This window comes from Paenibacillus paridis (assembly GCF_006345825.1).
GTDB lineage: Bacteria > Bacillota > Bacilli > Paenibacillales > Paenibacillaceae > Pristimantibacillus > Pristimantibacillus paridis.
The window spans coordinates 1-104,792 of sequence record NZ_VCIX01000065.1 but is presented as its reverse complement, the minus strand read 5'-3'; the positions used below and the strand labels follow the sequence as shown (position 1 = coordinate 104,792).

Here is a 104,792-nt window from a genome sequence, read left to right as displayed (position 1 = left end):
AGTGGCAGGTGTTACCCCATCCGTCGGATCAGATGCCAACGAATCTCCAATTGCATTAGTCGCAACTACCGTAAAGGTGTAGGATGTTCCATTTGCAATTCCCGTTACCGTGATTGGGCTGGACGTTCCTACCGTCGTCTTAACCGCTACGCCGCCATTCCACGCCGTAACTGTATAGCCGCTAATGGTTCTTCCATTGGCAGATGGCTCTGTAAAACGAATCTCTGCTTGACCGTCTCCAATCGTCGCAATTGCACTTGTTGGCTTGTTTGGCACACTGGCCGGCGTTGCCTCTTCAGACGGACTGGATGACGGTGAGTTACCAGTCGCGTTGGTTGCAACTACCGTAAAGGTATAAGCCGTACCATTTTCCAATCCCGCTACCATGATTGGACTGGACGATCCTGTCGCGGTCTTGACCGCTTCGCCGCCATTCCACGCCGTGACGGTATAGGCTGTATTTATACTGCCGTCTCGAGCATCTGGTTTCTCAAAGCTGATTTCTGCCTCTCCGTCACCCGGCAATGCACTAACATGAATAGGGGCAAGCGGATGAAGAGGAACAACCTCTACGAGATGGCTCGCAATGGCTGATGATTGCTTGGCTGTCGCATTTTGCACTACAGCAGCAGTCAATGTTGCTGTGCCCAGCTTATGCGCCTTCAATGCTCCAGTCACTGGATCAATAGAAATAATGCTCTCGTCTGAGCTGCTGAATACAACATTGTCGTTGCCTGCGCTTAATTCTACAGCTAACGTCGCTTCCTCCCCAAAGCTATACGTCTCCTTTACATTTGTGAAGTTTACGGTCCTCTTCAGCCATTCTGCGGTCAGCGAAGCGGATAAACTGCCCGCATTACCTGCTTCGAGTTTCGAAGCCTCGGAGGTAAGAGCAATGAACTTGGCTCTGTATAGCTCACCAGACGCTGCCGTAATTGTGAGCTGGGACGGATTTTCGGAATTGTTCGTAATAGCCGTCGGATTGGAGCCCGCTCCCTTAAACCATTCAACCGTATAATCCGTACCGTACACTAGCGGATATCCGCCTTTGTTCACTACCGAACCCAAATTGTTAACTGAAAGGGTAACCGGCGTGCCATAATAAAAGTGAGCGTCTCCTTGCACATCTGCCTGAACCGAAATCGTCGGGGCAGTGTTCAATTCACGGGATACCGTTGCAGTACTGTTCGGATAAGTTCCCGTAGAGGTTGTTGTTGTTACATTTCCATAGTACGTTTTTCCTGTCGTTTTCAACGTAATATCGACTGGCAACGTACCGGCAGGCAGAAACAGGTGTATCGTTCCGCTGCTCAATATGGACGTATTCAATGTTTGGTCTCCGTAATGGACAGCTACAGCGGTACCATTGGCAGGAGGGGTGGAGGTGTCGACCTTGATCGCCGTTGCATACACCGTTTGACCGTCCTTGTTCAACGCCTGCCGGCCATTAAGAAGAGAAATGTTGTTCGTAAACAGGTTTCCGCCGTTGACTATTACGGTCGTCTTCTGCACATTATCAGCCCTGTTGGCGGTAGAAGCATAACCTGTTCCTATAACATCATAGGCATAGCTTGACGTATTAGAAGGCACCTTTGCCGTTATCGTACCGCCATTAATCGTGACGCGTGTCGTCTTGCCGGGGTAGGAAGAGGATACATCGCCTCCACCTATAGCTGCCGCTGTACCGTTGTAAGACTCCGCCGTTATAACGCCGCCATTAATGACAATATTACCGCCTGCACCTCCTTTTCCTCCACCGATTGCAGCGGCTGCGCTGATTGCTCTAAAGTTTGCTGTTACCGTACCGCTATTAATTGTAATGCTGCCTGCAGTCTCCGAAATGTTGCCGCCTATCGCAGCCGCGCCGCTATAGCTGCTGGCTGTCAACGAATGGCTGTCCTTGCCGTCAATTGAATCAATAATGAGCTCGGTTCCCTCTGGCACGCTGATAGGCGCCTTTTGGGTAGCGCCGTTATAAGACGAAATGACATTCGTACCACTTAGCGTCAAATAGACCTTTGTACCGCTCCCTTCAATCGAAATCGTCGGAATAGACACATAAGCAGAAGTTGTTTTAGTAATGGAGGCATTCTCCAGCGTCACATGCTGCTCTACACCGCCTCTAATTGCCACTACGTTGGCAGTTGAGGAACCCGTAATAATATAGCCGTTTGCATTGTAAACAGCATTTGCACCGCTTGGCGTTTTCCCCGTAACGGTACCATCGCCGATTGTAATACCGCCCTTGGAAATATCAAGCGTCGTCTTCAACTCATCTGCGGATGCAGTCGGGATCACCGCTGTGAACAAATTAGTAACAATGGCAGCCACAAGCCCCAACCGCAACCAATTTCCCTTTCTCATTGCGCAAGCTCCTCTCTGGTTTGTTGAATTGTGTCCCGCTTTATTCGATCGGGCTAGCGTTAATGGCAATACGGATATTGCTCGTAATCGTATCAAGGCTCAATAGTCCCGTTTCGCTGTCATAGGTATAATTAGCGTATTTCACTTGAATATCGCCATCTTGAATTTTATAGCCTTCTTTTGCATGCACATAAAATTGCGCACTGCCTCCGGCCACGACATCTACCGCGCCTGTCTCCCACACGATGGAGTCGGAATTGACTGGCGTTACTGTCCACTGAGCCGTTTGAACCCACACAAGATAACGATAGTCTGACGCCAATGTATACACGTCGCCATTGTAGGACGCTTTATAGCGAATGCTGTATAGGCTTGGCTCTAAATTCTCAATCACATTTCCCGTTACCGAATAAATTTGCTGATCGTTCCCGATTGTCGGAATCCATTTAATATATTCTTGTGATTCATTCACGCCAAAAATTTTCCCGTTATTCGTTCCCGTCTTTGCTGCGATCGTCGTAAAGCCAGACGGCTTTACCGGCTTCACAACGGTAAAGTTCTTGTAGTAGCTCGCGCCCTGATAAGAAACGCCGTTTGCCTTTCCGCCGTCGTAAGCAATGCGAATTGAATGCTCGCCAGGCAAGAGGGCACTAAAGGTGAAGCTGATAACGCCTGCTTTTTCTCCTGTACCCGTTACTCTCGTATAAAAGTTTTTTGAGCCGTCCTGATAGAACCGCACTGTAGCACCCTCAATCGGCGTGCTCTGTCCGTCATCGGAGATTAGTTTCAACGTATACGTAATTGCACCCGCTGTTGGGTCAGGCTGATTCGTGAACTCCGCCTCGGAAGTAACGCTTAGCTTGGCAGGCACGCTCGGAACCGCTATCCCGCCTTCCTTAGGACCAAGAGATGTCTTACCCGCAGAGAATGACGAGGAACCGGTTACCTTACCCCCGGAAACCGCTACGAATTTAGCTTTGTATGAATCACCCTGTAGAGGAGTAACGGTCAATTTGGCTTCGTCATCTGAATCTCCAGAGATTGGTGTTGAGCCCTTATACCACTGGACAACAAAATCAGTGCCCGCTTGCAATGCATATCCGCCGGAATTGATAACCTCATTGTAGTTGGAAATGGAAAGCACGCTCGTTTTGCCTTCGTTTAATTCCTTATCCTCAAGGTCACCGTTTTCAACGGAGAGAACAGGCACATTCTTAATCGTGCGTGAAGCAATGCTAGCAATAAATGGACTGCTGACAATACCTTCTCCAGCATTTACGGTCCCGTAGTAAGTCTCCCCAGTATCCCCGCGCGTAATGGCTACATCATGGGAGCCTGATGGCAAGAACAAGTAGACATACCCACCGTTTACTGTATTCGTTTTAACGCTGCTGCCTTCGTACTGTAAATCGACCGCTGTTCCGTTTGCCGGCGCGTCCTCTAGCTTAACACCCGCTGCATACAACTGCTGACCCGCGTCATTGACCGGCTGCCGTTTGTACAGAAGGGCAGTAATATTGCTGCTATCATTACGACTAACAATACTGCCTCCATCAATGACAACTGATGTTGATGCCTGCACCGCCGATGTATAGCCGGAGCCTACTTTTCCATAGCCAATGGAGTCGTACACCGCAGCATTTGGAATTTTTGTCGAGACAGTACCGCCATTAATCGTTACTTCAGTTGTTTTGCCGTTATAGCCAGTTGTGGAATAACCGCCCCCTATAGCAGCGGCATAACCGCCGTACGATTCGGCAGTAACAGCGCCGCCATTGATGACGATTGTTCCTCCCGCTCCACCCTGGCCGCCTCCAATTGCTGCACCGTAGTTGCCGCTGCGGACAAATTTTGCAATAATCGTACCTTCATCAATAGAAATCGCGCCGGATGCAGCAGCTTCATTGCCTCCGATCGCCGCCGCATAGCCTCCATACCCGTTAGCCGTTAAGGAATGGCTGTTGCTTCCGTCTACCGTACCAATTGTTAAATTTGTCCCTTCAGCTACGCCAAGTGCAGCCTTTTTTGGATTGCCAGACGTGAGCACGCTTGTTCCGCTGAGCGTCAAACTCACCGTTGTCCCTGCATTTTCAATCGATATCGGGGACACGCCATTATAGCCAGTGCTGACTTTAATGTTTTTAAGCTCAATCTCATTTGTACCACCGCTGATTGTAACCGTATTAGCTGTTTCAGAGCTGGAGCTGCTTGTAATGATATAACCGCTCTCGTTGTATCCTGCCGCCACTCCCCCAGCCGTTTTGCCTGTGACGGTTCCATTGCCAATCTTGATGCTTCCCTTGGAAAGATCGAGCGTTGTCTTTGATGCTTGTGCTGACGTGTAGGGCGCTGGAGCAGTTAGGGAAAGAAGCAGCGCGATGATACCGGCGAGCACCGCCAGCTTAAAGCTTCCGATCTTGAAAGCTGGTCGCAATTTTGTTTGTTGATACATAATCATCCTCCTATTAAATATCCATATATCCCTATGCATATAGTCGGATTTATAAAAAAACAATTTGTTACCCGACGCCACTCCATGCTTATTCGCTTATCCCCGCAGCCCATTGATCGATACGGCAGCGACTTCCATGGAAAAGGATACAATATGCTCCTAACATTATCAGCCTTAATAGAGTACGTCCAATAAGCATTTAAAGCCGATCAATAGAAGCGTTCTATCAACTTTAACTCTTTATTAATCTCTAGAACTGCCTCAAAAATGGAAGGATCCCCGCCCTTTACCATAATAAGATTGGTTACTAGCGATAACTCGGATAATGAAGGAATCGTGACCGGTATGAGCAGGCCGTCCTTTATCTCCCGTCTAATGCACAGCATTGGCAAAAAACTAACGCCCTGACGCTCCAGTACAAGCTTTTTTGCTGTTTCCATATTATCAATATGATAATCAATTTTTGGCGGCTCGGTTAACGTTTCGAATAAACGATGGATTTTGGTCCAATTGAGTGAACCGCATTCATAAAAGACGAGTGGCTCCGATTCCAGCGCTTTAATAGATAAAGGTGGCTCATTCAAAAAAGAGTGCCCCTGATAAACACATAATTTAATAGGATCCTCAATAAACCTTACCGACTCCAAAGCGGGATGGGATACGCTCCGCACAAAGCCAAGATCAATCTCCTTGTTCAATACCCTCTCTATAATAGAATCACTGTTGTCCGTAATAATGCGAATTTGAAAATTTGGAAAGCGTTCCTTAAGCTTTGGCATGACAAGCGGTACTACATAATGGGAAATGGTCTCGGTGCAGCCAAGCCGCAGCGTCTTCACCTCCGCTGCCTTGCCAGACATTAGCTGCTCCGCTTTTTTGAAGGACTTGAGCGTCTGCTGGGCATGGGGCAGAAATATTTCCCCTTTCTGAGTCAATGAGAAACGTTTCCCTTCCCTAACAAGCAGCTCGACGCCAAGCTCCTTCTCCAGCGTCCGAATTCTTGATGATATAGACGGTTGCGTCAAAAACAGCGCATCCGCTGCCTTGCGAAAGCTATTGAAATGCACCACATATACAAAGGCTTCAATGTTTTCAAGGTTCATCTATCCCGTCACCTCCTCAAATGGTATGGTCAAGTCTACCAACAAAAATTGAATGAGACTTAATACCTGCCTTCCGTTAGCTTATCTGAATATATCATACTATTATACTATGTTTTGTCAGAATTAATACTAGAAAATTCCTATTCCAATGTTGTCTCAATATCCTTCAATTGTCATATTTAAAAACTAAAAAAAAAGCGGAAATAGAGCATTCCCAATACGGGTATGCCCTATTTCGCAGATGTATTTCTGCTTATTCTACTTCTTTCTTACTTTCCCCCAGGATGACTCCAAACAGCTACTTTTCAACCTTCGTAGAGCCTTATGCCTGAAACCGTCATAACCGCTGGCAGCGCTGTTTCATCTACTTCCACATTATCATACCAGCCGCCCACGGCGAGGTTAAGCACCAAATAAAAAGGCTCATCAAACGGCATAATGCCCGGCTCCATAGGACGCTCGGCAAAGCAATGCCCGTCTACTAGCCACCTTATAGAGCTAGCATTCCATTCCAGCGAATAATCACGAAACTCGTTAATGGTTCCGTGTTCAAGCTGATAGGAAAACTCATCGATCACCTTATGGTCCCAATCCTTCCCGTAGTGCAGCGTCCCGGATACTTGCCTTGGCAAACGGCCTTTCGCTTCCATAATGTCAATCTCGCCAGAGGCAGGCCAAGGCCCGTAGGCCTGATGCTGCGGGAGCAGCCAAATGGCCGGCCATAGCCCTTGTCCTACCGGCAGCTTAGCGCGAACGACAAGCTTTCCGTAGCAAAAGGAGAGATGATCTTTCGTATCTATACGTGCTGAGGTGTACGCAAACGTCCGACCGTCTTGTTCAATGGATTCACATCGTGCGCATAGGTTTAGCCCAAATTCATTGATATATAGATTGTTAGCATGTCCGGTATAAAACTGCTGTTCTCCGTTGCCCCAGCCCGGGTCTATGGGGTTGCCCTCGTTATCAAGCAAATCATTGCCAAGGCGAATATTCCATGCGCTCAAACCGGTATGGCCATTTAAAAAATCCTGCTCCCATAATAGCTTGCTCATCCCTTGCACACTCCCTTCATCTATTCACAGCATACTTAATTTTGACGGCCAGTCAAACAAATCCAAAAAAATGGGATAGGGTCAAAAATCATGGCCTTTTTTTCCTAGGCCTATTTTCATACGATGAAGAGGAAGGGGGCGCAGAACATGTTTCCATACAGGACAGGACAAATAAAGACGTTTTTTAGACAGTGGCAATTGCAAAGCATGGTAATACCAGGCATTATATGGATGTTCATCTTTTGTTATATTCCGATGTTTTGGCTAATTATTGCATTTATGGACTTCAGTATTGCCAAGCCCGTGCTGCAATCGCCCTTTGTGGGGCTGAAACACTTTCAGGATTTCATTACGGATGACCGTTTTTGGCGCTCGATCCGCAATACTCTAGGGATGAGCAGCATCAAGCTGCTTTTAGGCTTTCCCATTCCCATTTTTTTCGCCCTGATGCTGAATGAAATACGGACGATCCGTTTTAAGCGAACGGTACAGACCATCTCGTACCTGCCGCACTTTATTGCCTGGACCATCTTTGGCGGCATTATGCTCAATTGGCTGGGCGAGGGCGGTGTAATCAACCAGCTGATGATGGCGCTCGGACTGCAGGATCGCGAAATTCTGTTTAATAGTGACGCTAAATATTTTTGGTGGATTACCTATTTCTCCGATACGTTGAAGGAAACCGGCTGGAGTGCCATCATCTACATCGCTGCAATCGCTGGTATTGATCCGGGTCTATACGAGGCAGCCGAGCTCGATGGCGCTAACCGCTGGCAGCGGATGTGGCATATTACCATTCAGAGCATACGTCCCACCATCGCCATTTTGTTCATCCTTGCCGTCAGCGGAATACTTGGCAGCAACTTTGAACAAATCTTTATGCTGAAGAACAACATGAACATGAAGATGGCGGAAAGCCTCGATTTGTATATCTATAACATGGGCTTGGTCTCGGGGCGCCATTCCTTCTCAACGGCCGTTTTGTTCGTTCGCTCCATCGTGGCGCTGGGACTCTTATTTTTGGCCAATTACACATCCAAGAAATTAACTGGCGACAGCATCTTTTAAGAAAGGGAGGACCGATCTATGGAAAGACGCAGAAAATTTCGGCGAATTGGCGTATTTGAGGTATTCAATGCGCTGCTTATGCTGGCGGTTTGCTTTCTGACGCTATACCCCATGTGGTTTGTATTTATAAATTCGCTTAATGCGCCGCAGCAGGCCATGCTGGGCACGGTAAATTGGTTTCCAAAGGAATTTTCACTAGCCAGCTACAGTGTGGTATTCAATGATAAAAGCCTGATGCACGGCTTCTACATTACTACGCTGCGCACGGTGATCGGAACGGTGGCACATGTGTTATTTACCGCCATTGTAGCTTACGGGATGAGCAAATCCAATTTAATCGGCCGCAAGATTTATCTCAAAATCGCCTTGATTACGATGCTGTTCTCAGGCGGCTTGATCCCTTCCTTTATCCTGATGACAAAGCTTGGCCTTTACGATAACTTTTGGGTATTCATCATTCCGGCCATGTACACTTTTTTCAATATGGTCATTTTCATGAGCTTCTTCCGCACCATTCCCGACAGCTTAGAGGAATCCGCGAAAGTGGACGGAGCCTCGGATTATGGCGTTCTATTTAGAATCGTATTGCCCAACAGCATGGCCGTACTGGCTACTATATCGCTTTTTTCCGCGGTCTATCACTGGAATGATTATTACCAGGGCGTGATCTATATTCGCTCACAGGACCAGCTGCCCATGCAAACCATGCTGTACAAGATCATTGCGGAAAACTCGATGTCCTTCATGCAGCAGCAAGCCATGGCCCAATTTGGTGCAAGACTGCCCGGCAATTCCATTAAATTTGCATCAATGATGGTAGCCACGCTGCCTATTCTCGTGTTCTATCCCTTTATTCAGCGCTATCTGGTCAAAGGAGTAATGATTGGCGCGATTAAAGGGTAAGTGCTGTGCGTTTCTCTAAGCCAACGCTTAGCGAGGCGCATGGGACCTATAAAAAAACAGTAAAGAAAGGGTGTTCATGTTATGAAGCACAACCTCATTAAGCTAAGCATGGTAATCGTTCTAGCCGTGATCCTGACGCTAGGCCTAGCCGCGTGTACCAAAACGGAGAATAACGAAAATAAGCCGTCCTCGCCGCCTGCGGAAAGTACGCAGCAGCCGCAAACCGAAACAACGCCGAATTCCGAACAGCCTGCTTGGCAGCTGGATACTAGCCCGGTCGAGCTATCTTGGTTCGTAGGCGCATCCTGGTATGGCCACAGCTGGGGAGAAAGCCTGACTTCCAAATATGTAACTGAAAAAACTGGCGTCAACGTCAAACTGGAAGTGCCTTCCGGCGAAGCCAACGAGCATATTACTCTAATGATGACCTCCGGTAAACTGCCCGACTTAATTTCTATGGGGTCTTGGGAAAACGCTGTCAAAAAACTATGGGAAGGCGACCATGTGTATGCCTTAAACGAATTGGCAGAGCAGTATGATCCCTACTTCTTCAAGGTGGCGGGCGACGGCACATTGAAGTGGTATCGTCAAGAAAATGGCAATACGTATGGCGTTCCGAATGATTCCTACAGCCCTAATCTGATGCATGAAACCGGCATGACAGCCGCCAACCAAACCTTTTTGGTAAGAAAAGATCTGTACGAGGAGATGGGCAAGCCAGATTTAAGCACGCCGGAGGGTTTTCTGAGTGCCCTGCAGCTGCTGAAGGATAAGTATCCCGAGTATAAAGGCCAACCGATTAGCCCCTTCTTTGCACAGGGGAATGTTCCTTATGGGATGAGTGAATACCTGCAAAATCTGCTCGCCGTTCCTCATGAAAAGGATGGCAAAGTGTACGACAGAATTACCGATCCGGATTACCTCGCTTGGCTGAAAACCTTCCGCACGGCTTACGAGCGCGGGCTGATTAATGTAGATTTCCTGGTGGACTCCGATACGCAAGTAGAGGAAAAAACGAACAATGCCCGCTATTTCATGATGATTCGCGAGTGGACGGGAATGACGGCTGTCAATCCAATGCTGGCCGCGAGCGGGAACCCGGATTCATACTATATTGCAGTTGATGGGCCACAGAACAGCAAAGGTGATTCCGCTAAGCTGTTCCCTGGCAACATGGATGGCTGGATGGTCACGATGATCAGCAAATCGACGAAAAACCCTGAACGAGCGATCCGCTTTCTGACCTATCTGGCCAGCGAAGAAGGGCAAAGGGATTTATTCCTTGGCAAGGAAGGCGAGACGTGGGAAACGGTGAGCGGCAAGCCTCAGCTGAAGGCTGATATGGCAAAATTGCTTGAAACCGATATCGAAAAGCTGGAAAAAGAATATGGCATTATGGATACCTACTGGATGATGCGAAACCCTGTTATTATCAACCAGTGGAGACCAGAGAAAGCTCCTGTCATTAAGCAAATGGAGGATTTCGCCAATGGCCAGGCCGATATTGATAGCGGCATTTACAAAGGCCTAGATCCACTTGGCGACTCAGAAGTAGCGGTATCCTGGGCACGAATTTCCCAAAACTGGGAGGAAGTGCTGCCTGAGCTAATTACCGCTAAGGATGAGTCCGCCTTCGATAAAATCTTCGATAATTTTCTTGCCCGCCGCGTAAATTACGGTTTTGACAAGGTAATGGAATATCGCCAAGCCGAATTGGATGTACGAAAAGCTAAAATGGCGGAGTAATTATACCTATACTGTATTTGCTGCCGGCTGCCGTAATGGTGGCCGGTATTTCCGGCTTTGCATGCAACTTTGCCATTCACGCCTAGTTACCTACCAGCCGGTTTGTAATATATGGTATATTACGGAGGTAGGGAGGGCATTGATTTGAAGTATTTGCTGACGAAAATGAGAAAGCTTTACCGTAATGCCCGCATATCCCAAAAGCTGTTTCTGGCCTTTAGCCTAGTCATTGCGATCCCAGCCATTTTGGTATCCTTTCTATTTATCCGTACGCAGGAGACCCAGCTATACAAGGATGCTATGGCTACCGGCAGCAGCCATGTCGCACGGCTGAACGAACAGCTGCGCAGCAGAATGGAGATGTTTGAAAACGCTTCCTCCACTGCACTTACCCAAAAAGCATTTGTCGATTTTATCCACTCCAATATGCGCGGGGATGGCCTCCGTCTCGTGAAATTTAAACAAAATCAATTTGAGCAGATGCATAATATCATTGAAAGCCATGAGATAATCAGTGAGCTCAGCTTTTATGTCGATAACCCGAACCTGTTTGAAATTTGGCCCGAGATTTACCATTACGACAAGTTTTGGCCGCAGGATTACTGGGAGACTCTTCGGGACGAAGGCGGTGCGGCATACCGCTTGTTTGCTTTTAAGGATGGTGAGCATACGCTCGCCTATTATCGGCTGGTACGCCTGCAAGGCCAGCAGAACAAGTTTCCTACCGTCATGGAAATTCGCGCCGAGCACAGCGTGTTTTTCAGCGACCTGCTGGAGGAGAGCGGAGGGGATTTCTTTTCGGTTATTATGGACGGAACGAACCCTGCAAAGCATGTATACAATCCGCAGCATGTCTTTTCTCAGAACGCGGGGGAGGGACTGAACGATATTCTGGGCAGCATTCACCAGCAGCTGGATAAGCTGCAGCAGAATAGCCCTATTAAGGTCCATGTTGGCGATCAAACTTACTACGCGCTATACCGTTACATCGCCCCGCTTAACGCTTATGTGGTGGATATTGCCTCCCATCAGGCGCTGATGAAGGGCCCGCGCAGCTGGTATGCGTCTGTAGTCGTCATTGCTTTTTGTGTGCTGCTGCTAATTATGCTGCTCGTATCGCATACGACCCGGCGTATTTTTCGCCGATTGGATAGCGTGCTATCTTCCATGCGTCAGGTGCGGAAAGGCCAATTGGATGCAAAGATTGACATTGGCCTTGATGAACACGACGCTGGCGACGAAATAGATGAGGTAGCCGTGAGCTACAACAAAATGCTGGATGAAATCAAACGTCTAATGACGCAGGTGGTGGATAAGCAGCTCATTGCCAAAAACGCCCAGCTGCATTCGCTCCATTCGCAGATTAATTCTCACTTCTTGTATAACGCGCTGGAATCCATCCGCATGCTGGCAGAGGTTCAGCGCCAGCCCGCAATCGCCGATGCGCTCGTATCGTTAGGCTCGCAGCTGCGCTACAGCATGCAATGGCGCAGCGATACCGTTGCCCTCAGCGAGGAACTTGCCAATATCGAAAGCTATATTAAATTCATCAACTTCATGGAAGGCGGCAGCATTGTATTGACGGCGGATCTCCCGCAGGAGGTCCTTCGCTATGCCATTCCCAAAATGTGCATGCAGCCCATCGTTGAAAACGCGGTTCATCATGCTGCGCCTTTGGGCGGCAGCGTACACATTCAAATGACCGTACGAGTGGAAAATGACAGCCTGCTGCTCATTGAAATACGAGATGACGGTGCAGGCGTTGACCCGGAAATGCTGGCTAGCTTGCAGTCTGTGCTGAGCGGCGATTCAGATACGCCAATCGTGACCAGCAAAAACGGGCTGGGCCTCGAAAACGTGCACAAGCGCTTACAGCTTCATTATGGCAAAGGCTGCGGTCTTTCGATTGACAGCGTGCAGGGCGCCTATACCTGTGTAACCTTACGCTTGCCTTGGGAAAATGTGAATCTGGGAGGATGGTAGGGCATGATCAATATTTTGATTGTCGATGATCAAAAGCACATACGCGATGGCCTGCAGGCCATGCTGCGCCAATTTCCACTGCAGCTTGATACCATTTACTGTGCGGCGAACGGCATTGAGGCATTGCACCTATTACGTCAGCAAAACATTCAACTGGTCATTACCGATATTATGATGCCGGATATGGACGGGCTGGCGCTTATGGCCCAAACCAAAGAAGAGCAGATTAAAGTGGATTATCTGATAATCAGCGGTTATAGTGACTTTGCCTATGCCCAAAAAGCCATTGGATTGGGTGCAAAAGGCTACCTGCTCAAGCCGGTAAAACGGGAGGACCTGCAAACCGCGGTTGAGCATGTTGGACAGGAGATCAAGGCGCGTCAGGCGCTCTCCCGCAATATGGAGCATATGTCCCGCCGCGCCGAGGAGACCGACCGCAAGGAGCTTTGCATGTTTATGCAAGGCGCGGTAAACGATGAGGCATGGATTCACCAAATTCAGCAGCAAAACCCAAAACTTTGGCACAATTATCGGCTGGTCCTGCTTCGGGAAGAACTATGGATAAACCAGCCTGGGGCAGACAGTGCCCATAGCATCGAATCCATTGCTTACCGTGTATATGGCAGTCAGGGATATCTATGCCTACAGCACCGGCCATACCTAATTCTTGCAGTTGATGCGGCCATAGATACGAATGCGCTGCCTGCTGCACTCAAGGCAAGCCAGATCGATGCCACAGCAGCTATGACCGGTCCACAGTATGGTCTAAAGGGGCTGCCCAGCAGCTACACACAAACATTGGAGCTATATCGCCATAGCTACCTTTTTCCGGATAAGCGCTGTATCCTGCCCATGCAAATTGAGCGTCTGGAACAGCAATGGGAAATTCCTTATGAGGAGCTCTATGCATTATTTCAATTGATCGGCACCAAAAACAGCGGCAAAATCGCCCAAGGCATATCTGCGCTATTCCACAAAAACACATTGCAGCGCTATCACATAAGGTACACGCAGCAGCTATGCGGAGCGACGGTGCAAATGCTGGAGGAATATGAGCGGGTCATCCGCCCTTACATGGGCGAAGAGGCGCTTGATATCGAATGCTTGCGAAATCTATTCGACTATCCGGGCATTCGTGATTATATTCAGGCGCTCCAGCAACAGCTGCTGAGGCTGAACCAGTTTTACTATGACTATAAATGCAGCTACCGCAAAACGCAGGACTTAAACGAAGCCATCCGTTTTATACACGAATGTTACCATAAGCCGCTGGACCTTGCGATGGTATCCAACCATGTATCGCTGAATTATGCCTATTTTTCAAACCTGTTCAAAAAGAATATCGGCAAAGGCTTCGCAGAATATTTACGTGATGTGCGTCTGGATAAAGCTCGCCGGTTGCTGGCCGAAACCGATCATAAAATCGTCGAGGTAGCCACTATGGTGGGGTATGAAAGCTACAAGAGCTTTACACGGGCATTTCGGGATGTCATGGATATGCAGCCCACGGAGTACCGCCAGCTCATGCGGCGAAAGCTTGAAAGGGAAGGGAAATTCCAGAACACCGCGCTGTAAATTCGGAAATTAGTCGGCTTGAACAAGCCATTATATTCAAAAGCCAAAAAATTGGGTCAGAACAAAAACAAATGGACCTTTTCAGCTGTTTATTCTATTCGATAGAATAAAGGTACACTCCAATGTAAGCGGTTTCCTTCAAACTCACACCGAACCAAACACCCACAATTAGAAGGCCCGCTGGTCCGAGCCAACCCGCTTCGGGCTTCACAAGAGACCTATCCGTTTTGGACTACTCTTTGACGTATAGGCTTGGGGGAAACCATTTTATTGAAGGAGGACAATAATGAAAAGTGTTCACAATTCGGAGCAACGGTTTAAGCAAAAGGTCCTGAGCTTGTTCTTGGCGGTAGCGATGATGGCGAGCGTCGGTCTATTGCCATTTTCAAAAACTCAAACCGTCGAGGCAGCAGGCACCACCGTTACCTCTATGGCTTACTTCTCCGCAGCAGACGGACCAGTCATCTCAAAATCAGGGGTCGGGCAAGCGAGTTATGGTTTTGTCATGCCTGTATTCAACGGAGGCGCAGCTACCTGGAACGATGTATCCGATGACGTAGGCGTAAATGTGAAAGTGGGGGGCAACTGGGTCAATATTGACAGTGCCAGCGGCTTTGTCTATAACCAAAACTGGGGGCACTGGAGCGATAGCGGCACTTACGGCTATTGGTTTACTCTCTCCGCAACAACGGAAATTCAACTATTCTCCAAGGCTAATAGCGCTACGCTCAACTACACGCTTGTATTTCAAAACATAAACAAAACAACGATCACTGCTATGGCACCCACGCAAGGGCCGCAGCTTACCGCAGGCTTCACAGGCGGCGTAGGTTTTACCTATCCTACCTTTAACAATAATCCGGCTATTATTTATGAAGCCGTAGCGGATGATTTGAAGGTGTCTGTAAAACCCGTAAACAGCAGCACTTGGATTGATATTAACAATAATGCAGCTAGCGGCTGGATTTATGATAGCAACTTCGGCCAATTCACCGAAGGAGGCGGCGGCTTCTGGTTTACCGTAACGGAGTCGATCAACGTTAAGCTTGAATCGAAGACCTCGTCAGCTAACGTCGTTTATACCATAACCTTTAATCAACCCGTAAGAAACTCATTCGTCCTTACTCCTTATGACGGAACAACCTTTACAGCAGACGCGAAAGGCGTCATTGGCATACCGTTGCCTAAAATTGATGGAGGAGCACCCATAGGCACCGAGCTTGGAAAGTTCGTCTACCAAATTAACATCAACGGGCAATGGGTAGACATGGCGAATTCCAGCCAGAGCGGATTTTCATACTCGGGCAATGGTTACAATACCATGTCCGATGCCAATCAGTGGGGATATTGGGCCGACTATATCTATGGCCTTTGGTTCCAGCCCGTTCAGGTGAATATGCAAATTCGGATCGGCTACCCATTGAATGGGCAGGCAGGCGGAAGTGTGGGCAGCAATTTCGTGAACTATACCTTTATCGGCAACCCGGATGCTCCCCGTCCGGATGTATCCGATCATGACGATGTGGCAATTGGTACGCCAAGCGATCCAGCCATTGCCGGCATGAATCTGATCTGGCAAGATGAATTTAACGGTACAGCGCTCGATACGAACAAATGGAACTATGAAACCGGCTATTATATTGGTAACGATCCCAACAGCTGGGGCTGGGGCAATGCGGAGCTGGAGCACTATACCACTAGTACACAAAATGTATTTGTACAAGACGGAAAGTTGAATATTCGGGCGTTGAACGATCCGAAATCGTTCCCACAGGATCCAAGCCGGTATGCTCAATACTCCTCAGGAAAAATAAATACCAAAGACCATTTGTCCTTCCAGTACGGAAGAGTGGATATTCGCGCCAAGCTGCCAACAGGTAATGGCGTCTGGCCAGCGCTCTGGATGCTTCCAGAAGATTCGGCTTATGGCGCATGGGCAGCATCCGGTGAAATTGATATTATGGAAGCCAAAGGACGCTTGCCAGGCACAACTAGCGGCGCCGTGCACTTTGGCGGACAATGGCCAGTGAATCGATATATTGCCGGAGAATATCATTTCTCGGAAGGGCAAACCTTTGCCAATGATTATCATGTGTATACGATGATTTGGGAAGAGGATAACATCAAATGGTACGTGGATGGCGAGTTCTTCTTTAAAGTTTCCAGAGACCAATGGTATTCCGTAGCCGCACCAAACAATCCGAATGCTCCTTTCGATCAGCCTTTCTACCTCATTATGAATCTGGCGATCGGCGGGCACTTTGATGGAGGCCTAGCTCCGAGTCCTGCTGATATCCCTGCAACCATGCTGGTAGATTATGTACGGGTGTACAAAGAAAACGGCGGCCAGAATCCTACGAACGTTCCTGTTACCGGCGTGACCTTAAATCAAAGCGCTGCACAACTGCAAGTAGGGCAGAATGTGCAGTTAAACGCCAATGTTGCCCCTTCAAATGCTACGAATAAACAAGTCACTTGGAGCGTCTCGAACGCCAGCATCGCTTCCGTGAATCAGAACGGTGTCGTGACAGGGCTTGCTCCCGGCACGGCAACGGTTACGGCAACAACGGCTGACGGCAACAAAACAGCCAGTTCTACCGTCACGGTTGTACCCGCGCCATCAACGGTTATCGTCATTGGCGATGCCGTGCGGGGCCTGAAAAAAGCGGGCAATAACTTGACATTTTACGTAAATGGCGCAACCTTTGCCGATTTACACTACAAAATAAATAACGGCGCACAGCAAAACGTAGCGATGACTTCGGCAGGGAACGGTAACTATACCTACGCTGTAAACAACCTGCAATCTGGGGATACCGTAGAATACTTCTTCACCTACAATCCGGGACAAGGAGCGCTCGATACCCCTTGGCTCACTTATATTCACGGGGTTACGCAAGGGACACCAGAGTAAATCAGGTAGCGCTAGACCTGCAATGTAGGAACACACGATACTTGAGCATAGAATCTAACAGGCGAGGGGAATATTCCCTCGCCTTTCCTATTGTTGTTCCTTCGATTACTTTTTTGTCCATTAATATTAAAAATATGGGAAAAGTATTCGATATAATAAATAGATGTGTGAAGCTAAAATAAACAAACGGGTAGAGGTGGACTCATTTTGAAAATTTATGGTTCGACCACGCATGACTTAAATCTATACATAAGTCCCAAGCAGCATAACGATAAGCCTGCTTTAGTCACGGGTACCGTGCCTGAACTGTCGCATGATGCCGATACTTTAAAGATCAGTCCCGCTGCCAGGCAATTGGCGGCTTCCGACATTGTAAATCATTCGGCTGCCTATTTTGGAACCGTCCAAATTAACGATTCGCTAAACCGTCTTCTCGCAGATCAGCCCTCTGAGGTGAAGGAGGCTGTGTACGGCATCATTCAGTCCAACTTTATTAACGACGTATCCGGTGAAGAAGAACGGGCAGCATTATTAGAATTGGGGCTTACTCAAGCTCAGTACCTTGCAGACAACTACATGAAAGAGAATGATGCGGAACAATTTCTGGATACGATTCGACAGATTGGAGCCATCTCCAAAACAAGAACCGTAGACCCGGATACAAAAGCAGTTCATTACGAAACGCCGCCGCAAAAGCCTATTGGCGCTCCTGAAGACTATATAAGCTTAAGCGATATGATGCGTAAATTTGAGCCCGAAACGCTGGACAAGCTTCAAGGAGCTATTTTGAACGGGAAAGACTGGAATAGCATCTTGCAAACCTTTGCTAAAAAAGTTTCAACAAATAAGGATTGGGTGAAGGAATACAGAGAAGAAGAAGCCAATAAGAGCTGGAACATCGTCGTTGATAACAGATTCGATCATGCCTCTACCGCCAGCTTGACTGATTTTGTCAAAGACATCATGAATACCATTGCCGAAGGTGAATATAAAAATACTGATTTTTTAAAAGACAATATAGAGGCTTTTAAGCGCACACTGGAGAGCTCCAATAGGGCAAAATAGCCTAAAAAGGGGGGGATTATTATTTTGAGCAAGAAGCAATTCGTTGCAAGATGGGAAGACGAGCAAATCGCTAATGCGAATCAGGCTTTAGCCGCTGTTGCGGGCAAACAAAACTTGCATAAGAAAGATCGATCCTTCCCAACCTCCCCATTCGGCCAGACTGCTGACGGTCTAGAGGATTTTCGGGGCATCGTGCTGACAGCGTCGATCCAGTATATGACTATACAAGGTATCGATCTTTCTTATGCACAATTTGTGGATGTTTCAAGCCTGAACACTTCCGCGTTTACCAATTGCTATTTTAACGGAGTTAAGCTGGATAGCCGATATGTGAACCGTGAATTCAGTCGCTGTTCGTTTCGAGGCGCAAAGCTAAATAGTGCCCGAATTGGCGAGCGATTCGAGGATTGCGACTTTACAGGAAGCAATTTAAGCAAAGCTATAGCAAACGATGCATTATTCATTCGATGCTGTTTTTCCGAATCCAACTTTCGCGGCGCTATGTTTATGTATTGCCGGTTTGAGGATTGCAGCTTTGAAGGAGCTGCTTTTCATAACGGCTCGCTCGCTGGAAGCCGCTTTACAGGAGAAACCGACTTGCTTCCCGCTTGGGGAAATACGATACTGGACAACGTTAGGGTCAATGGAGATCGGCTGGCTTAACCCTCAGACTCTAAGATGAAGTAAACTTTAGCCTGATAAACTTGGGGGCTTTAAGGAAAAATGATTTCTCCGTCATTGCTGCTGACATTAAAAAAGCCTACCTGGTGTTTTAAAGCTAATTTCCGCATGGTCGTATAGGCTTCCTCCGCAACCGAATAAGCAAAAGCCGCATAAATGACGGCGGAGCCGAGCGAGTAGTCAGTCAACCGATTATCTGTCCCGGCCTCCTCCATCGCTTCAAATATCTCATCTTCTACATTCATATTGGGAAAATGCTCCGACAGCTCCCCGAAGAAGCGCTGCAGCGCCTCCGAGCAGAAGGAACAATCATTATAATTATGGTCTTCCGACCACTGCACTTGCTGCTCATACCATCCCATAAACGCAGTCCTATCCTTTGGCGCCTTAGACGGCTCAAAAGCCATTAAATCATAGCTCATTGAATTCCTCTCCTTTATACCCTATAAACCGGCGTCCTCAGCCACTCTTATACACCGATACTCTTCAGAAACTGAAGCAACGAGCCTTTTCTATACGGCGCCTGTGTTTTTAGAATAAAATTCATATTCCCTAAATTGATCCCTTAAACTTTCTTCATGTGGAATCCACTCTGAATCACTCCATAAAGGTAGCTTCAGGAGTTCCTCCAGCTGATCTACAGCTTGAAATGGGGTCGTCATGCTTATGAGCCTGCTGAAATATTCTTCGTCAATTTGCAACATGTTTCGCAAGTAATCATCCTGAAGACGCTCTTCTAGGAGCCCATATTCATCCCTCGTCCACTCTTCACAAAAGATTTTTTCGGCTTTAATTTCGCCATCCTCAAAAACCGACAACTCGAATATTTCCTCATTAATATATCCCGCGGTCATTACCGGCTCCTGAATAATCCCAGATAACCTTTTGCCAACCTTTTTCACGGTCCCCCATACAAAATATTCATGGAGAACACTGATCCAATTCTCATTGCTTTTGCTTACGTACATAACGATTGGAATCGGCTGAGCCTCGTGATTCGATACGCCTAATACTTCGGAGTGCCCTTCGCTTAGCTCTCTTAAGGCTTCCATGGTCTTCTCCAAATTTTCCGACTTAATATGCAGATTTGCGAATGATCTTCCCACAAGTTGCCCTCCTCAAGTTACTTTAAAGTCCACTCCGTATTTGTCGAAGATGGCCCTGTACTTATTTTCAAAGATGGCCCATCGGTTTTCTGCTCCGTGCTTTTCCTGCAAGGCGTTTAAATATTGTTTCGCTTGTGCTATATCATTCGATTGCAGCAGCAAATGAAAGCTCTCTTCGCCCAGATGCAAATATGGACCGGAAATATAATAATCCACAATGGATCTGGCACTAGTCATCTCATCATAGAAATGAATAACATCTTCCAATCCGCTTATCAGCGTTCTGCCCAGTTCTTCCCCATTTGTATCGGAAGTAATTGCAAATCGATTCGGAGCGCCTAGGGCTATTTCTTCGATTCTTGCTCTGAAGTGACATTCCACTTCCTTTGGCGCCGTCAAAGTTTCTTTTGATTGAATCTGTGCCAGCTCTTCCGCATATATGCCGCAGTTCACATAAAACATCACATTGTCCGCCGAATTGCCGGAGGATTTTTGAAAATTGATAATATAGATGAGGCCTTCCGTTTTTTTACTGAAATTCAAACTTTTCTTTGCAAAGCCATGCTCGGCTAGAAACGGCTTTACATCCTGCTTAATCAGATCGTTAAAGAGCTGCTGCAACACAATCCCTCCTAGGTAAAATGGCTTTTGCAGCCTCAATCTGGGTTAATCTTTCATCTATTATTTATTTTATAGCAATCGTTTTTCCCGAGTCTACCTACTTTTTACCTGAATATTGGAAATTCTGTCTATCCCCATAGTAAACAGAGCCATCCCGCAGAAGGATGACCCTAATTTTTTCTTTTGTTTGCCTATATGCTTATTTTAATATTCTTTTTTAATTACAAAAAATGAACCTCGAATGGTTCCTGCCAGTTTAGACTTCTGCCTAGCGAACTTAAACTTCTCTTCCAGCTCCTTTGGTATCTCCATCCCCTCAGAAAGCTTAAAACCAACGGCCCGCTTCTTAGGGTCATCAACCGTATACATGACGTTGATCGCAAGACCATCCTCATAAAAGACATAGGTGAATTTTATATTTTCCACTTGAAACTGTGACGTTTCTAAAGGCTTGGCTGCAAACTCAATATCACGTTCTTCTTTTAAAATCCGGTTCACATAAACTAGAGCTTCCTTGCTTTCGCTAGCTTGTACAACCGTAAATTCATGCTTGTATTTGTTCATAAAGTAACGGGCTTCATTAGCACGTAAACCGGCTAGCGCTTCTACTACAGGTGAAGACTCTAAACCAACCGTAGATACATTTTTAAAATCAACAATGTAGGACATTTCCATCGCTCCTTTCCTCCATTATATCCAAAAATACATGCCGTTATATATAATAATGTTCACCGTATCCTCTATTGAGCAAAAGTCAAAGCGGTGGCGTTATTCCTATCTGCGCCCACCCCTCCTTGGAAGGGCCGTATACGGCAGGTATGGATAACCCGGCTTGGCGCATCAGTACCGTAACCTGACCCCGATGGTGAACGATGTGCTTGATCAACCCCATAAAGATCGTCGCGTTGGACTCCGTTCTTCCGAACGCATTTTGGGTATGTTTTAGCATATCATCCGTCCATCGCTCTTGAAGAGCATTCGTTGCCTGAGAGCTTACCGTTTTAAAAACCTCTGTAATTTCCTTTGCGGATGGCACTACGTTCGAATTTGGCACTTTGGCTATCGGGACTCCGAATTCCGTTAAATAATCCGGGATGTTCGTGACGAAATGCCATGCGATTCTTCCCAATGTGCGTCCTTCGGGATAAACCTGCTGCAAAAGCGCTTCATCGGTCAAGCTTTCTAATATTTTTTCGGTCAATACGGCTTCGCGCTTCCATTCAATGATCAAATCTTCAACTGTACAATACATGTTTTCATCTCCCTCAAATCCATTTTAATCGCTAATAGTGACAGTCTTTGTCATGGTTATATTTTTAGCCGACCCAAGAAAAGACTTCGACTATCCATCTGTTGTCGTCGCCTGCTTATCCAATGCCTGTCCCTTTAGCAATAGAATTTTTGTAGGCTGCAATTTTGTCTCCAAGTATCTTCTCTGTGGCTGTTAAGTTGTTAATTTGATTCTGAACAGAGTTTCTATGCTCTTCGAGAAGGTTCAAGCGGGCTTGAGCCGTATGGTCGCCTTGTAAATATAACTGCGCGTATTCTCTAATTTGTACAATTGGCATTTGGGTTTGTTTCAGCCTCATTACAAATCGCAGCCAAGCGAGGTTAGAGTCGTCATATATTCTTTCTCCATTTGCATTACGTATCGGAGCAATAATCTTTTCCTTTTCATAATATCGCAGTGTATGTGCAGTTATCCCTAATAGTTTGGCTACATCGCTGATTGTATACATACACGCCCCCCCGAATTTATATTAGTTTTAAGCATCTCCCCTAAATATAAAAAACATTTGACTTAGAGTAAACTCTAACCTATATAATTAAGCCGTTGTTGGCACATCATATATTCTTATAGAAAACGGGAGGACGTCACATGAAATATACTGTAGTTACAGGTGCAAGCTCGGGTATAGGTTATGAAACTGCTCTAGCTTTTGCAGCTCGCGGCAAAAACTTAATTGTTGCAGCCCGTAGAGAAGAACAGCTGGAAGAATTAAAGTCTGAAATTTCTCGTATCTACCCTGATGTGGATGTCATCGTTCGTGCGACAGACTTATCCGTTTCCGAGAATGCTTATAAGCTTTATGAAAGTCTACAGGGTTTCCAGATTGAAACTTGGATTAACAATGCGGGGTTTGGCAATTTTGCTTCAGTCGCCCAGCAAGATTTAGATAAAATATCTGCAATGCTGCATCTGAACATAGAATCGTTGACAATACTCTCCTCTCTTTTCGTTCGCGACTACTCCGATATTGAAGGAACACAATTAATTAACGTTTCATCCGGTGGCGGCTATACGATTGTGGGAAATGCCATTACGTACTGCGCAACTAAATTCTATGTCAGTGCCTTTACTGAAGGGCTCTCTCATGAGTTGAAAAGTAAAGCTGCACTTATGCAAGCTAAAGTGTTAGCGCCTGCCGCAACAGAAACAGAATTCGCGAAGCGCTCATTTGATGTCTCCGAATTCGAATATCACGGGACTGTGCCGAAGTTCCATACGGCGAAGGAAATGGCTAGATTCATGCTTGACCTTTATGACAACGATCGCGTTGTTGGAATTGTTAATGGTTTAACATACGAGTTTGAGCTAAGAGATACCATTTATAATTATGTAGCAAGCACGCGATAAGCTCATCTCGAAAAAACAAGTTACGAAACATGGCCACCCTTCAACGGATGGCCATGCTTGGGCAATCATATGGTCTTGTACGGCGTTCACCAATCAACCTAGTCATGTCCAGAGGGAAATTTTCAGTACCCATTAATTTCTTTAGTTCATTTAGTAATCGCGTGCTGCATCGAACCAGCGTTGAGCCATCTCCTCTGTTATAGGCTCTCCAATCAGGTGGTCAGACTGGCTAAGTTGCCATACCGCTTCACCTAGATCTTCCCGTTCTGTCGTTTCAATGCCTTTGAGAGTGTTAAAGCGAACAGTGAAGGCGGTAATGGCTGCCTCTGCATCAGCAAAGCTGCGGGCCTCCGCCAAGGTTGCCTTTGCAGCATCGTAAGCTTCATTAGCCTGCTTGGCCATACGTTTAGGCCAAGACGAGAACGGTCGGCCGTACTCAGTCGTCCACCACTCAGGCTTTCGCATCTGGCTCACTGAGGCATGCTCGGTCCACGGGCGGATTTTAGCACGTGTTTTCATTTGCTGTTTTAGCCGCTTGCCAGCGCTCTCTTCCACATTATAAGCAATAAAACGGTCAAGCAACGGCCATTCGTCTAATGACGGCAAGTCCTTCAGGTCAGGCATGAAGCGCAGCTCCAAATTCGTTAACTGGGCATGACGAGCCAATAAGTCCATATCACAAAAGTTCCCCCACAAACTCAGTGAGTTAAGATTTGGAAACCGATGTAGACACTCCAACGAGATGGGCTGTACCAGCGGTGCGTTTTGGAGAGTCAGGCTCGTTACCTGCTGCAACTCACCCAGGTCGGGCACCAAGAACGGAGTATCATTCTTGCGTCGGCTAGTACGCGGCGCTAGCGTCAGAGAAAACGGTACGTTTCCATCGGCCGAAAAACGTGATAGATCGCCAGAAATACTCAGGCGGAAGCTCTGCTTTGGAAGCTTCAGCCTCAGAGATTCCTTTGACTGGTCCAAATTGATATGCAAGCCATGCAAATTGGACTGACTTGCGTCCACAAGCGTATCCGCAGAGAGAATTGGAGTCCACGTCATCTCTTCAATGGGACGTTTCTGCGCCCAGTCAAAGAAGCCGGCGTCACTGCCTGTATAATGTAGAAATCGCGGCCAAGGAGAGCCCGCCGGCGTTGCAAAGACATCAAATGCGGTCCAATCGATGTTCGTCTCAGGCGCGACGTGAAGGTCTGCCTTCTTCCCCAATGGCGAAGGTCCAATGGATAGACTGCCCACACCGGGCTGAATAACAAGCGTGTGGCTACGAGGACCTGTCAGGTCGATAGGGTAACGACCAGCTTCTCGAACAGAACCCTCAGAAAGACGAGCTTCGTTATCATTTGACATTTCTATCATCCTTTCTTCTAAAACGTATCCCGTCATTTTGACCGACAGAGCTCTCATCTCCGGGCATTCATATTGCAATCCTGCCATCTAACTATTTACGCCTGCCTCTATCTTCTGAGCCATAAACAGTTTGAATCTTGAAAAATACCGCTCTGATGCCTCCCATCGCCTAAGGTCCAAAAAGGACATGTCCTGCATGCCATATTGATTGGGCGGCTGATAATATCGGGAAACATAAGATTCATTATCCAATGTATAAAAATAATACGCCTCATCCGGGGTCTTAATTTCAATCCGGGCAGGTAGATAGTCACCATCCTCATCCACATGCGCTTCACGGAAGCTGTAATATTTTGAACCATCCCACCACCCGTCATTTCCCTCCTCTTCCAAATATAATTCCCGAATGACAGGGTGTTGCAAAATGTCTTGCACATATGGTACCTCAATGTTTCGTAAATAAAGCTCAGCCATATTAACGCAGGTCAGCAGCATCGTCCAGCAGTCGCTAAGCTCCGCTAGCTGTTCCTGAGACTCTTCTGTAAAGCCCTCCCACTCAGCTCCTTCGTCTATGCTTCTCCTCAACAAACCGAGCGAATGATCTTGCTCCAGCCAAATATAATAATGATGTCGGTTATCTTGCATATAAACACTGAGATCCCGTTGATCTCCGTCGGTATCCATATGCTCCAGTTGAACTTTAATAAATGTGCCTTGCTCCTGAAATTCAAAAAAGAATTTGTCCTTGGGCATTAGAATACACTGAGTCAATTTCAAAATATTTTCCTCATTGATCGTGTTATGGGTAAAATATAAATGAACAGGTTTCTTGCTCGTGGGAAATTCATTCATTACTTTTAAAGCGGAGCGCCCTTCTACAATAACATTCACTAACGTGCAAAAAGAAAAGCCCGTGTCCTCCTCATCCATATCCAGAAATACCTCATCGATTAACACCTCATGAATGTCCACCGGAAGCTCCTGAAATACGCCGTCACCCTCCCACACATTGACTAAACATGCGATCGATTTCTGCCCGTCCACTTTGAAGCTGTACTCGTCATCCTGAACTAAAACCGCAGCGCTAAGATCGCCTTTAACAATCGTTTCCCCATGGTTGTAGCTGCCGCACAATATTTCCTCAATCATTAGATTACCCGAAACATAAATTTCCTGGCCGCCGACAGCTATATTTTTGGCACTCAAATGACCGATGACCATCAGCCCTATGGCACCATCTGTTTCTTTATTATAGAGCTGGTCAACCGTACAATTTCCATCTATAAAAATGATAATGACCTCTTTTTGTTGCGGAAAAGGCTGCTCCCAATCCAGATTAAGAGAAGGCAGCGTCAAATCTCCCTTATAATAAGCGGCAAGTTGCCCGTCATTGAAATCCTGGTAAAACCTTGCCCACCAAGATCCCTCCGGAAATTTTTCTGCAAGTTGACTTACAGGAACGAATTGGAAAAGATCTCTCATGCGTTACTTCCCTTCATTTTAAAATTTCCATTATTTTTCCTTTAGTCCGATTCGTGGTACGATTCATCCAGCCGTGCAATAACTTCTGAGCGGGCTTGATCTGTAAAGCGAATCACCCCATTTTCCTGAACAATTAACCCTTCCCGTATCCGCCCATCCAACCAGTCACTAATCCAGCCGGGAGCATACCCGCCTTGACCAAACTCGCCGCCAAAAGCGATCATATTCTCATATACATCCAAATATTGCTGACGGCTCGTATTCGGATAAGAGTTCGTGTACAGCCAGAACTGCACATCGTACATCAAAGCAGAAAGCTCATCCGCATGAAAAGAAAAGTGTCCCTTCTCTTCAACAATTCGAGTACAGACTGTACGGATCTTTTGCTCAAGCTGGTCCACCTCAGGCACTTGGCTGCACAGCTGTTCTAACAAGGGCGAAAATTTGCCAACGGCTACTTTACGCAAATCCTCCTCTTTATCTTCCTGAGAGGTATCGTATTCCTCTTCACTGACCAGGCCGCGTATAAACGTCTCAAAGTCCTCGGCTAGAAACGTAATCTCGTAATTATCCTCCTGATCCACATGAATCACTTCGGGTTCGCCGTCCCTCCCGCAGTTCCGGTAATCCAGCATTACAACATCATGGCCTGCCGAAGGGCAGTCACAAATCACCACGCCGATGTCAGGATAACCCCATTCCTCAATCATGAACGAGCTGCCAAGATCGCCGCCGATGGAGTAGCTTTTGTCGCGGCCGATGCCCATGATGCCCGTAATCGCAATGTGATCCTCGGCCCATGAGGTCGCCTCCTCCGTCGGAAAACAAGTAGGATAAGGAACTCCCCCATTGTGCTGCTTCATCAGACTGATATACGAGGCGGGAAGCTTGTAACCAAGCTCTTCTTCTAAAGAAACAATCAGCTCATCCGTAGGCGGGGCAGAAACATATTCTCTTAGCGCATAATCGCTATCGTCCCAAAAATCGGACAGGTCCATTCCTTCAAAAGGAGCTACAGCCGTTCCCGAATTATTATGCTGCTCCCTCATAGCCCGTCTGGCCGCAGCGTGCTGCACTTTGCGTAGCTTGCGCTGGCTGTAGTTCAGTAACCTAGCCGTATTCTCATCGTCAGGATCGAGGTTATGGGCGATACTTAGCACTCTCACTGCTTCCTCATATTGATTTAAATAGTAGTAGGAATAGCCCACACGAAAATGCCATAGATGGTCATTCCGCCCCTGTTCCTCAATTACTGCAAACTGTTCAAGCGCTTCTTCATACCGCCCCAAATTGTTATATGCTCTTCCTAGGCTGCTGACCACCTCGTAGTCTCTGTCCTCTGGAGCAATCTCCGTCAGGGTGTCTGCAATCTTCTGGTGCTCATCATCTTCATGCCACTGCGCCAGCTGCGCGATTAGTTCTTTGTCCATGGTCTACCTCCCCAAGCATATAATTAAGCTGCTAGAATATAACGCATTATGGTTTTCCCTATTCTACCAGATGGGGTGTAGGTATTGGAAATTGGTATAAAGAATCATATTTTCATCCAAGTGTCATAAAGTGCTGTTAATTTGGTCACAAAAAAAAAGGCTGCTTTGAATTTTGACTTCAAAGCAGCCTTTCTCCAGATTCCTCTAATTGCTCTTTTGTTCCTGCATTTTCAAAAGTACTGTTACGGCCTCTGCTCTTGTCATTTTATCTCCAGGAGCAAATTGGTTTGCGCTTTTGCCTTCGATAATGCCCAGTTTTTTCAGTGCCGCCACTGTGCCTTTCGCCCAGTCTGGAATATCTTTATCGTCTGCGAAACCAGATGATGCAGCCGCTCCGTCAGCCAGGTTCAAGGCTTTTGCGATCATTACCGTCATTTCTGCACGAGTGATTTCCGCATTCGGGCGGAAGGAGCCGTCTTCATAGCCATTAATAATACCCGCGCTCACTGCCTGTGCGACAGATTTCTGTGCCCAGGAGCCGATTTTGGCACTGTCGCTGAACGTCAGCTCTGCTCCATTCAGTTGCAATTTGAGCGCGTTCATTAGCATAACCGCAAATTCTGCGCGGGTAACGGTACGGCCCGGCTTAAACGTGCCGTCTGGATAGCCGCTGACGATGCCGGCGCTTACCGCTTGCTTGATGCTAGCTTGCGCCCAGTGTGCGGCGATATCGCTGAAGCTCACTGTTGCCGGAGGGGCAGCATCCGCTACCGCAAATACAGCATATTTTGCGACGTGATTAACATCTACGGTAATGTTGCTGCCGCTAACGGTGCCGCCAATTTTTACCCATTCCTTCTTTAATTCATCATAATAAAAGACGACCGGCTTCTCATTGCTTTTCAAGCTATTTGGAACAAATTTAAGAGAGAGCGTAACAGGTTTGTCAAAGTTCTCCGTAAAGTTTTTCACAATTTCGAATACCGGGCTGAGCAAAACGTCCTTGCTCGTAATTAGCGCCTGTATGTTAGTGACTTTGTTAATCCTTAATTCCAGCTCTTTGCGGGTTGCATTAGCGGGAATAACAATTTTAATCTCATCTCCAAGGCTAACCTCTCCCACTTTACCAGCGGGAAGTGTTAAATTGCCATCTGTGGAGGTGACCTTAGAGTCCGTCACTGTGGGGCCTGGATTGTATGAGCCGCCGCCATCGCCGCTTGTTGCGACTATCATGCTTTCGCTAACATTCGAAATATTCCCCAGCATATCGACAGCTTTTGCGGTATAGGTATATGTCTTCGAAGCAGAAAGCCCCGTATCGACATACGTACTTTCCGCCGTTTCCACAATGAGCGTCCCATCACGATAAATCATATATTTGGCCACGCCGGAATCATCGTTTGCGGCAAGATGAAGTGTGATCGAGTTTGCTGTTTTTGCGCTCGATGTGATGGTTACCTGATTCGGTGCGGTCGTATCCGCAAGAACCCCGTATGTGGAGAAATGGCTGACCGTCGTCTCGATGCCATCGTCAGTTACTCGAGAAGCGTTGTATTCCCACTTGCCAGTAGACACGTTGTAATAATAAATTGCGAGTTTACTCCGATCAGAGCTCTCGTCATAGCCGAGTGTAATCTGTACGGGTTGTGTAATGGTTATACCTTCAAATTGAAAGTCGATAACCTGTCCGGCTCTAGCGAGTTTAACCTCTCCGGACGGCGCGGCGTTTGATTCTTGTACCGTCAATGTCGCCCCTTCGGGAATCATTAATTCGTCAGGCAGCCTAATTACGAGCCCGCCTGGGTACATAAGCGTACGTACCGAAGAGTCTAACTTCATCGGCACTCCCATAATACCTTCTCGGATAATCGTAATCACGTATGTCGTGTTTGAGCCGTCTTGAGCCGTCACTGTAATCTTAATAGGGTTAGGTCCGACGGCCAAGCTCGAAGCATTGTAGGAATATACGTCACCCGTTTCCGAATTGTAGGTCGCCCCCGTAACCGTTAGCGATTGCGTAGGGTCCCCTTTGCTCAGGAAAAGATAAAGGCTTGAAACTGAATTCTCCACAACTACGGCATAAGTCGTCTGTAATGGTAAAAAATTGAGCGTCCCCTGATCCGATGACAAGGCGGACAGTAATGCGTTCGATGACCGCCATTGCGCATACAAGGTGACGTTCTTCGTCCCTAGAAGGAGATCTCCCCCGCCAGCGTAGCTAATGCCGCTACCGTCCGGCGCTGTATTCCAGCCTNGCTAATGCCGCTACCGTCCGGCGCTGTATTCCAGCCTGCAAACTTGTAGCCTGTTTTCACCAGATTTCCATGGTTGTCGTATACCGCAACCGTAGTGCCTTGCTCATACGAGCCGCTGTCGGTTGGTACGTTTCCTCCAGTACTGCCATTGCCGTTATACGTCACCGTATACGTTGGGTTCAATGTCCACTTCGCATACAATGTCACATTGGACGCGCCCATATTGAATGCAGCGCCTGCAGCATAATTCGTTCCTGTTCCATCCGCTTTCGTGTTCCAGCCTGTAAACGTGCTGCCTGTCTTCACTAGATTTCCGCTGTTGTTGTATACCGGCACCGTAACGCCTTGCTCATACGAGCCGCTGTCGGTTGGTACGCTTCCTCCTGTACTGCCATTGCCGTTATACGTCACTGTGTATGTCGGGTTCAATGTCCACTTCGCATACAATGTCACATTGGACGCGCCCATATTGAATGCAGCGCCTGCAGCATAATTCGTTCCTGTTCCATCCGCTTTCGTGTTCCAACCTGCAAACGTACTGCCTGTCTTCACTAGATTTCCGCTGTTGTTGTACACCGACACCGTAACGTCTTGCTCATACGAGCTGCTGTCTGTTGGCACGTTTCCTCCTGTATTGCCGTTGCCGTTATACGTCACTGTGTATGTCGGGTTCAATGTCCACTTCGCATACAATGTCACATTGGACGCGCCCATGTTAAATGCAGTGCCTACAGCATAGTTCGCTCCAGTTCCATCCGCTTGAGTATTCCAGCCTGCAAACGTATAGCCCGTCTTCACCAAATTTCCGATATTATCGTATACCGATACCGCAACACCTTGCTCATACGAGCCGTTGTCGGTTGGTACGTTTCCGCCTGTACTGCTATTTTCGTCATACGTCACTGTATACGTTGGGTTCAATGTCCACTGTGCATACAGTGTCACATTGGATGCGCCCATGTTGAATGCAGCGCCTGCAGCATAATCTGTTCCGGTTCCATCCGCTTTCGTGTTCCAGCCTGTAAACGTGTTGCCTGTCTTCACTAGATTTCCGCTGTTGTTGTATACCGTCACCGTAACGCCTTGCTCATATGAGCCGCTGTCGGTAGGTACACTTCCTCCTGTACTGCCGTTGCCGTTATACGTCACTGTGTATGTCGGGTTCAATGTCCACTTTGCATACAGTGTCACATTCGACGAGCCCATGATGAATGCAGAGCCTGCAGCATAGTCTGTTCCAGTTCCATCCGCTTGCGTATTCCAGCCTGCAAACGTGTAGCCCGTCTTCACCAAATTTCCGATATTATCGTATACCAATACCGCAACATCTTGCTCATACGAGCCGCTGTCGGTTGGCACGTTTCCACTTGTACTGCCATTTTCGTTATACGTCACTGTGTATGTCGGGTTCAATGTCCACTTTGCATACAGTGTCACATTCGACGAGCCCATGATGAATGCAGAGCCTACAGCGTAATCCGTTCCGGTTCCATCTGCTTTCGTGTTCCAGCCCGCAAACGTATAGTGCGCTCTGACTAAAGTTACTGCATTACTGTCAACCTTGACAGTTACTCCTGGCGAGTACGACGTGCTGTCAATCGGCGCATTTCCGCCTGTGTTTCCGTTTCCGTCATATGTCACATACTTTTGTATCGCTTGCAAGTAAGGATATCCGTTATTGCGCGATGAATTTATCCCCCATATGCTTGTAAAGTTCCAGCTTTGATTCACATAAGTGCTTTGCATTTTCATCTCTGTGGTCGTTTGTCCAACACCTTTGCCTGTATCCGATTGTCCTGTTGTACTTGAGTCGTAGAAGCTATAACTAATCGTCCCATTATTATTACCAATTAAACCGCCTACTTTGGTGCCGCTTCCTGTTACACTTCCTATTGCATAGCTATAGCTGTTTGTTCCGCTATTGTTGCCAATCAAGCCGCCTATATTGTTGCCGGTTCCGGTTCCTGTCACATTCCCTGCTGCATAGCTGTTGCTAATTGTTCCAAGATTACTGCCAATCAAACCGCCTATATTGGAGCCGTTGCCTGTTACATTTGCAGTTGCGAAGCTGTTATTAACCTTTCCGCCATAGGAATTATAACCAATTAAACCACCTACATTGGAGGCTACTCCCGATACGCTTCCTGTTACGTAACTGTTGCTTATCTCTCCACCAAGGTTACGGCCTGCCAAGCCACCTACATCTTGTCTGCCTGTAACATTTACATTTTCCAATATCATATTGGAAACACTCGCATCATTGCCTATATAACCAAACAACCCTATATAAGCATTGTCTGGTTTATTTATCGTTAAGCCTGTGATCTTATGTCCATTGCCGTCCATATGGCCCTCGAACCAGTTGTTAGAATCCCCAATTGGCAACCATCTTTGGCCGTAGCTGCTCAAATCAATATCCGCCATCAGCTTGAAATAAAGACCCGAGTTCAAATAATTTCTGACCGTATCAAGCTCCTCACCGGTTGCAATCTGATAAGGATTGTTTTCAGTACCTGTTCCAACCTCTAAAACCTTCGTCCATTGTGCGTACAGCGTCACATCGGAAGCAATTACGCCCTCAGCGTCTGTTTCATAGCCCGTTCCTTGTCCATCCGCTTGCGTGTTCCAGCCTGCGAACGTGTAGCCCACCTTCACTAGATGTCCGTCGTTGCCGTAAATCGACACCTTAGTGCCATTGTATGAGCTGCTGTTAGCGGGCACGTCCCCACCTGTGCTGCCGTTGCCGTTATACACCACCGTGTACTTAGGATGTACGGTATACGTAGCGGACCCTTCGCTTGCGGCATGAGAGTCGTCCCCCGAGAAGGCAGCGATAATGGAATGCGAACCGATCGCCAAATCCGATGTCTTAAAGCTGGCGCTGGACGAGGCGCTTAGGAGCTCTCCCCATCCCACCGTAATCGTCATGTCATCTTGGCCCCAGAAGGTGAAGGTCTTAGCTGCAGCATCCATCGTAATTTTCGATAAATAACGTGCGCCCCCCTTTTCCAATTGCTGAACAATATTGCCGGAAGCGTCGTAAGTAACAATGTTCATCCCAATACGATTATCCGAATAACTGTAAGCCCAGAAAGTGTAAGCCCCCCATTGAATAATGGGACAAGTAGGCGAACAGCTCGCTGACCCGTTAGGAGGAGGTGTAACTCTTGTACTCGTTGTTGTAATTAATGGTTCAGCCTTAGTTAATCCCGTTGTTACAAGGTCTTGAATCCCATCCTTGAACGTGACTGTGCCGCTTGGGGTCGTTCCTCCGATTGCCGGATCGACGGCGGTGACGGTGAAGGTTACTTCCTCCCCATAAGTGGAAGAATTGAGGCTTGCTGTAATCTTCAATGTGGCCGTACCCTGAGCCATAGCGATTCCTGAATAAATAATTATGAATACTGCCAAAGCGAAGACAACCATCATCATCTTTTTCTTTTTTGCCATGCCAAAAATATATTGCACTCTTATTTCCCCTTTGCTTAATAAAAGTAGAAAACTAAAATTTCTAATGTTTCACAATATAAATAGATATAAAACTAAATAGCATCCGCTTCTCAAGGCAGTGCAAGACCTTTAAACTATGCTTTATCTTCCCTAATTAAAAATTACCATTTAAATCCTTATTATTTCATTCGACAAGTTACCGCATATTCCTCTAAAATTTGAGATTATAACTCGTCCAAAATCTATCATAAGCGTTACTGCTAAAGATGACGGGCACTTACATATAAATTAATCGCTAAAAAAGAAAAGCCTGCCAATAGGCAAGCTTCTTTTCATATGTCGTTATCTTCTTTAGATACAAAATTATTAGTGACCATCGTTTTCTTAACCAAATGTAAATGAAATCGTATTCTTTTCCCACGATAAGATTAATGTTTACAGTAGTTATAGAGACACAATTGAGCAGCACACCCAAAATACCTTGGAAACTGGTTTAAAAACTTACAGTAAACTGGAACTTTTAGTGGAAATTACACCAGTCAACATAACACCAGCAAAACAAATTAGAAATTGTTACATATGTCCATAAACTATCGCTATCTTATATACTTAAATTAAACTCACCAACAATAAAAACCTTACCGTTACTTATGGTTCGGTTTGCCGAATCACTCAACTAGCTATAATTTATACATATATACCCTCAAGCAAACACTAATGTGCATTTACCAATATTCACTTAAGGGGATAATACCCTCGTAACCAATAAAGAATAAACACTGTTTATGAAATAAATACGACCTAAATTCTAGTTAGTCTCTGTCAAACTACTAAAATTTTCAAAATTAATTTTTAAACCTGGAGTTCCCCATAAAAGTTTTAGTATTGAAGCAGTCTTTTCTTTAAAATCCTTCACTGAATTATTAATTACCTCTTTGGTTTTTACACCATTTTTAACAGCAGGTAATAATGAGCTTACAAAAGGAAGCGCTGTTTCCAATGGATGTTCCCATATTGTTACGGCTTCTTCAAAGGTTATTGTTTGCTTAAACTTTAAATCGAAGAGATCTCTCAATGGTTTATTTAGTATATTATCCATACTGCTTGCTATAGCAGCAAGTAAAACCCAAGTCGAGCCTCTAACAGATAAATATTCGTAAATATCTTGCTCTGTAGTACTAAGATTAGATTTATTTAGTTTAAGTACTTCCTTCTTTTTCTCAATTGCTTGATATAGTGAATAAACAAATACCATATGCCTTGCTGTTGTTTTCTCTGAAAATATACTGGAATATAAAGTGTTATTCTCCCATATTTCTTTTTTTCTATTATATGCTGTGTTAGGGTCTTGATGAAAAGCAGATAGACATTGGGCCACTAGATCATGAGGAATTAAATTTGAGTATCTTTTAATTTTATCCTCACTTCCACCTCTTCTTCCACCGAGATATACAACACTTCGTATCTCATTAAACTGTCTCCTAAGACCATCTTGAATTTCATCAGTACTCCTAAAATCAGATGAAGCCACCACATTTTGTTTATTATTAAACTCGATTATATCTCTGAGAATTTTAGGATCATCGCATTTTATAAACCTTACAGAAACTAGTGCATCCTCTCTTGGCCTATTAAGTACAGACCCTATTGCTCCAGTTGTTTGTGCCCCGTTTACTATTGACATTCCTGTCACTGAAATATTATTTGTTGAAAAGTCTTCAAATTTATCAACAAGAATTGTAAGACCATTGTTATATACCATGAAATTTGAAGGTGTGCTTTCTACCGACCTTTTAATACCATTATTAATATTATTCTTTTTGTTCAAACTCCCTAAATACCCCCTAATATTAGAAGAAAAAAGGTCGTCTTTGTATTTTTTATAATTATCAAATAGAAAAGTTAGAGGAATAGCTGTCATATAACTAGTCCAGTTATCCCCAACTATTTTATAACCTCCATTTGGGGTACTAATTTCAAAAGGATCATTGACTAATATTGGAACAGATGAAGATTTATACCATCTATCTAAAGTCTCTCTACCTACCTCTAATGAAATTACATTTATATCTTTTGGATTTTCAGTATATGACTTTAAGGCACTCATTAGCGAAAGCTTTACTGCATTCATTTCATCAGATACATTTTTTGATTCTGGTAAATTATGAACATACCAAATTTGGATGGTATGTATTTTCCCCTCATTAATAGCTTCTCTTAGTTGTATTGATGCCGCTCTTATGTCTAACGGTAAATTCTTAATATCTTCATTAAATAACCATGTCACTGCGGTATTTAAGTCACTAGCTTTATTAGCTGGGGCGGAGTGTCTATCCTTTTGTGAATGATAACCCTGTGCAATTATTGCAAGACCCTCTTCTTCGTCTATGTATACTAGATCACACTTTTTATCATCATTTCCATCAGTTAAAGCATCAGATGCAACACTTTGAATATCCTCTAACTGTAAACGAAGCTCTAAAGAATATAATAAAAGAGCATTGTCTTTATACTTAGTAATTAAATCTTGTCTACCCAAAAAATTATCCATAAAAACCATCTTGTTTTTCCCCCATACACATCTTATATAATATGGGAATTATAACACATTTGTTGTGACTTTACATTTAACTATTGGTTTAACAGTTGCATTGCGGGTGAAAAAGAGCATGCTACTTCCCGATATTAAGTTAAGATGAAAATTTAAGGTGCTGATTTATATTAGAGTCCATTTTTAATTTTTTATTTCGTCCTACTTATAATAAGGATTACCGTATCATCTATAGTGAATTTTACGGAGGATGATAGCGGTCAAGCAAACAGTATGTGCATAAAAGCCTTAAATACCTTCTTCACTCAAAAATATAGACGAATACTCCTTATGCTGCTCATCATTTTGAATTAGAATTACCGTAAAAGATTGAAGAAGGCTGTGATTCTAATGTTAATTAGGAGAGACAAATGGTTACAGTACCGTATCCTCCGCAATGGGTCCTCTCTAGCCGCACGGTTGCCTGAAACACAGTTGCTTAAAAAAAATGCTTTAACGAAGATGCTGCTTCAATATCAAAGCGTCGTACTGAAACCACGTAACGGAAGTTACGGAAGGGATATTCTGTTCATTAAACGGAACGGTGCGAGCACCTATCGTATTCAAAATGAAAAAAATGTGATTACCATGAGAGATATTAATACATTACTAATATTGTTCCGTAAAAAAAGCAGTAGCCGTGGATATATTGTCCAAAGGCGTCTGCAACTGGCCTTAATTCAACACAAGCCGTTCGACATTCGAATCATGGCTCAGCGAAAAAAAGGCTCTGCATCCACTTGGAAAGTAACAGGCTCATACGCAAAAGTTGCCGCGCAAGGCTATCTAGTCACAAATGTGACTAGCCGCACTATTCCGGTGCTTGAGGCTCTAAACTTAGCCAGAATCGGAGGCCGGAGCTTGCTTGTTGAAGCGGAACGGATCGCACTATTGGCTGCCAAACGACTGGGGGAGCGTTACCCCAAGCTTAGACAAGTCGGGTTCGATATCGGCATCGACAGGAAACGACGAGTTTGGATTATTGAAGGCAATTATCAACCAGACTTGCGCCCTTTTCGGCTCTTGAAAGATTCCTCGATGCATCGAAAAATATTATGGTATAAGAAACATTAAAGCAAAAAAAGACGGCCAGCCTTTTATCTTGAGCCTGCCGTCTTTTCATGTTTGATGCCTATTCCTGATTATGACCCGCTTTGGTTATTTTCGGCGGCGTTTAGCAGCACTTGTCACGCGTGTCACTTGGAACTTATTTACCCCTACCTGTATAATGGCAAATTGGCTGTAGGAAGTACCGGAGGAAGTATACGGTTCCGCCTCAATATTTCCGCTTGGCGTTCTAACCGTTGCGGTAATTCTAGTTATCAAGCAGACTCCACGACCAGAAGACCTCCAAGTCTCGTCACGCTGTACACTATAACTATCGTTACTGCAAAAAATGGATGCATACTCAACTACCCCAAACGCATTAAACGAAGTCGAGTTAAAGATTTGAACGGGGTCATAACCACCCCTAGGTCCTCTATTTCCCATTATAAAAACCTCCTTGATATTGATAGTTTTATTAGATGCAATTAAATCGTTTTGGTAAGGTATAAATGTGGACAAGAAGAAAAAAGTACGTTTGTCCGGTAATCGCTAGGACACGGCGGCTTATAATGCTGGACTTCCAACAAAAAGAACCACCTTCGTATTTACAAAGGTGGTCCAAAAATTATAGATCTAATATGGCAAGCCTCATTGAAGTATCTACATGACTTGCAAATCTTCCACTAGCGAATGCTAATGAAAGAAGTCAAACAGTGAATAAGGAGAACATTCCACAAATTATACTAGAATAAACAACGAGCCCTTGCTTAATTTTATACGTCCAATAGATGCAATTCAAATCTAGATCCTGTTGCTAGTTTTATTTCACTTTAATATTATCCTTTAATTACAAAAAACGAGCCCCGAATGGTTCCAGCTAGTTTAGACTTCTGCCTAGCAAACTTAAACTTCCCTTCCAATTCCTTTGGTACTTCCATCCCCTCAGCAAGCTTAAAACCAACGGCCCGCTTTTTAGGGTCATCAATCGTATATATGACATTGATTCCAAGACCATCCTCGTAAAAGACGTAGGTAAATTGGATGTTTTCCACTTGAAAACGCGACGTTTCTAAAGGCTCGGCCGTAAACACAATATCACGCTCTTTTAAAACGCGGTTCACATACTCAATGTTCTCCTGACTTTCGCTTGCGGGTACGATCGTAAATTCATGTTTGTATTTGTTCATAAAGTAACGGGCTTCATTAGCGCGTAAACCAGCTAGCGCTTCTGCTACAGGTGAGGACTCTAAGCACACCGTAGATACATTTTTAAAATCAACGATATAGGACATTCTCATCACTCCAATGGTCTCGTTTATTTCCTAACAACAGGAATCCACATTTCCCCATATACAACTCCGTCTCGCTGCCCCATCTCAACCGTTGCATTGGGTCCGCCAACATAGGCGAAATTCTTGGCTTCTGGTAAGGCCTGACCAAAGGCAATGCCAGTAAGTTTATTGCTCATCTCTTCAGCTGTATTCCCTTCACCTTTAACGACGAGGTATTGGCCCTTGGGGAATTGAATAACTCTGTGCTCTTCCGATACCGTTCCTTCAGTCATGACACCAGCATAATACATCATCTTGTGGTTTACAGCTTCATTCACAGCAAAAATATAATCATTCGTAGCAATAACCTTTAAAGCGTCAAGCCTTCCATCCTGCTCCACTGCCTGCCAGAAGTTTTCCTTTTCCTTGTTCATGCCGGCATAATCTGTGTAATCGCTCTTTAGCTCCGTTCCAATACCTAGTACAATAAAACTGTCTTTTTCCTCAAGGGTATACATTGCCATAATTAGCACTCCTTTTTGAATGAAGTCATTTGTTTTTTCACTTGATACGTTTATAATAGCAATAAACCATGTCAAAATATGATACTGTTTAGAGGGCCATATGAAAAAAGTTGAACGGATTAATATCATCATGCGGTACATTAACAACCGCGCCCGCTTTACCATTTCTGAAATTATGCGGGAATTCAACATCTCTCGTTCGACAGCGATTAGAGATGTCAGAGAAATTGAGGCGATGGGAATGCCGCTTGTCGCCGAAGTCGGGCGGGACGGGGGTTATTTTGTTATGAATAACTCTGTCCTACCTACAGTCCGCTTTACCGATAATGAAATTAAAGCTCTTTTTATTGCCTTTATGGCCACAAGAAATCAACAACTTCCCTACCTTAAGAGTCGACATTCTTTAGCGGAAAAAATACTCGGCCTCATCTCAGAAAACCGGCAGGATGATCTTGTTCTGTTAAATCAAATTTTGCTGTTCGAAGGAACCAACCCCCACAATCCCGACCTGCTTGATCTGACAGATCTGCCCCATCCTATGTTAGAACAACTCATCCAAATCCTTCTTATCGATTGCTATCTAGTGGTTACCGTCGAAGAAGGAAGAGAAATAAAGTCTTATCCTATTTACCTAATGCATCTATATCGTGAAAAAAGCTCATGGCAAATTGAAGGCTTTGACTTAAAGGAGGAAAAAAGGCGGATAATTTCTGTCGACAACCTCACTGATGTCAAACCATACCCTGAGAAAAAAAGAATAAGCAAGAAGAAGATTGCCGAACAATTAGGCAAGCAGGAAGAAGACATTAACCTAGTTCTCGAGCTCGGACCAAAAGCGATTGCCCAGTACAAAAAATACTCTCCATTACATATATCCATTTCATACACAAATCCATATCAAACTACAGCTGTTTTGAAAACATATATCAATGCTCATCATGCGGAGGAATTGGCTGAACTAACAAACTGGCTGCTTTTCCTAGGTGAAGACATCAAGGTTAAAGAAATGCCAAAAGAGGTTTTGGAGAGTTTGCAGAAGCGGTATAACGGGATGTCCAGCCAGTAGGATTTCTTCAAATAATTCTTCAAAAGCTAACCTAAAGAGATAACCTTTTCTTTGATAAATTTGACAAACAGATTTGTTGCAGGGGACAGATATCGTGCTTTCTTGAGTTGTAGGCCCACTTCCCAGCACCATCCTTCTTCTTCAATCGGGATCCACCGAAGGCCTTCGATATTTAAACCAGCCGTTTTTGGTAACACCGATATTCCAAGTCCTGCCGCTACAAAACCAGCCACTGTCTGAAGATCCTCCGCATCATAGGTTGAAGCAAGAGTAAAATTCATGTGGTGGACTCTAGTCAGCAGTGAGTTCTTCAAGCTACAGTTATGCTTCAGTCCTACAAATGGCTCCCCTGTGATTTCTCCTAAACTAACCGATGTTTTTTTCGCTAATCGATGCTCTATAGACACCACAAGATAGAGCGGAAGCGATAACATCGGCACCCATTCAAAAGTATCATTTATTGGCTTCTCAGATGTAATCATGAGATCCGAATACCCTTCCTCAACTTGATTCAAAATAGCCCCCTTGTCGCCTTGTGACAATTCAAAGCTGATTGCTGGGTTCATTTTTTGATAATCTCGAATGAGATTAGGGATGAGATCAACCCCTAATATATTTAAATACGCGAGATGTATCACGCCGGAATCCGGATTGGAGTGCTCCTCGATTTCCTTTTTCCCACGTTGTACTTCCTGCAGTATCTTCTCCACATGCTTTGAGAACATCAATCCATATCGATTAATCTTCAGGTTTCTTCCCTTGCGTTCGAATAAAGGGACCCCTAGTTCAGCTTCCAGCTTCAAAATAGAATGACTTAAAGCAGGCTGAGTGATGGATAGCGATTCAGCAGCTTTGGTCAAGTGCTCCATTCTCGCAACTTTTAAAAAATATTCTAATTGGGTCAGTTCCATTTCTTTACTCTCCTACACTTCTATTGTCCAGAACTATGTTGTAATCATACATTCAGAATGTAGAGCAAGCAAGGTCAGCACTTTTCGTGAAAAACGTTTTCTGAGTATTAACCTAATCATAAGCAACGACTTTAATTCATTTATTTTAGTAATGAAATTCATTAAAAATATAGATTTTTTTTATCTTTTGGCTAAGAGTATACTTAAACCCGTAGAGATTAAGTTAAAACTAAACAAGGAGGACTACTATATGAGCTATACATCTTATGAAAAGGAATTCCAAGGAAAACGGGCCTTGATTACAGGTGGAACACAAGGTATGGGTCTTGCAATTGTGAAACGATTGACAGGAGCTGGCGCGACTGTACTAACTACAGCTAGGACTATTCCGACTGATTACAGTATTCCTAATGTTCATTTTGTACAAGCAGACATTATGAAGCCTGAAGGAACTCAATCCATTGTTGAAGCTGTAAAAGAAAAACTTGGCGGAATTGACATCTTAATTAATACAGTTGGCGGCTCAAGTTCCCCAGCTGGCGGCGCACTTGCATTAACCGAGGAGCATTGGCTTGAGGAATTGAATTTGAACCTTCTTGGTTCTGTCCGTTTGGATCGCAACTTGCTTCCGTCGATGCTTGAACAAGGCAGAGGAGTAATTATTCATGTTAGTTCTATTCAAAGAACTTTACCGCTGTATGAATCCACTTTGGCATACGCTGCAGCAAAAGCAGCTTTAACAACTTACAGCAAAGGACTATCTAACGAATTCGCTCCTAGAGGAATTCGTGTAAATACAATTGCACCAGGCTTTATTCAAACCGAAGCGGCTAACCGTCTAATTGATCGTCTTGCTATTACTGCGGGAAGTCGCGAAATGGCTTTGAAGCAACTCATGGATTCCCTTGGAGGAATCCCATTTGGTCGCCCTGGAATGCCAGAAGAAGTTGCTGAACTCGCTGCATTCTTGGCTTCAGACCGCGCTGCCGCGATTCACGGCAGTGAGTATGTCATCGATGGTGGAACAATACCAACCGTTTAATTTTCCTTAAGGAGTTGTATTATATGATTAGAATGCCAGAATCTATAGCAATGTATTTTAACTCGGTGAACGACAAAGAGCCGGAAACTTTTCTAGCGGCATTCGATGAACATGCCTATGTTCTCGATATGAAAAGAGAATTCATTGGGAAGAATGCTATTTCCAGCTGGAGCAAATCGGAAATATTCGAACCAAAAGTTCAATTTTCAATTATTGATGCTAGGGAGCAAGATGACAGTTTTATTGTCACCGTATCCATAGATGGTGAGTTTGATAAAACAAATCTCCCGGACCCGCTCCTAATGAAGCATCAATTCATGCTTAATAATGGAATAATAAAGGAATTGTATATCTCTTTCACATAACAAGGAGCATCAATAGAGCGAAATCGCGTCTTTCGCGCCACATAAGGGGCTCCACCAAAAAAAATTTCCATTACTTATAATACGATTCTGCATATCACAAGTAAGGTGAAATTATTTGGAGTTCATCGGCAACGGGGATTTCGGGTCATCATTAACGTTACTGATAAGGATGACAGGCTCTTACCTTATAAATATTATCGCTTAAAGGTCAAAAGCCTGCCATTTTGGCAGGCTTCTTTCATTAAGACGTTACTTTCTCTAGGTTCACAAATAATATTGACCCTCGTTTTCTCAACCAGCCAGTCCATTGGCAATTCAAAAAGTTTATTTAAGCTTCTGTAAGAGACTCTGTCCAAATTGCGGCATTTTTACATCAAAGTTATCTGCAACCGTAGCCCCTATATCTGAAAATGTATTACTTACAGGTAGCTCACTTTGCTCAGTGAAACTCTTGCTGTAGATGAGCAACGGAACATATTCACGGGTATGATCTGTACCCACATGTGTGGGATCATTGCCATGGTCTGCTGTAATCATGAGAAGATCATCTTCGCTCAACTCGGCAAGAACTTCATTTAATCGATTATCAATTTGTTCTAGCGCTTTCCCATACCCGATCGGATCTCTACGATGTCCATAAAGTGCATCAAAGTCAACAAGATTCAAGAAACTAAGTCCTATAAAATCAGCTTGAATGGTCTCCATGAGTTTATCCATGCCATCCATGTTTGACACTGTGCGCAAAGACTTGGTGACACCTTCACCATCATAGATATCTGAGATCTTGCCAATCGCTAATACATCGAACCCCGCATCCTTGAGCTCATTCATCACGGTTCTTCCATAAGGCTTCAAGGCATAATCATGACGGTTCGATGTTCTTATGAAATTCTCAGACTCGCCGAGGAATGGCCTGGCGATCACTCTGCCTAGCATGTATTCCTCACGTAGCGTAATCTCTCTAGCTATCTCACAGATTTGATATAGCTCCTCCACAGGTACAACCTCTTCATGAGCGGCAATCTGAATCACGGAATCGGCTGAAGTATAGACAATGAGTGCTCCAGTATTCATATGCTCCTGCCCAAGTTCATCCAGAATAGCTGTACCGCTAGCTGGCTTATTCCCAATAACCTTTCGTCCTGTTTTTTGTTCTAATTCGTTAATTAATTCGTTTGGAAATCCTTCAGGGAACACTTTAAATGGAACATCAATTTTTATGCCCATAATCTCCCAATGACCAGTCATCGTATCCTTCCCATTCGACGCCTCCTGCATTTTGGTGAAATAAGCTAAAGGCTGCTCTACTTTGGGTACTCCGGGTATTTGGTCAATATGGCTTAACCCTAACTTAGATAAAACAGGCAGATGCAACCCATTCATTCTTTCTGCAATATGCCGCAATGTATGTGCTCCTGTATCACCAAACTTTTCAGCATCCGGAGCTTCACCGATGCCGACAGAATCCATGACAATGACGAAAATCCGCTTAAACCGAGGTGTTTTTTTCATGTTCATGCTCCTTCTATTTTAGCTGTACTCCACTAAAATATGATTCCAATAACAATGGCTGATAAAACGCTTACAAGTGTTGCGCCATAAAGCAATTTCAATCCAAACCGAGCAACCACATTCCCTTGTTTTTCATTCAAGCCTTTTACAGCACCGACAATTGTACCAATGGACCCAAAGTTAGCAAATGAGATTAGAAACACAGAGACAATGGCTGTCGTACGGTCGCTAAAGCCGTCTTGGATCTTGACAAAGTCAAGCATAGCCACAAATTCATTCGCTACTAATTTGGTCGCCATAATACTGCCTGCACTAACAGACTCAGACCATGGCACACCCATAACAAAGGCAATCGGCGCAAAGACGTAACCTAAGGCTTGTTGGAACGAGATACCGAATATGCCAGCGAAGACGCCGTTAATTAGAGCAATTAACCCAACGAAACCAACCAACATAACCCCAACCACGACGGCTACCTTAAAGCCATCCATGATATACTCGCCCAGCATTTCAAAAAACGTTTGTTTTTCTTGTTCCTGAACTTCAACAATATCCTCTTCCGGTTTAACCTCATATGGGTTGATGATGGATGCAATAATAAAGCCGCCAAATAGGTTTAGTATTAATGCAGCCACAACATATCTAGGCTCCAGCATCGTCATATAGGAACCAACGATTGACATGGATACCGTCGACATTGCCGATGCACATAATGTGTACAGACGCTGCTTAGACAATAATCCGAGTTGGTTTTTCACCGAAATAAACACTTCATTTTGTCCGACAATGGCAGCCGCAACCGCATTATAGGATTCCAATTTCCCCATACCATTCACTTTACTTAGGACCAGACCAATAAACTTTATAATAAACGGCAGTATTTTATAATATTGCAGAATCCCGATAATCGCCGACATAAATACGATAGGCATCAATACAAAGAGGAAAAACGTGTGAGCTCCTTCATTTGCCATTCCACCAAAAATAAAGTTAATCCCTTCATTTGCATATCCCAGTAATTTATCAAAACTATTGGCAAAACCCTTAATTAATAATTCCCCTATACTCGTCTTTAGTAGAAGTATTCCTAAAACGATCTGGATCACAATCATGACAATGATTGGTCGGTATTTAATCTTTTTCTTATCGTTGCTTGCAAGCCATGCTAGTATTAGAACAATAAATAGACCAGCAACAGAAATGAGATAATGCATCTTTACCCCTCCAAATTTTTGTTTATTGTTGTAGCTTACTCCGCTGTTTCTCCCTCCACATGAATCCCTGTTCCAGAATAATCGCCAATAGGCTTCCACATACTAACCCATTATTCAAAATGGCGATCAAGATCGGAGACAAATGAATTGTAGCTGATGAAGGAATAAACATTAGTCCTACACCCACTAGCAGGGAAACTCCACTAACAATAAAAGGTCGCTCCTCATGAATGACCTTTCGCAATTCCTTCAACGATATTCCAACCATTTTCACAAAAATAACGAACGTAACAGCATAGCCTATTGGAGCTGGAATGCCGGATATGACATTCATAATTGGCGGAAATAAGGATATAGCGATCACTAAGCTGCACCCGATTAAAAACGATCTGCGCTCTTTCACACCTGTCTGCTGAACATATCCCGCTGCTCCCGAAATAGGGACCGAGCCAATCGCTCCTAAAGAACCGCCAATAAAATGGGTAACCCCGGAAATAATTCCAGCACGCCAATAACGGCGATGATCCGTGGGTTGCTTTTGACCTATCACAGTCTCCATCAACCGAATGGATGCAATCGCATTGGTGATTAACAACAGTGTTAATAACATCGCTGTAGTGATGGTCCCACTGTCAAATCGCGGCCATCCAAATGGCAACATTTCGGGTAGATTAACTAGGTTTTTTGCTTGTGAAAAAACCAGTCTCGTACCAAACACTATAAATAATAGCCAACCTACCCCTATACTAATGATCACCGAGAATTGGCGAAGTAACGCAATGCGGCAGCTCCCTAACCAAAAAGTTATGCAAACCACAATCATACTAAGCAAAAACACTTTAACATCTAACGTTGAATGGCTAGATGTAATTCCCATCATCCCTTTCATAAAAGAACCGCTTAATTGAAAGATCAATAACAGTAAATATATAAAAGTGATGGTTGGTGTAAATAACCGGGCTATTTTATCCATCAGCTTTAAAGCCGAAATTAGAATAAATAAGACACCGCTAATAATCATTCCTCCACTTAAAGCTTGCAGGGTATCAATGTTAGAAGAATATAAGACCCCCACTAAACTTGCGTAAATGGTAAAAATGCTCCACCATAACCCTGCCGGACCTTCATGAATAGGAAGTTTATGACCCAACAGGCCTTGTAAAAAGCCCGCTATCCCCAAAGTAATAATGGTGCTCTGGATGAGTCCAGCAGTCTCAATGGGTGTTAAGTTATATAAATCTGCAATAGCAATTGGTGCAGCAATTGCGCCTGCGATCATAAAAACCATCCACTGCAATCCGGACAGAATTACTCTCATTTCTTTCTCACTCTCTTTTCCTAACCCTTAACCTATAAACTGGTGTCATCAATGACTGTATTAAGAGCTATTTCTACCATTTCATAAAAGGACTGTTCGCTTTCTTGATGAGTTAAGTGCTCCTGTGTCAACAATTGACTGCCCACAGTCAAAATGGACAGTGCCTTTACACCATATTTAGCGGCCAACGTGTACAGCGATGTGCTTTCCATTTCTACTGCTAATACACCAAAGTCCATAAATTTATGAAGTCGATCCAACGTTTCACGATAAAATTCATCAGAATTATAAATATTGCCAACAAAGACTTTCGCTTGTTTACTTTGCGCTTGTTGAAATGCTTTCATTAGCAAGGAGAAATCCGCCGTAGGCGCATAGTTGCAGCCATGGAAAATCTTCTCCGTCAGATTGCTGTCTGAGGACACCGCTTGGGCTAATACAATATCGCGAATATTTACTTCCTCTTGCATCGCACCGCATGTGCCAATGCGAATCAATTTCTTCACTTCATAATCGATGATCAGTTCCGTTGCATATATGCTCATCGATGGATTGCCCATCCCTGTCCCTTGAACCGACACTGGCACACCTTTATATAACCCTGTATATCCATACATACCTCTTACTTCGTTATAACAATAGGCTTCATCTAAAAACTTCTCTGCTACAAATTTTGCACGCAGAGGATCTCCTGGAAGCAAAACCCGCTCCGCTATTTCTCCTTTATTTGCACCTAAATGCCTGCTCATATGGTTTCCTCCAATCATCTGAATTTTGCATTCAGATCTTCCGAAATCGCTTCCATTAACCGACGGGTATAGAAGCTTTAGCATTCTCCAAACGAATTTCCTTAAGGAAAATCAGCTTTAGTCGTTTAGAGGATACACTGAGCATAAGGTTTTTTATTATGACAAACTAGACCAAAATGTTACGTTGGGTACGGGAAATAATTGATCAAATTATAAAAGTAATTCTTTACGGATATTGTCTAGGTCTCGTTTAGATGGAATCGTAGAGATCGTAACCACAGGCACTGTCTTTAATGCAACCGGGAAATTACTAATGACAAAATCGATATGATGCTGCTGCACCATTTCGTCAGTTAGCCCTTTCATAATGGAAGTATTAACGATCAACTGATCCCCGATTTCCTTTTTAATCAAATCAGCTATGTAGTGGCGAATCGAAAATTCTTCACCGATGACTAAGAAGGCCTTTTTCCTTTTATAACGTAAGCTTGAACGAACAATTAAGGTTAGTTTTGTTAAATGGAACTCATTATATAAAGCAAGAGGGTAAGCTTCATTCCACGTTTTCATGCAGTCTTGCAATTCTTGATAGATCTGTTGGCACTCCATTTGAACATATGTCGATAAATTGCTTTTTGAAATCATCATCCATTCCGGAATGGCATTATCCATTAGAAGCTTATCCATGAAGTCATAGACCTCCAATATAAATCGCTCTTCCATATCCATATTCGGATATACCTTTGCCAGTATTGTAAAAAGCAGATTACCCATTGGATAATCCTCTTTATCCTTGTATACTTCGACCTCTTTCAGCGGTGTCATTTCTGATCCTTCGTAATAATGATATTGGCTGAGACTTACTCGTGATTGCATAAAAAATATTTCACTTTTGGGGAACTCTATAGAGAGCTCATCTTCCAGACTTTTCGCAAGGGCTCTCACGGGCAAATAAAACATCCCTTTTTCCCAAGCATATCTAATCTCATCGACTTCTACACATCTCCCTCTCGTAACTCGATCCACTACAATCGCCAGCAAAAAGGACAATTTCCTTTTGGAATTGATAAAATAAACAATATTTTTCTCGTTCTCTATATTTGTAATTAACTGATTAATATAAGCAAAGTTAATATTCGCGAAAGGCCATCCTGTAAAGTCATAGGCATCGCAATATAACTTCCAATAAAAATATCGGATATTCAATTCATTCCCTTTGATCTTAGGGATGGAATAAGTAATGTGCAGCTTATACGGTTTCAGATCATTATTGTTTAACTGGACAATCAGCTTCTTCAAAGACGAGACGCTCATAAACATTTCCCCAGCAAGCTCCTCCACTGAGAAGCGTCCGTCAGTGGTAAACAGCAAATTCATCAGCCGATAAAAGGTGGTTTGTCTTAACATAGAGGAAACCACTTCGCTGATCGTTTTGCCTCTTCCATCACGTCGAAGAAATGCTCCCTTTCCTCTAGACACCTCTATGGTGATATCAGGTGGCAGTTGCTTGCTTATCTCTTCAACCATCTTCCGTATGGTTTTATCTGAGACTCCCAGACTTTTCTCAACCTCAGCGAACGTAAACCATCTTGGTTCCGTATCAAGCAGTGTTAGTAGTTGGCTAGCTAATTTATAACCCTTGTCCATTTTCCCACCCGATTTCAATTTAATTTGAATGTTAGAGGATAAACCAATTCCCATAATTCCAACAAGCCCCTCTAACGAAAAATCGATTCTCCCAGAAGGAAGAATCGGCTTTTTGATCTGTTCGAATATGATTTATGTTAAGTTTCACCCTAACCCAATTGCGCTATTCAGTATCAAGCAAGAATTTTGTTCAAAATAATTTGTCCTACTTGTGGTATGGTTCTCCGTAACATCTTTAGAGCGAAATTTAAAGGCATCCGATTGGCTGTCTTTCAACACCTGCCCTTTCCAATGAAAAACTGCACCCCAATTGTTAAATATGTCTAACAATTGGGGTGCAGTTCAATCCTGCTGTAGCTCTTAATTCAATTTATTTTATTATATTTTACTCAGTTCAAACAAGAAGGAATTCTTCTAGCAATATTAGTTAAATGGTAAACATTACTACTCTTTAAAAAAGCATTATTTTTGTGATACTGAAGGGCTCGTTTACTTCAATTTCCGCTGACTATTCAATCAAAATTCACAAGTGCAAACCACAATTCAACACATTACTTTTGAGACAAAGATTTAAAAAGTATTATAAGGTTATTAAATAATTTCTAGTTTTTTCCTATAAATTTATCATTTATAATTCTATATAATTCTTTCAATTCGTTTTGTAGTTTATTAAAGAATTCTGTCTGGTCTTCACCAACTAAAGGATTAATCGAACTTCTTATCAAGTAATCCTCCATTGATTGACACTTTAATTTTAATTTATTATAGAAATTACCATCGTTGTAGAAATAATACAGAGAATCTTGCCTGATACTATTTAACTCATCTCTTATTTTATCTATATCTGTAAGTCTTCCATTCGAATCAATATGTATGTATTTCCTTGCATTTGGTAAACGTTTTATTAAATACTCCTTATAAATTTCATTGAAATACACAGATTCCAAATTGGTCTGGTTTAGTTTATGATCTGTCTTTTGTTGAATATATGCTACTGCTAGTGCTATGACTGCTGCAGTTATAGATACAATTAATGCCGCCATATCCAATCTAATTTCCCCCAGTGAACTCTACAGTAAATTTCTTATTATTAAGTTTTTTATATCAGGGATCGAAGAGATAATTGAAACTTTATCTTCAATCCCACTAATTCCAATATTCTTTACAATATCCTCAAAAAAACCTTGTATAAAAGAGGAGGCTATTGTATCAATTCTTTCAGGGATTATTATTGTAAAATTATTTTCGTAATTAACCTTCCCTAAGAGTTGCTCTTTAAACACTTGTTTACCTAACGGGTTACCAGCCAGCTTAGTTACCATTTTATCAAATATTAATTCAAAATTATTATGCATTAGTGTATCACTCCTCTTTCTTCATAACAAAATTCAAATTATATGCTGTACCTGGTATGTTAATAGTGCTACTACTTAATAATTCCGTCTCAGGAATTTGAGTTAAAAAATCCTTACCTTTGTTAAACCCAATCCATCCATCTTTATTATATGACAAATAATCACGCACAAAAAAAACAGCCCTATTACCGGTTATTACATAACAGTGATAAGCATCTGAATAACCTTCAAGCCTGCTTATTAATTTAGTTAAACCTGTCCCCCCCGTGCTTTCATTCGCCAGCCTACCTGAAATTTTATGTTGAAATGAAGCAATATTATAAAAATCCTCTTCACCATATTGTGAACTAAAATTTTCTTTATGCATAGTATACGCATCTAACAATTTTAAATGCCTGTCATTCAGTATTCCTTTTTGTTTTATTTTTTCAGCTATTGAATACCCCAATAACTTAGGTGAGAAATTTATTATTGTAATGTTTATACCGTAAAAAGTACCTGTTGTTTCTTTTTTTTCATAAGGTTCTGTGACATCTAAATCGATAAGGCAATCCGCATCAGTATGTTCTAATGCATTTCCGGCTAATTCTATAATTACTTCTGTAATTGCATCTCTATGCTGTTTAGTAACATAGAACATTTTTAGAAAACTATCTATATCAGACATAATCCTAGATAATAGATATGGATCATTATTTTCTTCAGTACCTATAACTCTTCTATAGTGTGATTTATAAATCTCTTTTTTAAACTTCTGTATAAATTTAGAAAACCTATCTTTTTGGTTCGTTCCTAATAATAGCAAGGGTGATGACGTTATTCCCTCTGTGTTAATGTGTTCTTTTGCGTTAACCGTAACAATAACTTTTCTTTTACATGTTTCAATCAAATAATTGCAAACACACTCAAACATTATATATGTTAATTTATCCCTAATTTCTATTAGACCCAAATCAAAATGAATGGGCAATTTTATATTGTGATACTTTTCTTCGACTGCATTTACAAAACCAATAATATCTTTAATTACAGCTTCATCGAAAATTGATTTATTTAATTTATATACTATTAATTTATTATATATCTTAAACTTTTTAATCTGTTTTTTTCCGTTTTTCTGTAATAAAAACTGGTCATTTTTCACTTTAACAATCACCCCAAACTAATCTGTGAAGTAAACATACCTACAATGCAAACTATGTTTGTGCTTTCAATAAAGTCGATTTAACTTCGATATAAATATAAATAAAATTATAAAGCAATGGTTCTTTCAGTCAAAGGCTGTGGGTATTGTTGGATTGCGGTCAGGAATTAAGTCCTGATTATTTCACAACTTTCTCTCAGCTAATTTCAGAATTAATCTTCTCAAAATGTATTCAACTATAATATTATATAAAACTATTGTACATTCATTATAACAGTAGTTTGAGGTTCTATGTAAGATTCACCCAAAAATTGCCCTACTTATGATACGGTTCCCCCCGATTTATCTTCACAGCCCGATAAATCTGCTCCACCAGCACCAGTCGCATCAGCTGGTGCGGCAAGGTCATGCGCCCAAAGCTCAGCTTTTGCTGGGCGCGCTTAAGCACCGCGGGAGCAAGACCATTGCTCCCGCCAATAACAAAAGCCACGTGGCTGCGCCCATACGTGGCTAATTTATCGAGCTGGCCCGCGAGATCCTCGCTGGACCAGAGCTCGCCTTCCAGCGCGAGCGCGACAACATGCGCCTCAGGCTTCAGCTGCGCTAGAAGCCTCTCGCCCTCTCGCTCGCGCACAATCGCTTCCTCCGCCAGACTCATCGTCTCCGGCGCCTTCTCATCGGGCACTTCCGTGAGCGTGAGCTTCACGTAAGGCCCGAGCCGCTTGGCATATTCCGCTATGCCAAGCACTAAGTACTTTTCCTTCAGCTTGCCAACGGCAGCTATCTGTATATGCAAAACGTACACGTCCTTTTATCGTCTCGGATCACACGATCCGTACGCCACCTTATCCTAATGTCAATCTACATCGATTGACACCCTGATCTTACACTTTTCTCTCTAAACCACCAAAAAAGTAGCTGGCTCATCACAAAAGTCGCATTTGCGCGGCGGGTCCCAATCCGCAAATTGCGTTTCTTTCAGGTCCACTACGTCTGGCGCATCCTCATATTCGTCTACAAATCGGTCCAAAGCTGTTTCCATATGCTCTTTACATACACAATACATAATCTGCACGTTCCTATTCCTAGTTGATGGTTGTCCATTTCTTTCTAATCTTGCTTTTCTTTAATCATTTTCATAAGTTTACTAACTTTATGATTTAATCCTTTTTCATAACTTTATGCACTGCCCATTACCCACTTTTCTACACTAACCACTCTTTATCTTTCCATCTTTCACACATTTTCGAATTTCTAATATTCATAACTCTTTTTCCCGCAAATACTCTTGTTATCTACACACAGCATATCAGAAAACGCCACTCCCTGTGAAGACGACAAATTCTGCACCTTCGCTTAGCTCCCCTACGCCTACCTCAATTATCAACATCCATTCCATCCATTCGCAAAAAAAATCGGAGCCTGCAACGGTCTCCCGTCACAAGCTCCGAAACAGTTCATTTTCTTTCATCCCAAACGCACAAAGCCTATTCCTCTTCATCTTCCTTTTGACCCAGCTTAAAATGAGTCGATTTCAGCTGTCCGTCGCGATAGTAGCTGATTTCAATATCATCGCCGATCTTTTTCTGCGTGTACAAATATTTGCGCAGCTCCATCGTGCTGCCGATTGCTTGGTTATCGAGCTTGACGATTACATCGTTGAACAAAAGGCCTGCATCCTTCGCAGGACCCACCGCCTCCAGCACGATGACGCCTGAATAAATATCATCCGGAAGCTTCAGCGGCGCGCCTCCGCTTTCCGGAACAGCCTTCTCACCCGTCTCGGCGTCTTTCTCGGCTGACTTGCCATCTTCGCCTTCGAGCGCTTTACCAAAGGCATCCTCAAAGTCCTGCTGCTGCCAATATTGCTCTAGATCCATCGTATAGACACCCAAATATGGGCGCGGCACATGGCCCAGCTTGATCAGGCTGTCGACGATTGGCATCGCTAAGTTGATCGGAATCGCGAAGCCTATGCCTTCTACGCCAAGATCAGCGATTTTCATGCTGTTGATGCCGACCACGCGACCGTTCAAATCAATAAGCGGTCCGCCACTGTTGCCTTGGTTAATCGAGGCATCGATCTGGATGACCTCTTGCTCCCAATCATAAACGCCATCCTGATTCAGCGATACGGGCACGATTTGTTTGGTTTTGCTTACGCTGCCCGTTGTCACCGATTCTCCAAGTCCCAGCGGGTTGCCGATTGCAATAATATATTCAGCCGGGCGAAGAGCCGAGGAATCGCCAATCTCAGCGACGACATCAATTCCCTTCGCATCGATCTCAAGCACGGCAAGATCCGTAATCTGATCCTTGCCGACAACACGCGCTTCACGCGTTTCGCCATTCATAAGCACGACCTTTACCGCTGCCGCCTGATCGATAACATGGTAATTCGTAATAATAATGGCCTTGCCATCCTTCTTGCTAATAATAACGCCGGAACCAACGCCCGCTTCGCGCAAAGTTCCCTTCACTTCCGAATCCTTGGGCAGCGCTTGTCCATTGCCAATGCCAGGCGCGAACATTTGCTGATTGATCACGCTAACGACAGCTGGCCTAACCTTCGCAGATGCCTGAATGGGCCGCTCCAGCGGATCAACCGTAGAGATCGTGCCCGCTGTAGCCACGGAGCCTCCACCGTTGCCAATCCCTGGACCGCCGCCAAAAAAAACACCGAACAGCAGCGTTGCAGCAACCGCGCTCGTAATGGAGGAGACGAACGCTATACGGACGTTAGACCACTTGCGGGTACCGCTTCTATATGGAAATCCCAAGTCTCTCTTACGGCTCTCACGAGCAGCACGCTTGGATACTTTAGTCGAATAAAAATCGTCGTCGAATAGGCTCATTACTATCGCTCCTCTCGATGTTTCAAGACATCAAGACTATTTTTTATGAATCTAGGAATGTTTTCGGAAGAAATGACTACAATAATAATAGATTCGGACGACGAACATACTTCATTTGCATAAAAATCATCAACTGTTGTCCCAACAAAGGGAGAGATGCTGAGATGAAAGCCAAAACGCCTGCCGCATGGGAGCATGTTCAGCTTGCTGCAAAGCTTGCGGATCTGAAGGATGACCACTATCGAACCGTTCTTACGTTAAGTGCTATGCTAGAGCTGTTCATAGAGAAAGGAATCCTGACGAGAGAAGAGTTGAGCGTGAAAGCCGATGCGCTGGACGCCCAGCTGGAATCGCTTATTTCCGCTTCACTTCATCCCATGGCGTAGGCCTATCATGATAAGTCGCGCGCAAGGGATGTTCATCCTTTTTATAAAAGATTCCGTTATCCTCTAATATTGTATTCACGGTTAGCATCGCTAAATCCATTAAGTTATGATCAAGGCTCAAATGAGCCAAATAAACACGTTTCGTTCGATCGGTCATCAGCTCCAGCAGCGCTTCGCCAGCTGCTACATTCGATAAGTGGCCGACATCGCTTAGAATGCGACGCTTCGTATTCCAAGGGTAACGGCCCATCCGCAGCATTTCGGTGTCATGATTAGCTTCAAGCACCAATACGTCCGAGTCGATAATTTGACGCTTCACCTTCTCGCTGACATAACCGAGGTCTGTCGCCAGGCTCAGCTTCTCGCCATCCTCCACAAAGGAATACCCTACCGGCTCTGCCGCATCATGCGAGATCGGATACGATTGCACAAGCATGGAGCCGCATGCGACTTCTTCGCCTGACTCCATGAATACGCGCTTCTCCGGAGCAATCGTGCCGACATGCCTCTCCATCGCAGCCCATGTGGCCTCATTGGCATAGATCGGCAAATCGTATTTACGGGCGAAAGCGCCCAAACCCTTAATATGATCGGAATGCTCATGCGTTACGAACAAGGCATCTAACTGATGGCCAGACACTCCCCGCTCCCGCATTAGCTCGTCCAGTTTCTTCGCGCTCATTCCAGCATCGACAATGACCATTTTCTCGTTTCCTTGCACAATTGTCGCATTGCCGGTCGAGCCGCTCCCCAGTACTGTAAATCGCAGTCCCATAATCGCTCTTTCCTGTCCCTTCTCCCGCTCCCGTTAGTGAATCACGTTCGCTGCTGCTTCCCCTTGCTCTTCATCCGTTGCAACCTCGCCGCTAATGGCATTGACATAAAATAATTGGCCGCTCTCCAGCATTACCCGCCAAGACGGTGCCGAAACCTGCTTCTCCGAGTCAAAGATCGGGCCTTTATAGCCCAGTTGAATATCGGAAATGATCGCTCCATCCGGCAAGTAGGTCTCAATTAAGCTCGCGACCACCTTCGCAGCCGGCAGCACCGGCTTTGCCTCGCCCGAACCGAGCAGCTCCACCCGGTCCTGCAAGTAGGAGATTATTTTCTGATTGCTAATATATAGCGTCAGCTTCACATCGAACATCGGGCGTCCTTCGACTACCCGATATAGGATGAACTTGTCCACGCTGCTGTTCAGCAAGTCGAACGCATATTGATCAAGCTCGGGAATTCGGCTTCCGAGTGTCTTGATTAATTCGGATTTTTTATACATAATCGTGCTGTCCACCGGCTTGTCCAAAATAACAGGCTCCGCGTTCTTCCGGCTGTCCGAATGAAGCAAATACGTTAAATCTCCGAGCTCCGGCGTCTCCAGCGGTAGATTGGCTTCTAACGAAATGCGCTTCTGCTGCATAAGCAGCACCTTATCCTTCGGCAGCTCTGCCGTATTTACGTTCATGTTCAGCTGCTCCCTGATATCGAGCCAAAGCTGGTAACCCAGCAAAACATTGAGCAGCAAAAATGAAATAATAAGCACATTTTTCGCCCGTCCCCAATCCACACGCCTTCACCTCCCGCCGTCCATCCATACTTACCGCATATGATTCCAATCGCTGGCCTTCAGTGGATTCACCCCACCGGAGGACAATGCTGCCGCGCCCGCTCCGCCTGCTGCTGTCGTATCGGTTTCTTCCTTGCTATCTGCGTCAGCGGTTTCCTGCCCATCCGCACCCACAGGCTCCTGCGGCGGTTCATACCCATTTGGATATGCGTCCACCAATACTTCTTCCGTGCCATCCGTAAGGCGAACCGCCCATACTGGCGTGAAGCGAATGAGATTATCATCCATCGGTGATGCCTGCAGCGCAGGGAACAGCGCTTCTACTTCGCTGCGTCTGGCGTAGTTATTTAAGCTTTGTTGAAGCGCCTCTCCGCCTAACAGCCATCTGACTTTGCGAGACTCGGATTGCGGACCGAGCGTAATCAAGGACCTAGAATATTCCGTCACGACGCCTTGCTGAAGAGTCAGCCTCATATAACCATATCGGAATGGCGGCGTTTCAATAACCGGATACTGCTCCACATATTGCTTAAAGAGCATCGATTTGCCCTCGCCTCCAGGCAGCGCATTAACGAAACGGTGAACGCCATCCCAGCCGCCATGCTGATTAACAAAGTCGACGGAGGCATATACATTGTCGCTGAGCACATTTTCCGTAATTTGAGGGGCGCTTGGATCGGTATAGCTGATCCATTTGCCGTTCTGCTCCACTTTCAATCCTCGCTTGCCATCGGTATAGATTTGTGAGCCGCTCCGGTCTTCAAGCGCCCTTGTCGTACTGGGATCGAAGAACAAGCTGCGCTGCATCAAATCCGGAGAATATGTCTCATACGGAAAAACCATCTCGGTCGACTGGATCGGCGCAGTTGGAAGATAAAGCCCGTCTGCCGTCATCGTATACATCGGTTGGAACTGTCCGAAGCCCACATAATCCTGTACGTCACGAACCGTTAGATCCGCTCGAACCGATTCATATACCATCTGGCCGTCTGAGCTGAAGAAGAAGGTTCTGATCTCCTCCGTGCCCGTCGTCTTGAATATCCATATGCGATCAATAGTTTCATTCAGAAACAGCAAGTCCCCTTCAAGCTTAAGCAGCTTTTGCAAGAGCTCTACAGGAATGCCATTGTCGAACCTCAGCTCGATTCCGATATCGTTCTTGCGGATTTCCTCCCAGTTCAGCACATCGGATGGGCTGCGCTGGAAACCCTTAAATTCTCTACCCTGAATACGCTGATTCAGAATCATTTCATAGAACTGCGTCCCCGGATAAATAACAGTATGCTTATTGCCGCCTAAATGGATAACAAGCTCCTCGGGAAAAATAACGCTCTCCACGCTTTTGGCCGTTCCTATCGGCTCCGTGATGACATAATCCTGGTCGCTTCTGACGGTTACGCCAAGTCCAGGCATGCTATAGGCGAGCAAATAGCTTTGGAGAAGGCTAAGCACAACAAGACCGATAAGCGCCGTTGTTTTTATTTTTTCCTTCATGCCAGCTCGCCCCCTTCACTAAGCAGCGGGAGTGTGAAGGTCACTGTCGTTCCTTCGTTCAGCTCGGAATCCAGGGCAATTGTTCCGCCATGCGCCTTCACAATTTCCCGGGCAATCGAAAGTCCGAGGCCCGTACCGCCCATATTGCGCGAGCGCGCCTTATCCACCCGATAGAAGCGGTCGAAAATGCGGTTAAGATCCTTTTTCGGAATACCGATTCCCGTATCCTTCACGCTAATCGCAAGCAATGCCGAGTCGGCCGGCCTCTTCGCCGTCAATTGAATCGTTCCACCGTCCAGCGTGTATTTGATTGCGTTGGAAAATAAATTATCAAGCACCTGATCAATCTGATCCCGGTCCAGCCAAGCCGATTCCAGTCCCTCATCCACCCAAACTGCGGCTTTGATCGACTTTTGCCTAAGCTGGAAGGAGAACCGGTCCGCAACCTCGTCCAGCATATCGTGAATATTCGTTTGCCGCCTGCGAAGCGGAGCTTGATTCGAATCGAGACGCGATAAGTGAAGCAGATCGGTGACAAGCCTGATCATCCGCTCCGTTTCATTACGGATAACGCCCACGAAGCGCTCTGACAGCTCCCGCTCCTCCAGTGCCCCGTCATTCAATGCCTCCGCATAACTCTTGATTGTCGTGAGCGGTGTCCGCAGCTCATGCGAGACATTGGCTACGAACTGACGGCGCGACTGCTCCAGCTTTTCCTGCTCCGTTACATCCTGCAGCACCGCTATCGTTCCTGTAATGCCTTTGTCGCGGCGGTGAATAGGCGTAAAGGTCGCGCGCAGCACGCCTTCGCTGCCATCATCCGGCTCATGCTCATCGAAGTTCCGTTCAATAAGCAGCGTTTGGCCCCGCCCTTGCTGAAGCTCCTCCAGCCCCTGCTCCGATAGCTCAAACAGCTCGGACAGCATAAAGCCATCGCAGGTACGTTTGTCCAGCAGCTCAAGCGCTCTACGGTTCCATACGATCACTCTGCCATTCTCGTCTGCGGCTACTACGCCATCACTCATATTGGAGAGAATCGAAGTCAGCTTTTCATTTTCCTCTTCATTGACCGACAGCGCCTCTTTGAGCCGAATCGTCATATCGTTGAAGGCCGTACTCAAGCTGCCAATCTCGTCATCACCAAGTACCGGCACCTGTAGGTCAAATTTCCCTTGCGCAACCGCCTCTGCCTGCCTCGTAAGTCCCTGAATGGGACTCGTAATCGTATGGGCAAGCAGCACGCCAAGAACGCCCGTCAAGCCAAGCGCAATTAATGTGCCCGAGAAAAAAATTTGGTTGACCCGATTCACCGTTTCATACAGCTCATTCATCGAGGCGACCACATAAACAACGCCAACGACCTTGTTATCGTTAATCGTTACCGGCTGTGCGATCATTTTCTTGCGCGTATTGTCTTCATCTATAATTTCTTGTTCATTGTCAGTAATATTTTGAAGAGCCCGGCTAACCGCAAGCGACTTGTTCTTTTTCCCGATGTTCGACTGATTGCCTTGCACCGAGGTCGCTACCATCTTGCCGCTTGAATCGAGCACCTGCACCTCAGCACCGCTGATACTGAATAGGTTGCGAACGACCAAGCTAAGATCCTCCGTTGTGCTTTCCGAGGAATCGCCTTCCGTATCCGGCTTGGCGGCAAGGCTTGGGGCAGCGAACTTAGAGAGGATGTCCGCTTGCTCCTTCAAGTTTTTCGTGAAGCTGTCAATCAACGAATGCTTGACCGTGCTTATGAAATACACGCCAATGAGCTGCATAGCTACCAGAATCAATAGCAGATAGATAATAACCAGCTTGACCTGGATCGTGCGGAAGAAGCTTTTGCCCTTCATCCTGCTCCGAAGCCTCCGGTTTTGGAGTTGCGCATCATATAGCCAAGGCCCCGCCTTGTCATAATATATTCCGGACGACTAGGGTCATCCTCGATTTTCTCGCGCAACCTGCGGATCGTTACGTCAACGGTCCGTACATCGCCAAAATATTCAAAGCCCCATACGGCTTGCAGCAAATGCTCACGCGTCATGACCTTTCCGCTGTTGCGTGCCATATAATGAACTAGCTCATATTCGCGATGGGTCAGGTCAAGCGGCTCGCCATCCTTGTACACCACGTACATATCGGTATCTATAAATAGGTTGAACAGCTTAAAGCCCTGCTGCTCTTGCTCGACTGGTCCCTCTGCCGCGCCCCCCGGGTTCTCCCCGCCAGTTGCCGCCGGCTTCTGCTGCCTACGTAAATGAGCTTTCACCCGTGCAAGCAGCTCACGCGTACTGAACGGTTTTGTCACATAGTCATCGGCGCCAAGCTCCAGCCCAAGCACCTTATCAATTTCGGTATCTTTAGCCGTAAGCATAATAATCGGCATTTGCAGCTTAGCCCGCACTTCGCGGCATACATCCATGCCATCCTTAACCGGCAGCATTAAATCCAGCAAAATAAGATCCGGCTGTTCCTCGAACGCAAGCCGAACCGCTTCGCCGCCATCAAACGCGCAAATTACCTGATGGCCTTCTTTTTCCAAATTAAACTTTATAATATCTGCAATCGGCTGTTCGTCATCGACCACTAATATTTTTCCGTGCATCGCTACACCCGCCCGTCGCTTGTCCTTAGTATTAAATTCTATTTTAACACACGTTATCCTTTAGTTCACAATGAAACTTCCCTCATGTTAGCAAGGTTTTTCCTTTATTGGCGGGCTTCGAGGAATTGACCGGCCAATCGCTCATTTTCATCATCTATAAACCTCCCAAAAGAAAAAAAGACCGACCGCCTAATCGCGTCGATCTTCAGCCTGTTCCCTTTTTCAGCATCATCTAGCTAGCATGGTCACAATACCATATATACTCGGGATTTAACTATGTAACTTTATTCCTAGAGCAGCGACATTCGACACCCCCAGAGCTCGTCTTCCCCCTGTCCAAATAACTAAAAAAAGCTAATTACTTTTGCAGGATGCAAAAGTGATTAGCTTTGGGTTAAATTGGGTATATGTTATAAGTACTTCAGCGGATTTTGTAATACGCCGTCTTTATGCACTTCAAAATGCAAATGAACGCCTGTCGAATTTCCGGTGCTTCCCATAATGCCAATGTTTTCGCCTTTTTCGACAATGGCGCCAACTTTTGTTTTATAGGAGCTCAAATGACCATACACGGTGGTATAACCGTTTTTATGGTTGATAATAATCGTTTTGCCAAGGCCCGGCTTCGTGCCGACGAATTCAACTACGCCGGTATCGGACGCCATAATGCTCTTATTGCCTGTGAAGTCGACACCGTTATGCATGCGTCCCCAACGCTGGCCAAACTTACTTGTTAGTCGCGAACCGGATACCGGCATCGCGAACCGGCCAGAGCCTTCGCCCAGAACAACTTTTGTGCCTCGTTCTACGATTTTTGGAGTTGCTTCCTTAATGACTTCTTTCGTGAGCAGCTCTTCGGTTACGACATAACCGTTCTGCTTCACGATTCGATACGTCATTCGTTTGGAGCCTGGCGTACCTTCGGAAATGGTCTTGGATTCACCAACACGCATGTCCTCATTTTTCTTAATTTCAACTGGCGGTTCGATCGTTTCGATCTCCACCAAATTTTCGGTCGTCTTGACTGTCAGCTCAGGCTGAAGCACCGTTAAATCCAGTACATCGCCAATCGTAATTTTGTCATCCTTAATCCATGCGTTGTTCTTGTAAATAACCTCAGGCGAAATATCAAACTTCTGTGCGATACAGCCCACACAATCGCCAGCTTGTACCGTATATTTAGTCGGTTGGATGCTGCCTTGCACAAGCAGCTTATAAATGGCTTCGGCTTCCATGATCTGCTGCGGATCAGTATCGATATTCTCCATCATGACAGCTTCAATAAACTCAACCTCTGTTACCTCGCGCCCTGGTTCTTTGGACGCAGGCTTCTGGTCGGCTTCGGCTTCATTTGCATTGAACGAGAGTGACTTTACTTCTTTTGCATTCTTCATCTTAGCGGCTAGCTCAGGTGCAAATTTACTTTGAACTCGCAGCAAAACATCATCTGCCGTCTGCTGGTCTTTGACAACTCCGATTACCTTGCCATCGATCTTCACTTCCACGCCAACGGCGTGAGAGGTGAACATTCCCTCGAGCTTGTCCAACGTTTCGTTGGTAGCAGGCGCTGCTTTGAACGCACTCTCCGGCTCATATGTAATCGTTCCTGTATCCAGCACCATGTTCAGGTTTGGATTTGCTTGCTGCAGTTCTTCGGTTTCTAGCAGAACAAGCTGCTCGACTTCGTTTGGATCGTGTACGGTACCAACGGCTGTTCCATTTATATATACGTTGTAAAATTCGACTGTGTTTGCTTGGACATATTGGATGCCGCTAAATCCTGCTACTGTGAGGAGTACGAGCGCCCCGCCCGCTAGTTGAACCGGCTTCTTGCGCCAAAATGGCTTGCTCTCTGTTTCACTTGCGGATTGTTGCTGTGTCTTGCCCTTCAAGTGTTGCGATCGGTCTTGCTGAAAATATTGAATCGTTTGATCCCATACTTTCCGAATCCGACCTTTGTCCCTGAAAACGGTCATGATTGGCTCCTTTTCGCGCTTATGCAACTTTTATTCCGGTTTCCGACATAAAAAAAGACGAATTATCCTGTCGGATCACTCGCCTAATACTTTAACATATGCCCAACAATTGGAGCAACCTTTACACTAGCTTCAATATATTAATATTTTTTCAGAATATCCATCATTTGTCCGTATTCGGTCTTGTCGAGATGCTGTGCCATAATTTGTTGAATGTCTATCAGCTCTTGCTCCGTAAGACCATTTTCGATATATTGCGAGATGGTTTGCATCGATTCCTGCGGCATTTTGCTTATTAATAATCCGAATAAAACTTCTTTGTCCTGATCGCTCATTTGCTCTTTTACCTCAGTCAAATCATCCGTTGTCATCGCTGTTTCCGACTCGTCTACGCCTGCTATGCCTTCCTGTACACCGCCGGTTTCCGGTGCTGTGCTGCCGCCTGCCTGCGTGCCTCCACCAATTCCAATATCGGTGAGCGGAGGGTCCGTCGCTTGGCCAAAAGCATCCACCGCCGCCGGAGGTTCGTCCTCAGGAACGGTTTCATGCTCATTTTGCGGTAATTCTGCTTTCTCTGGCGTCGTCTCTTCCTTTTCTTTCTCTACCAAATCAGTCGTTACGAGCGGATCGGCTCCCCACAGCTTCCCCCATACGCCGGACATCGCCATAGGAGGCACCTCCAGCGGCAAATTAAACTGCTTTAATAGTGTTTCCACATAGCTTGTCACAATATAGCCCGTCGTCCATATCGACAAAAAACTTAATATTAGCCCCGCTGCCACCAGTTTGGCGAGCCATCCTACGCTCTTTAACATATTCATGCTAATCCCTCCGTTCAACAGCGACCTATATCCTATTGATCACTGTGTCTTCCATAATCTGCTATCTACCATTATGGTCAACATTTCGGACAAGCATTCTCTTATCGCAGATTATATTTCTGAGTTTCACATCACAAAAAAAAGGATGGCCTCATGGGCCACCCTTGTCATAATTCTATTCGTAAATCGGACGTACCGGATTCGTCTGCTCACGATTGCGCCCAACCGAGAAAATAGCGATTGGAATACCCGTAAGCTCAGATACGCGGTTCAAATAGTTACGTGTATTTACAGGAAGATCCTCAAGCGTCTTCGCGTTGGAGATATCCTCTGTCCAGCCTGGGTGCTCTTCATAAACCGCTTCGCACTCCGATACCATTTTCAGGCTTGCCGGATAAGTTTCGATAACCTCACCGCGCAGTTTGTAACCCGTGCAAATCTTCACCGTTTCAAGCCCTGTAAGCACGTCAAGCGAGTTAAGGGAAAGACCCGTAATGCCACTCACGCGGCGAGCATGGCGCACAACCACCGTATCGAACCAGCCAACGCGGCGCGGACGGCCAGTTACCGTACCGTATTCATGGCCTTTGTCGCGGATCAACTGGCCAATTTCATTATCTTGCTCAGTTGGGAACGGACCATCGCCTACGCGAGTAGTGTATGCTTTGGCAACGCCGATAACCTGTTGGATTTTCGAAGGGCCAACGCCAGATCCGATACATACTCCGCCAGCTGATGGGTTGGAAGAGGTAACATACGGATAAGTTCCTTGGTCGATATCGAGCATCACGCCTTGAGCGCCTTCAAACAATACCTTTTGACCTGCGTCGATAGCGTCATTGAGTACGACAGACGTATCCGTAACGTAAGGACGCAAAATTTCCGCAAAGCCCAAGTAATCGCGTACAATCGCGTCTGCATCCAAATGCTCTCCGCCGTACACTTGCTCGATCAACTGGTTTTTCTCCACAACGATAGCGCGAACGCGTGCTTCGAACTCCTCAGCATCCATCAAATCAGCGATACGAATGCCGTTGCGTGCCGCTTTGTCCATATAGCAAGGGCCGATGCCTTTGCGTGTCGTACCGATTTTGTTATCGCCTTTACGGTCTTCTTCCAGACCATCAAGTATCAAATGATAAGGCATAATGACATGTGCGCGATCACTGATTTTCAGGTTATCCGTTGAGAAGCCATTTTCATGAATATAGTTAATTTCGTCAATCAGCGCTTCCGGATTAATAACCATTCCGTTGCCGATTACGCATGTTTTGTTATGATTGAAAATACCCGATGGAATCATCGTCAATTTGTATTTTTTGTTATCAATAAGGATCGTGTGTCCGGCATTGTTTCCCCCTTGGTATCGAGCGACGACGTCGGCTCCCTCTGCCAAGTAATCAGTGATTTTGCCTTTACCTTCGTCTCCCCACTGTGTACCAACAACAACAACCGTAGACATAATCATACCCCCGTCCGGTGTTTATAAACACCGAAAATTACCGTCATTACGCCGCAGCACAAAATTTCCTTCGTTCAAAGGCTTTGTGACACCAGTCAAAAGACAGCATTAATAGTGTAGCAGTCCGACTGCTAGAAGTCAAACGAAAAACGAACAATTGCATAGTTGCCCATGCAATTGTTCGGGAATTCATGATGCTTGCATCGGATCCTGATGCGCGCGATCAATACTTACGAATTTATTATACTTTTTGAGGAACACCAGCTCTACTGTACCTACCGGTCCATTCCGCTGCTTGGCAATAATAATCTCGATAATATCCTTCTTCTCCGACTCTTTATCGTAATAATCATCCCGGTAAAGAAAGGAGACGATATCGGCATCTTGCTCAATCGATCCTGACTCCCGGAGATCGGACATCATCGGGCGTTTATCCTGCCGCTGCTCAACGCCCCGGCTGAGCTGCGAGAGCGCGATAACGGGAACCTCAAGCTCACGAGCAATTTGCTTCAAGGTACGCGAAATCTCAGATACCTCTTGCTGCCTGTTCTCGCCCGCTTTACCGCGGCCGGAGATCAGCTGCAAATAGTCGATCATAATCATGCCAAGGCCTTTTTCCTTCTTTAGACGACGGCATTTCGCACGAATCTCGGCTACCGTAATCCCCGGCGTATCATCGATGAAGATTTGCGCTTCGGACAAGGAACCGATGGCCATCGTCAGCTTTTCCCAGTCGTCGCCTTCCAAGTGGCCCGTACGCATGCGCTGTGCATCAACGTTGGCTTCGGCACAGATCATACGTTGAACCAGCTGAGCGGCTGACATCTCCAGACTGAAGATGGCCACGGTCTCGCGGGCGCGGACGCCGACATTCTGCGCTACGTTAAGCGCAAATGCCGTTTTACCTACAGAAGGACGGGCAGCAACGATAATTAAGTCGCTTCGCTGGAAGCCGGCAGTCATCCGGTCAAGGTCGGTAAAGCCCGACGGAATGCCTGTCGTGCCTCCCTTATCCTGATAAAGCTGCTCAACCTTCTCGAAGACCTCCATCAGCACATCGCGGATGGAGATGAAGCCGCTGCCGGATCGGCGATTCGATATCTCGAGAATTTTCTTCTCTGCATCGCCGAGCAGCACGCCAACATCCTCGGAGTTGGCATATCCATCGGAGACGATATTCGTTGCGGTTCGGATCAAGCGCCTGAGCATCGACTTCTCTTCGACGATTTGCGCATAATAATCGACGTTTGCCGCAGTCGGCACGGAATTGGCCAGCTTCGCCAAATAGCTGACGCCGCCAATTTCCTCAAGAAGATGCTGATCCTGCAAATGCGCGGTCAAGGTTACGAGGTCAACCGGTTGGTTGTTCTCGGCGATCTCGACCATCGCTTCATAGATTTGTCTATGGGGACCGCTATAGAAGTCTTCGCTGCGCACCCGCTCCATCGCTGTAATAAGCGCTTCCGCTTGCAGCAATATTGCCCCGATGACAGCTTGTTCAGCTTCTAAGTTCTGCGGTGGAACACGGTCAAACATCAGCTCTGTACTCATTGGTCCCTCCTAAAGGTTTTCTACAAAAAATACAGCTTAAGTATAAGCGTAGTTGTGTAGAAAACCCGCTTGTAAGCATTAGTCCCGCTTCTATTCCTCTGACGCTTGAACGCTTAGCTTTGCCTTTACTTCCGGATGAATCTTAACCACCACTTGTGTTACGCCTAGCGAACGAATCGGATCTTCCATCTCGATTTTGCGTTTGTCGACCTTAATGCCGAGTGCTGCCAGCGCCTCGCCGATTTGCTTGCTCGTAATCGCGCCGAATAATCTGCCGCCCTCGCCCGCTTTGGTTTTGATGACAACGGTCATCTCTTCCAGCTTCTTACCTAGCGCCTGAGCGTCTTCTTTTTCTTTATCCTTACGCTTCTGCTCCGAAGCATTCTGAACCTCAAGCGTCTTCAGGTTGCCGTCCGACGCCAGCTTCGCCAGTCCTTGCGGCAATAGGAAGTTGCGTACGTACCCCTCGGAAAGATCCTTCACTTGCCCCTTTTTCCCTTGTCCCTTAACATCCTGCAAAAAGATTACTTTCATTCAAATAACCCCTCTTCCTTTTCGATTTCGTCCAAAACCTGCTTCAGACGTCTAGCTACATCCACAACGGACCCTTCAAGCTGCGCTGCAGCATTGGTCAAGTGGCCTCCGCCGCCCATTCGCTCCATGACGACCTGAACATTCATATGGCCGAGCGAGCGGGCACTGATGCCAATGAGCCCATCCTGCCGTTCCCCGATAACAAAGGAAGCCAGGATGTCTGTCATATTGAGCAGCGTATCCGCCGATTGCGCGATGAGCAGCTGCGAATATTTGCGGCCGCTCTCGGTTACCGCAATCGCTATATGTTCATATAATACCTCAGCATGCTTAATAATTTCAGCTTTGCGTACATATTCTTCCAGATCTTCTTTCAGCATCCGCTGAATCATCATCGAATCCGCCCCGTTGCGGCGGAGGAACGATGCGGCTTCAAAGGTGCGGGCACCCGTACGAAGCGAGAAGCTCTTCGTATCAACCGTGATACCGGCTAGCAAAGCCGTAGATTCCCGTACATCGAGCACGACACGGTCATGAATATACTGAAGCAGCTCTGTTACGAGCTCACAGGTCGATGAAGCGTATGGCTCCATATACACCAATATGGCATTCGCAATAAATTCCTCGCTGCGTCGATGATGATCGACCACAACAATACGGTCCGTCTGCGTAAGCAGCTTCGGCTCCTTGACCATGGAAACCTTATGCGTATCCACAACTACGGCAAGCGTCTGAGGCGTAATGAGCGCTGAAGCCTGCTCTGGCGATACGAAACGTTTGGAGAGCTTCTCGTCTTCCTTAATCAGCTCCATCATTTTCTGAATGGCCGGGTTCACGCCTTCAAGCACAATATACGCTTCTTTGCCGAACAGCTGCGCTGCCTTCATCACGCCGATAGCTGCGCCAATCGCATCCATATCGGGCATCTTGTGGCCCATAATGACAACGTTGTGGCTCTCTTTAATGAGGTCCCGCAGCGCATGGGCAACGACACGCGCACGCACGCGCGTCCGCTTCTCTACCGCATTGGACTTTCCTCCATAAAAGGACTGGCGGCTGCCAACCTTAACGGCTGCCTGGTCACCGCCACGACCAAGCGCGATGTCCAGACTGGTATGCGCCCATTGGCCAAGCTCAATGATATGTTCAGCACCCGCAGCGAAGCCGATGCTGAGTGTGACCGGAATTTTATGATCGCCGGTAATATCCCGAACCTCATCGAGCACAAGGAATCTGGACTGCTCCAACTGCTTCAGTGTCTTCTGGTCTGTAACAAGCAAGAATCGGTCTGACGTAAGCCGCTTCAAATAAAGCTGATACTTTTGTGCCCATTCCGTAATTTCGGTCGTAACCTTCGCCAGCATCGAGCTGCGCTGATGGTCATCGAGTCCTTGCGTCACTTCTTCAAGATTATCGATCATGACAACGCCAAGCACGAGCTTCTCATCGTCATATTTCCGGGCCAGTTGCCAGCGCTCGGTAATATTTTGAACATATAAAATTCGTTCCTTGGGCTTAAAGATGAGCTGATACACATGGGAACCAACGGTGGCTTCAATCGTACCTTCCCGTTCCTTGACCTGCTGCAGCGAAGGAAATAGCTCCGCAAGCGGAACGCCAATGACGTTCTCCTTCTCCATTAAACCCGCAATATAGGGATTGTGCCATTCCACGGTACGTTCTTCATTATATAAAATAATTCCGAAAGGCAGCTCGCTGATTACATCATTGCCTGCCTTCTTGACGCGGTAAGACAGCGTACCTAAATAAGATTTCAAATCCTTGCGGAACGCCCGCTCCGCCATTACGGTATAAAACAAAACCCCGCCGGTCAGCAGCAGGCCAATAAGGCCAAGCAGCCACTGAAACCAGGCGAGTGCTACTGACATCAGCACCATTAATACGAACGCCCATATCTGATGCATTCCGTGCCAACGTGTAACCAAAAACTTCGGCATTTCCGATCCGCTCCTGTGCTATGGTTTCGTAAACGACTTTCGGATTGGAAAAGCGGTATCCAGCACGCCGATTAAGCTGAGCGGCGGGAAGATAAGGACCGGAATGGCAATAAGCACCGGCACCGCTTTGTTCCATCCCCGCTGATGCGCAAGGAAGAAGAAAAATCCGATGGCCTGAAACGCAAAAACATAACTAAGCAAAGGAATTAGGTTAAGCAATGCAACTGCGAAGAAGGAATCGCTAGTTGTAGACGAGAACATCTCCATCACATAAGCAATGAGATAAATAACCACAAGCAAGCGCGGCAAACGCCAGTCTCTAGCCCGTGCAAATCTTGGTGTCTCCGGTCCGCCGCTCCACTTTACCAATCGGCGTGCCAGAAATTGCGTGATCACCGTGTACCCGAAAGCCATCATAATAAAAGCTACAGGAATGGAATTAATCATGGTGTGAATAATGACTTCCGTAAAGTCTGAATTCCAATCTGCGGGAACCAGGCCTTTCGTCATCAAATCGTCAAACATCGTCCGCACGAACGAGCCCATTTCTTTGAGCAAGGAAATATCGAGGAACATTTCGAATATAAGCAGTTCCAGCATCAATTGTGCAAGAAATACAACGCCGACTGTCCGTATGACCCTTGAGGCAGAAGCTTGCTTCATATACAAGTGGCCCATCACAATGGACGGGATCAAAAAAAACAACCCGATAATGAGCGTTGCCGGTCCACCGATAACAAACGCCAGCACCCAGACTGGAATCATATGCAGTGCAAATGATTTTGGCGGCAGAGTTGTATACAGCACTACGAGCGGTACCATCATCAGCAGCAAGCTAATGAGATTAAAGAGAGGTAGGACAAGGGACAATAATAAAAGGAGTGCCGCTAAGCTCCACAGCACTGGTTTCAAGCCGGTTTTCAAACCGTTCACCTCTTGCTTATATAATCTGGTTTCTTACGAAACTTTTACAACTCATTATAGCATAAAAGCTTAAATTATCACTCACAATCAAAGGATGCCGCTCCACGCTCCCATAATCATTCCGTTGCTGCTCGCAAATAAAAAAGACGGAACAGCAACTGCATTCCGTCTTCTTTGTTCATTATGATGTCCTTTAATGGCTGAGAATAGTACCCTTCGGTGAGCTTCTCCCCAGCTTTCAGCTATTGATCCTGCAGCACGTTATGCTGCTCCATAATAATTTTTTGGCAATAATCGATAATTTCGCTTCTGCGTACAATTCCGATAAAACGGTTCATATCGTCCACCACTGGCACAAAGTTCTGAAGCTTGGCTAGTGAGATCAGATCATCCATGTTGGCATCAATTCGCACCGTTTTATTATTCATGCGCAGCGGCACGTCCCGAAGCCGTACTTTGTTCGTCTGCTCCAGCGTCAGGTCGCCGTGGTCCTTAACATACCACAGCAAATCGCCTTCAGTGACCGTGCCTGCATATCCGCCATCTTCATTAATAATCGGCACGGCCGTATACCGATGATACTCCATGCGCTCTAGCGTCTGCCGCAGCGTTGTATCCTGTGACAAGCACACGACCTCTTGCTTCGGCAATAAAAAGAAAGCTATATTCATCTTCGCCAACAACTCCGTTCCGTTTGCTATTCCCTTTTCCATGCTTCGAAGGCAGCTGACGGATCGGAGCAACCAGTCTTACGGCTGATCGGACGAAGCGTCACTGTTTGAACTGCTGGATAGGGCGCCTACCTCTTTGCCCTTGTTTGCTGTGTATTTATCCGGCAAAATAAGGCTGCTTGCAGGCGTATCCGCATTTAACCAGCTCTTAATCATCGTCTGTACCTTCGCTACATCCTCTTCATCGGCAAAATAATACCAGGTTCCTCCGCTTTTCAAGCGATGCCCATCACCTGTGATCGAGTGGCTGTAAATGTTGCGCTGCTTTGCTTGCAGCATGCTTTGACCTAAGTCTACAAGCTGCTGCGGCCGCATATCCGTGCTGAAATTTTCACCCATAATATCAATAAGATCAGGAATCTTGGACCATTGATTCATTTGCTTTGCTTTATCGAGCAGGAGATTCAAAAATATTTGATGGCGCTCTGTACGGTTAATATCGCCGCCGGCATCTTCACGGTACCGGACATAGTTCAGCGTGTCTTGACCATTATAGACGTCTTGGCCGGCTTTAATGACAAACTTCTCGTGGTCAGGGTCCTTGTTCACGATATCTTCTTCAATCGGAAGCGAGATACCCCCCAGCGTATCGATGGCATTACGGAATCCTTCGAAGTTAATAGACGCGTAGTAATTAATCGGCGCATTCAAAAACTTCTCAACGGTATCCATCGCCATCCCCGCTCCGCCGAACGCGAAAGCATGCGTAATCTTATCTTCCTTGTTTTTGCCGACAATTTCAACATACGTATCACGCGGAATCGAAACCATCAGGATGTCTCCGTCATTAGGTCGAACAACGGTATAAATCATCGTATCCGAGCGTCCGATTTCTTTGCCGCGCTGATCAATCCCAAGCAGCAGCACGGAGAACGGATCCTGCTTCTTATCTATTGTACTAACTGGAACGGGTTCCCGTCCATCAATTGGCTTATAGGTTTGTTCAAGCTTCTTCTCCACATGACCCTGGAGGAACCAATCGAATCCGAGCATGGCTAGTGCGCTGCGGTTGAGAAAGAGTGCAACGACAAGGATTAATACGACAGATGACGACAGGTATATCCATTTGCGCTTATTCATAGTTTTAATGATTGCTCCTATCTAATCTATTCTTTTATCAGCATGCTTCTCTAGTTTAGACGATAAATTGTCGAAACAGGTTACAAATCTTTTACAATGTTTTCATGCCAATTCTGGAACTTTTTTTATAAAATAAAAAGGTCTATTAACTATTTATGACGAATACAATCATTGCAAGATTATGTTAAATGGAAAGGGTGAATCACTTGAACCAACCTCCAATTTTACAACCGGACAGCTCCTCCACCGGATTAGACCCTAAAGTGGCGGGCTTGCTATGCTACCTTGGCGGCTTTATAACCGGCATTATTTTTTTGGTACTGGAGAAACAAAGCCGCTTCGTCAAATTACATGCTGTCCAATCCATTGTTGTCAGTGTTTCAGTTATCGTGATCAGTTTCATCATTGGCCTGATCCCTATCATTGGATGGCTGCTAGGTGGGCTTATATCGTTAGCGTCCTTGGTGTTATGGATTGGTCTTATGCTACTGACGCTGCAAGGAAAGCTTACCAAGCTTCCGATTATCGGCGACTGGTCTGAGCAGCAAGCCAATAAATTTTAAGGAATATAGAGATAAAAAGGGACGGCATCGTGCTGTTCTTTTTTTATTTCCGAATACGAGTTCATATGAACTCATCATTAAACCACACTGATGATCTCGAAAAACTGAGCTATTGGCTAATTTTGATCTGTCAGCACCTCTAAATCAGCCTAATTGGTCAAATGAAGCTTCTTTTCCGCGAAACAGCGGTTTGATGAATCATCAGAAAGTTCGTACTATTAAGAGAATAGAAATCAAAATTTGAATAAGAAGGATTGTGAGTATTCATTATGGGTATAGGATTTAATCTATTTTTATTTGCTTTGTTAATTGTGTTAACCGCCTTTTTCGTAGCTACTGAGTTTGCTATTATCAGACTTCGTTCCAGCCGGGTTGACCAATTAGTCGTTGAAGGCAAGAAAAATGCGCTTGCCGTGCAACGAGTCGTAAGCAATTTGGATGGTTACCTATCTGCCTGTCAGCTCGGCATTACCATTACAGCACTCGGACTAGGTTGGCTCGGTGAACCGACGGTCGAGAAGCTTCTGCTTCCTTTATTCGAGCAATGGAATCTCAATAGCAATATCAGCCATATCCTTTCATTTGTCATTGCCTTCATTGGTGTAACCTTCATCCACGTCGTTATTGGTGAGCTTGCTCCTAAGAGTATTGCGATTCAGAAGGCGGAGCTTGTGAGCTTTACTGTAGTAAAGCCGATTATTCTTTTCTATAAAGTCATGTATCCCTTTATTTTTGTATTGAATGGCTCGGCCAATGCCTTGGTCCGTTTATTTGGTCTAAAGCCGGCCAAAGAGCATGAGAATGCCCATACGGAAGAAGAAATTCAAATTATATTGAGCGACAGCCTGGAAAGCGGAAAAATTAATAATACGGAGTACGGCTACGTAAACCGGATCTTCGCCTTTGACGAAATTTTAGCCAAAGAGATTATGGTTCCTCGTACCGATATGACCGTCCTATACAAGAACAATACGCTTCAACAAAATATGGAGATTATCCGCAAGGAGCAATATACACGTTTCCCGGTTGCCGGGGACAGTAAAGACCATATTGTTGGCATGATTAATACGAAGCAATTATTTCTACAATATCAAATAAACAAAGAAATCGATTTGCAAACATTAATTCAACCCGTCATGTCGGTTTCCGAAGTGCTGCCTGTGAAAAACCTATTAACAAGAATGCAGCAGGAACGCGTTCACTTTGCAATCGTAGTCGATGAGTACGGCGGTACGTCCGGACTTGTTACGATTGAAGACATTTTAGAAGAAATCGTTGGGGATATCCGAGATGAGTTTGATGCCGATGAGCGCAAGGATATCGATAAAATTTCCGATACCTCTTATTTATTGGATGGAAAGGTATCCCTAACGGAGCTCGGTGATTTGATAGGAGCAGAGCTTGAGCACGAAGAAGTCGACACGGTCGGCGGCTGGTTGTTCAGCGAAATGGAAGAGCCTAAGCCTGGCAAGCAATTCAGCTTCCAGAACTTAATTTTTACGGTACGCGAAGTCAGCAAGCACCGGGTCAATAAGGTCGAGCTTACCATCACATCGCCGATTCAACTGCTCAAGCCGGAAGCCGGACAAGCGTAAACCATTGTCTTAATAGAAAGTGGACAAGGACGGTATCCGAGGATACCGTCCTTGTTCTTTTTGTTCTTTTGCTCCACACGTATGATGCTTCCGGGAAAGGGCAATCTAAGGGAAAATCAAAGGAGACCTGTATCGGATGCTGATCAATATCATTTGCGGATTTGTCATTCCATGGCTTGCAGCCATATTCTTGATTCGGAAAAGTCCAAAAACCTTGCTGCTCATCTATCCTATAGGCTCTGTAGCCTCATTGGTCATTAACTCTTTTGGCTTTCAGTTAGGCTTCTGGGATTTCACGCCTCTAATCCCCAATGATGAGTCTGTATCGGCGCTGCCGCTCGACACAGGACTTTATCCGATTTTGGCCAGCTTCATGATCTGGGCCATCCTGCTCCACCGGAACAAAACGGCGCTAATCTTGTTTCTTTTTATTTTGTTTACTACGCTGCTCGAATTTAGTGCACTGCTGGTTGGCAAAGTAACCTACGGGAACGGATGGAATATCGGTTTTACCTTTCTGTCCTATTTACTTGCCTTCGGCATCGTCTTCATCTACTTCAAGCTGCTGGAGAAATTCCGCTTGCTATAGAGGCTTATTGCTGCCCTTCTCCTCATGCTGGTAAAGCGAGGATCGATTTCTAAGCCAATCAAACAGGTGGATGACAATAACCTTTAATACCGCATACCCAGGGACCGCAAGTACAATCCCAACAATGCCGAACAAGTTACCCGCGGTTAAGATAACAAATATAATCGTGATGGGATGAATTTGCAGGCTTTTCCCCATAATTTGAGGTGAAATAAATTTCCCCTCAATGAGCTGAACGATTGTCCAAATTACAATCATCTTAAGCAGCATTACCGGCGAGGTAACCATTGCAACGATCAATGCCGGCGTAATAGCAATCGCTGGCCCCAAATAAGGGATTACACTCGTACACGCAGCTACCAAAGCGAGCACTAGCGAATATTCCAGCCCGATGATCAAATACCCAATGTATAGAAGCGCTCCGATACAGAAGCTCACAATAATTTGGCCTCTGATGTAGCTGCTGATCTGATTATTCATTTCAGCCATAATCGTTTTTGTCTGGGGCTGCAGCTTGCCAGGCAGAAAGCGAACAATGGCTTGCGGAAGATGCTTTCCGTCTTTTAACAAATAGAATAAAATAAACGGCAGTGTTAAAATGGCAAGTATTACCTCTTTAAGCGCGCCTACGATCGACCCTAAGCTCGATAAGGTACCATTGAGCAGCTTTGTGACCTTGTCCGTTAGATCGCCAGACAGCTCGGCAGGATTAAGATTAAACCAATCCTGAATTTGTACGAAACCTGCGCTTCCCATAAAGTCCTCAAAGATATGCCGAAGCTGTTCCCCGTATTTCGGAAAATTATTGATTAGGCTCACCGCTTGTTCATTCAGAAAAGGAATGACGGCAACGAGCAATATCGTAATCAGGCCAGCGCCTACTAGAAACAAAACAATAATGGAATATACTCTTTTTACTCTTTTGCGCTCGAGAAAATCAACCACAGGGTTTAACAAATAGTAAGCTATTCCCGCTAGTATGACAGGCAGAAGCAAGGTTTTGAGCAGCACCGTAAACGGTGTGAAAATATAAGAAATCTTCGTCAGCACCATAATATTCAGGCCGACAAGCAGCAGCACAAGCAGGAACAATACGAACTTGTTATTCAAAATAAACTTTTTGAATCGTTCGGTTCCTGTTCTGGCATTGTCCATATTCATCTTCCCTCTCTGTATGACTTGCAGTTGTTCATTTTTCTCATTGTAGCATTTCTATAAATCAAAACGCGAATTGCGGATCATGATCAAACTGATTTTTCAGACATCAAAAAAGAACAGCATCCGTTTATGGATCCTGCCCTTGATTCCCTTCATTTCATGTATGGAAAACCGGATACAGCTAACGAGATCCGGAATTTTCTTGTTTTTCTTTCGGAAAAATAACTTTGAGCATCGGCGGAGTGACAAGCGTCGTCACAATAACGACCATTACCACCGACGTGAAATACTGCGGAAGCAGAAGGCCTGATTCCAGGCCGGAGGCCGCTATAATTAAAGCAACCTCACCGCGCGAGATCATGCCCGCACCAATAGCGAGTGAAGAGTGGTTATCAAAGCCGCTTAGCCTTGCCCCTACCCCAGCGCCAAAAAGCTTCGTCAGGACGGCAATGATAGAAAGGACAAGAATAAACCAAAGCTGGCTGCCTATCCCTTCAAATGTAATATTCAAGCCAATGCTCACAAAAAACACGGGTACGAACAGCGCATAGGCGATCGGTTCAATCTTGGTTTCCACCTGATGCTTGAAGCCCGTTTGTGAAATGGCAATTCCCGCCGCAAAGGCACCAATTATACCTGCAACGCCCATTTCCTCGGCAAAATAAGAAAAGGCAAAGCACGCAATCAATGCAGCGCTTACCACGCTTTCCGTCACTTTAAAGCGGGAGATCAGCTTCATAAATGGCGGAATGATCCATAGGCTTACGGCGATGACAACGATGAAAAACAGCAGCTTCTTTCCGATGAGCATTGGAATCGATACCGAGTCCCCTGCTCCAAGCATACTCATCATTACGGCAAGCATAATCACAACGACTACGTCATCGACGACTGCTGCTCCAAGAATCGTTGTGCCTTCCTTCGAGCCCAACTGGTTCATTTCCTTCAATGTCTGAACGGATATGCTCACCGAGGTGGCACAGAGCAGAAGACCAAGAAAAAGAGCTTCCGCGTTAGACATGCCAAAGGCAGCCGCTAGGGCATACCCTCCGATAAAAGGTAAAATAATGCCTCCAATTGCTACGGCAAAAGCAGCTTTCCAGTTTTGGCGCAGCTGCTCCAGATCTGTCTCTAATCCCGCAATAAACATAAGAAGCAACACGCCTATTTCAGCAAAATGGCTTATGAAATCATCGGGCTGAATCCAGCCAAGCAAGGCTGGACCGAGCAGGATACCGGCGATAAGCTTGCCTAACACGGACGGTTGCCCTAATTTTACCGATAGATGGCCTGCCGCCTTGGTAAATACAATAATAAGCGCTAAACATAAAATAAATTGCATGACTGTACACTCCTTCCCTCAAGCCATCGCATTAGCATACAGCAAAAAGAGAGCCCCTATTCACAAGGACTCTCCTTCATAAAACAAAAAGAGCCCTTGGTGACAGGCTCCTCCGTTTTGGTGCATATTCACTTAGCGACCTATTCAGTCGTGTAAGGAAGCAATGCGATTTGACGTGAACGTTTAACTGCAACAGTAAGCAAGCGTTGGTATTTCGCGCTTGTACCAGTCACACGACGTGGCAAGATTTTGCCGCGTTCGCTGATAAACTTTTTCAGCAAATCAACATCTTTATAGTCAATTTTAGTGATTTTGTTTACAGTGAAGAAACATACTTTCCGACGCTTGTTGCGTCCGCCTTTACGTCCGCTGAACTTACGCTCTGGACGCTCGTCGCCACCGTTATCTCTTTGCTTGAAAGCCATGATAGGTATCCTCCTTATCGTTGAAAATTTTACAATTACACAGCAGCTTTATATCGCCATAAAGGCTGCATAACCGTTCCATTGATACGCGAAGTAGAACCTACTTCGTGATCAAAATGGCAAATCATCCTCTGATATATCAATCGGGCGTCCGTCATCCTGGAAAGGATCACGGCTGTCGTTACGTGAGTTATTACCAGATGGACGGTTACCGCCGCTTTGGGAAGCATTTCCGCCGAAGGAACCTCCGCCGGTGCTTGTACCGCCGCTGTAGCTGCTTCCGCCTTCTTCGCGCGAGCCACCGCCGCCATCTTTGTTGGATTCCAAGAACCGAACGTTATCTGCGATAACTTCCGTCACGTAGACGCGTTTGCCTTCGTTGTTCTCGTAATTCCGAACTTGAATGCGACCTTCAACCGCTGTTAGACGGCCTTTGCGCAAGTAGTTGGCGCAAGTCTCGGCCAGTTGACGCCAAGTTACAACCGGAATGAAATCCGCTTCACGCTCGCCTTGTCCACCGCTTGTAAACGGACGGTCTACGGCTAGCGTAAATTGTGTAACTGCAACGCCTGCAGGCGTATAACGAAGCTCTGGGTCTCTCGTCAATCTACCAATTAGTATAACACGGTTCAACATCGTTTCTGACCTCCCAATCGAACAATCCAGCGTGGATTAAGCGACGTCTCTGACGATCAACGAACGGATAACTTCATCCGTAATCTTCATGATGCGGTCAAGTTCATTCACAACTTCAGTCGTTGCGTTGAAATGTACCAAAATAAAATAACCATCACGAAGCTTGTTGATTTCATACGCAAGACGACGTTTTCCGCTCACATCTTGCTTAGTGACCTCTCCGCCGTTGGAGATAATGCCATGGAATTTGTCAACGATCGCTTGCAAGGCTTCTTGCTCAACGTCTGGACGTACGATGTACATTACTTCATATTTGCGCATATTGTTTCACCTCCTCTTGGACTAACGGCCCCATAAATGGAGCAAGGAGCGAGCTTCTGCTCGCATCTCTATACTATATCAAATTCATATGCCTATGACAAGTAAAATAATACCCTGCAACTGTCTTCGTCACGTTTATAACGCCAATATCGCATCATAACCGTTATCTGCTACTTATTTAATTCCCTTTAGCTGCAAATACTATGGCAATGAACGGTCAAAGACAACTAATGTATTGATCCGTTCTAAACTGACTTATCGGAGGATGATCATAATGGGTGAAGGTACCATGTTCTCGGCTGGAGACAAAGCTCCGAATGACGGCACTTATATTGAAGATGGGGTAAACTCATTTCACATGGGCATACAAAATCCTAAAAAAGTACATCTCAACAAAGGGGAACGGTTTCCCGATAACACGAATCATGAGCGCAAGTGGAAGCGTATGGGCCACTAAACCCAGCTTGGACAAATAGTAATTGGATTGACAACTCTCTGAACTCGAAACAAGAAGAGAGCTCTTGCGAGCTCTCTTCTTGTTTCATTCATTAGGCGTGCCAGGCTTTGATGGGGCGATCATCCGGATATCCATTCAGCTTCCGGTAAGCTTTTCTCTCGGCTGTAAAGTCCCACCACTGCTTACCGCTGCCAGGCTCGTTGGCATGATGGACGGCAAGTCTCATCACATCTTCAACGCAGGGATCCATCCAAACCCCGTGCAGCCTCTCCAGGCGCTCCACAAGCTGTGCCCCGCTTTCACCGCTGCTTTTAATTTCTGACAGGTCATAAAAGCCAAGCTCGATCAAATTTTGAGCCAAACTTGGGCCGATTGATGGCACTGCCTGAAACTTTGCGTAAGCAAGCAATATGGCCGCCCGTTCAAGCGAAGACCCGAGGCTTATGCTTAGCTGATCAGACGTGAAAGCCGCGATCGACCCTAGCTTGATCTTGGCTTGTCTGAGCATCTTTCGTTCAGCATCCGTTAATGGCAGCTTTGGCGTCCCCATCGAATCAGCCTCCTCGAGTCATATAAAAAAAACGATTCGGCAATCGAATCGTTGACTGTACATATAATGGCGGAGAAGGTGGGATTCGAACCCACGCACGGTTTGACCCGCCTAGCTGATTTCGAGTCAGCCCCCTTGGGCCTCTTGGGTACCTCTCCGCATTTAAAAATTATTATAGCATATGGCTTGTCTTCACGCAAGCACTTATTGGTAAAATGTTAACCGGGATTAAATTAAATCTCTGCTGCACCACCATCAGCTATCGTTGAACGAAGGACTTTCTTCATGTTTTTCTCGAATTTCGCTCTCGGTATAAGCACGCTATGTTTGCAGCCAACGCATTTAATGCGGATGTCCATTCCCATTCGAATGATTTCCATCTCGTTAGAGCCGCAAGGATGCTGTTTTTTCATTTGAACAACGTCACCCAGCTCAAATTGCTTACGCTCCATCTTTCACGCCTCCCTTTTCATTGCGCTGATACGTAACCATTCTCGGATAAGGAATCTCTATCCCGCTGGCGTCCAGAGCTTTCTTGATCTCCATGTTCACCTTACGCGCTACAACCGGATGCGTATTTGGCCGACATTCCGCAATGACGCGTATCGTTACCCCTGTCGCAGCAATGGCTTGAATGCCTAGCACCTCAGGTGCATTGATCAGATTATCATCCTTCATCGTGATCATCGTATATCGAATAACTTCTAGCGCCCGATCTACTTCTTCCTCATGGGCAATCGAGATATCCACTACGGCAACCGTATTATTGACGGAAAAATTGGTGACTTCATTGATCATTCCATTCGGAATGATATGCACTTCCCCTGTCCAGCTTTGAACCCGCGTTGTACGAAGCCCGATCACTTCTACCGTCCCTTTGAATTGGCCGGTCTGGATGACGTCCCCAACGGCAAATTGATCCTCCAACACGATAAAAAATCCAGTAATAATATCCTTCACCAAGCTTTGAGCGCCAAAACCGATCGCCAGCCCTAGAACGCCAGCTCCAGCCAGCAGCGGCCCTAAGTTAATGCCAAATTCGGATAATACGAGCATTACGGTTATAAAGTACACGACATATGAGGTAACATTTTTCATGAGCTTTCCGACTGTGGTCATTCTTCTTGCATGAGAAGGCAACCGCTTCGCTTCCCTCTCAAGCACGACTCGATCAATGGTTTTATGGATCACCCATACGACGAGTCGGCCTACAGCCAAAAAGATAATAACACGCAAGGCAGATTTGCCAAATGACTCCCATACGTCGTTATCTGTCAACCAGCCCACAACACGATTATAGACTTCTGTGATTGACATGTTCATTCCTCCTCATCCTATCCCCCAAGCGATCTATATCTCTAGTTGTTCATACCCGATTTGCACCGGTTTGAATATGCCCCTGATCTCTACGCGTTCCTGTTCAATGACCTCTTTGACCTTAGTCAAATCCTCTTCCGGAAAATGAATCGATAACGCACAGCCCGCTGTAATTTCCTTTGGCGTGGGGCATATATCAATCTCCACCTCCGCATATTCAAGCAGCATCTCTGCGCGCAGCGCCTGCTGGGTTGAATCAAATGCGATTAACATGAGCCTCTCCCCCCTTTCATTTGCAAGAGCAGCAGCCTTATCAAACCTAGCCGAAAATATCAAAACTATCTGACGTATAAAATGGTTCTCTTAACCATATACTAGAAGCATATCGGCATTATTGGAGGGATTCTATGAAGCTTCCATTTATGAAAGAGACTCCTTTGAAGGTACCCTACACTACCGCTAACGTGATTGGCATGGTCGCCAATCGTCTCACGCATTTGCTTGAAGAAATGGCTGAGAACCGTCCGATCGTTGTTGTCTGTATCGGGACGGACCGCTCTACCGGGGACGCTTTGGGGCCGCTTATCGGCACCTCGCTCTCCAAATACCGCAGTCCGCATTTTTCTTTATACGGTACATTAGAGAATCCGGTTCATGCCATGAATCTGGACGACACGCTGATGGAAATCAACCGCCGATTCCACAAGCCATTTGTGGTTGGCATTGATGCTTGTCTGGGTCAGGTAGCCAGCGTGGGCAGCATCCAGGTTGGCGTAGGCCCGGTACGTCCCGGTGCCGGCGTCAATAAAGATCTGCCACCGGTTGGAGATATTCATATTACCGGCATAGTGAATGTTGGCGGCTTCATGGAGTATTTTGTACTGCAAAATACCCGTTTGCATTTGGTTGTCAAAATGTCTGATATTATTTCGTTAAGCTTATTTACGGCTATAGCCAATCATGCCCATTTAGGCACGAGCGTTATTGAGCAAACGGCAGCATCTGACAACACCTAATGCCATACTTATTTTGCTTCCAAAATCGCCTTCCGTTCCTCTGGTGTAAGAGGATAGGCTGATTCCCCTTTTTCCACTGGCTTAGCATACACATAAGTATTATCACGGCTATGAATGCCTGAGAAAATAGCGCCATCCATGTCGTCATTGATGATTGCAATGGAGAAGCTCAAATCACTGCCTTGCTCAGCAAAGGCATTGTAGCGGACAACGCCAACTTTCCCCTTTTGCTTAGGCAGCGTTTTCTGTACCTCTGCAAGCTGTGCTTTGATATGCTGGTTTTCCTGCTGCTGTGCAGCAAGACTTTCTTTCAACTCAACAATAACCTCTTCAATGTTCGTTATGCCTGTGCTCCCCATGACCGCTGTATATTGCTTTCTAAGCTTTTTCAGCCGCCTGCCCACAATCGAAATCCATATAAATAAAATGATAACGAGTAATGTTATGCCTACAGTAACAGCATTCATCGGATTTGATGTCCAGTCTTCCATCGTTGCTAGTCCGCCCCCAATTCATTGCTAAGCCCCATCATAGTTCAGCGATATTTCTTTTATAGCGCCCGTAAAGGTATCAATGTCGGCATCTGTTGTATAAATGCCTACACTTGCGCGTATTGCTCCTGTTTCCAACGTACCTGCACATGCATGTGCGAGCGGTGTGCAATGAAAGCCTGCTCGTACGGCGATTTGGTAATGCTGATCCAAAATAAAGGAAAGCTCCGATGGATCTACTCCCTCTAAATTAAAAGCGACAATACCCGTCCTCGGTTCCCCAAGCTCTGGACCAAGTAATTGAATCCCCTTCAAAGGCTGTAACCCTTGAATCATTCGCTGCGTCAAAGCCCATTCCTTTGCATGAATGCTCTCGATCGTCTCATTTAGCACATACTGCACGCCAGCTTTCAGACCAGCCAAGCCCGGTGTATTTTGCGTACCCGCCTCATAACGATCGGGCCTCACCATAGGCTGCTCACGAGCCTCTGATTGACTCCCCGTCCCTCCATGAAGCAAAGGGACCAGTTCGAGCTCCGGATCGATGTACAGGCCGCCTGTGCCCTGTGGGCCGAGCAACCCTTTATGACCAGGGAACGCCAGCATATCAATGCCCATCGCCTTTACATCCACAGGGATTATGCCTGCGCTTTGGGCGGCATCTACAAGCAGCGTTATGCCATGCTTCTTCGTCAATTCCGCAATCTCTGCTACTGGCATAATCGTCCCTAACAGGTTGGAGCTATGATTAACGATGGCAAGCGTTGTATTTGATCGAATGGCCTTTGATACTTCATCTATATTTAGATTCCCTTTTTCATCCGATTCTACGTAGGTAACCTCAATGCCAATTGTTTGCTCTAAATAATATAGCGGCCTTCTTACTGAATTATGTTCGACCGAAGTCGCAATCACATGATCTCCTGGTTTAAGAAATCCTTTTATCGCCATATTTAATGACATCGTGGTATTGGATGCAAACGCAATATCATTCGGGTTCTTTATATTAAATAGTTTGGATAGCTGCTTTCGCGTTTCAAACAGAACGCGACTTGCACGAACAGCCATCGCATGACTGCCTCGGCCTGGATTAGCCGCATCATGCAACATCGCATGCATAACGGCTTCGGTCACCGTTGGCGGCTTCGGCCAGGAGGTTGCCGCATGATCCAAATAAATTATCTTATTCTCACTATCAGTCAATCGTTTCACAACCTTCTCCGCTCATTTGGTCACAACAATGGCATACCTTAGTTTAATCTTTCAAAAGCAAGATTACAACTTAGGTATGCCATGATTTGGTATTACTTATGCCATATACTGAAGCAATTCTAACAACCGTTCCAGGTCCTGCTTGCTATAGTATTGCAGCTCAATTTTACCTTTATCTTTTTGTTGTTTTATTTTCACGGTCGTTTTGAATCGTTCACGTAGCGACTCCTCTAGATGATCAATATACGGATCGCGTTTCTTCTGATTTGGCTTCGTTTTATCATCAGGCTGCTTGGAATCAAGCTTCTGAATCGCTTCCTCTAGTTCCCTAACGCTCCACTCTTGTGAAACGACCAAATCGGCTAGCTCTTTTTGGACTTTCACATCCTTGATGCCTACCAAAGCTCTTGCATGCCCCATCGATATTGTTCCACGTGAAACATTGTCTTTAATATCGACTGGCAGTGAAAGCAACCTTACGAAGTTAGCAATGTGTGAACGCGATTTACCTACCTTCATCGACAGCTCTTCTTGCGTAAGCTTAAACTTATCAATAAGCGCTTGATAAGCAATCGCCACCTCAATGGCATTCAAATCTTCACGCTGAAGATTTTCTATCAGAGCAATTTCCATAACCTGCTGATCTGAAAACGATCTTACGACAGCAGGAATCGTTGCGTTGCCACAAAATTGCGATGCTCGGAAGCGACGCTCTCCCGCTATGATTTCGTAGCCTTTAAGAACCGTACGAACGATAATAGGTTGAATAATGCCATGCTGCTTAATGGATTCGGCTAGCTCTTTAATGGAATCCTCATCGAATGTCTTTCTTGGCTGATATGGATTGGGCCTCAATTGAGACAAAGAAATTTCAATCACTTTGTCATCGTCATTCACAGAAAGCGATGGGATAAGCGCATCCAGCCCTCTACCTAGCCGCTTGCTCATACATAATCACTTCCTTTGCTAGTTCAAGATACACTTCTGCTCCTTTGGAACGCGGATCATAGGTAATAATCGCTTGGCCATGCGAAGGCGCCTCACTTAAACGAACATTGCGCGGTATGATTGTCTGGTATACTTTTTGTTGGAAGTATTTCTTAACTTCTTCAATAACCTGAATGCCCAAATTCGTTCTTGCATCCAACATGGTTAGAAGAACGCCTTCGATTTGTAACGAAGTATTTAAATGCTTCTGTACGAGTCTAACTGTATTGAGTAATTGGCTCAAGCCTTCAAGCGCATAATATTCACATTGAATAGGAATAAGAACAGAATCAGCTGCCGTCAGCGAGTTGATTGTCAATATACCAAGAGATGGCGGGCAATCAATTAGCACATAGTCAAAATCATCTTTAACCATTTGCAACGATTTTTTCAAACGGAGTTCACGGGAGATCGTTGGCACTAATTCAATCTCAGCCCCAGCCAATTGGATGGTAGCTGGAATGATCTTCAGTCCAGGGACTCTCGTCTCAAACATAGCATCCTTAGGATGCACATCATTAATAAGGACATCATAAATGCAATTGGTTACATCGCCTTTATTAATGCCTAAACCACTTGTTGTATTGCCTTGCGGATCAATATCAACGAGCAGCACTCTTTTACCAAGTGATGCTAAACAAGCAGCTAAATTGACAGACGTTGTCGTTTTTCCGACACCGCCCTTCTGATTGGCTATTGCAATTATCTTCGACAAAACCGGCTCACCTCTATGTGTACAACTTTGTATGTGCAATTAGTTTGTATGGTATGAATGATTACGTTATCACGGGATGTGATCTATATCATATGAAGCTTTACAGTAACACTAGCAATGCTACTGTCTTATGAATGCTGCGATCAGAAACACTTTTTCTTGCTACAAATGGCATCGCCGCCCTCAGTGAGGGCGGCACAAAATAAGATGGCTTTTGGTAATATTCAGTCTTTTTTAAATAAATGTCGTTCTATCTTTTAGGGATTTGAATGACAATCTCGTAATGATCATCATGATCCTTTTCATTCGTTTTAATTTGAAGTCCTGATCCGGATACCATTTCGATCGACTGCCTAATGGTATTCAGCGCCAAACGAACATCCTTTGTAAAAGAGATTCGTTTTGCTTTCTTGAGCTTCGTGGATTCTTTTAAGAAAGCAATCCTAACCTCAGTCTGCTTGACGTTCAAATCCTTCGTTATAATTTCCTCTAACACTTTATGCTGCAACTCTTCCGTATCAAGCGATAATAAAGCTCTTGCATGGCGCTCCGTAATTTTGCGTTCCATTAACGCCATCTTAATCGTATCACTTAACATTAATAACCGCAATTTATTAGCGATGGTAGACTGACTTTTCCCTAGACGCTGAGCTAGGCTCTCTTGCGTCAATTGATGAAGTTCAATGAGCTTCTGATAAGCAATCGCTTCTTCAATAGCCGAAAGGCCTTCCCTTTGAAGATTCTCGATCAAAGCAATGGAGGCTGTCTGCGAATCATTAAATTCACGAACGATTCCAGGTATAGTATCATATCCAAGCTTAGTAACGGCACGCCAACGGCGTTCCCCCGCTATAATCTCATATCTTCCATTACGCATCCGAACAACGATGGGTTGAATAACTCCATGTGTTTTGATCGTTTGACATAATTCTTCTATTCGGTCGTCATCAAAAATCGTACGCGGTTGAAAAGGGCTTGCATCGATTTCTGAAATAGGAATTTGCCGAACTTCTTCTTGCGGTATGCGCTGCTCGGACAGGCCGAACAATCGAGAAAATTGTTCTTTCATATCAATAATTACCACCCGATCATGAGATAAACCTTGTTTTAATCACTTCAAATGAAACCAATGACTTTATCAATCCATAAAATCAATGGCTCCCTCATAAAATGCCAGCATGCTCATTTCATAACCATGCATACTATTATTCTATTGAAAAGCAATAACAAGGTTTTTGCAATAAATACGCTTCAGCAGTAAGATTGGTTCATTGCCAATTGGATTATTTTAGGTTGATTTAACCTCTCACAGGTAATAATCATCAACTGCACGGCGAACATCCGTAACAACATTCATTCGATTTTGAGAAAAAGAAGTCTCGCAAAAATAGCTATTGAAGTCGTATACGTACTATAAAATACTATAGTAATCCGCTCTTTGAAAGCATACGTTGACCAAGACACACGTAACCTGTTTTCTTACGCCGCCGTCCAGTCTCTTCATATTCCTAATAATTCGACTATCGTTGAACAATCTCCTGCTTGACACTAGGGTTGATTAAATAATTGTTGTCGTGATGTGACGACTTTGTAATGGAGTTGCTTTTAAATGTTTCACGTGGAACATCACGTTTGAATTATACTAAGGGCTGCTTAAGCGGAGTGCCCGCTTTTCTAGGATATTTACGTGGAGTCGCCTCGAATTTTTCAATTAAAACAATATGACGCTCAGATTGCTCGTTTGGCAAAGACAGCTGATGCTGTGATTTAATTTTCCCTCTCAGTTCTCTTAAACTGAAAGATGCTTCTTTTACTTCTTCATCCGATTGTGATCCTTTCATTGCTGCGAAGAGACCGCCCTTTCTGACGAAAGGCAAACAGAATTCATTCAATACATTTAATCGTGCAACCGCCCTGGCAGTAACCAAATCATACCGGTCTCGATGCTGCGGCAGTTGAGCCAAGTCCTCTGCTCTTCCATGCAAGCATGATACCTGATCCAAACCTAGCTGCTCCGTCAAATGAGTTAAAAATTGAATTCTTTTATTTAAGGAATCAACAATCATCACTTGAAGATGTGGGAAACAGATTTTGAGCGGAATACTGGGGAACCCTGCACCTGAACCGATATCGGCAAGCTTCCGCACGCTTTTCAAGTCTGTATAAAAAGATAACGAAACAGAATCATAAAAATGCTTCTCATACACTGCATCCCGTTCGGTAATGCCTGTTAAATTCATTTTTTCATTCCATTCAACAAGCAATCGGTAGTATTGCTCGAATTGCTCTAGTTGAACAGGGGAAAGCGGAATTCCGCTTTCCTCCATTTTTTTCGTAAACCATACCAATGTATCATCCATGTTATGAACCTCTCGCTGCCGTCACGCGGTTATAGTGCTCCAAGTGAACTAGGAGGATTGAAATATCAGCTGGAGTGACACCAGCAATACGCGAGGCTTGACCAATCGAAAGCGGACGAATGACAGACAGCTTTTGCTTTGCTTCCGAAGCAAGGCTACGAACCTCATTATAGTCAATGTCATCTGGAATCCGTTTTTTCTCCATCTTGTTCAAACGTGCGACCTGCACCAACTGCTTCTCAATATACCCAGCGTATTTGATTTGAATTTCTACTTGTTCCTTCATCTCCTCTTTCATTTCCGGAACAGAAGGAACAACGGTCTCCAGCATGGCATAAGTGATTTCAGGACGACGAAGCAAGGACAACGCATCCGTGCCGTGCTCCATTGGAGCAGTTCCAGCAGCGATCAGCATTTCATTCACTTGATCAGGCTTCACTTTCGTTCCACGCAACCGTTCGATATCAAGCTCAACCAATTCTTTTTTACGCAAAAATTTATTGTATCGTTCTTCCGAAATCAGACCAATCTCATAGCCTGTAGGAGTCAGACGCAAGTCAGCATTGTCATGGCGGAGAAGCAAACGATATTCCGCTCTTGAAGTAAGCAAGCGGTAAGGATCATTCGTCCCTTTCGTCACAAGGTCGTCAATCATGACGCCAATGTAGCCTTCTGAGCGTCCAATGATGACCGGCTCTTTCCCTTGAACCTTGCGCGCCGCATTAATACCGGCCATTACACCTTGCCCTGCAGCTTCTTCATAACCAGAGGTGCCGTTAATTTGTCCAGCTGTGAATAAGCTATCGATCACTTTTGTCTCCAAAGATGGCCATAGCTGCGTTGGTACGACTGCATCATATTCAATTGCATAGCCGTTACGCATCATTTCAACTTTTTCCAAACCTGGGATAGAACGTAAAATGCCTAACTGCACATCCTCAGGCATGCTTGTTGAAAGGCCTTGCACATAATATTCCGAAGTATTTTTACCTTCAGGCTCCAAGAAAATCTGGTGTTTAGGCTTATCAGCAAAACGAACAATTTTATCCTCAATGGATGGGCAATAACGCGGCCCTGTTCCTTCGATTGCACCTGAGAACATTGGCGCGCGGTGAAGATTATCATTTATAATTTTATGAGTCGCCTCTGAAGTATACGTCAACCAGCATGGCAGCTGTTCGTTTGTTGAAGATTCTGTCTCATGCGAGAAAAACTTCGGTTTATCGTCGCCCGGCTGAATTTCGGTTTTGGAGAAATCGATCGTATCCTTATGAACGCGCGGCGGCGTACCTGTCTTGAAGCGAACGAGCTCAAGCCCGTTTTCCTTAAGGCTTGCGGATAGTCTGACAGAAGGCTGTTGGTTATTCGGGCCGCTCTCATACATAAGCTCGCCCATAATGATTTTCCCGCGCAAATAGGTACCTGTCGTCACCACTGTCGTACGTGCACGGTATTCCGCACCTGTTTTCGTTACGATTCCGAGGCATTTGCCATCCTCGACAATTAGTTCTTCCGCCATCCCCTGGCGAAGCGTCAAATGAGGCGTTTCCTCAATGGTTTTCTTCATTAAATGTTGGTAATCAAATTTGTCGGCCTGAGCACGAAGCGCATGAACGGCCGGCCCTTTCCCGGTATTAAGCATTCGCATCTGAATAAAGGTCTTATCTATATTGCGGCCCATTTCTCCGCCCAGCGCATCAATCTCACGCACGACATGCCCTTTGGCAGGCCCTCCAATTGATGGATTACACGGCATGAACGCAACCATATCCAGGTTAATCGTAAGCAGCAGCGTCTCACAGCCCATCCGAGCTGCAGCAAGCGCAGCCTCACAGCCTGCATGCCCCGCTCCAATGACAATAACGTCATATTCTCCAGCTATATATCTCATTGTTCTTCACTCTCCTCTAAGGTTTTCTGCGAAAACCTTCTTCGTAAGCATTAACTTAGGTTTTCGTAGAAAACCTTCTTCGTAAGCATTCATTTTAAGTCACCGATAAATATCTATTTAAGCTATATTAGTTAAACAAAGGATGATCAATTTTCTCAAGAACGGTCTCCCGCTTCGTTTAAACTTCGTTATTTTGTTCTACCTGCATAGTTATTTAAATTAACCTGCCCTGTTAGCATAAACGAAGTGTGCGGCGAAAGCCTACTTCCATCTATTTCCCTAAACAGAATTGCGAGAATATCTGATCAATCAACGAGTCTCCCGCTTCGTCACCGAGAATTTCGCCAAGGGACTCCCAGGCCGATCTCGCATCAATTTGAATAAGGTCGATTGGGATGCCGGCATCCGATGCTTCAATGGCGTCCACTAATGATTGCTTCGCTCGTTTCAACAAAGCAATATGTCGAACATTGCTGACATAGGTCAAATCGCCGGATTCCAGCTGCCCCTCAAAAAACATCTCACTAATCGTCTGCTCCAATTCATCGAGACCTTTTTCTTCAAGGACCGACATTTTCACGATGGAATCGGCAGCAATCGACTGCTCCACCACCTCAATTTCTAATTGATGCGGCAAGTCAGCCTTATTTAAGATCACAATGACCGGACGGCCCTTCATTTGCTGCAAAAGCTCACGATCATCTTCTTGAAGCGGCTCGTTATAATTTAATACCAACAAAATCAGATCCGCTTCTTCAAGCGCGTTTCTTGAACGCTCTACGCCAATGCGCTCCACGACATCTGAAGTTTCTCGAATGCCCGCCGTATCCAAAAGTCGCAGCGGAATACCATTGATAGCTACAAATTGCTCAATTACATCACGTGTCGTCCCTGGTATATCCGTGACGATCGCTTTGTTCTCCTGTGTCAGTACATTCATAAGAGACGACTTGCCGACATTCGGGCGTCCAACAATCGCCGTTACAATGCCTTCACGCAATATTTTGCCTTCATTCGCTGTTTTTAACAATCGATCGATTTCACCGATGGCAAGGTCACACTGATCTCGGATAAACGAGCTTGTCATCTCTTCCACATCATGCTCCGGATAATCGATGTTAACCTCAATATGAGCAAGCAGCTCGATAACCGTTTGCCTTAGCGCTTTTATTCGCTTAGAGAGCACACCCTCCGCTTGCTTGCGAGCAACCGAGAAAGCCCGATCCGATTTGGAGCGGATTAAATCAATAACGGCCTCTGCCTGCATAAGATCGATCCGGCCGTTCAAGAATGCGCGCTTCGTGAATTCACCGGGCTCCGCAGTACGAAAGCCTTCCAACTGCAGAACAACGTCTAGCACCTTCTTAACGGCAATAACGCCGCCATGGGCGTTGATCTCAACGACATCCTCCGCAGTGAAAGAACGCGGGCCTCTCATCAGCGTAACCAGTACTTCTTCAACCTCTTCACCCGTTACTGGATCTATAATGTGCCCGTAATGCAGCGTATGCGTAGCTGCATCCTTCAGGTTTATTTTCGAACGAAAAACGGCAGCGATCCCGCCAATTGCCTCTGGACCGCTTACTCGAATAATCGCGATACCGCCTTCTCCGACTGCCGTCGAAATGGCTGCGATCGTATCATGTACCATTGCTGTCAGCACCTCTCAAATGGAAAAACAGCAATGACCATATGAGCCATTGCTGCGGGTAGCGTATAGATTCTTATACATTTATAGGAAAGCTTATTGCCTTAACGCAATGACCACTCGCCGGTTCGGCTCATCGCCTTTGCTAAACGTCTTCACCTTAGGGTGGTTCTGCAACTGCGAATGAATGACTTTCCGCTCATGGGGTGACATCGGCTCCAGGACAACTTCTTTCCTGGTACGAATCACCCTCCCTGCCAAACGATCGGATAAATCCGCTAACGTCTTGCGGCGGCGCTCACGAAAATCCTCTGCATCAAGAACGATACGCAGATGACTGTCTGAGTAACGGTTAGCCACAATGTTTACTAAGTACTGTAATGCATCCAACGTTTGTCCGCGACGTCCAATCAGCATACCAAGGTCTCCGCCGCCTGATACAGACAGGTGCGTGCCTTCTCTTGTTTGCTTCCGATCAATGTTCACTTGCAGCCCCATCGTACCCGCTACCTCGCGGAGAAACTGCTCCGCTTCCAGCATGGGATCAGGGATTAGCTCAAGCTCAACTTTCGCTTCCTTTGCGCCGAACAGTCCGAAAAAACCTTTCGTGGGCTGCTCAAGCACAACTTGTTTAACGCGGTCTTCAGTTACTTGCAATTGTGATAGTCCGTTACGTACAGCATCTTCTATCGTTTTCCCCGATGCAATGATTTTCTTCATTTCGCAGGGGCCTCCTTACCCTTGTCAGATGAACGAACGTATAGGAAGTAGTTTTGAACAATCGTGTAAATGTTACTGTACACCCAGTACAAAGGAAGAGCTGCTGGGAACGAGAGTGCCATTACGAAAATAAGCACAGGGAAAATCGCCAGCATCATGCCCATGCCTGGCATCGTTTGCGTTTGCTGCTTTTGCATCATTTTAGACTGGATAAAAGTCGTAGCCGCAGCGAGGATCGGAAGAATGTAATATGGATCCTTCTCACCAAGTTGAAGCCATAGGAACGTATGCTCACGAATATCCGGGTTTTTGTAAATGGAATTGTAAAGCGCGATAAAGATCGGCATCTGAACAATAAGCGGCAAGCAGCCTGCCATTGGGTTAACCTTATGCGTTTGGAACAGCTTCATCGTTTCTTCTTGCTGCTTTTGCGGGTTATCCTTATGTTTCTTCTTAATTTCAGCCATTTGAGGCTGAAGGGCTTGCATCGCTTTCGAGCTGCGGTATTGCTTCAGAGTAAGCGGCAGAATCAACGTTCTTACAATGATCGTCAGTAGCAATATAGCAAGTCCGTAGGAGTCGTTAAACCAGCCTGCGAACGTATCAAGCGTAATTGCAAAATAGTAGACTACATTTTTCTCCCAGAAGTTGCCCTTCAATAAATCAGCGGTCTCCGTCGTCTGGGTTGTTGGAGCGCCGCATCCTGCTAGAACACCCATTAGCAGAACAAGGCCTAGCACTAAAATCCATTTTTTGTTTTTAGTCCAAAACAACAACATTAAAACTCCTCTCTGAGAGCCATTACATCAAGCGTTAACGGCTTTGGCCGAACCCTTGCGCGCAGCATTTGTATCATGGTCAAATACAGGCATTGTATAACTTATACAATCTTATATTTTCATTCTAGACTATACCATAATTTATGGGACAAAGAAACATTTTGCCTGCCTATGCATCCGCTTTCTTGCCGCGGGCGGAATAGCTTATTTTCGGTACGCCAAGCAAGCCTCCAGATTATCGTCCATCTGCCTGCTTATCCTTAGAATGATTGGCGCTTTTAAGCAAACCTGCTTTCTTCAGAACGTGAAGAACGCTCTTCTCCATCTCCTTCATCTTCATCAGCGTTGCTGGCTTTCTTACTATTAGAATGAAGTCGGTTTTGGGAACGATCTTTTTCTCCTGGTGGCGCACGATTTCCTTAATCATTCTTCTCATGCGATTACGAACAACCGCATTGCCTATTTTTTTACTTGCGGACACGCCTAATCGAAAAGGCTCCGCCGCCGGCTGCTTCGACCAATAGACGACAAATTGGCCATTCGCGAATGATTTGCCGCCTCGATAAATTCGGCTAAAGTCTTCACGGTTGCGAAGACGCAGTTTTCTATGCACGACTCATGGCCCACCGTTCTCTTGTTGATCTTCTAAGTATCGCCAGAAAGAGAGCAGCATAAGCAGCCTGCCCTCACTCCTCTACCTCGCAAGCAAAAAAAAAAGACCACCGGACGTGGTCTTCTGCTTATGCGCTCAGTACTTTTCTTCCTCTTTGACGACGCGCTGCCAAAACTTTACGTCCGTTCTTCGTGCTCATCCGTTTGCGGAATCCATGCACTTTCGCGCGTTTGCTTACATTAGGTCTAAATGTAGGTCTCATCGTTCTGCACCTCCTATACTGCGTGTTTCCAATCATGCGCAACGGCTCTCGCCGCCTTTGAATGACGGAGCAGCATCGTTTCGCGGTGAAATATAAGCAGCTTCATAAGCATACAGCTTACATAGCCTTATATTTAAAAAAACGCTTTTTTTATTAAACCACGTTGAGCATCAAAAGTCAATGACCCCCGCCCTCTCGATCCTGTTGATAAAAAAATCAGAACCCGCACTGTGGATAAATGCATGAAATGACCTCTTTTATCGAAAACTAATAACATGTGCACAATTTTCTGGCATGCTGAACGAACTTTGTCGAAATGGTCACAAGATATAAACAATATGTAGTGGTGTAGATAACTTTTATGCACAAGCAGTTGAGAATGTGGATAAAATATGCGAATTCGTTGAAATATAAGGCATCTTTTGCTATGATAATTATGTTTTCATTGTGGATTAGATCAATCTTGCCTCAGATTTATCAACAGCCTGTGGATAACATTGTGAACAAACTCATCCCCTATCTTATAACTCATCTGCTTAAGATTCTGTATAATGTGGATGCTTTCGTTATAATACCCTGATTTTCGACATTTTTTCTTGCAACTGCGCCCTTCGTGGCGATTTGGATAAGGAGTGACAGTCTGTGGACAGCCATACCTATGATTTATGGCAGCAAGTGTTGTCGATCATCCAGACTAAATTAAGCAAGCCGAGCTTTGACACCTGGTTCAAAGCAACGAAGGCTTCTTTTGTCGATGATTCCATGCTTGAAGTAACAGCGCCGACAACATTTGCAGCCGAATGGCTGGAGGGCCGTTATACAAAGCTGATTAGAACGACACTATTCGAGTTTCTGGGCAGACAGGTCGATGTTCGCTTCTCTATTGAGGAGCCTAAGGGTTCAGAACCCGCCTACATGTTCCCGCCAAAAGCGGTTCATTCTCCGGTCATGAATGAAGAAGCGACACCTACTCATATGCTTAACCCGAAGTATACATTTGATACATTCGTTATTGGCGCGAATAACCGTTTTGCGCATGCAGCCTCGCTGGCTGTAGCCGAAGCGCCGGCCAAAGCCTATAATCCGCTCTTTCTATATGGGGGAGTTGGGCTCGGTAAGACCCACTTAATGCACGCAATCGGGCATTACATCATGGATCACAACCCGAATACGAAGGTGCTTTATATTTCGTCGGAGAAGTTTACGAATGAATTCATTAATGCCATTCGGGACAACCGGGGAGAAAGCTTCCGCACCAAATACCGCAATATTGACGTGCTGCTTATTGATGATATTCAATTTTTGGCTGGCAAAGAGCAGACGCAAGAAGAGTTTTTCCACACTTTCAACGCGCTGCACGAGGAACGCAAGCAAATCGTCATCTCAAGTGACCGCCCGCCAAAAGAAATTCCAACACTCGAAGAACGGCTTCGCTCCCGCTTTGAATGGGGACTGATTACGGATATCCAGCCGCCGGACCTGGAAACGCGGATTGCCATTTTGCGCAAGAAAGCCAGAGCGGAGAACCTGGACATTCCTAACGAAGCGATGATCTACATCGCCAATCAAATCGATACGAACATTCGGGAATTAGAAGGCGCCCTTATACGGGTTGTCGCCTATTCCTCCCTCATAAACGCAGACATTACATCGCACTTGGCAGCTGAAGCGCTGAAGGATATCATTCCATCAAGCCGGCCTCGCATGATTACGATGCATGATATTCAAACGAAGGTCGGGGAGTTCTATGGACTCCGGCTTGAAGAGTTCAAGGCTCGGAAGCGGACGAAAGCTGTTGCCTACCCTAGGCAAATTGCGATGTATCTCTCGCGCGAGCTAACGGACTTCTCGCTTCCCAAGATTGGTGAAGCCTTCGGGGGACGCGACCATACAACGGTCATCCATGCACACGAGAAAATTACGCAGCAGCTAAAGATCGATCAGGACCTCTACAAAATCATCCAAAACCTGACCGAAAAAATCAAAAATCATATGTGAACAACCAAGCAAGCCTATGCACACGCTATGCACATGTGGATAGGCTTGCTTTATCGGCCTTTCTTGGGGTTATCCACATATTCAGGGCCCCTACTACTACGACTATTAAAAATCTTTAAAAAAACATCATCAAAAACGCGTAAACGGCAACTCCCCTCCTTCCGGAGGAAATGTTCGTTTCGCACACGTTCTGCTGCTTATATAAGCATCGCTTATATTTAAAAGCTGAAAGTGAATGCTTAAACCAAAAATAGATTCGTGTGAGCTCATACGTTGGATGAATTTATAAGAATGCTAGGAGTGAAACCATGAAATTAACGATTTCAAAAAACGAATTAAACGACGCGATTCAACAAGTTGCGAAAGCTGCATCTTCAAGACCTGCAATTCCGATTCTGGGCGGGATTAAAATCGAGGTTACCCATATGGGCGTAACCCTTACTGCCAGTGATACCGACATTTCCATCCAAAGCTTTATCCCTGTGGAAAGAGATCAATTCGTCATTGCACATGTGGATAAACCCGGAAGCGTCGTTTTGCCGGCAAAATTTTTCGTAGAAATCGTCAAAAAGCTCCCTTCCGAGCAAGTCGTCATTGATGTGAGCAATACCTATCAAACCATCATCCGTTCCGGATCTACGGAAATTCAAATGGTCGGGCTTGACCCGGAAGAATTTCCTGTTCTGCCGTCCATTGAACAAAACGAAGTTCTTCAAATGCCTGGTGATCTATTAAAAGCGATGATTCGCCAGACCGTTCTAGCTGCTTCGGCAAGCGAACAAACGCCTATTCTGACAGGGGTGCTATGGAACCTCCTTGAAGGCGAGCTGAAATTTATAGCTACGGACCGTCACCGTCTGGCAAGCAGAACGGCTCAGGTTGACACCGAAGCGCAATTCAAATTCAGTAATGTCGTTATTTCGGCAAAAACATTGATCGAGCTCTCCAAGCTGGTCCCTGAGCAAAATGCGCTCGTAGATATCGTAGTAGCAGACAACCAAGTTTTATTTAAGCTTGGCAACGTGCTGTTTTATACGAGAATTTTGGATGGCACCTATCCCGATACTTCTAAGATTATTCCGCAAACCTTCAAAACAGAACTTGTTCTGGATACAAAAAATGTAATGGACGCCATAGACCGTGCTTACCTCATGTCCCGTGAGGAAAAAACCAATATCGTTCGCTTGATGACATTAGAGGATGGAACGATCGAAATTTCTTCCAGCTCTACCGAGCTTGGCCGTGTAACCGAGCAGCTAGAAGCGAAGGAATTCAACGGCGAGCCGCTTAGAATTGCGTTCAACTCCAAATATATGCTTGATGTTCTTAAAGTAATCGATAGCGAACAGCTGTTTATCGGCTTTACAGGCGCGATGAGCCCGATTATCATTCGCCCAATGGATCATGCATACAGCATGTATGTGATTTTGCCATATCGGACAACAGGCTAATAAAGAACGCAAGAAAAGAAAGGAATGACTTTTTTCGATGAAGGAAATTGCCATTAAGACGGAGTACATTACTCTCGGACAGTTTTTAAAGCTGTCCGATTGCATTTCAACCGGCGGACATGCTAAGTTTTTCTTGCAGGAGAATACCGTTATCATTAACGGCGAAGCAGATAACCGCAGAGGCAGAAAGCTGTATGCCGGGGATAAAGTAGAGGTTGAAGGCTGCGGCGACTTTACGGTAGGTAAAGAGTAGCGCACCCATGGACCGGGAGGTCAAAACGTGTTTTTAAAGAGCATTCAGCTGCAAAATTATCGGAACTATAACGAGCTCGATTTGCAAACGTCTAATAAAGTAAATGTATTTCTCGGGCCCAATGCCCAGGGAAAAACGAATTTGCTGGAAGCGATATTCGTGCTGGCTCTTACGAAGTCCCACCGTACCTCTAAGGACAAAGAACTTATTGGCTGGCAAGGGGATACCGCTCGAATCACGGGCGAAGCCGATAAAAAGTATGGTTCTGTCAAATTGGATCTTCTTTTTTCCGGACAAGGCAAGAAAGCCAAAATCAATGGGCTGGAGCAGCGAAAGCTAAGCGATTTTATCGGCTCGGTCAACGTTGTGATGTTTGCGCCAGAGGATCTGGAAATTGTAAAAGGAACGCCGGGAGTGCGAAGACGGTTTCTCGATATGGAAATCGGACAAGTGCAGCCCGGCTATTTGCATACGCTCCAGCAATACGGCAAGGTGCTGCAGCAGCGCAATAATTTTCTGAAAGCCGCCTACCCAGGAGGGGCCAATCAGACGATGCTGGACGTGTGGAATATGCAGCTCGCGGAGCATGGTGTTAAAATCATGAAAAAAAGGAAACACTTTATACATAAATTACAAACGTTTGCAGAGCAAATTCATGCGGGCATAACTAACGGGGCAGAGCAGCTCATCATTGAGTACCGCCCTTCGTTTGACGCAGATGCCCAGCAAGATGAAACTGTTTTATTTGAGCAATTTATGATAAAGTTAACACAGGTGAAAGATCAGGAGATTCGCAGAGGCGTTACGCTAGTGGGACCGCACCGCGACGATTTAGCCTTTTTCATAAATGGCAAAGAAGCGCAAGTCTTCGGCTCCCAAGGGCAGCAGCGAACAACGGCCCTATCTTTAAAATTGGCTGAAATAGAGCTCATTAACGAGGAAATCGGAGAATATCCGCTTTTGCTGCTTGATGATGTGCTGTCGGAGCTTGATCACAATCGTCAAACACAGCTGATTGAGACGTTTCAAAGCAAAGTACAAACCTTTATTACAACGACCGGCCTTGAAAGCGTGGATGTGAGCAGGCTTCAGGATGCCGGCATCTATCATGTTCATGACGGCCGAGTGACGCGTTAAGGGTGCGAATAGGAGAGGTGAGGAAGAGGACATGTACATCCATTTGGGCGGCGAGAAAATAATTCGGGCTGCGGAGCTGGTGGCCATTTTTGATATTTCTATCGAGCAATCCTCCAAACTTTCCAAGCAATTCGTTGCGGGAGCACGCAAGCGTAAGGACGTTGAAACGATTGGCGAGGAAGAGCCAAAATCGATCGTTGTAACGAAGCAAAAAATATATTATTCGCCTATTTCATCCTCTACGCTGAAGAAAAGAGCCCATCATTTTGCAGCGAACGGCTAGAGCGAAGGCGATCAGGAAGAGCAGTTGAGAGGAGCAGTGAAGTTGCATGTCTTTGGAACAGCATACGTATGACGAGAGTCAGATACAGGTCTTGGAAGGATTAGATGCGGTACGCAAACGTCCGGGGATGTATATTGGCTCCACCAGTGGCAAAGGTCTTCATCATCTCGTATGGGAGGTTGTCGATAACAGTATTGACGAGGCTTTGGCCGGTTATTGCTCAAGAATTGAAGTAATCATTCACGAGAATAACAGCATAACTGTTATTGATAATGGACGCGGCATTCCTGTTGGCGAGAATACGAAACTGAAGAAATCGACTCTTGAGGTCGTCATGACAGTTTTGCATGCCGGAGGTAAATTCGGCGGTGAAGGCTATAAAGTATCTGGCGGCTTGCATGGCGTCGGTATATCTGTCGTAAACGCGCTGTCCGAGCTCGTCATTGTTCAAGTTAAACGTGAAGGACATATCTATCAGCAAGAATACCGTAAAGGCGCTCCGCAATATGATATCAAGATTATCGGAGATACGACGGAAACGGGCACTCAGACTACGTTTAAGCCGGACAGCGAGATTTTTACGGAAACAACTGTTTTTGATTATGAAACGCTGCAATCGCGGATCCGCGAGCTGGCGTTTTTGAATAAAGGCATTGAAATTGTATTGTCCGATGAGCGTACGGGCGTATCGAATACGTTTATGTACGAGGGTGGACTTATCGAGTTCGTAAAGTATTTGAACCGTACCCGTGAGCCGCTTCATGAGCAGCCGATTTATGTGGAAGGGTCGAAGGATCATATCCATGTAGAGGTCGCTTTGCAATACAACGACAGCTATACGGAGAATATTCATTCCTTTGCCAACAACATCAATACGCATGAAGGCGGAACGCATGAGTCCGGCTTTAAGAGCGCTCTGACACGTATCATCAATGACTATGCACGCAAATCCAACCTGATTAAGGATAATGATTCGAACTTCTCCGGAGACGATGTGCGCGAAGGCTTGACGGCTATCATTTCCGTTAAGATTCCTGAGCCGCAATTCGAAGGCCAGACGAAAACCAAGCTGGGCAATAGCGAGGTTAGAGGCATCGTAGAGTCGTTTTTTGCTGAGAAGCTTCAGGAGTTTCTCGAAGAGAATCCGTCCGTATCACGCAAAATTATCGAAAAAGGGCTGCAGGCCGCACGTGCACGCGAAGCAGCGCGCAAAGCGCGTGAGCTGACTCGCCGCAAAAGCGCACTCGAGGTCGGTTCGCTTCCAGGTAAGCTTGCGGATTGCTCTTCTAAAGATGCATCCATAAGCGAGTTGTATATCGTCGAAGGTGACTCTGCAGGCGGTTCCGCCAAGCAAGGACGAGATCGTCATTTCCAAGCGATTCTGCCGCTTCGCGGTAAGATCCTGAACGTAGAGAAAGCTCGTCTTGACCGTATTCTAGGCAATGCGGAGATCCGTGCGATCATTACGGCGCTTGGAACCGGCATTAGCGATGACTTTGATCTCGCCAAAGCTAGATACCACAAAATCATAATCATGACCGATGCCGACGTCGACGGTGCGCATATCCGTACGCTGATGCTGACGTTCTTCTATCGGTACATGCGTCAAATTATAGATGCAGGTTATATTTATATCGCTCAGCCACCGCTCTTCAAGATTGAACGCAACAAGGTTATCCGCTATGCTCAGACCGAGAAAGAACGGGACCGGATTATTGCCGAGTTTGGAGAAGGCGTGAAAGTCAATGTTCAGCGTTATAAAGGACTAGGCGAGATGAACGCAACCCAGCTATGGGAGACAACTATGGACCCAGAAAGCCGCACGATGCTTCAGGTAACGATTGAGGATGCGATTGAAGCGGATGTCGTATTCGATACGCTAATGGGCGATAATGTCGAGCCGCGTCGTGATTTTATTCAAAAATACGCGAGATACGTGACCAATTTGGATGTTTAAGAACCTTGCACTGCAAGAAGCAGTCGCCCGTTACGGACGACTGCTTCTTTTTTTGAAACGGCCATATGCGGCAGCATAGCGGTATATCCGCTGGAAGATGCTCTGATCCGGCAGCTTGCGGAAAATATAAGGGTCGGGATACGTGTTTACTTCCAAGATCCACGGATGAAGCGTCGCATCAATCGCGATATCTACGCCAATCTCTTTGATATTTGGATAAGCAGCCTGTAGGTTATTGGCGATATTAATGCTAAGCTTTCTTAACCGATTTTTGAAGGAAGCAAGCTCAGCGTGATTGGTATGGTCGCTCATCAGCCTCTCGAGCGCCATGGGCGTGCCGCCGCTGTGGTAATTGGTTACGATTTTTGCAGGGTGGGCAAGGCGGCCGATAATTCCCGTAGCTTCCCAATGGTTGCTCAGGTTTTTTTGGACCATGACACGAATGTCGAAGCGGCGTTTCTGGTGTTTGAGCAAGTGAATTCCTTTTTGGACAATGTAGCTTCGATTCTTTTTTTGCTTAACAATTTTTTGGTACAGCTGCTCGAACGTGGGAAAGAACATAATCTTCGTATCAAGCTGGTAGCGGTAGCCAAGGGAAGGTGTTGTCGTTCTCTCCACACGAATGACGCCGTTGCCGAAGGTACCGTTTATTGGTTTAACGTAAACCATCCCGTACTGGCTCAGCATGCCATGAAGGCTACCCCGGCCAAACAGCTTGGTTGGCGGCATGTATTGGCGTAAATAGTCGGATTTGAGCATAATTTTTGTTTTAGCCCATTTGCTTTTAACACGTTGAATGCTCAACGATTTTTCTCCTCTCGCTACGCTCTTTTCCTAGCAGGGATTTGAAATGATGCAGGAGACAGACTTGGAATTGAGTGGTATAATGAAAGTTGGGTCTGTTTATTTTATGGCGTTTTTTTAGATGTGGAAAGCGTTGATTCACCTATTTTTAACGACAAATGACGTAAGATTTACGGGAAATCCAAAAGCATGAGCGAAAAAGGTTTATATGCTCGCTTTTTGAGAAAGTAATATAAGAGTTATTGTGATTTAAGAGTAGCTATAGATGGCGTCAGGGAGGTAAATCATGGCGGAAGAAGAACGTATATCTATAAAAGATCGGGACATTGGTACGGAGATGCGCGACTCCTTTATGGATTATGCAATGAGTATCATCGTAAGTCGTGCTCTTCCCGATGTTAGGGATGGTCTAAAGCCAGTACATCGCCGTATTTTGTATGCAATGTCTGAGCTAGGCATGTCACCAGACAAGCCTCATAAGAAATCAGCAAGGATCGTTGGAGAAGTAATCGGTAAGTACCACCCTCACGGTGACTCGGCAGTATATGAATCTATGGTACGTATGGCGCAGGATTTCTCTATGCGTTATATGCTTGTAGATGGGCATGGGAACTTCGGATCGATCGATGGTGACTTCGCGGCTGCGATGCGTTATACGGAAGCACGGCTTTCGAAGATCGCTATGGAGCTTTTGCGTGATATCAACAAGGATACGATTGATTTTGCACCCAACTATGACGGTGAAGAATCAGAGCCGGTTGTATTGCCAGCCCGTTATCCAAACTTGCTCGTAAACGGAGTTACTGGTATTGCCGTAGGTATGGCTACCAATATTCCGCCTCATAACTTGAACGAGGTTATTGACGGCGTACAAGCGTTGATCTCTAATCCGGATATTACGCCGGTTGAGCTTATGGATTATATAAAAGGCCCGGATTTCCCGACAGCCGCCTTCGTTATGGGCCGTCAGGGCATTCGGCAGGCATATCTAACGGGTCGTGGTTCCGTAACGATGCGTGCTCGTGCAACGATTGAGGAGAATAACGGTAAAGCTCGCATTATTGTTCATGAGCTCCCTTATCAAGTCATTAAAGCTCGCCTAGTTGAGAAAATTGCCGAGCTCGTTCGCGAGAAGAAAATCGAAGGCATTACTGACCTGCGCGATGAATCGGACCGCAATGGTATGCGTGTAGTTATCGAGCTGCGCCGGGATGTCAATCCAAGCATTATCCTAAACAATTTGTACAAACATACGCAATTGCAATCCAATTTCGGAATTAACATGCTTGCTCTTGTAAATGGCGAGCCGAAGACGCTTAACATTCGCGATATGCTGTATCACTATTTGCAGCATCAAATCGAGGTTATTCGTCGCCGCACTGAGTTCGAACTGAAGAAGGCCGAAGCTCGCGCCCATATTCTTGAAGGGTTGCGTATCGCTCTTGACCATCTGGACGAAGTCATTGCTTTAATTCGCGGTTCTCAGACGGCAGATCAAGCACGCGAAGGATTGATTACAAGATTCTCACTTTCCCACGAGCAGGCGCAGGCTATTTTGGATATGCGTCTACAGCGTCTAACTGGACTGGAAAGAGATAAAATCGAAGCGGAGTACGCAGAACTTATGCGGAAAATTGCTGAATATAAGGCCATTCTGGCAGATGAGCAGCTTGTGCTTGATATTATTAGCACAGAGCTTGCTGAGCTGAAGGAACGTTTCGGTGACGAACGCCGCACGGAACTTATGGCCAGCGATGAGGAAATTTTGGACGAGGATCTCATCCCGCGTGAGGATGTTATCATCTCCATTACCCACTCGGGTTACATCAAGCGTTTGCCTGTCGGTACTTACCGCAGTCAGAAGCGCGGCGGTAAAGGCGTTGTCGGCATGGGCACGAAGGATGATGATTTCGTTGAGCATCTCTTCGTATCCAATACGCATCACTACCTCTTGTTCTTTACGAACAAAGGAAAGGTATACAAGCTCAAAGCTTATGAGATTCCTGATCTTAACCGTACTGCACGCGGAACGCCGATCATCAACCTGATTCAAATTGAACAAGGTGAGACGATTAATGCGGTTATCCCGGTACAGGAATTTGATGCAGAGCATTTCCTATTCTTTGCTACAAGGCAAGGGGTTGTGAAGAAGACGCCGCTTGATGACTATGTCAACATTCGGAAGGTCGGATTGATCGCCATCTCGCTTCGTGAGGACGATGATCTCATTGGCGTGAAGCTTACGGACGGGAACCAGGAAATCATTATGGGTACCGCTCAAGGGATGTCGATTCGTTACTCCGAGCAGGATGTTCGCTCCATGGGGCGTTCGGCTACCGGCGTGAAAGGCATCCAGCTTGATGACAATGATTCCGTTATTGATATGGATGTCATTGTGCCTGAGAAGGATATTCTAATCGTAACCTCCAAAGGTTACGGCAAGCGGACTCCTGTAGCAGATTATCGAATTCAGAATCGTGGCGGTAAAGGCATCAAGACACTTAACGTAACGGACAAAAACGGTCCAATCGTATCCCTTAAGGTCGTAGAGAATGATGAAGACCTTATGATTATGACGGCATCGGGCACGATGATCCGCACCAGTATGGAAGGCATATCTACGATGGGCCGGAATACGCAGGGTGTAAAACTCATTAATACGCGCGAGGACGATACGGTAGCTACAGTTACCCGTGTTGCGCGCAGTGAAGAAAATGATGCGCTTGATGAGAACGAAGAGGTAGAGGGCGGCGAGTCGCCGATTGAAGAATAGTCAATGCATGTGAAGCCGTCATATGACGGCTTCAGCGCATGTCATGGTAAACTTATATTAGATTTTATTTCAGGCACAGGGGAGAGGACTCTCGTGGCAGCGGTAACGTTATCACAGCTTAAACTAGGCGATAAAATCAATGAAGATGTCCTCACCCCGCTTGGCGGTATCTTATTTCATAAGGGGAGAATCGTGACCCCGAAAGAAGTAGAAATCTTGCAAGCATTCCTAATTACGGCTGTCGAAGTCGAGTCAACTCAGGCTTCAGGCAAAACGCGCGAGGATGCTGCGGAAGATACGGCTCAGGAAGCATCGCTCCCTGTAGCTGCATCTGCTCTTCATGAAGAGTATGACCAAATGGTCAAAGTGCTGCGTCAGGTGTTTAACTCTTTTGTAGCTGGTCAGGCCATGCCTGTGATGGATATTCGAAAGCAGCTGGAAAAGATGCTGGAGCATATCAAAAGCTACAACTTGTTAACCTTTGCGCCCCGTCAATTCATGGAGAAGGATTACTTGCTTCATAACAGCATCACTTGTGCTTTGACTTCTTATCAAATTGCACAATGGACAGGCTTTCCGCAAAAGGATTGGATGCAGCTTGCTTTTGCAGGTTTGCTGCATGATATAGGCAACGTGAAAATTGATAAATCGATTTTGACGAAGCCTAATCCATTATCGGCAGAAGAGAAAGAAGAAATGATGCGCCATACGGTTTTGGGTTATCAATTGCTCAAGAATGTCCCGGCGTTAAATGAAGGTGTCAAAATGTCAGCTCTTCAGCACCATGAGAAGATTGACGGCACCGGTTATCCACTCGGGATTGATGCAACAAAGATACACCCTTATGCTAAAATTGTAGCGATTGCGGATATTTTTCACGCAATGACTTTGAATAAAGCGTATCGAAAAGCCGCATCCCCTTATCTAGTTCTGGAACAGATCCAGAGCGACGCATTCGGCAAGCTTGACCCCGGGTATGTACGTATCTTTGTAGAGAAGGCTACCCAATTCCATAATGGAACGATTGTTAAGTTAAGTGATGAGCGAATCGGAGAAATTGTGTTTTCGGATCATAATCATCCGACTCGGCCTTGGGTTTCAATTGATGGAACAATCGTCAATTTGATCGTTGACCGGCATCTTCATATTAGAGAAGTGCTCAGGTAAAAGTAAAAAGACAGTAAGCAGCAATGAATTGCGACGCAAAAAGCTTTCTAAGCTTGATGCGTACGTGTCATAGCGCTTACTGTTTTTTTATTGTATTGAAGTTGGCCGGCGTTATTCTTATATAAATAGAACACAAGTTCAAGACCAGTTAAACAAGAAGAACATACGAGAATGATGAAGAGATTGTATCAACCATTGAGCATGTTCCATATAGATGATGGCAATCGAAATCCCTTAATATAAGGGTAAAATAACCGTTATAAAAAATTTTTTGATAAAAATGAAAAAAGTACTTGCAATGCCATAGGCGCCTGTGATATATTATCTAGGTCGCCAACGAGACACACGGCCGACACGAAAGAAAAGATTGCTCTTTGAAAACTGA

General features: G+C 45.4%; 94 protein-coding genes and 1 tRNA gene. 27 read left to right on the top strand and 68 right to left on the bottom strand.

The window, feature by feature from the left end:
* The 4 genes from FJQ58_RS02830 to FJQ58_RS02815 all read right to left on the bottom strand — a co-directional run.
* A partial coding sequence (locus FJQ58_RS02830) for a fibronectin type III domain-containing protein (protein ID WP_139990918.1) occupies positions 1-2,364 on the bottom strand: 2,364 nt, incomplete at its 3' end.
* A gap of 40 nt (positions 2,365-2,404) precedes the next feature.
* Positions 2,405-4,816: an autotransporter outer membrane beta-barrel domain-containing protein gene (locus FJQ58_RS02825; protein ID WP_139990917.1), complete on the bottom strand. Its 2,412-nt coding sequence runs from the start codon at positions 4,814-4,816 to the stop codon at positions 2,405-2,407.
* 209 nt (positions 4,817-5,025) lie between these two features.
* Positions 5,026-5,919: a LysR family transcriptional regulator gene (locus FJQ58_RS02820; protein WP_139990916.1), complete on the bottom strand. Its 894-nt coding sequence runs from the start codon at positions 5,917-5,919 to the stop codon at positions 5,026-5,028.
* A 305-nt stretch (positions 5,920-6,224) separates the two neighbouring features.
* Positions 6,225-6,971, bottom strand: coding sequence for a glycoside hydrolase family 16 protein (locus FJQ58_RS02815; protein ID WP_139990915.1), 747 nt, complete (start codon positions 6,969-6,971; stop codon positions 6,225-6,227).
* Positions 6,972-7,118: 147 nt separating this feature from the next.
* Here FJQ58_RS02815 and FJQ58_RS02810 point away from each other — a divergent pair, with 147 nt between their 5' ends.
* The 8 genes from FJQ58_RS02810 (at position 7,119) to FJQ58_RS02775 (ending at position 18,888) form a co-directional block, all read left to right on the top strand.
* Positions 7,119-8,039, top strand: coding sequence for an ABC transporter permease (locus tag FJQ58_RS02810; protein WP_139990914.1), 921 nt, complete (start codon positions 7,119-7,121; stop codon positions 8,037-8,039).
* Between the two features lie 18 nt (positions 8,040-8,057).
* Entirely contained in the window at positions 8,058-8,942 is an 885-nt protein-coding gene (locus FJQ58_RS02805; RefSeq protein ID WP_139990913.1) for a carbohydrate ABC transporter permease, read from the top strand.
* A gap of 81 nt (positions 8,943-9,023) precedes the next feature.
* Entirely contained in the window at positions 9,024-10,688 is a 1,665-nt protein-coding gene (locus tag FJQ58_RS02800; protein ID WP_139990912.1) for an extracellular solute-binding protein, read from the top strand.
* Between the two features lie 144 nt (positions 10,689-10,832).
* On the top strand, positions 10,833-12,671 hold the full coding sequence (locus FJQ58_RS02795; RefSeq protein ID WP_162341267.1) for a sensor histidine kinase: 1,839 nt from the start codon (positions 10,833-10,835) through the stop codon (positions 12,669-12,671).
* A 3-nt stretch (positions 12,672-12,674) separates the two neighbouring features.
* Entirely contained in the window at positions 12,675-14,246 is a 1,572-nt protein-coding gene (locus FJQ58_RS02790; RefSeq protein WP_139990910.1) for a response regulator transcription factor, read from the top strand.
* 286 nt (positions 14,247-14,532) lie between these two features.
* Positions 14,533-17,160, top strand: coding sequence for a family 16 glycosylhydrolase (locus FJQ58_RS02785; RefSeq protein WP_139990909.1), 2,628 nt, complete (start codon positions 14,533-14,535; stop codon positions 17,158-17,160).
* A 207-nt stretch (positions 17,161-17,367) separates the two neighbouring features.
* Positions 17,368-18,225 carry a hypothetical protein gene (locus FJQ58_RS02780; RefSeq protein ID WP_139990908.1) on the top strand — a complete coding sequence of 286 codons (858 nt, stop codon included), beginning with the start codon at positions 17,368-17,370 and terminating at the stop codon, positions 18,223-18,225.
* Positions 18,226-18,249: 24 nt separating this feature from the next.
* The gene (locus tag FJQ58_RS02775; RefSeq protein ID WP_139990907.1) at positions 18,250-18,888 is read left to right on the top strand and encodes a pentapeptide repeat-containing protein; all 639 of its coding nucleotides are present in this window, start codon (positions 18,250-18,252) and stop codon (positions 18,886-18,888) included.
* Between the two features lie 50 nt (positions 18,889-18,938).
* On the opposite strand, the gene FJQ58_RS02770 is transcribed toward FJQ58_RS02775, so the two are convergent.
* From FJQ58_RS02770 to FJQ58_RS02745, 6 genes are all read right to left on the bottom strand, one after another.
* Positions 18,939-19,328 carry a hypothetical protein gene (locus FJQ58_RS02770; protein WP_139990906.1) on the bottom strand — a complete coding sequence of 130 codons (390 nt, stop codon included), beginning with the start codon at positions 19,326-19,328 and terminating at the stop codon, positions 18,939-18,941.
* Positions 19,329-19,418: 90 nt separating this feature from the next.
* Positions 19,419-20,012, bottom strand: a complete 594-nt coding sequence (locus FJQ58_RS02765; protein WP_139990905.1) for a hypothetical protein — start codon at positions 20,010-20,012, stop codon at positions 19,419-19,421.
* Positions 20,013-20,024: 12 nt separating this feature from the next.
* Positions 20,025-20,636: a DUF4304 domain-containing protein gene (locus tag FJQ58_RS02760; RefSeq protein WP_139990904.1), complete on the bottom strand. Its 612-nt coding sequence runs from the start codon at positions 20,634-20,636 to the stop codon at positions 20,025-20,027.
* Positions 20,637-20,837: 201 nt separating this feature from the next.
* A complete protein-coding gene (locus FJQ58_RS02755; protein WP_139990924.1) occupies positions 20,838-21,302 on the bottom strand; it encodes a phage tail protein in 465 nt (154 codons plus the stop codon).
* An 85-nt stretch (positions 21,303-21,387) separates the two neighbouring features.
* A complete protein-coding gene (locus tag FJQ58_RS02750; RefSeq protein ID WP_139990903.1) occupies positions 21,388-21,885 on the bottom strand; it encodes a DinB family protein in 498 nt (165 codons plus the stop codon).
* A 115-nt stretch (positions 21,886-22,000) separates the two neighbouring features.
* A complete protein-coding gene (locus tag FJQ58_RS02745; protein ID WP_139990902.1) occupies positions 22,001-22,372 on the bottom strand; it encodes a MerR family transcriptional regulator in 372 nt (123 codons plus the stop codon).
* Between the two features lie 140 nt (positions 22,373-22,512).
* Here FJQ58_RS02745 and FJQ58_RS02740 point away from each other — a divergent pair, with 140 nt between their 5' ends.
* Complete coding sequence (locus tag FJQ58_RS02740; protein WP_139990901.1) at positions 22,513-23,271, top strand: SDR family NAD(P)-dependent oxidoreductase; 759 nt, start codon at positions 22,513-22,515, stop codon at positions 23,269-23,271.
* Between the two features lie 150 nt (positions 23,272-23,421).
* On the opposite strand, the gene FJQ58_RS02735 is transcribed toward FJQ58_RS02740, so the two are convergent.
* From FJQ58_RS02735 to FJQ58_RS02710, 6 genes are all read right to left on the bottom strand, one after another.
* On the bottom strand, positions 23,422-24,630 hold the full coding sequence (locus FJQ58_RS02735; protein WP_139990923.1) for a hypothetical protein: 1,209 nt from the start codon (positions 24,628-24,630) through the stop codon (positions 23,422-23,424).
* Between the two features lie 87 nt (positions 24,631-24,717).
* Positions 24,718-26,112 carry a hypothetical protein gene (locus FJQ58_RS02730; protein ID WP_139990900.1) on the bottom strand — a complete coding sequence of 465 codons (1,395 nt, stop codon included), beginning with the start codon at positions 26,110-26,112 and terminating at the stop codon, positions 24,718-24,720.
* 41 nt (positions 26,113-26,153) lie between these two features.
* On the bottom strand, positions 26,154-27,542 hold the full coding sequence (locus tag FJQ58_RS02725) for an SMI1/KNR4 family protein (RefSeq protein WP_139990899.1): 1,389 nt from the start codon (positions 27,540-27,542) through the stop codon (positions 26,154-26,156).
* 204 nt (positions 27,543-27,746) lie between these two features.
* Positions 27,747-29,714 (bottom strand): S-layer homology domain-containing protein, encoded by a 1,968-nt coding sequence (locus tag FJQ58_RS02720; protein ID WP_139990898.1) that lies wholly within the window; start codon positions 29,712-29,714, stop codon positions 27,747-27,749.
* Between the two features lie 17 nt (positions 29,715-29,731).
* Positions 29,732-32,725 (bottom strand): InlB B-repeat-containing protein, encoded by a 2,994-nt coding sequence (locus tag FJQ58_RS02715; protein ID WP_476641268.1) that lies wholly within the window; start codon positions 32,723-32,725, stop codon positions 29,732-29,734.
* Positions 32,726-34,055: 1,330 nt separating this feature from the next.
* Positions 34,056-35,807, bottom strand: coding sequence for an AIPR family protein (locus tag FJQ58_RS02710; RefSeq protein WP_139990896.1), 1,752 nt, complete (start codon positions 35,805-35,807; stop codon positions 34,056-34,058).
* 381 nt (positions 35,808-36,188) lie between these two features.
* On the opposite strand from FJQ58_RS02710, the gene FJQ58_RS02705 reads away from it, so the two are divergent.
* Positions 36,189-36,911: a YheC/YheD family protein gene (locus FJQ58_RS02705; RefSeq protein ID WP_238403746.1), complete on the top strand. Its 723-nt coding sequence runs from the start codon at positions 36,189-36,191 to the stop codon at positions 36,909-36,911.
* A gap of 84 nt (positions 36,912-36,995) precedes the next feature.
* On the opposite strand, the gene FJQ58_RS02700 is transcribed toward FJQ58_RS02705, so the two are convergent.
* The 3 genes from FJQ58_RS02700 to FJQ58_RS02690 form a co-directional block, all read right to left on the bottom strand.
* Complete coding sequence (locus FJQ58_RS02700; RefSeq protein ID WP_139990894.1) at positions 36,996-37,328, bottom strand: hypothetical protein; 333 nt, start codon at positions 37,326-37,328, stop codon at positions 36,996-36,998.
* Between the two features lie 392 nt (positions 37,329-37,720).
* A complete protein-coding gene (locus FJQ58_RS02695) occupies positions 37,721-38,176 on the bottom strand; it encodes a phage tail protein (RefSeq protein WP_139990893.1) in 456 nt (151 codons plus the stop codon).
* 23 nt (positions 38,177-38,199) lie between these two features.
* Positions 38,200-38,679 carry a GyrI-like domain-containing protein gene (locus FJQ58_RS02690; RefSeq protein WP_139990922.1) on the bottom strand — a complete coding sequence of 160 codons (480 nt, stop codon included), beginning with the start codon at positions 38,677-38,679 and terminating at the stop codon, positions 38,200-38,202.
* A 100-nt stretch (positions 38,680-38,779) separates the two neighbouring features.
* Here FJQ58_RS02690 and FJQ58_RS02685 point away from each other — a divergent pair, with 100 nt between their 5' ends.
* A complete protein-coding gene (locus tag FJQ58_RS02685; protein WP_139990892.1) occupies positions 38,780-39,745 on the top strand; it encodes a helix-turn-helix transcriptional regulator in 966 nt (321 codons plus the stop codon).
* Between the two features lie 26 nt (positions 39,746-39,771).
* Here the strand turns inward: FJQ58_RS02685 and FJQ58_RS02680 are convergent, their stop codons facing one another.
* Positions 39,772-40,656, bottom strand: a complete 885-nt coding sequence (locus tag FJQ58_RS02680) for a LysR family transcriptional regulator (RefSeq protein ID WP_139990891.1) — start codon at positions 40,654-40,656, stop codon at positions 39,772-39,774.
* A 250-nt stretch (positions 40,657-40,906) separates the two neighbouring features.
* On the opposite strand from FJQ58_RS02680, the gene FJQ58_RS02675 reads away from it, so the two are divergent.
* The gene (locus tag FJQ58_RS02675; protein ID WP_139990890.1) at positions 40,907-41,698 is read left to right on the top strand and encodes an SDR family oxidoreductase; all 792 of its coding nucleotides are present in this window, start codon (positions 40,907-40,909) and stop codon (positions 41,696-41,698) included.
* Positions 41,699-41,721: 23 nt separating this feature from the next.
* The gene (locus tag FJQ58_RS02670; protein WP_139990889.1) at positions 41,722-42,063 is read left to right on the top strand and encodes a nuclear transport factor 2 family protein; all 342 of its coding nucleotides are present in this window, start codon (positions 41,722-41,724) and stop codon (positions 42,061-42,063) included.
* 324 nt (positions 42,064-42,387) lie between these two features.
* Here FJQ58_RS02670 and deoB read toward each other — a convergent pair whose 3' ends face one another.
* The 11 genes from deoB to FJQ58_RS02615 form a co-directional block, all read right to left on the bottom strand.
* Entirely contained in the window at positions 42,388-43,575 is a 1,188-nt protein-coding gene (gene deoB / locus FJQ58_RS02665) for a phosphopentomutase (protein ID WP_139990888.1), read from the bottom strand.
* 32 nt (positions 43,576-43,607) lie between these two features.
* Positions 43,608-44,789, bottom strand: coding sequence for a NupC/NupG family nucleoside CNT transporter (locus tag FJQ58_RS02660; protein ID WP_139990887.1), 1,182 nt, complete (start codon positions 44,787-44,789; stop codon positions 43,608-43,610).
* Between the two features lie 22 nt (positions 44,790-44,811).
* Positions 44,812-46,107: a purine/pyrimidine permease gene (locus FJQ58_RS02655; RefSeq protein ID WP_139990886.1), complete on the bottom strand. Its 1,296-nt coding sequence runs from the start codon at positions 46,105-46,107 to the stop codon at positions 44,812-44,814.
* A 32-nt stretch (positions 46,108-46,139) separates the two neighbouring features.
* Entirely contained in the window at positions 46,140-46,856 is a 717-nt protein-coding gene (deoD, locus tag FJQ58_RS02650) for a purine-nucleoside phosphorylase (RefSeq protein ID WP_139990885.1), read from the bottom strand.
* 210 nt (positions 46,857-47,066) lie between these two features.
* Positions 47,067-48,557, bottom strand: a complete 1,491-nt coding sequence (locus FJQ58_RS02645; protein WP_238403742.1) for an AcpB/EbpR/MafR family transcriptional regulator — start codon at positions 48,555-48,557, stop codon at positions 47,067-47,069.
* A gap of 548 nt (positions 48,558-49,105) precedes the next feature.
* Positions 49,106-49,552, bottom strand: a complete 447-nt coding sequence (locus FJQ58_RS02640) for a hypothetical protein (RefSeq protein WP_139990884.1) — start codon at positions 49,550-49,552, stop codon at positions 49,106-49,108.
* A 21-nt stretch (positions 49,553-49,573) separates the two neighbouring features.
* Positions 49,574-49,858 (bottom strand): hypothetical protein, encoded by a 285-nt coding sequence (locus tag FJQ58_RS02635; RefSeq protein WP_139990883.1) that lies wholly within the window; start codon positions 49,856-49,858, stop codon positions 49,574-49,576.
* A gap of 7 nt (positions 49,859-49,865) precedes the next feature.
* Complete coding sequence (locus tag FJQ58_RS02630) at positions 49,866-51,002, bottom strand: hypothetical protein (RefSeq protein ID WP_139990882.1); 1,137 nt, start codon at positions 51,000-51,002, stop codon at positions 49,866-49,868.
* 316 nt (positions 51,003-51,318) lie between these two features.
* A complete protein-coding gene (gene rlmH / locus FJQ58_RS02625; protein WP_139990881.1) occupies positions 51,319-51,798 on the bottom strand; it encodes a 23S rRNA (pseudouridine(1915)-N(3))-methyltransferase RlmH in 480 nt (159 codons plus the stop codon).
* A gap of 102 nt (positions 51,799-51,900) precedes the next feature.
* Complete coding sequence (locus tag FJQ58_RS02620; protein WP_063845975.1) at positions 51,901-52,068, bottom strand: CxxH/CxxC protein; 168 nt, start codon at positions 52,066-52,068, stop codon at positions 51,901-51,903.
* A gap of 421 nt (positions 52,069-52,489) precedes the next feature.
* Positions 52,490-53,857, bottom strand: coding sequence for a S1C family serine protease (locus FJQ58_RS02615; RefSeq protein WP_139990880.1), 1,368 nt, complete (start codon positions 53,855-53,857; stop codon positions 52,490-52,492).
* A 164-nt stretch (positions 53,858-54,021) separates the two neighbouring features.
* Here FJQ58_RS02615 and FJQ58_RS02610 point away from each other — a divergent pair, with 164 nt between their 5' ends.
* Positions 54,022-54,243 carry a hypothetical protein gene (locus FJQ58_RS02610; protein WP_139990879.1) on the top strand — a complete coding sequence of 74 codons (222 nt, stop codon included), beginning with the start codon at positions 54,022-54,024 and terminating at the stop codon, positions 54,241-54,243.
* Here FJQ58_RS02610 and FJQ58_RS02605 read toward each other — a convergent pair.
* The 14 genes from FJQ58_RS02605 to FJQ58_RS02540 all read right to left on the bottom strand — a co-directional run bounded on the left by FJQ58_RS02605 (position 54,212) and on the right by FJQ58_RS02540 (position 70,937).
* Positions 54,212-55,018: an MBL fold metallo-hydrolase gene (locus FJQ58_RS02605; RefSeq protein ID WP_139990878.1), complete on the bottom strand. Its 807-nt coding sequence runs from the start codon at positions 55,016-55,018 to the stop codon at positions 54,212-54,214. The two genes, FJQ58_RS02610 and FJQ58_RS02605, sit on opposite strands and share 32 nt — an antisense overlap.
* A gap of 33 nt (positions 55,019-55,051) precedes the next feature.
* Positions 55,052-55,807 carry a two-component system regulatory protein YycI gene (gene yycI, locus FJQ58_RS02600; RefSeq protein ID WP_139990877.1) on the bottom strand — a complete coding sequence of 252 codons (756 nt, stop codon included), beginning with the start codon at positions 55,805-55,807 and terminating at the stop codon, positions 55,052-55,054.
* A 30-nt stretch (positions 55,808-55,837) separates the two neighbouring features.
* Entirely contained in the window at positions 55,838-57,301 is a 1,464-nt protein-coding gene (locus tag FJQ58_RS02595) for a YycH family regulatory protein (protein WP_139990876.1), read from the bottom strand.
* Positions 57,298-59,148, bottom strand: a complete 1,851-nt coding sequence (gene walK / locus FJQ58_RS02590) for a cell wall metabolism sensor histidine kinase WalK (protein ID WP_139990875.1) — start codon at positions 59,146-59,148, stop codon at positions 57,298-57,300. Before walK ends, FJQ58_RS02595 begins: the two co-directional genes overlap by 4 nt.
* Positions 59,145-59,900 carry a response regulator YycF gene (yycF, locus tag FJQ58_RS02585; protein ID WP_139990874.1) on the bottom strand — a complete coding sequence of 252 codons (756 nt, stop codon included), beginning with the start codon at positions 59,898-59,900 and terminating at the stop codon, positions 59,145-59,147. The genes walK and yycF overlap by 4 nt, the downstream gene beginning before the upstream one ends.
* Before the next feature lie 410 nt (positions 59,901-60,310).
* Complete coding sequence (locus tag FJQ58_RS02580) at positions 60,311-61,876, bottom strand: M23 family metallopeptidase (protein ID WP_139990873.1); 1,566 nt, start codon at positions 61,874-61,876, stop codon at positions 60,311-60,313.
* A gap of 140 nt (positions 61,877-62,016) precedes the next feature.
* The gene (locus FJQ58_RS02575; protein ID WP_139990872.1) at positions 62,017-62,697 is read right to left on the bottom strand and encodes a hypothetical protein; all 681 of its coding nucleotides are present in this window, start codon (positions 62,695-62,697) and stop codon (positions 62,017-62,019) included.
* Positions 62,698-62,872: 175 nt separating this feature from the next.
* Positions 62,873-64,159: an adenylosuccinate synthase gene (locus tag FJQ58_RS02570; protein WP_139990871.1), complete on the bottom strand. Its 1,287-nt coding sequence runs from the start codon at positions 64,157-64,159 to the stop codon at positions 62,873-62,875.
* 189 nt (positions 64,160-64,348) lie between these two features.
* On the bottom strand, positions 64,349-65,710 hold the full coding sequence (dnaB, locus tag FJQ58_RS02565) for a replicative DNA helicase (RefSeq protein WP_139990870.1): 1,362 nt from the start codon (positions 65,708-65,710) through the stop codon (positions 64,349-64,351).
* Between the two features lie 90 nt (positions 65,711-65,800).
* Positions 65,801-66,244 (bottom strand): 50S ribosomal protein L9, encoded by a 444-nt coding sequence (gene rplI / locus FJQ58_RS02560; RefSeq protein ID WP_139990869.1) that lies wholly within the window; start codon positions 66,242-66,244, stop codon positions 65,801-65,803.
* Positions 66,241-68,202, bottom strand: coding sequence for a DHH family phosphoesterase (locus FJQ58_RS02555; protein ID WP_139990868.1), 1,962 nt, complete (start codon positions 68,200-68,202; stop codon positions 66,241-66,243). Before FJQ58_RS02555 ends, rplI begins: the two co-directional genes overlap by 4 nt.
* Before the next feature lie 18 nt (positions 68,203-68,220).
* Entirely contained in the window at positions 68,221-69,126 is a 906-nt protein-coding gene (locus tag FJQ58_RS02550) for a DUF2232 domain-containing protein (protein WP_420799806.1), read from the bottom strand.
* A gap of 242 nt (positions 69,127-69,368) precedes the next feature.
* Complete coding sequence (locus tag FJQ58_RS02545; protein WP_139990866.1) at positions 69,369-69,797, bottom strand: CBS domain-containing protein; 429 nt, start codon at positions 69,795-69,797, stop codon at positions 69,369-69,371.
* Positions 69,798-69,875: 78 nt separating this feature from the next.
* Positions 69,876-70,937, bottom strand: coding sequence for an LCP family protein (locus FJQ58_RS02540; RefSeq protein WP_139990865.1), 1,062 nt, complete (start codon positions 70,935-70,937; stop codon positions 69,876-69,878).
* 197 nt (positions 70,938-71,134) lie between these two features.
* On the opposite strand from FJQ58_RS02540, the gene FJQ58_RS02535 reads away from it, so the two are divergent.
* The 3 genes from FJQ58_RS02535 (at position 71,135) to FJQ58_RS02525 (ending at position 73,684) form a co-directional block, all read left to right on the top strand.
* Positions 71,135-71,500 carry a DUF4870 domain-containing protein gene (locus FJQ58_RS02535; protein ID WP_420799808.1) on the top strand — a complete coding sequence of 122 codons (366 nt, stop codon included), beginning with the start codon at positions 71,135-71,137 and terminating at the stop codon, positions 71,498-71,500.
* Between the two features lie 269 nt (positions 71,501-71,769).
* The gene (locus FJQ58_RS02530) at positions 71,770-73,095 is read left to right on the top strand and encodes a hemolysin family protein (protein WP_139990863.1); all 1,326 of its coding nucleotides are present in this window, start codon (positions 71,770-71,772) and stop codon (positions 73,093-73,095) included.
* A 136-nt stretch (positions 73,096-73,231) separates the two neighbouring features.
* The gene (locus tag FJQ58_RS02525) at positions 73,232-73,684 is read left to right on the top strand and encodes a CBO0543 family protein (protein ID WP_139990862.1); all 453 of its coding nucleotides are present in this window, start codon (positions 73,232-73,234) and stop codon (positions 73,682-73,684) included.
* On the opposite strand, the gene FJQ58_RS02520 is transcribed toward FJQ58_RS02525, so the two are convergent.
* From FJQ58_RS02520 to rpsF, 5 genes are all read right to left on the bottom strand, one after another.
* Positions 73,679-74,839 (bottom strand): AI-2E family transporter, encoded by a 1,161-nt coding sequence (locus FJQ58_RS02520; protein WP_139990861.1) that lies wholly within the window; start codon positions 74,837-74,839, stop codon positions 73,679-73,681. The genes FJQ58_RS02525 and FJQ58_RS02520 overlap by 6 nt on opposite strands.
* Positions 74,840-75,023: 184 nt before the next feature.
* Positions 75,024-76,184, bottom strand: coding sequence for a cation:proton antiporter (locus FJQ58_RS02515; protein WP_139990860.1), 1,161 nt, complete (start codon positions 76,182-76,184; stop codon positions 75,024-75,026).
* A 140-nt stretch (positions 76,185-76,324) separates the two neighbouring features.
* Positions 76,325-76,609, bottom strand: a complete 285-nt coding sequence (gene rpsR, locus FJQ58_RS02510; RefSeq protein ID WP_139990859.1) for a 30S ribosomal protein S18 — start codon at positions 76,607-76,609, stop codon at positions 76,325-76,327.
* A 111-nt stretch (positions 76,610-76,720) separates the two neighbouring features.
* Positions 76,721-77,245 (bottom strand): single-stranded DNA-binding protein, encoded by a 525-nt coding sequence (gene ssb / locus FJQ58_RS02505; protein ID WP_139990858.1) that lies wholly within the window; start codon positions 77,243-77,245, stop codon positions 76,721-76,723.
* Between the two features lie 36 nt (positions 77,246-77,281).
* Positions 77,282-77,566: a 30S ribosomal protein S6 gene (gene rpsF, locus FJQ58_RS02500; protein ID WP_139990857.1), complete on the bottom strand. Its 285-nt coding sequence runs from the start codon at positions 77,564-77,566 to the stop codon at positions 77,282-77,284.
* Positions 77,567-77,840: 274 nt separating this feature from the next.
* Here rpsF and FJQ58_RS02495 point away from each other — a divergent pair, with 274 nt between their 5' ends.
* Positions 77,841-78,023, top strand: coding sequence for a YjzC family protein (locus FJQ58_RS02495; RefSeq protein ID WP_139990856.1), 183 nt, complete (start codon positions 77,841-77,843; stop codon positions 78,021-78,023).
* Between the two features lie 91 nt (positions 78,024-78,114).
* On the opposite strand, the gene FJQ58_RS02490 is transcribed toward FJQ58_RS02495, so the two are convergent.
* The 5 genes from FJQ58_RS02490 to FJQ58_RS02470 all read right to left on the bottom strand — a co-directional run bounded on the left by FJQ58_RS02490 (position 78,115) and on the right by FJQ58_RS02470 (position 80,163).
* A complete protein-coding gene (locus FJQ58_RS02490; protein WP_139990855.1) occupies positions 78,115-78,573 on the bottom strand; it encodes a helix-hairpin-helix domain-containing protein in 459 nt (152 codons plus the stop codon).
* Between the two features lie 67 nt (positions 78,574-78,640).
* Positions 78,641-78,731: transfer RNA gene (locus FJQ58_RS02485), tRNA-Ser, on the bottom strand.
* Between the two features lie 75 nt (positions 78,732-78,806).
* Complete coding sequence (locus FJQ58_RS02480) at positions 78,807-79,025, bottom strand: DUF951 domain-containing protein (protein WP_139990854.1); 219 nt, start codon at positions 79,023-79,025, stop codon at positions 78,807-78,809.
* The gene (locus tag FJQ58_RS02475) at positions 79,015-79,890 is read right to left on the bottom strand and encodes a mechanosensitive ion channel family protein (protein WP_139990853.1); all 876 of its coding nucleotides are present in this window, start codon (positions 79,888-79,890) and stop codon (positions 79,015-79,017) included. The genes FJQ58_RS02480 and FJQ58_RS02475 overlap by 11 nt, the downstream gene beginning before the upstream one ends.
* Positions 79,891-79,923: 33 nt before the next feature.
* A complete protein-coding gene (locus tag FJQ58_RS02470; RefSeq protein WP_139990852.1) occupies positions 79,924-80,163 on the bottom strand; it encodes a putative Se/S carrier protein in 240 nt (79 codons plus the stop codon).
* 134 nt (positions 80,164-80,297) lie between these two features.
* On the opposite strand from FJQ58_RS02470, the gene yyaC reads away from it, so the two are divergent.
* A complete protein-coding gene (gene yyaC, locus FJQ58_RS02465) occupies positions 80,298-80,906 on the top strand; it encodes a spore protease YyaC (protein ID WP_139990851.1) in 609 nt (202 codons plus the stop codon).
* A gap of 8 nt (positions 80,907-80,914) precedes the next feature.
* Here yyaC and FJQ58_RS02460 read toward each other — a convergent pair whose 3' ends face one another.
* The 12 genes from FJQ58_RS02460 to rpmH form a co-directional block, all read right to left on the bottom strand.
* Positions 80,915-81,397 carry a DUF4446 family protein gene (locus tag FJQ58_RS02460; RefSeq protein WP_139990850.1) on the bottom strand — a complete coding sequence of 161 codons (483 nt, stop codon included), beginning with the start codon at positions 81,395-81,397 and terminating at the stop codon, positions 80,915-80,917.
* A gap of 27 nt (positions 81,398-81,424) precedes the next feature.
* On the bottom strand, positions 81,425-82,600 hold the full coding sequence (locus tag FJQ58_RS02455) for an aminotransferase class V-fold PLP-dependent enzyme (protein ID WP_238403744.1): 1,176 nt from the start codon (positions 82,598-82,600) through the stop codon (positions 81,425-81,427).
* A 105-nt stretch (positions 82,601-82,705) separates the two neighbouring features.
* On the bottom strand, positions 82,706-83,557 hold the full coding sequence (locus FJQ58_RS02450) for a ParB/RepB/Spo0J family partition protein (protein WP_139990849.1): 852 nt from the start codon (positions 83,555-83,557) through the stop codon (positions 82,706-82,708).
* Entirely contained in the window at positions 83,538-84,311 is a 774-nt protein-coding gene (locus tag FJQ58_RS02445; protein WP_139990848.1) for a ParA family protein, read from the bottom strand. The genes FJQ58_RS02450 and FJQ58_RS02445 overlap by 20 nt, the downstream gene beginning before the upstream one ends.
* A gap of 250 nt (positions 84,312-84,561) precedes the next feature.
* Positions 84,562-85,380 carry a nucleoid occlusion protein gene (gene noc, locus FJQ58_RS02440; RefSeq protein ID WP_139990919.1) on the bottom strand — a complete coding sequence of 273 codons (819 nt, stop codon included), beginning with the start codon at positions 85,378-85,380 and terminating at the stop codon, positions 84,562-84,564.
* A 568-nt stretch (positions 85,381-85,948) separates the two neighbouring features.
* Entirely contained in the window at positions 85,949-86,638 is a 690-nt protein-coding gene (gene rsmG / locus FJQ58_RS02435; protein ID WP_420799807.1) for a 16S rRNA (guanine(527)-N(7))-methyltransferase RsmG, read from the bottom strand.
* A gap of 34 nt (positions 86,639-86,672) precedes the next feature.
* Positions 86,673-88,562: a tRNA uridine-5-carboxymethylaminomethyl(34) synthesis enzyme MnmG gene (gene mnmG / locus FJQ58_RS02430; protein WP_139990846.1), complete on the bottom strand. Its 1,890-nt coding sequence runs from the start codon at positions 88,560-88,562 to the stop codon at positions 86,673-86,675.
* 271 nt (positions 88,563-88,833) lie between these two features.
* Positions 88,834-90,213 (bottom strand): tRNA uridine-5-carboxymethylaminomethyl(34) synthesis GTPase MnmE, encoded by a 1,380-nt coding sequence (gene mnmE / locus FJQ58_RS02425; RefSeq protein ID WP_139990845.1) that lies wholly within the window; start codon positions 90,211-90,213, stop codon positions 88,834-88,836.
* A 93-nt stretch (positions 90,214-90,306) separates the two neighbouring features.
* Positions 90,307-90,930 carry an RNA-binding cell elongation regulator Jag/EloR gene (jag, locus tag FJQ58_RS02420; RefSeq protein WP_139990844.1) on the bottom strand — a complete coding sequence of 208 codons (624 nt, stop codon included), beginning with the start codon at positions 90,928-90,930 and terminating at the stop codon, positions 90,307-90,309.
* Positions 90,927-91,709 carry a YidC/Oxa1 family membrane protein insertase gene (locus FJQ58_RS02415; protein ID WP_139990843.1) on the bottom strand — a complete coding sequence of 261 codons (783 nt, stop codon included), beginning with the start codon at positions 91,707-91,709 and terminating at the stop codon, positions 90,927-90,929. Before FJQ58_RS02415 ends, jag begins: the two co-directional genes overlap by 4 nt.
* 235 nt (positions 91,710-91,944) lie before the next feature.
* Positions 91,945-92,322: a ribonuclease P protein component gene (gene rnpA, locus FJQ58_RS02410; RefSeq protein ID WP_139990842.1), complete on the bottom strand. Its 378-nt coding sequence runs from the start codon at positions 92,320-92,322 to the stop codon at positions 91,945-91,947.
* A gap of 127 nt (positions 92,323-92,449) precedes the next feature.
* On the bottom strand, positions 92,450-92,584 hold the full coding sequence (gene rpmH, locus FJQ58_RS02405) for a 50S ribosomal protein L34 (RefSeq protein ID WP_054025773.1): 135 nt from the start codon (positions 92,582-92,584) through the stop codon (positions 92,450-92,452).
* Between the two features lie 642 nt (positions 92,585-93,226).
* Between rpmH and dnaA the strand changes: the two genes are divergently transcribed.
* The 6 genes from dnaA (at position 93,227) to gyrB (ending at position 99,663) form a co-directional block, all read left to right on the top strand.
* A complete protein-coding gene (gene dnaA / locus FJQ58_RS02400; protein WP_139990841.1) occupies positions 93,227-94,582 on the top strand; it encodes a chromosomal replication initiator protein DnaA in 1,356 nt (451 codons plus the stop codon).
* A 308-nt stretch (positions 94,583-94,890) separates the two neighbouring features.
* Entirely contained in the window at positions 94,891-96,033 is a 1,143-nt protein-coding gene (gene dnaN / locus FJQ58_RS02395; RefSeq protein WP_139990840.1) for a DNA polymerase III subunit beta, read from the top strand.
* Between the two features lie 37 nt (positions 96,034-96,070).
* Entirely contained in the window at positions 96,071-96,286 is a 216-nt protein-coding gene (gene yaaA / locus FJQ58_RS02390; RefSeq protein ID WP_139990839.1) for a S4 domain-containing protein YaaA, read from the top strand.
* A gap of 27 nt (positions 96,287-96,313) precedes the next feature.
* On the top strand, positions 96,314-97,423 hold the full coding sequence (gene recF / locus FJQ58_RS02385) for a DNA replication/repair protein RecF (RefSeq protein WP_139990838.1): 1,110 nt from the start codon (positions 96,314-96,316) through the stop codon (positions 97,421-97,423).
* A 31-nt stretch (positions 97,424-97,454) separates the two neighbouring features.
* Positions 97,455-97,706, top strand: a complete 252-nt coding sequence (gene remB / locus FJQ58_RS02380) for an extracellular matrix regulator RemB (RefSeq protein ID WP_012772007.1) — start codon at positions 97,455-97,457, stop codon at positions 97,704-97,706.
* A gap of 46 nt (positions 97,707-97,752) precedes the next feature.
* The gene (gene gyrB, locus FJQ58_RS02375; protein WP_139990837.1) at positions 97,753-99,663 is read left to right on the top strand and encodes a DNA topoisomerase (ATP-hydrolyzing) subunit B; all 1,911 of its coding nucleotides are present in this window, start codon (positions 97,753-97,755) and stop codon (positions 99,661-99,663) included.
* Positions 99,664-99,693: 30 nt separating this feature from the next.
* On the opposite strand, the gene FJQ58_RS02370 is transcribed toward gyrB, so the two are convergent.
* Positions 99,694-100,467 carry a YheC/YheD family protein gene (locus FJQ58_RS02370; RefSeq protein WP_139990836.1) on the bottom strand — a complete coding sequence of 258 codons (774 nt, stop codon included), beginning with the start codon at positions 100,465-100,467 and terminating at the stop codon, positions 99,694-99,696.
* Positions 100,468-100,753: 286 nt separating this feature from the next.
* On the opposite strand from FJQ58_RS02370, the gene gyrA reads away from it, so the two are divergent.
* Both gyrA and FJQ58_RS02360 read left to right on the top strand, forming a co-directional pair.
* Complete coding sequence (gene gyrA / locus FJQ58_RS02365; RefSeq protein ID WP_139990835.1) at positions 100,754-103,240, top strand: DNA gyrase subunit A; 2,487 nt, start codon at positions 100,754-100,756, stop codon at positions 103,238-103,240.
* A 93-nt stretch (positions 103,241-103,333) separates the two neighbouring features.
* A complete protein-coding gene (locus FJQ58_RS02360) occupies positions 103,334-104,407 on the top strand; it encodes an HD-GYP domain-containing protein (protein ID WP_139990834.1) in 1,074 nt (357 codons plus the stop codon).
* The last annotated feature ends 385 nt before the right edge of the window (positions 104,408-104,792 follow it).

What these genes read in the sequence shown, in the direction of transcription:
- FJQ58_RS02825 (WP_139990917.1), bottom strand. Translation starts at nt 4,816, where the DNA reads ATGTATCAACAAACAAAATTGCGACCAGCTTTCAAGATCGGAAGCTTT.
- FJQ58_RS02820 (WP_139990916.1), bottom strand. Translation starts at nt 5,919, where the DNA reads ATGAACCTTGAAAACATTGAAGCCTTTGTATATGTGGTGCATTTCAAT.
- FJQ58_RS02815 (WP_139990915.1), bottom strand. Translation starts at nt 6,971, where the DNA reads ATGAGCAAGCTATTATGGGAGCAGGATTTTTTAAATGGCCATACCGGT.
- FJQ58_RS02810 (WP_139990914.1), top strand. Translation starts at nt 7,119, where the DNA reads ATGTTTCCATACAGGACAGGACAAATAAAGACGTTTTTTAGACAGTGG.
- FJQ58_RS02805 (WP_139990913.1), top strand. Translation starts at nt 8,058, where the DNA reads ATGGAAAGACGCAGAAAATTTCGGCGAATTGGCGTATTTGAGGTATTC.
- FJQ58_RS02800 (WP_139990912.1), top strand. Translation starts at nt 9,024, where the DNA reads ATGAAGCACAACCTCATTAAGCTAAGCATGGTAATCGTTCTAGCCGTG.
- FJQ58_RS02790 (WP_139990910.1), top strand. Translation starts at nt 12,675, where the DNA reads ATGATCAATATTTTGATTGTCGATGATCAAAAGCACATACGCGATGGC.
- FJQ58_RS02785 (WP_139990909.1), top strand. Translation starts at nt 14,533, where the DNA reads ATGAAAAGTGTTCACAATTCGGAGCAACGGTTTAAGCAAAAGGTCCTG.
- FJQ58_RS02770 (WP_139990906.1), bottom strand. Translation starts at nt 19,328, where the DNA reads ATGAGCTATGATTTAATGGCTTTTGAGCCGTCTAAGGCGCCAAAGGAT.
- FJQ58_RS02755 (WP_139990924.1), bottom strand. Translation starts at nt 21,302, where the DNA reads ATGTCCTACATTGTTGATTTTAAAAATGTATCTACGGTTGGTTTAGAG.
- FJQ58_RS02750 (WP_139990903.1), bottom strand. Translation starts at nt 21,885, where the DNA reads ATGTATTGTACAGTTGAAGATTTGATCATTGAATGGAAGCGCGAAGCC.
- FJQ58_RS02745 (WP_139990902.1), bottom strand. Translation starts at nt 22,372, where the DNA reads ATGTATACAATCAGCGATGTAGCCAAACTATTAGGGATAACTGCACAT.
- FJQ58_RS02740 (WP_139990901.1), top strand. Translation starts at nt 22,513, where the DNA reads ATGAAATATACTGTAGTTACAGGTGCAAGCTCGGGTATAGGTTATGAA.
- FJQ58_RS02735 (WP_139990923.1), bottom strand. Translation starts at nt 24,630, where the DNA reads ATGTCAAATGATAACGAAGCTCGTCTTTCTGAGGGTTCTGTTCGAGAA.
- FJQ58_RS02730 (WP_139990900.1), bottom strand. Translation starts at nt 26,112, where the DNA reads ATGAGAGATCTTTTCCAATTCGTTCCTGTAAGTCAACTTGCAGAAAAA.
- FJQ58_RS02725 (WP_139990899.1), bottom strand. Translation starts at nt 27,542, where the DNA reads ATGGACAAAGAACTAATCGCGCAGCTGGCGCAGTGGCATGAAGATGAT.
- FJQ58_RS02710 (WP_139990896.1), bottom strand. Translation starts at nt 35,807, where the DNA reads ATGGTTTTTATGGATAATTTTTTGGGTAGACAAGATTTAATTACTAAG.
- FJQ58_RS02705 (WP_238403746.1), top strand. Translation starts at nt 36,189, where the DNA reads ATGTTAATTAGGAGAGACAAATGGTTACAGTACCGTATCCTCCGCAAT.
- FJQ58_RS02700 (WP_139990894.1), bottom strand. Translation starts at nt 37,328, where the DNA reads ATGGGAAATAGAGGACCTAGGGGTGGTTATGACCCCGTTCAAATCTTT.
- FJQ58_RS02695 (WP_139990893.1), bottom strand. Translation starts at nt 38,176, where the DNA reads ATGTCCTATATCGTTGATTTTAAAAATGTATCTACGGTGTGCTTAGAG.
- FJQ58_RS02690 (WP_139990922.1), bottom strand. Translation starts at nt 38,679, where the DNA reads ATGGCAATGTATACCCTTGAGGAAAAAGACAGTTTTATTGTACTAGGT.
- FJQ58_RS02685 (WP_139990892.1), top strand. Translation starts at nt 38,780, where the DNA reads ATGAAAAAAGTTGAACGGATTAATATCATCATGCGGTACATTAACAAC.
- FJQ58_RS02680 (WP_139990891.1), bottom strand. Translation starts at nt 40,656, where the DNA reads ATGGAACTGACCCAATTAGAATATTTTTTAAAAGTTGCGAGAATGGAG.
- FJQ58_RS02675 (WP_139990890.1), top strand. Translation starts at nt 40,907, where the DNA reads ATGAGCTATACATCTTATGAAAAGGAATTCCAAGGAAAACGGGCCTTG.
- FJQ58_RS02670 (WP_139990889.1), top strand. Translation starts at nt 41,722, where the DNA reads ATGATTAGAATGCCAGAATCTATAGCAATGTATTTTAACTCGGTGAAC.
- deoB (WP_139990888.1), bottom strand. Translation starts at nt 43,575, where the DNA reads ATGAAAAAAACACCTCGGTTTAAGCGGATTTTCGTCATTGTCATGGAT.
- FJQ58_RS02660 (WP_139990887.1), bottom strand. Translation starts at nt 44,789, where the DNA reads ATGCATTATCTCATTTCTGTTGCTGGTCTATTTATTGTTCTAATACTA.
- FJQ58_RS02655 (WP_139990886.1), bottom strand. Translation starts at nt 46,107, where the DNA reads ATGAGAGTAATTCTGTCCGGATTGCAGTGGATGGTTTTTATGATCGCA.
- deoD (WP_139990885.1), bottom strand. Translation starts at nt 46,856, where the DNA reads ATGAGCAGGCATTTAGGTGCAAATAAAGGAGAAATAGCGGAGCGGGTT.
- FJQ58_RS02645 (WP_238403742.1), bottom strand. Translation starts at nt 48,557, where the DNA reads ATGGGAATTGGTTTATCCTCTAACATTCAAATTAAATTGAAATCGGGT.
- FJQ58_RS02635 (WP_139990883.1), bottom strand. Translation starts at nt 49,858, where the DNA reads ATGCATAATAATTTTGAATTAATATTTGATAAAATGGTAACTAAGCTG.
- FJQ58_RS02620 (WP_063845975.1), bottom strand. Translation starts at nt 52,068, where the DNA reads ATGTATTGTGTATGTAAAGAGCATATGGAAACAGCTTTGGACCGATTT.
- FJQ58_RS02615 (WP_139990880.1), bottom strand. Translation starts at nt 53,857, where the DNA reads ATGAGCCTATTCGACGACGATTTTTATTCGACTAAAGTATCCAAGCGT.
- FJQ58_RS02610 (WP_139990879.1), top strand. Translation starts at nt 54,022, where the DNA reads ATGAAAGCCAAAACGCCTGCCGCATGGGAGCATGTTCAGCTTGCTGCA.
- FJQ58_RS02605 (WP_139990878.1), bottom strand. Translation starts at nt 55,018, where the DNA reads ATGGGACTGCGATTTACAGTACTGGGGAGCGGCTCGACCGGCAATGCG.
- FJQ58_RS02595 (WP_139990876.1), bottom strand. Translation starts at nt 57,301, where the DNA reads ATGAAGGAAAAAATAAAAACAACGGCGCTTATCGGTCTTGTTGTGCTT.
- walK (WP_139990875.1), bottom strand. Translation starts at nt 59,148, where the DNA reads ATGAAGGGCAAAAGCTTCTTCCGCACGATCCAGGTCAAGCTGGTTATT.
- yycF (WP_139990874.1), bottom strand. Translation starts at nt 59,900, where the DNA reads ATGCACGGAAAAATATTAGTGGTCGATGACGAACAGCCGATTGCAGAT.
- FJQ58_RS02580 (WP_139990873.1), bottom strand. Translation starts at nt 61,876, where the DNA reads ATGACCGTTTTCAGGGACAAAGGTCGGATTCGGAAAGTATGGGATCAA.
- FJQ58_RS02575 (WP_139990872.1), bottom strand. Translation starts at nt 62,697, where the DNA reads ATGAATATGTTAAAGAGCGTAGGATGGCTCGCCAAACTGGTGGCAGCG.
- FJQ58_RS02570 (WP_139990871.1), bottom strand. Translation starts at nt 64,159, where the DNA reads ATGTCTACGGTTGTTGTTGTTGGTACACAGTGGGGAGACGAAGGTAAA.
- dnaB (WP_139990870.1), bottom strand. Translation starts at nt 65,710, where the DNA reads ATGAGTACAGAGCTGATGTTTGACCGTGTTCCACCGCAGAACTTAGAA.
- rplI (WP_139990869.1), bottom strand. Translation starts at nt 66,244, where the DNA reads ATGAAAGTAATCTTTTTGCAGGATGTTAAGGGACAAGGGAAAAAGGGG.
- FJQ58_RS02555 (WP_139990868.1), bottom strand. Translation starts at nt 68,202, where the DNA reads ATGCCGAAGTTTTTGGTTACACGTTGGCACGGAATGCATCAGATATGG.
- FJQ58_RS02545 (WP_139990866.1), bottom strand. Translation starts at nt 69,797, where the DNA reads ATGAATATAGCTTTCTTTTTATTGCCGAAGCAAGAGGTCGTGTGCTTG.
- FJQ58_RS02540 (WP_139990865.1), bottom strand. Translation starts at nt 70,937, where the DNA reads ATGAATAAGCGCAAATGGATATACCTGTCGTCATCTGTCGTATTAATC.
- FJQ58_RS02530 (WP_139990863.1), top strand. Translation starts at nt 71,770, where the DNA reads ATGGGTATAGGATTTAATCTATTTTTATTTGCTTTGTTAATTGTGTTA.
- FJQ58_RS02525 (WP_139990862.1), top strand. Translation starts at nt 73,232, where the DNA reads ATGCTGATCAATATCATTTGCGGATTTGTCATTCCATGGCTTGCAGCC.
- FJQ58_RS02520 (WP_139990861.1), bottom strand. Translation starts at nt 74,839, where the DNA reads ATGGACAATGCCAGAACAGGAACCGAACGATTCAAAAAGTTTATTTTG.
- FJQ58_RS02515 (WP_139990860.1), bottom strand. Translation starts at nt 76,184, where the DNA reads ATGCAATTTATTTTATGTTTAGCGCTTATTATTGTATTTACCAAGGCG.
- rpsR (WP_139990859.1), bottom strand. Translation starts at nt 76,609, where the DNA reads ATGGCTTTCAAGCAAAGAGATAACGGTGGCGACGAGCGTCCAGAGCGT.
- ssb (WP_139990858.1), bottom strand. Translation starts at nt 77,245, where the DNA reads ATGTTGAACCGTGTTATACTAATTGGTAGATTGACGAGAGACCCAGAG.
- rpsF (WP_139990857.1), bottom strand. Translation starts at nt 77,566, where the DNA reads ATGCGCAAATATGAAGTAATGTACATCGTACGTCCAGACGTTGAGCAA.
- FJQ58_RS02495 (WP_139990856.1), top strand. Translation starts at nt 77,841, where the DNA reads ATGGGTGAAGGTACCATGTTCTCGGCTGGAGACAAAGCTCCGAATGAC.
- FJQ58_RS02490 (WP_139990855.1), bottom strand. Translation starts at nt 78,573, where the DNA reads ATGGGGACGCCAAAGCTGCCATTAACGGATGCTGAACGAAAGATGCTC.
- FJQ58_RS02480 (WP_139990854.1), bottom strand. Translation starts at nt 79,025, where the DNA reads ATGGAGCGTAAGCAATTTGAGCTGGGTGACGTTGTTCAAATGAAAAAA.
- FJQ58_RS02475 (WP_139990853.1), bottom strand. Translation starts at nt 79,890, where the DNA reads ATGTCAATCACAGAAGTCTATAATCGTGTTGTGGGCTGGTTGACAGAT.
- FJQ58_RS02470 (WP_139990852.1), bottom strand. Translation starts at nt 80,163, where the DNA reads ATGTTAATCGCATTTGATTCAACCCAGCAGGCGCTGCGCGCAGAGATG.
- yyaC (WP_139990851.1), top strand. Translation starts at nt 80,298, where the DNA reads ATGAAGCTTCCATTTATGAAAGAGACTCCTTTGAAGGTACCCTACACT.
- FJQ58_RS02460 (WP_139990850.1), bottom strand. Translation starts at nt 81,397, where the DNA reads ATGGAAGACTGGACATCAAATCCGATGAATGCTGTTACTGTAGGCATA.
- FJQ58_RS02450 (WP_139990849.1), bottom strand. Translation starts at nt 83,557, where the DNA reads ATGAGCAAGCGGCTAGGTAGAGGGCTGGATGCGCTTATCCCATCGCTT.
- noc (WP_139990919.1), bottom strand. Translation starts at nt 85,380, where the DNA reads ATGAAAGAACAATTTTCTCGATTGTTCGGCCTGTCCGAGCAGCGCATA.
- rsmG (WP_420799807.1), bottom strand. Translation starts at nt 86,638, where the DNA reads ATGGAGGAAAGCGGAATTCCGCTTTCCCCTGTTCAACTAGAGCAATTC.
- mnmG (WP_139990846.1), bottom strand. Translation starts at nt 88,562, where the DNA reads ATGAGATATATAGCTGGAGAATATGACGTTATTGTCATTGGAGCGGGG.
- mnmE (WP_139990845.1), bottom strand. Translation starts at nt 90,213, where the DNA reads ATGGTACATGATACGATCGCAGCCATTTCGACGGCAGTCGGAGAAGGC.
- jag (WP_139990844.1), bottom strand. Translation starts at nt 90,930, where the DNA reads ATGAAGAAAATCATTGCATCGGGGAAAACGATAGAAGATGCTGTACGT.
- FJQ58_RS02415 (WP_139990843.1), bottom strand. Translation starts at nt 91,709, where the DNA reads ATGTTGTTGTTTTGGACTAAAAACAAAAAATGGATTTTAGTGCTAGGC.
- rpmH (WP_054025773.1), bottom strand. Translation starts at nt 92,584, where the DNA reads ATGAGACCTACATTTAGACCTAATGTAAGCAAACGCGCGAAAGTGCAT.
- dnaN (WP_139990840.1), top strand. Translation starts at nt 94,891, where the DNA reads ATGAAATTAACGATTTCAAAAAACGAATTAAACGACGCGATTCAACAA.
- yaaA (WP_139990839.1), top strand. Translation starts at nt 96,071, where the DNA reads ATGAAGGAAATTGCCATTAAGACGGAGTACATTACTCTCGGACAGTTT.
- remB (WP_012772007.1), top strand. Translation starts at nt 97,455, where the DNA reads ATGTACATCCATTTGGGCGGCGAGAAAATAATTCGGGCTGCGGAGCTG.
- gyrB (WP_139990837.1), top strand. Translation starts at nt 97,753, where the DNA reads ATGTCTTTGGAACAGCATACGTATGACGAGAGTCAGATACAGGTCTTG.
- gyrA (WP_139990835.1), top strand. Translation starts at nt 100,754, where the DNA reads ATGGCGGAAGAAGAACGTATATCTATAAAAGATCGGGACATTGGTACG.